This is a genomic window from Cupriavidus sp. AU9028 (assembly GCF_019795295.1).
GTDB lineage: Bacteria > Pseudomonadota > Gammaproteobacteria > Burkholderiales > Burkholderiaceae > Cupriavidus.
On record NZ_JAIMCG010000001.1, the window covers coordinates 224638 to 337951 of the forward strand.

Sequence of the window (113314 nt, forward strand, 5' to 3'; positions counted from 1 at the left end):
CGAGCCCACGCCGCACGATGCCCCAGTCGATGCCCAGCGCCCAGACCGCGGCGATGGCCGCCATCGCGTTCTCGACCTGGAAGCCGATGGTGCCGCGGCGGGTCAGCGGAATCTCCGCGAGCGCGATGCGCACCTCGGTGTCGCCTTCGGCCGCGACGATGCTGTCGCGGTCGACGAACACCACCCGCTTGCCCTGCGCGCGGTGCGTTGCCATCAGCGGATGATCCGGGTCGCGGGCAAAGAAGGTGACCGCTCCCGGGCAGGCATCGGCCATGCGCGCGACCATCGGATCGGCGGCGTTGAGCACCGCCATGCCGTGCGGCGCGACGTTCTGCACGATCACGCTCTTGAGCACCGCCAGATCCTCGACCGTGCTGATATACGACAGGCCAAGGTGATCGCCGGCGCCGACATTGGTGACCACCGCGACATCGCAACGGTCGAAGGCAAGGCCCTCGCGCAGCAGGCCGCCGCGCGCGGTCTCGAACACGGCGGCATCCACGTCGGGATGCAGCAGCACGTTGCGCGCGCTGCGCGGGCCGCTGCAGTCGCCAGTGTCGATCCGCTCGCCATTGACATAGACGCCGTCGGTGCCGGTCATGCCCATGCGCAGGCCGCTGCCGGCCATCAGATGGGCGATCAGCCGGACCGTGGTGGTCTTGCCGTTGGTGCCCGATACCGCCACCACTGGAATGCGGCCGTCGTCGCCATCGGCAAACATGGTGGAGATGATCGCCTCGCCGACCGCGCGGCCCTTGCCGTAGGACGGCTGCAGATGCATGCGCAGGCCCGGCGCGGCGTTGACTTCGACGATGCCGCCGGCCTGGTCCTCGAAGGGCTTGAGCACGGTTTCGCACACCGCATCGACGCCGCAGATGTCCAGGCCCACCATGCGCGCCGCCGCCACGGCCTGCGCCGCCAGCTCCGGGTGCACGTCGTCGGTGACGTCGGTGGCGCTGCCACCGGTGGACAGGTTGGCGTTGTTGCGCAGGATCACCCGCATGCCCTTGGCCGGCACGGAGTCCGCCTCCAGCCCCTGCTTGGCCAGCGTGGCCAGCGCGATTTCGTCGAAACGGATCTTGGTCAGCGAGGTGGCATGGCCCTCGCCGCGGCGGGGGTCGCGGTTGACCTCGTCGACCAGCTGGCGCACGGTATGCACGCCGTCGCCGGTCACCTGCGGCGGATCGCGGCGCGCGGCGGCGACCAGCTGGTTGCCCACCACCAGCAGACGGAAGTCGTGGCCGGGGATATAGCGCTCGACGATGACGTCGCTGCTGATGTCCGACGCCACTTCATAGGCCGCCAGCACTTCCTCGCGAGTGCGGATGCGGACCGCCACGCCCTTGCCCTGGTTGCCGTCGCGCGGCTTGATCACCACCGGGCCATCGATCTTCTGCGCGACCTCCCAGGCCTCTTCGGCGCTGTTCACCGTGCGGCCCAGCGGCACCGGCACGCCGGCCGCATGCAGCAGCGCCTTGGTCAATTCCTTGTCCTGCGCGATCGATTCCGCGACGGCACTGGTCATGTCCGTCTCCGCGGCCTGGATGCGGCGCTGCCGGCTGCCCCAGCCGAACTGGACCATGCTGCCCTGGGTCAGGCGGCGGTAGGGAATGCCGCGCGCGACGGCGGCATGGACGATCGAGCCGGTACTCGGGCCCAGGCGCACATCCTCGTCCAGCTCGCGCAGGCGCGCCAGCGCGTCGTCCAGATCGAACGGTGTATCGTTGCGCGCGGCCGCGCACAGCTGCTCGGCCAGCTCCAGCGCCAGCCGGCCGACTTCCTCCTCGCTGTACTGCACCACCACCTGGTAGATGCCCGGCTCGATGGTCTGCGCGGTGCGGCTGAACGTCACGGGGCACCCTGCGGCGGCCTGCAGGCGCAGGGCCGCGCATTCCAGTGCGTGCGCCAGCGACACCTCGGTGGGCTGGTCGTCGGGATGCAGCGGTCCGATATCGGGAAAGCGGGCGCGCAGCCGCTCCTCGAAGCCCGGGAGGTTGGCGATCGAACAGGCGTCGTCCGGACACGCCACGATCGCCTCGATGGCGGTATGACGGCACCACAGGTTGGGACCGCGCAGCGCGCGGATGCGAGAGACTTGCATCAGTCAGTTTCCTATTGCGCCGGCCGGCTTCCTGCGCGGAGGCCGGCCTGGCGCCATGTCGTGTTGCGGCGCGACCTCAAGCCTGCCGGGCAGGGCGGCCCATCCATTGATGAACCTGCTCCAGCGTGGCGGCGGGATCGGCCTCGTCGCACTGCAGGACCAGCAGGTCGCCGCTGCTCAGCTGCGACAGCGCGGTGGCGATCGCCTGCCGGCGTTCGCCTTCGTCGATGATCTTGGTGACGCGCCGGCCTTCGTAAAGGCCGGTCTTGATCTGTGCCCGCGCTTCGCTGTCGCCGACCTTGCGCGCCACCGAGCGGTCCTCGCACAGGAAGATGCGGTCGAACGCGGCGCCAAGCACCTTGCCCTGCGCGACGAGATCCTGCTCGCGCCGGTCCACGCCCGCGCCGTACACCGCCATGCGGCGCTCGGCCGGGAAGCGGTCCAGCGCGCGCACCAGCGCCTCCAGCGCCGGGGCGTTGTGCGCGTCGTCGACGATCACCGTGGTGCCGTTGCGCTCGAACAGCGTGAAGCGGCCCGGTGCGTCCAGGTGGCCCACATCGAAGGTCACCACGCCCGCGCGGATCAGCTCGTGCGAGATGCCCAGCGCCCACGCCGCCGCCACCGCGGCCAGTACGTTCTCGACCTGGAAGCCGACACGGCCCGCGTAGGTCAGCGGAATCGCCGCGACCTCGGCCAGCGGCACTTCGTTCGTCCCGGTGGCCAGCACGATGCGGCCATCGCGGACATACACGGCGCGCTTGCCGGCGGCGCGATGCTGCACGATCGCCGGCAGGTCCGGGCTGGTGCCAAAGAAGATCACGTCGCCGTCGCACAGCTCGGCCATCTCCACGACCAGCGGGTCGCGCGCATTGAGCACGGCGGCGCCATGCTTGAGCACCACGTCGACCTGCGTACGCAGCACGCTATACATCTTGTCGGCGTCTTCGACGTAGTACTGGCCCAGGTGGTCCGGCGTATCGATGTTCGTCACCACGCCGACCAGGCAGCGGTCGTAGGCCAGCCCCTCGGACAGCATGGTGCCGCTGTCGTTCTCGAACACCGCCGCCTCGACCGCGCGGTTCTTCAGCACGCGCGTCGCGGCGTCCCAGTTGGCCTGGTCGCCGCCTTCCACCAGCCGGCGGTCCAGATAGAGCCCGTCGCTGCAGGCCAGCCCGGTATGGCGGCCCGACAACTGCAGCAGGCGGGCCACCAGCCGGGCGACCACGGTCTTGCCGTTGGTGCCGGTGATGCCGACCACCGGAATGCGGCCGTCGGCGGCCAGCGGGTCGCCATCCGGGGCCGGCGGGAACAGATGATCGATGATGGCCCGGCCCACCGGGCGCGGCTCGCCGTCGGCCGGCTTCAGGTGCATCAGGAGGCCCGGGCCAGCGTTGACCTCGACGATCGCGCCGCCTTGCTCGGCCAGCGGCCGCGAGATGTCCTCGGCGACCAGATCGATGCCGGCGATGTCCAGGCCCACCACGCGGGCCGCCAGCGCGGCATGCGCGGCGACGCTCGGGTGAACCCGGTCGGTGACGTCAAAGGCCACATTGCCGTTGCGCTGGATCAGCACACGGCGGCCTTCGGGAGGCACGGATTCGGCGGTGAACCCCTGGCGCTTGAGCTCCAGGCGTGCGGCCGAATCCAGCCGTACGCGGTTCAGCGGGTGGTCCTCGGTATTGCCGCGGCGCGGGTCGCAATTGATCTGCAGGTCGATCAGCTCGTCGACGGTCGACTTGCCATCGCCCACCACGCTCGCGGTCTCGCCCATCGCCGCCGCCACCAGCCGGCCGCCGACCACCAGCAGCCGGTGCTCGTTGCCGGGCACGAAGCGCTCGACGATCACGCCGCTGCCTTCCTCCATCGCCACCCCATAGGCGGTTTCCACTTCCTCGCGGGTCAGCAGGTTGGTGAAGACGCCGCGGCCATGGTTGCCATCGTAGGGCTTGACCACCACCGGCACGCCGATCTCCTCGGCGGCCTCCCAGGCGTCCGCGGCGCTGTCCACCAGGCGCCCCTCGGGGACCGGCACGCCGCACGATTGCAGCAGCGACTTGGTCAGGTCCTTGTCGCGCGAGATGCTTTCCGCGATGGCGCTGGTGCGGTCGGTTTCCGCGGTCCAGATGCGGCGCTGGCGCGCGCCATGGCCGAGCTGGACCAGGTTGGCGTCCGAGAGCCGCAGCGCGGGAATGCGGCGGTCGTCGGCGGCGTAGACGATGCAGGCGGTGCTCGGTCCGAGCCAGTGACGGTCGATCAGCCGGCGCAGTTCGTCCACGGCCGCATCGACGTCGAAGGGGCGGTCCTCGATCGCGGCCATCACCAGGTCGCGCGCCAGGAACAGGGCGGCCTTGGCGACCCGCTCTTCCCATGCCGTCACGATGACCTTGTAGACGCCGCGCACCGGGGTTTCGCGGGCCTTGCCAAAGCCGCCGGGCAGGCCCGCCAGGCTTTGCAGCTCCAGCGTAACGTGCTCCATGATGTGGCCAGGCCAGGTGCCTTCCTTCAGCCGTTGCAGGAAGCCGCCCCGTTCGCCGATGCTGCAGCGGTGCTCGATCAGGGACGGGAGCCAGGTCGAGAGCCGCTCGTAGAAGCCCGGGATCAGGTTGGAGGGGTATTCCTCCAGCTCACCGATATCGACCCACGCCTCCAGCACCGGCCCATATGTCCACATATTGGGGCCGCGCAGCGACATGACATGGAAAATCTCAATGTCCTTTTTCTTCATCGAATTGGCTTGAAGCATGGGCGAAGCGCCCGTGGGGCGGAAGTCTAACCTTTCAATAACGTTACGGCGACAACCCGGTTGACTGCGATACGAAAAAGCGTTTGTGCGCCGCCACAGCGCCTGCCGGCAAGGGTCGGCTTATGTATACTTGCGCCGCGCTTGCATCCGGCCTTGCATATGACATGCCGGCCTCTGGGGGCGTTGCCCTTCCTTTGTATCAAGACATGTCGTTTCGTGCCCACCTGCAGGGCCGTGTTCACCGCATCCGCCGAAACGACGCCTGCCGTCCTGCCATGACCCTTGCCGCTGCATCCGCTTCGTCGTCCGCCACGTCGTCCGCCACGACGTCCGTCACGCTGCCCGAACCCTGGCGCGCCTCGCTGGAAGCCCGGCTGGCCGCAGGCGGGGGCATGCCGGGCGAGACCGTGCTGGCGTGGCTGGAGACGGACCTCGATCGGCGGCTGCATTTCAGCGAGGGCCTGGTGGTGGTCACGGACCGCCGCGTGCTGGCGCGCCAGCCGGGGCAGGAAGCGGGCGACGGCTGGCAGCAGTGGCCGCTGGGTCCTACCTTGACGCTGCATCATGGCGACCATGCCGGCGTCGGCATGCTGGAACTGACCGACGGCGAACGCCGACTCGCCACCTGGCGTTACACGCTGGGGCGCAATCCCGCCGCACTGCGCCTGCACGACCTGTTCAACGCGCAGCGCGCCCGGCTTGCCGCCGGCGGCGCCGTGCCGGAGGAGGCCGACGAGGAAGGCGTGTGCCCGACTTGCCAGGCCAAGCTTCCCGCAGGCGAGGACGAGTGCCCACAGTGCGACCGCGACGTGGACGCGCCGCCCTCCACGTGGTCTTTGCTGCGCCTGTGGCGTTTCGCCCGCCCGTACCGGATGCAGCTGCTGGCCGGCTTCGTGCTGACCCTGCTGTCCACCGGTGCGACGCTGATCCCGCCGTACCTGACCATGCCGCTGATGGACAAGGTGCTGATTCCCTACCAGAACGGCGTGCCGATCGACTATGGACTGGTACGGCTGTACCTGGGCGGCCTGCTTGCCGCCGCGCTGGTCGCGTGGAGCCTGGGCTGGGCGCGCACCTATCTGCTGGCGCGCGTCTCCGAGCGCATCGGCGCGGACCTGCGCAACACGACTTACCAGCACCTGCTGACGCTGTCGCTGGAGTACTTCGGCGGCAAGCGCACCGGCGACCTGATGGCGCGGATCGGCAACGAGAGCGACCGCATCTGCGTCTTCCTGTCGCTGCATCTGCTCGATTTCGCCACCGACGTGCTGATGATCCTGATGACCTCGGTCATCCTGTTCTCGATCAATCCATGGCTGGCGCTGGTCACCCTGGTGCCGTTGCCCTTCATCGCATGGATGATCCACCAGGTGCGCGACCGGCTGCGCCATGGCTTCGAGAAGATCGACCGCAACTGGTCCGAGATCACCAACGTGCTCGCCGACACCATCCCGGGCGTACGGGTGGTCAAGGCGTTCGCGCAGGAGCGCCGCGAGGTGGAGCGCTTCCGCGAGGCCAACCGCCACAACCTGGCCATCAACGATCGGGTCAATGCGGTGTGGTCGCTGTTTACGCCGACCGTTACGCTGCTGACCGAGGTGGGCCTGCTGGTGGTGTGGATGTTCGGCATCTGGCAGGTCTCCAACGATGCCATCACGGTCGGCGTGCTGGTGGCGTTCCTGACCTATATCAGCCGCTTCTATACCCGGCTCGATTCGATGAGCCGGATCGTCTCGGTGACGCAGAAGGCCGCGGCCGGCGCCAAGCGGATCTTCGACATTCTCGACCATGTGTCCAGCGTGCCGGAGCCGACGCGGCCTGCCCATCTGCCGCAGGTCAGCGGCGCGATCACGCTGCGCGACATCGGCTTTCGCTACGGCAGCCGCGCGGTGATCCGCGGCCTGGACCTGCAGATCCGTCCCGGCGAGATGATCGGGCTGGTAGGCCATAGCGGCTCGGGCAAAAGCACGCTGGTCAATCTGATCTGCCGCTTCTACGACGTCTCCGAGGGCGCGATCCTGGTCGACGGCGTCGACATTCGCTCGCTGCCCGTCGCCGAATATCGCCGCCATATCGGCCTGGTGCTGCAGGAGCCGTTCCTGTTCTTCGGCACCATCGCCGAGAACATCGCCTACGGCCGCCCCGACGCGACGCGCGAGCAGATCATTGCCGCCGCCCGCGCCGCGCATGCGCACGAGTTCATCCTGCGGCTGCCGCACGGCTACGATTCGCTGGTGGGCGAGCGCGGGCAGGCCCTGTCCGGCGGCGAGCGGCAGCGCATCTCGATTGCGCGCGCGCTGCTGATCGATCCGCGCATCCTGATCCTTGACGAGGCGACTTCGTCGGTGGATACCACCACCGAGAAGGAAATCCAGAAGGCGCTGGACAACCTGGTGCAGGGCCGCACCACCATCGCCATCGCCCACCGGCTCTCGACGCTGCGCAAGGCCGACCGCCTCGTGGTGATGGACCGCGGCCGCATCGTCGAAGTGGGCGGCCACGATGCGCTGATGGAGCGGCAGGGCGCCTATTACAAGCTGTACCAGGCGCAGGCGCGCAATGTCGATACCGACCCGGACGATCTGGTCGAGGACGCCGAAGAGACGCTGGCACAGGCGCACCCGCCGGTGCACCCGGCCAGCATGAAGCAATGAGCCGCGCAGCCGGAACGATCAAGATGGCCCAGACCGAAATCCAATTGACGCGCAACGCCGCCGGCCGGCTGGTGCTGCGCGATGCCGAAGGGCAGGTGCATGACGGCGTGGTGCCGGTACGCGCCTTTCCCATCTCCGCCGCCGACGAGGGCGTCGCCATCGTCAGCGCCGAGGGGCGCGAGGTGTGCTGGTTCCCGACGCTGGCCGACGTGCCGGACGCGGTGCGGCACCTGGTCGAGGAGGAACTGGGCGCGCGCGACTTCATGCCGCAGATCCTGCGCATCGTCGCCGTCTCCACCTTCGCCACGCCGAGCACCTGGGAGGTCGAGACCGACCGCGGGCCGACCCGCTTCGTGCTGCGCGGCGAGGAGGATATCCGGCGCCTGGCCGGCGGCACGCTGCTGATCTCCGACAGCCACGGCATCCACTATCTGATCCGCGGCACGCAGTCGCTGGACAAGGCCAGCCGCAAGCTGCTGGACCGCTTCCTCTAACCCTGCCTGTCGCCGGTGTAGAGCTGGATCACGCTGGAGAAGTCCAGCGCGCCGCGGCCGGCGCGGCGATTGAGCGAATACAGGTTGCGCGCCAGCTCCCCCAGCGGCACGGTCGCACCGACCGACATCGCCGCCTCGACCGCGAGGCCCAGGTCCTTCAGCATCAGGTCGTTGCCGAAGCCGCCGCTGTAGCCCCGCGACGCCGGAGCGTTCTCGAGCACGCCCGGCCACGGGTTGCATACCTCCGTCGCCCAGCTGCGGCCGGTACTGACGGCCATCATCCGCGACAGCGTCGCCGGATCGAGCCCGTGCGCGGCACCCAGCGCAAGCGCCTCGCCGGTCACCGCCATGATGGCGCCCAGTGCCATGTTGTTGCACAGCTTGGCGACCTGGCCGGCGCCCGAAGCGCCCATGTGGAAGATGTTCTTGCCCATTGCCTCCAGCGCCGGGCGCGCCCGGGCCAGCGCCTCCTCCTTGCCGCCGACGATGAAGGTCAGCGTGCCGGCCGCCGCGCCGGCGGTGCCGCCGGACACGGGCGCGTCGATCATGTCGATGCCTCGCCCCTGCGCCGCTTCCGCGACCTTCTTCGCGGAAGCCGGCGCGATCGTGCTGCAATCGACGATCAGCGTGCCTTGCGCCAGCGCCGGCAGCAGCCCGTCGTCGTCCAGGTAGAGCGATTCCACGTGGCGGCTGTTCGGCAGCATCGAGATCACGATCTGCGCGCCGTCCACCGCTTCGCGGCCGGAGGCGGCAACCGGCACGCCTTCCGCCTTCGCGTGGGCGAGGGCGGATTCGCTCAGGTCGAAGGCGGTGACGGCAAAGCCGGCGCGGTGCAGGTTCAGCGCCATCGGCGCGCCCATGTTGCCAAGTCCGATAAAGCCAATGCGAGTGTTGCTTGTCATCGATGTCTCCTCGATCAGGCCAGGTCCGCCAGCGGATGGGCGCCGTCGCGGGGCGGCGCCAGATGGTCTTCGAGATGGCGCGCGGTGACGGCGTCCAGCGTCGCCGGATTCCACCTCGGTTGCTTGTCCTTGTCGATCAGCAGCGCACGCACGCCCTCCGGGAAGTCGTGGTGCAGGCAGCAGCCCACCGACGCCAGCCATTCCAGACGGAACACGTCCGCGAGCGGCAGGTCGCGCGCACGCTGCTGCATGGCGAAGGCCAGCGCCAGCGAGGTCGGGCTGGCCGCGGCGACCGCCTTGCCCGCCTTCGCCAGCCAGGGGTCGGCGTCTTCCTGCAGCGCCCGCAGTCGCGACACGATGGCCGGCAGATCGTCGCCGCTGCCGATCGATGCGGCGATGCGATGCGCGTGCTCGCGCAGCGGCGAGTCGGGCAATGCCAGTCCCTGGCCCAGGTCGGCGAGCAGGGCATCGAGCCGCTGTCGGTCGGCGTCGGCATCGCCGCTCCAGGCGCTGCGGGCGATCGCCTCCAGCAGCGCGCCGCGCTGTCCAGCATCGACGGCGTGAGTCGCCAGGCCGACGAACAGCGCGTCGGCCGCGTTCAACGACGCGCCGGTCAGGCCAAGATACAGCCCGAGACGTTGCGGCATCCGCGCCAGGATCGCGCTGCCGCCCACGTCCGGATAGAGCCCGATGCCGGTCTCGGGCATCGCCAGCCGCGAGGTCGGCGTCACGACCCGATGCGATGCGCCCGCCAGCAGCCCGATGCCGCCGCCCATCACGATGCCGGTGCCCCAGCACAGCACGGGTTTGGGGTAGCGGTGGATGCGGTAATCCAGCCGGTACTCCCGCGCGAAGAAGTGCGCCGCCTCGCGCGGGACCTCCCCGCGCGGCGTCGAGCGGATCGACTGGTACAGGCCGACGATGTCGCCGCCGGCGCAGAACGCCTTCTCGCCGGTGGCATCGATCACCACGCCCGCAATGCCGGCGTCGCCAGTCCACGCTTCCAATTGCGCATCGATCGCCTCTACCATCGCCAGCGACAGTGCATTCAGGCTTGCCGGCGCGTTCAGCGTGATACGGCCAAAGCGATGCGCGCCGGCCGTCTGCAGCGTGCCGAGCAGCACGGCGCCGGCCGCGGCGCCTGTCTCCTTGTCAGCGCTCATCGGATCGCCTCCGGCGCGTCCTGCTGCAACATGCGACGGGCGACGATCACGCGCATGATCTCGTTGGTGCCCTCCAGGATCTGGTGCACCCGCGCGTCGCGCAGCAGGCGCTCCAGCGGATACTCGCGCAGATAACCATAGCCGCCGTGGATCTGCAGCGCCTCGTTGCAGACCTGGAAGCCGATGTCCGTGGCCAGGCGCTTGGCCATTGCGCAGTAGACCGGCGCTTCCTTATCGTTGGCGTCCAGCTTCGCCGCGGCCAGCCGCACCATCTGCCGCGCCGCCACCAGTTCGGTCGCCATGTCGGCCAGCTTGAACTGCAGCGCCTGGAAGTCGGCCAGCGGACGGCCGAACTGGTGGCGCTCCTGCATGTAGCGCTGCGCGGCGGTCAACGCCCCCTGCGCGGCGCCCACCGAGCAGCTGGCGATATTGATGCGCCCGCCGTCGAGCCCCTTCATCGCGATGCGAAAGCCGCTGCCCGCTTCGCCGAGCAGGTTGCCCGCCGGCACGCGTACATTGTCGAAGCTGATGATGCGAGTGGGCTGGCTGTTCCAGCCCATCTTGACCTCCTTCTTGCCGTAACCGATGCCGGCGCTGTCGGCCGGCACCAGCAGCGCCGAAATGCCACCGGCACCGGCGTCGCCGGTGCGGGCCATCACCACCAGGACGTCGGTCGAACCGGCCCCGGAGATGAACGCCTTGCTGCCGTTCAGCACGAAGGCATCGCCCTCCAGGCGTGCGGAAGTGCGCAGCGAGGCCGCATCCGAACCGGCGCCCGGCTCGGTCAGGCAGTACGAGGCCAGCGCCTTGCCGCTGGCCAGCAGCGGCCCCCACAGCGACGCCAGCTCCGGCGAGCCGAAGGCCGTCACCATCCACGTCGCCATGTTGTGGATCGTCAGGAAGGCGGTGGTGGACGGGCATGCGTTGGCCAGCTCCTCGAACACGAGGGTCGCGTCCAGCCGTGACAGACCCACGCCGCCGTATTCCGCCGTGGTGTAGAGCCCGCAGAACCCCAGCTCGCCGGCCCTCGCGATGGTCTCGCGCGGAAAATGCCGGGTCTCGTCCCATTGCGCCGCGTGCGGCGCCAGCTCGTGCAGCGCGAACTCGCGCGCCGTACGCTGGAACGCGCGCTGATCCTCGCTCAGGTCGAAATCCATCGCCGGTCCCCTTCAGTGCAGCCGGATGGTGGTATTCACTCCCGAGGAAACGTCGTCCTCGAACCAGCGCGAGGTGATCGTCTTGGTCTGCGTGTAGAACAGCACCACCTGCTTGCCATAGGGGCCGAGGTCGCCCAGCTTCGACGCGCGCGAGCCGGTGAAGGAGAACAAGGGCACCGGCACCGGGATCGGTACATTGATGCCGACCTGTCCCACGTCGATCTCCTCCTCGAACTTGCGCGCCGCGGCGCCCGATTGCGTGAACACCGCCGTGCCGTTGCCGTGCGGATTGGCATTGATCACCGCGATGGCCTCGTCCAGCGTGTCGGCGCTGACCACCGACAGCACCGGGCCGAACACCTCCTCGTCGTAGATCGCCATGCCGGGCCGCACGTTGGAGAACACCGTCGGTCCGATGTAATTCCCCTCGGCCATGTCGGGCGGCAGCTCGGGATTGCGGCCATCCAGCTCCAGCCGGGCGCCTTGCTGCACGCCCTGGGCGATCAGCGCTTCGATGCGCGCCTTGGCGTTGCGCGAGATCACCGGCCCCAGGTCCAGATTGTCCTGCCCCGGGCCGAGCTTCAGCGATCGCGCCTTCTCCACAAGGTCCGGCAGCCACTGGTTGGCCTCGCCGACCAGCACCACGACCGAGACCGCCATGCAGCGCTGGCCGGCCGCGCCGAACGACGCCCCCACCAGCGCGTTCAGCGTCTGCTCCTTGTGCGCGTCGGGCAGCACGATGGCGTGGTTCTTCGCGCCCATCATGCACTGCACGCGCTTGCCGGCCTGCGATGCGCGGTGGTACACGTGCGTGCCGACCTTGGTCGAGCCGACGAAGGAAATCGCCTTGATGTCCGGGTGATCGCACAGCGCATTGACGACATCGGCGGCGCCATGCACCACGTTCAGCACGCCCTTCGGGATGCCGGCCTGCAGCGCCAGCTCGACCAGCTGCATCGTCACCATCGGATCCTGCTCCGACGGTTTGAGCACGAAGGTATTGCCACAGGCAATCGCCATCGGGAACATCCACAGCGGAATCATCGCCGGGAAGTTGAACGGCGTGATGCCCGCGCAGACGCCCAGCGGCTGCAGCCGCGTATAGGTATCGACGCCGTTCGCTACGTTGTGCGCCAGCTCGCCCAGCTGGAGATTGCCGATGGCGGCGGCATGCTCCACCACCTCCAGTCCACGGAACACATCGCCCTCCGCGTCGGCGAGCGTCTTGCCCTGCTCGGCGGTCAGCGTGGCCGCCAGCGACTTCATGTTGGCGCGGATCAGCTCCTGGTACTTCAGGAAGATGCGCGCCCGCGTGCCGATCGGCGTCTTGCGCCAGGCAGGAAAGGCGGCCTGTGCTGCCGCCACCGCGGCCGACACTTCCTCGGGCGTGGCCATGGGAACGCGGGCCAGCACCTGCTGGTTCGCAGGATTCACAATATCGCGCCACTCGCTGGTGCGCGACTGCACGAACTCACCCCCGATCAGCAGAGGGATGGTCGGGATGCTGCTGATGTCATTGGACGGCATGGGTGTCTCCTCCCTTGTCTCGACACGACTGGTCAACTCGGTGAAAATCTACCGGGAAACTTCACAGATGCACACAAACCTTTGAAGAAAAAGGGGAAAGCTGTGAAGTCCTTCGCATTCCTTCGTATCCTTTAGTAAAGGTTGTGAAATGGCGAAGTCCAGGAAGATCTTTGTCGGGGCCCGCGTCCGGAGACTGCGCGAGCAACGCGAGCTGAGCCAGCTGGCCCTGGCGGGGCGCCTGTCGCTGTCGCTCAGCTACGTCAGCCAGATCGAGAACAACCAGCGGCCGGTGACGGCAGCGGTGCTGCTCAAGCTGGCGGAGGTGTTCGGTGGCGACGTCGGCCAGTTCTCGGAAGACCAGGATCAGCGCCATCTCGCGGAGCTGGATGCGGCGCTCAAGGACCGCACCGTCTGGGCGGGGAGCGTCCCGCCGGCGACGCTGCAGCGCATGATCGAGCAGGCCCCCGACCTGGTCGAGGCATTCCTCAGCCTCTATACCCGCTATGGCCGGCTGCAGGACGAATATGCGCAGGCCATCGATCGGCTGTATGCGGACGGCGCAGGCACTGGCGCAGGCGGCGCCCCGCGCGGCATCGGCTTCTCCCAGCCGCACGAGGAAGTGCGCGACCATTTCAACCGGCAGAACAACTATCTGGACACGCTCGACGTGCTCGCCGAACAGCTGGCGGGCAGCAAGGGACTGCTGCCCGGTGCACGCAGCGAGCCGCTGCGCCGGCTGCTGCTCGGCGGCTTCGGCATCAGCGTGACGGAGGCCAGCGGCGCCGATGGCTGGCTCCGGCGCTACGATCCCGGCCGCCGGCAGATCGAACTGCGCGTCGGCCTCACCGATGCGCAGCGCGCCTTTCAGCTGGCGACGCAGCTTGCGCTGCTGATGCATCGCGACGTCATCGACGCGGAAATCCGCGCCGCAGGGTTCACCGATCCGCCGACGCAGGAGCTCGCGCGCCAGGGCCTTGCCCACTATTTCGCCGGCGCGGTGCTGTTGCCGTACCGGAGCTTTCTCGACGCCGCCACCCGGCTGCGCTATGACATCGAACTGCTGCAGCAGCAGTTCCAGGTCAGCATCGAAACCGTCTGCCATCGGCTCTCCACCCTGCAGCGGCCCAATGCGCGCGGTGTGCCGTTCTATTTCGTCCGCCTCGATCAGGCCGGCAATATCTCGAAGCGCCAGAGCGCGACGTCGTTCCATTTCGCCCGGCATGGCGGCGCCTGTCCGCTGTGGCACGTGCACGAAGCCTTCGCCCAGCCTGGCCGCATCCTGGCGCAGGTCGCCGAGATGCCCGACGGTATCCGCTACTTCGGCATTGCGCGCACCATCGAGCGTGGGGGAGGGGGCTTTCGCGCCCGCCGCAAGCTGTTCGCCATCGGGCTCGGCTGCGAACTCGCCCATGCCCGCGATCTGGTCTACGCCGACCACATCGATGTCGACCATCCGTCCAACGTCGTGCCGATCGGACCGGGATGCCGGGTCTGCCCGCGGCAGGATTGCGTGCAGCGCGCTTTCCCGCCGGCCGGCAAGGAGATTCTGATCGACAGCAATGCGGAGTCGCTGGTGTCGTATCGGTTTGGGCGCGAATAGACGCGGCGCGGCGGAGCGCGTGACGCGTTACACTCGCCGTACCGCGGTGACTGAAGGAAACTGGGGCGCGCGCGGAAAGCCGATCAGCGTGGCGACCATTGCCGACGCCGTCGGGCTTCCGAAGGACGGCGAACGCTATGCCTGGGTGAGAGCGTATTTCGCCGCGAAGGCACGGCAGTACGCTGGTGCCGGCTATCCTGAAGATGCTGGGGGGTTGCTCCCGACGGAGTCATCGCGCAAGGCGACCTGTTGAACCTCTATCAGACGCTTGTTGGATGCCACCGAAGCGAAGCGCCACCAGAAGGACTGCTCGATGGGTTCCAAGGGGCGCTGACCAGCAGCAAGTGGGCCGCCATGGCCAAGTGTTCGCCCAATAGAGCGCTGCGCGATATCAATAATCTGATGTCGCGAGGTGCGTTGACGAAGATGGAAGGGGGCGGACAAGTACGGCTTATGAGCTGAAGGTCGGGTGCCTGGCCGGTATGTGCAAAGGTTGGGGTTGCACTGTCATTCCTCGTCCTGCGGTGTGGTGGGCGAAGACCCTGCAATTGCTTCGTACAACTGCTTTACCTGAGTGAACAGTGCCGGAAGGTCGCGCTTGATCGTCAGCCAGACGATTCTCAGATCCACCTTGTGATAGGCATGGCAGAGGCGGTTACGCATGGCATACATGACTTGCCACGGAATATCGGCATGCTCCGCAACGAATGCCGGCGCCATGCGCTGGACATTATTGGCTGCTTCCCCAATGATCTCGATGTTGCGAACTACGGCATCCTGAACCATTGGCGTGCGAAGAAAGGACGCCTCGTCCATCCCCGCGGTATAGCCGTCGATACGCTCCAGGGCGTCCAGAATGTGGCCGAGGTAGTCCGGAACCCGCAAGGACTTGTTCATACGGGCACAGTCTCGGCGAGTACGGTGTCGAGGATCTTGTCAGGCAGGGCACCGGGCGTCAGCACGTCGACGGCCACGCCGAGAAGTTGCTCAAGCTCCACCTGAATCCTTGCGATATCCATAAGTGAAGTTTCCGGAGTCGGGTCGATCAGCAGGTCGAGGTCGCTGCCGTCGACGTCAGCGCCATGGACCACCGAGCCGAATACCCGCACATTCGTTGCACGGTGCGCAGCCACGATGCGGCGAATCTCGTTGCGATGAACGTCCAGAGCTGTGGATGGTTTCATGCCGTGGTCCTCGTGGAGGGCAGGAAGCGGTCTGCGTGTCGAGCCATTCTACCCGGCATCATGAGCGTCCGATCACGGGATCTATCGATTGATTTTCCGAGAATCGGTCGTTTTCCAAGCAGGGACGAGAAAAATCCCCGGGGCACGGGGGTAACCCGGGGATTTTCGAGTTCAGCAAAGAATGGCGGACGTGAATGTGGTGAAGCCGGCGGGAAAAGGAGCGGCTCCACCATATTACTCTAACCCCTTGACTCTCTTGGTCGCACTGGTGAGGTGCTGCGTCCTGCTGTGTCCCATGTGGGATACCTGTTCGGGGTCAAGTTCAACAGCATGGCGGGACATGGGGCCGTGTGAGGTTGGTGTGGATTCGATTGATCGATAGGGAATCGAACCGAGTCCCTCTTCCCTCTAAGCGGCTACGTATAAGGAATCCCGTTTGAAAGCCGGCCCCACTACACAAGCATGGGGTAAAGGTTTTCGTTTTATCTCTAAGGGGTAGCCTCTTTTCTGTGGTGCGGTCGAGGAATTGAACCGACTTGGGGCGAAGACGCCCAAGGGCGGGGAGTGGTACCGTGGGCAGAGCGGATGATGGCGCGGCTGACTCCGCGTTTAGACTAGCCGCGTGGGTCAGCGATCAAGCGTGCCTGCTGCCCGTATAGCACCAGCACCCGCTGACCCACAGTCAGGGGTGGAGAAGCACCTTGCACGACTGTCATCAGATTGCCGTTCTCGGTCTGCACTACGTATTCTGCGCCCGTTTGCTGGGTTACCCCCTGCTCAATGGCTGCAGCGGCAAGGCCACCGATAAGCGCTCCACCGACGGCACCGATCACATTAGCCCGTGCACCGCCGCCGATTGCGGAACCAGCCGCGCCGCCAGCGATTACCCCGGCGGCGGTGCCTGGACCAGATGCGCCTTGGATATTCACTTGGCGGGCACTGATGATGATTCCTGCGATTGACCGATTAACTTGGCCGACTGCACCAACTGAGTAGCTGTCCGGGGAAACGTTATATGCGCAGCCGCCCACTAAGACAGAGAGCATGAATGTTAATACAATGATGCGTCTCATTTTGATGCCGTTTTAGTGGGGAACATCGGTCTGCTTGCGTCGACGGTATCGAGCGATTGAAGGAACTGTGAAATGTTGTTTTGCACAGCCCGATTAATCGATTCACGAGCACGAGTGACTCCCATGAACGCATAGTCCCAAGGCACTGTCCCACTGGAGTCAATGGTCTGGGTATAAAGAATGTCACCGTTCTTTCGGTTAATCAGTTCATACTTGGCGGCGGTTGTTGTGGTCATAGACGCGCCGGCGGCTGGAGGCTCCATCTTGAGAATCTTGACCGACAAGTTGACCTTGGTGCTGCTGTCATCCTGGAAGATGGACATTCTGTTCAAGGCATCTTGAAGGGCCGTCTGCCATAGCTGCGGCACCAAGCCCTCCATACCGGCGGGCATGTCGCCCGTCTTTTCATCCGGCCGCGCCAGCGTCACGGTCATCGAGCGCACTTCCGCGTCAATCTTTTTCTGGCTGTATCCAACGTTTGGAGGAACAAAGTTCAAGGGAGGGGCCGACGCACATCCCACAAGGATTGCTGCGCTTACACCTACGATGGTGAGCTTCAGGATACGAGCGTTCATGTTTGGTTAAGTGCTTGCTCAAAATCACTATCCTAAAGCTTCAATGGAGTCTCGGGATTCCCTCTTGTGTGGGGTTGCCCGGCCAATTGCTCCTGAGGACGCATCTTCGTGTTCACCGTTATGTCTTGAATTAGGGGATGAGAGCAAGTATGTCTTTCGGCAAAGAAATACGATCGGCCGTCTCGTGCAATACTGTGGCATTCGTGTCGTGAAAATAGACCTTGCTGACGATTCTAACAGTCTTGTGGCCCACGATCCTCGCCAGCGATGGTTTCTGTGGCTCCGGTATTCATTGCGTCGGTAATAAACCGGTGGCGAAATGAGTGGAGAACGGTTTCCGGATCAGTAACGCCACATCGGTCGCTGTAGCGGCCGAACCATTTTGAGGCGGCTGTTCCATATCCGTCCCTGCCGGGCTTAAGCTCCGGGAATAGTCGTGATTCTCCGGCGGAGCGCAAGCCCTCAACGTGCCGAAGCAAACCGGGGTCGATTAACGTTCAAATGCAACGGCACCACGCACGGAGCATTGGCATTCTTGGTCCGCTGGCCTTCCTCTTCGTCCAGCATGCTGGTGCATGGCACGCCGTCGATGGACGCTATGTCGTTCAGGGAGAGTTGGTAGAGCTAGCTGATGCGCGCCCCGGTCAGGAGCGCCATCGGCATCAGCCAGTAGGCGAAGGAGTGTTTGAAGCGCTTCTGCTGGTACTCCGGCGACGAAAAGGGGCGACTAACTCCTAGTGTCTTGTGTATGTGTCGCCGCTTGATCGTTTGCTCATCCTTGATGGTCAGGGCTTCAGAGGGATTGCGGTGATGCCGTATCTTTCCTGCTAGATGCGCCACTTGAACGTCGTGCTGACGCGCTCGACACTCGATTGATGGTCGCCGATGCTCTCGGCTCCTGTCCCAGTGCGGCGATCTCAGCCAGCCTCATCCCGGCGTATTGCTTGTGCTGGCGTGCGCGATGCCCTCCTGCGTGCGCTTGAAGAGCTCGTCATCGAGTCGGCTGTTGGCTTTTTCCTTCTGCTCCCGCCTGATGGCCTTGAGGTGCTCGATTTCGATCCGGTATGAGAGTGGGTGGTGCTGGCCATGTGTGGTCGGAGTGTGCCGAACACCTGCGCGAACATGGCCGCGAGCCGGCGAGGTGCGCGGCCGCTTCCCGGACGCTGGCGGTGTCCAGGCTGCGATAAGCCTCTTTGACCGGGAATAGTGACCGGAGGCCATCCGGTATGCGCTGGCGGAAGTAGAGGATACCGTATCGGTTTCCGTGCCGGCGCGCGGGTGGTTCGATGGACGTGCCAAGCCCGGTGTGAGGTAGTCATGTGGGACACCTCACCAAAAACTGGCACTCCAAATAGAAACCGCCTGACGAATCAGGCGGTTGAAGTGTGCTGGTGGAGCCGGCGGGAATCGAACCCGCGTCCGCAAGCCCTCCACAGAGAGTTCTACATACTTAGTTCAGTCATTTAATTTAACCGGCGCATCGCGGACGAACACGCTCTACGACGGCGAGTCACTTTGGTTTTCGTCCCCGATGTCGTGACACCTTCGGGGCTTATCTGACGTAAATGACCTCGCTGGTTCTTGCGAACCCTAGCCCGTCAGCGAGCCAGTGCGAGGACGGCGGCCCTTAGGCTGCCAGTGCGTAACGTTCGTCGTTAGCAGTTATTGCGTTCCCATTGATTTACGAGGTGACGGGTCCTCGGTATGCCCTCTACTGCTTTGTAACCCACGTCGAAACCAGGTCGGCCCCGGTACGAAGGAATCGTATTGTACTGGCTTTGATGCAAGGTGTGTGCCCGAGTTCCCGAATCTTTTCTCGTGCACGATACGGCACTATTTCGCCGTGACAGGAGCGAGCAGCAACGGAAGCAGCTCCGATGCGTGACGCACGAGATAGGTGCCCTCCCACGCCTCCGGCGGCGGCCCTTCGCCACAGTAGCCGTAGGCGGCGGTAATGGTGGTCATGCCCGCCGCCTTGCCCGCCTGGATATCTCGCAGATCGTCGCCGACATAGGCGCAGCGCGCCGGATCGACGCCGCAGAGTTCGGCTGCATGAAGCAGCGGGGCCGGGTGCGGCTTGGGATGAGACGCGGTGTCGCCGCTGACCACGGCAGCCGCGCGCGGCGCCAGGCCGATCGCCTCGACCAGCGGTACCGTGAAGCGGGCGATCTTGTTGGTGACGATGCCCCAGGGCAGGCCAGCTTGCTCCAGGCCACGCAGCACCTCTTCCATGCCATCGAACAACCGGGTATGGGCTGCGATATCCGCTTCGTAGTAGTTGAGGAAGGCGTCACGCAGGGCAGGGAAGTCCGGATCGTCCGGCGTCTTGCCGAAGGCAGCCCCGATCAACCCGCGGGCGCCGTGCGACGCGACCGGGCGCAGCAGTTCGTAGGCGACCGGCGCCCGGCCATGGTCGGCCACCACCCGGTTGGCTGCCGCGGCCAGATCGGGGGCGGTGTCCGCCAGCGTGCCATCGAGGTCGAAGAAGACGGCGTCGAAAGTCGGCATGTCAGGCATTGCGGCGGAAGGCCATCATGTAGTTGACGTCGGTGTCGTCGCTCAGCTCGTAGACCTGCGCGAGCGGGCGGTAGACCAGTCCCTTCATCTGCAGCAGGTCCAGGCCCGCCTGGCGGCCAAAGCGTGCCATCTCCGCCGGTTGCAGGAACTTCTCGTAGTCATGCGTGCCGCGCGGCAGCATGTTCATCACGTACTCCGCACCGATCACGGCCAGCAGGTAGGCCTTCAGGTTGCGGTTGATGGTGGAGAAGAACACGTGGCCACCGGGGCGGACCAGCGTGGCACAGGCACGCACGACCGAAGCCGGGTCCGGCACGTGCTCCAGCATTTCCATGCAGGTGACCACGTCGACGCTGGCCGGCATGCGCTCGGCCAGCGTTTCGACCGGGATCTCCTCGTAGGTGACCACCACGCCGGAATCCAGGCTGTGCAGGTCCGCGACCTTCAGCGCCTTGCGCGACAGGTCGATGCCGCGCACCGTGGCGCCCAGCCTGGCCATGCTTTCGGACAGGATGCCACCGCCGCACCCGACATCGACGACCTGCTTGCCGCTCAGATGCGCGATGCCGTCGATCCAGCCCAGACGCAGCGGATTGATGTCATGCAGCGGCTTGAATTCGCTGTTGGGGTCCCACCAGCGGTGCGCCATCTCGCTGAATTTGTCGATTTCCTTCAGATCGGCATTGCGGGGCAACTGGCGCGTCTCGACGGTAGGGTGAGCCATATGGAATCGGGAGAGGGAAGACGGAGAGGTTGGTATCCGGCGCCATGGCCGACGGCACGTTGGGCGGCGGAGTACGGGAATTGCCCAACTCTACCAAAAAAATGCAGGCGAAAAAAAAGCCCAGCTTGCGCTGGGCTTCTTCCGCATCGGAACAGGTCCGATTAGCGTGCGCTGCGGGTGCCGACGACTTCGACTTCCACGCGGCGGTTCGGCTGCTGGCAGGCGATCTGTGCCGAGCGGTTGCCCTTGCACGACTTCGGATCGACCTTCAGCTGACGCTCGCCCTTGCCTTCGGTGTAGACGCGGTTGGCTTCGACGCCCTTGCTCACCAGATAGGCCTTGACGGCTTCGGCGCGGCGGATCGACAGGCGATCGTTGTAGCGATCGGTGCCGAACGAGTCGGTGTGACCCACTGCGATGATGACTTCCAGAGTGATGCCCGACAGCTTCGACACCAGGTCGTCCAGCTTCGCGCGACCTTCCGGCTTCAGCACAGCCTTGTCGAAGTCGAACAGCGTGTCGGCGGCGAAGGTAACCTTCTCGCTCGAAACGACCGGAGCAGCCGGCTTGGCCGGTGCGGGTGCCGGAGCGGCGGCCGGTGCCAGGGCGCCGTCGCACTGGGCGTTGGCGGTGGCCGGAGTCCAGGAGCTATCGCGCCAGCAGAGCTCGTTCGTGCCATTCTTCCACACGTACTCGCTCGTACCGTTACCCCAGTTATCGTTCACGGCCTTCTTTTCATAAGGAACCGACGACGATTGGGCTTGAGCGGATGCGGCCATTACTGCGGTAGCTGCAACGAGCGCGAGCTTGGCAAATTTTTTCATATTTCTCCTCTCAGGATGAGATCACCGCAGGGTTACTGCGAGCAAATGGACGAAAACAAGTCATACATTCTTCGGAGTATAACCTTCCTCGAGTGGAGAATGCTCCACTTCGAACAATGTCTGGCTCTTCGCTGGGGAATTGTGCCACAAGGCTCGTTTCCTAAGAAGTAAATATATTCGATTCAATCCATGGGTTTGGGGGCTGTGGTGTTTGTGCAACACGGACCTTGCGGCGCCCGCAAACCCTTGTCGCAGCTTGGCTGGCGGGCTTCGCTCCGGGCCGGGCGGCTGCTTCCGGCGGCGGTCCGGACGCCGCGGGAAGGGGTTGCGGCGCGTGTTAGAATGCCATGTTGCCCGCTGCCCCGGCCGCCTCCCTGCGCCGGGTCAAACGCGGGCGTTTCAACCGCATACGCCACGCCGCAATGGATCAATTCGCAAAAGAAACCCTTCCGGTCTCCCTAGAAGAGGAAATGCGCCGCTCCTATCTCGATTACGCCATGAGCGTGATCGTCGGGCGCGCGCTTCCCGACGTGCGGGACGGCCTGAAGCCGGTTCACCGGCGTGTGCTGTTCGCAATGCACGAGCTGAACAACGACTGGAACCGGCCTTACAAGAAGTCGGCCCGTATTGTCGGCGACGTCATTGGTAAATATCACCCGCACGGCGACACCGCGGTGTACGACACCATTGTCCGCATGGCGCAGGACTTTTCGCTGCGCTACATGCTGGTGGACGGCCAGGGCAATTTCGGCTCGGTCGACGGCGACAACGCCGCGGCGATGCGTTATACGGAAATCCGGCTGTCCAAGATAGCGCATGAAATGCTGTTGGACATCGATAAGGAAACCGTCGATTTCATTCCGAACTACGACGGTTCCGAAAACGAGCCGCACATTCTGCCGGCGCGTATTCCGAATCTGCTGATCAACGGCTCCTCGGGCATTGCGGTCGGCATGGCGACCAATATCCCGCCGCATAACCTGAATGAAGTCGTCGACGGCTGCCTGCACCTGCTGCGCAACCCGCAGGCGACCGTGGACGAGCTGATCGAGCTGATCCCGGCGCCCGATTTCCCCACCGCCGGCATTATCTATGGCATCCAGGGCGTGCGCGAAGGCTACCGCACCGGGCGGGGGCGGGTGGTGATGCGAGCACGCACGCACTTCGAGGATATCGACCGCGGCCAGCGCCAGGCGATCATCATCGACGAGCTGCCGTACCAGGTGAACAAGCGCACCCTGCTGGAGCGGATCGCCGAGCTGGTGACGGAGAAGAAGGTCGAGGGCATTTCGGACATCCGCGACGAGTCCGACAAGTCGGGCATGCGCGTGGTGATCGAGCTCAAGCGCAACGAGGTGCCCGAGGTCGTCCTCAACAACCTATATAAGAACACCCAGCTGCAGGACACCTTCGGCATGAACATGGTGGCGCTGGTCGACGGCCAGCCGCGCCTGCTGAACCTGCGTCAGATGCTGGAGTGCTTCCTGTCGCACCGGCGCGAGGTGGTGACCCGTCGCACCGTGTACGAACTGCGCAAGGCACGGGAGCGCGGCCATGTGCTGGAAGGCCTGGCGGTGGCGCTGGCCAACATCGACGAGTTCATCGCCATCATCAAGGCGGCGCCGACGCCGCCGGTGGCCAAGCAGGAACTGATGGCCAAGGCGTGGGACTCCTCCGTGGTGCGCGAAATGCTGGCGCGGGCGGAAAGCGAAGCGCCGGGCGGCCGCGCCGCGTACCGGCCCGACGGCCTGCCGGCGGTGTTCGGCATGCAAGCGGACGGCCTGTACCGCCTGTCCGATTCGCAGGCGGGCGAAATCCTGCAGATGCGCCTGCAGCGCCTGACCGGCCTGGAGCAGGACAAGATCGTCCAGGAGTATCGCGAGATCATGGACACGATCAGCGACCTGCTCGACATCCTCGCCCGTCCGGAGCGGATCACCTCCATCATCACCGACGAACTGACGGCGATTCGCGCCGAGTTCGGCGATGACCGCCGCTCGCAGATCGAGCTGAACGCGACCGAACTCGATACCGAGGACCTGATTACCCCGCAGGACATGGTGGTGACGCTGTCGCACAGCGGCTATATGAAGAGCCAGCCGATCTCCGAATACCGGGCGCAGAAGCGCGGCGGCCGCGGCAAGCAGGCGATGGCGACCAAGGAAGACGACTGGATCGATACGCTGTTCGTCGCCAATACGCACGACTACATCCTGTGCTTCTCCAACCGCGGCCGGCTGTACTGGCTGAAGGTGTACGAGGTGCCGCAGGGCTCCCGTGCCTCGCGCGGACGCCCGATCGTCAATATGTTCCCGCTGCAGGACGGCGAGAAGATCACGGTGATCCTGCCGGTGCGCCAGTTCGACGCCGAGCACTATATCTTCATGGCGACCGCGCGCGGCACGGTCAAGAAGACCGCGCTGACCGAGTTCTCGAACCCGCGCAAGGCCGGCATCATCGCGGTCGACCTCGACGAGGGCGACTACCTGATCGGTGCCGCGGTGACCGACGGCAAGCACGACGTGATGCTGTTCTCCGACGCCGGCAAGGCGGTGCGCTTCGACGAGAACGATGTGCGGCCGATGGGCCGGCAGGCGCGCGGCGTGCGGGGCATGAACCTGGACGACGGCCAGACCGTGATCGCCATGCTGGTGGCGCCGCCGGAGAACGCCGAGGAGGCGACGCCGGTGGGCAGCGTGCTGACGGCGACCGAGAACGGCTATGGCAAGCGCACGCCGATCTCCGAATACACTCGACATGGCCGTGGCACGAAGGGCATGATCGCGATCCAGACGACCGAGCGTAACGGCCGCGTGGTCGCCGCGGCGCTGGTGGCGCCCGAGCACGAGATCATGCTGATCACCACCGGCGGCGTGCTGATCCGCACCCGCGTATCCGAAATCCGCGAGATGGGTCGCGCCACCCAGGGCGTCACGCTGATCAGCGTCGGCGAGGGCACCAGGCTGTCGGGCCTGCAGCGCATCGTCGAAAGCGATGCGGACAACGGTGCCGACGTGCCGGCGGACGAAGACGACGAGGCAGAGGACGGCGGTCCGGCCGACGGCAATGCAGCCGACGGTACGGCAGGCACGGAATCGTAATCAGTTGCAACATTGGCTGGCGAACCGGAACTAGGATTACGGCTGCCGGACTAAAAACGGACGAATTCATAGGGAGTCATAATGCGTCAAACCCAACGTATCGCTGTTCTCGCTGCCTTTGTTCCGGCCATGATGGTCGCACATCACGCACAGGCGCAGGACGCGGACAAGACCGCTGCCATCAAGGAGCTGCTGACCGTGATGCAGGCGGAACAGGCCGTCAAGGGCCAGGCCGAGAACTGGCAGGCGGGCGCGAAGCAGGAAGCGCCGCTGGTGCTGGAGCAGGTGCTGGTCGAGAACAAGACGCTGAGCGACAAGCAGAAGCAGGATGCGGTCGAGAAGCTGAAGAAGAATGGTGCCGTGCAGCGTGTGGTCGACAACGCCGGCAAGCAGTTCGCCACCGATGCCTTCCGCAAGGACGCGCTGCAGGCGCACTACGACGCCTTCGGCAAGTACTACAGCGCGCAGGAAATCCGCGACCTGACCACCTTCCTGAAGTCGCCGACCGGCCAGAAGTTCATGGCCAACCAGGGCAAGGCCACGCAGGAAATCTGGGGCTCGATGATGCAGAAGTACGGCCCGCAGGTTGGCAAGTCGATGCGCGACGCCGCTGAAAAGGAAGTGACCGCGGCAGCCAAGTAACGGCTCCGCTGCAGGCCGGACGCGCCGACGGCGAGCCCGGCCTTGCGCGCAATCTCGCGCCGCTTTGAGTAATAATGGCTGCCTGGTCCACCTGGCAGCCATTTTTCTTTGCCCTCCATGAACGATCCCCAGCCCAACGCCCTTGCCGCCATGCTGCAGCGCAGTGCAGCCGAACGTGTCTTCAATTTCTCCGCCGGACCCGCGGCCTTGCCGACCGAGGTACTGCAGCAGGCTGCCGAGGAGATGCTGTCCTGGCGGGGCACCGGGGTGTCGGTGATGGAGATGAGTCACCGCAGCAAGGAGTTCGAGAGCATCCACCAGCAGGCCCTGGCCGACTTGCGCGAATTGCTGGCGGTGCCGGACAACTACCGGATCCTGTTCCTGCAGGGTGGGGCGATCGGCGAGAACGCGATCGTGCCGCTGAACCTGATGGGCCGGCTGGATCCGCAGCAGCCGAAGGCCGATTTCGTCATTACCGGCTCATGGTCGGTGAAGACGGAGCAGGAAGGCCGCCGCTACGGGCAGACGCATATCGCTGCCGACGGCAAGGCCGGGCGTTACCTGTCCATTCCGGACGCGGCGTACTGGAACCTGTCGGACGATGCGGCCTACGTGCATCTGTGCACCAACGAGACCATCGGCGGCGTGGAGTTCCAGCAGGTGCCGGAGATCGGCCAGCGCGCGGGCCGCGTGGTGGTCGCCGATGCGTCGAGCCATATCCTGTCGCGCCCGGTCGACTGGAGCCGCATCCAGGTGCTGTATGCCGGCGCGCAGAAGAATATCGGTCCGGCCGGGGTCACCATCGTGATCGTGCGCGAGGACCTGCTGGGCCACGCCCACCCGCTGTGCCCGTCGGCATTCAACTGGCGCGTCGTCAACGAGCACAACTCGATGTTCAACACGCCGCCGACCTACACCATCTATATCGCGGGGCTGGTGTTCCAGTGGCTCAAGCGCCAGGGCGGTATCGACGGCATCGAGCAGCGCAATATCGCCAAGGCGAAGGCGCTATACGATTACCTGGACCAGAGCGCGTTCTATCGCAACGAGGTCGATCCGTCGTGCCGTTCGCGCATGAACGTGCCGTTCTTCCTGGCCGACGAATCGCGCAACGAGGCTTTCCTCGCCGGCGCACGCGCCAACGGCCTGCTCCAGCTCAAGGGCCACAAGTCGGTTGGCGGCATGCGGGCGAGCATCTATAACGCCATGCCGTTGGACGGCGTCAGTGCGCTGATCGAATACATGCGCGAATTCGAGCGCAACGCGGCCTGAGTCGGCAGATTCGCGCGTTGGCTATCGTTGGTTTTGCGCGCCGCTGCCGCAGGCGGAGCGCGCAAGCGGGTTTGACATCATGACACCAGAAGAGAAGAACGCGCCGGTCGCCATCCAGGGCGACCAGGCGCAGGAAGCCGCGCTGTCGGCGGAACTCGCGCCGCTGCGCGAGCAGATCGATGCGGTCGACCGCCAATTGCTGGCGATGCTGAACCGCCGTGCCCAGCTGGCGCTGGACGTCGGCGAGGTCAAGAAGCGCTTCGGCGCACCGGTGTTCCGGCCCGAGCGCGAATTGCAGGTCATTCGCAAGGTGCAGGCGGGCAATGCGGGTCCGCTGCTGGACGAGAGCGTGGCCGCGATCTGGCGCGAGGTGATGTCGGCCTGCCGGGGGCTGGAAAAGCCGCTGGAGGTCGCCTTCCTCGGGCCGGCCGGCACCTTCTCCGAGCAGGCGCTGTACGCGCATTTCGGTCATGAAGTCTCGGGCGTGCCGTGCCCGAGCATCGACGAGGTGTTCCGCGCGGTGGAGGCCGGGACCGTCGAGTACGGCGTGGTCCCGGTCGAGAACTCGACCGAAGGCGCGGTCTCGCGCACGCTGGACCTGTTCCTGCAGACTTCGCTGAAGATCAGCGGCGAGATTGCGCTGAAGGTGCACCACAACCTGATGGCATCGACGCCGGACCTGCAGGGCGTCACCGTGGTGCGCGCGCATCCTCAGGCGCTGGCGCAGTGCCAGCACTGGCTGACCGCCAACTACCCGCATCTGGAGCGCCAGCCGGTATCCAGCAATGCGGAGGCGGCGCGGATGGCCAGCGAAGACCCGACCGTGGCGGCCATTGCCGGGGAAACCGCCGCCAACCGCTACCACCTGCATATCGTTCGCTCGCATATCCAGGACGATCCGCACAACCGCACCCGCTTCGCGGTGATCGGGCGGTACGAGACCGAGCCCTCGGGCAGCGACCAGACCTCGCTGATCCTGTCGGTGCCGAACAAGGCCGGCGCGGTCTACCAGCTGCTGGCACCGCTGGCCGACAACGGCGTGTCGATGTGCCGTTTCGAATCCCGCCCGGCCCGCAGCGGCGCCTGGGAGTACTACTTCTATGTGGACGTGGAAGGCCACCAGCAGGACCCGGCCGTGGAGCGGGCCCTGCGCGAACTGCGCGTGAATGCGGCCTTCTTCAAGGTGCTCGGCTCCTACCCGTCCAGCCGCTGAGGCAACCGCGCACGTCGCCCGCGTCCGGGCGGCGTGCGCCGGCCCTTCAGACCTGCCAAAGGCATGGCGCCGCGAGCGAGCGGCTACAATGCCGGTTTTGCCACGCGCCGCCAGGCGCCCGCCCTTTTTGTTCGCTGCCGTGCCTGCCGACGTGTCCTCCTTCCATCTTCCCCGTGTCGTTATCGTCGGTGTTGGCCTGATCGGCGGCTCCCTTGCGCTCGCGCTCAAGCGCGCCGGCGTGGTCGGCGAAGTGATCGGCGTGGGACGCTCGGCGTCGTCGCTGGAGCGCGCCATCGAACTGGGCGTGATCGATCGCGCCGCGCCGCTGGCCGAGGCGGCGCAAGGGGCCAGCGTCATCGTGCTGTGCGCGCCGGTCGCGCAGACCTTCGGCCTGCTGCACGCGCTGGAGCCGCATCTGGAGGCCAGCACCATCGTCACCGATGCTGGCAGCACCAAGGGCGACGTGATTGTCGCGGCGAAGACGGCGCTGGGCGACAAGGCGGCGCAATTCGTGCCGGCGCACCCGATCGCAGGACGCGAGTTGAGCGGCGTCGATGCGGCGCTGGCCGATCTCTATCGTGGCCGGCAGGTGGTGCTGTGCCCGCTGCAGGAGAACAGCCGCGCGGACGTCGCTACCGTCCGGGCGATGTGGGAGGTCGCTGGCGGCAAGTGCGAGATCCTGTCCGCGGTCCAGCACGATGCGGTGTTCGCGGCGGTCAGCCATCTGCCCCACCTGCTGTCGTATGCGCTGGTGGCCCAGATCGCCAATGCCGAGGACGCGGCGCTAAAGCTGTCCTGCGCCGGCGGCGGCTTCCGCGATTTCACCCGGATCGCCGGCTCCTCGCCCGAGATGTGGCGCGACATCTGTGTCGCCAACCGGACCGCATTGCTGCGCGAACTCGATACCTACCAGTCGATCCTCGGGCACCTGCGCGCTCGCATCGAGGCGGGCGACGGCGATGCGTTGCAACGTGTCTTCACCCGCGCCAGCGAAGTGCGCCTGCAGTGGGGCGCAGACCGCGCCGCCGCCGACAACGTCGAGCCGTAGGCGCGGCGGATCTTCCGCTGTCCTGGCCCGCTCGCCGCTGCCCCAACTCATACACCCGATCTGCGCCGCACTATGGAACATCTGACCCTCGGTCCCCTGACCCGTGCCGCCGGCACGGTCCGCCTGCCCGGCTCCAAGAGCATCTCCAACCGCGTACTGCTGCTGGCGGCGCTGGCCGACGGCCAGACTCGGGTGCGCGATCTGCTGGACTCGGACGATACCCGCGTGATGCTCGAAGCGCTGCGCGTACTGGGGGTCGAATGGCGGCGCGACGGCCAGGACCACGTGGTCACCGGCAGCCGCGGTAATTTCCCGGTCAAGGCGGCGGAGCTCTTCATGGGCAATGCCGGTACGGCGATCCGTCCCCTGACGGCGGCGCTGGCGCTGCAGGGCGGCCAGTACCGGCTCTCCGGCGTGCCCCGGATGCACGAGCGGCCGATCGGCGATCTGGTCGATGGCTTGCGCCCGGTCGGTGCCCAGCTGGACTATCTGGGCAATGAGGGCTATCCGCCGCTGGCGATCGGCACAGGGCAGATCCGCATCGACGCGCCGATCCGCGTGCGCGGCGACGTGTCGAGCCAGTTCCTGACGGCGCTGCTGATGGCGCTGCCGCTGACGCGGACCGCCTCGGGGAAGATCGAGATCGAGGTGGTCGGGGAGTTGATCTCCCGGCCATATATCGAGATCACGCTGAATCTGCTCGAACGCTTCGGCGTCGAGGTGCAGCGGGACGGCTGGTCCCGCTTCGTGCTGCCGGCCGGCGCGCAGTATCGCTCGCCGGGTGAGATCTATGTCGAAGGTGACGCCTCGTCCGCTTCGTATTTCCTCGCGGCGGGCGCGATTGGCGGCGGGCCCGTGCGGGTAGAGGGAGTCGGCATGGCCAGCATCCAGGGCGATGTGCGCTTTGCCGATGCACTGAACCGGATGGGCGCCAACGTGATGGCGGGCTCGAACTGGATCGAAGTACGCGGGTGCGAGTCCGACGACGGCCGGCTGCGCGGGATCGAGCTGGACTGCAATGCCATTCCCGACGCGGCGATGACGCTCGCGGTGGCGGCGCTGTTCGCCCAGGGCGCCACCACGCTGACCAATATCGGCAGCTGGCGCGTCAAGGAAACCGACCGGATCGAGGCCATGGCGACCGAGCTGCGCAAGCTGGGCGCGCAAGTGGAGGCGGGTCCGGACTTTCTGCGCGTGACGCCGCCGGCCGAATGGAAGACCCCGGCAGGCGGAATTGACACCTATGATGATCACCGGGTGGCGATGTGTTTCTCGCTGGCCGCATTTGGGCCGCTGCCCGTGCGGATCAACGATCCCGGCTGCGTCGCCAAGACGTTTCCGGAGTATTTCGCGGCCTTTGGCAGCGTCGCCTCCTGAAGGAGTGCCCAGGCCCTTCTTCAGTGGGCGTGGGCGAAGGCGGGCGCCGCGGAGCCGGATTCGTCCCGGCCTTGGGCCTTGCTGCGCTGGCGGCGTTCCCAGTAGCGGTCGAAGAAGTAGTGGGCGACAGTATTGACCGCTGGCTCGATGAAGGTCACGGCACCGCTGATGGCAAGGTTTCCTGTCAGCGCATAGGTCACGCTGAACGCGATGCCAAGGTGCATGACGCCGAACGATAACGTTTTTGCCATGATGGATTGCCTCGATTTGGGGGGAAGCGGCAGGAACGGAAAGACGTGCCGCCGGTTGAACCATGGATCGAATGATAATGGTTCTCATTTTCCGGCGGAAATTGATCGTTTCTTTTGTTTTGATAAGTAATGACTATTGCGGAAGTCGTCACCATCGATGGACCCACCGCCTCGGGCAAGGGCACCGTCGCCCACAAGGTCGCTGACGCGCTGGGCTATCACCTGCTCGACAGCGGCTCGCTCTACCGCCTGGTGGCCCTGGCCAGCGAGAGGGCCGGCGTGGACATCGCCGATGTCGAGACGCTTACCGATGTGGCGGCGAAACTGGACGTAAAGTTCGGCCCGGACCGGGTCTGGCTGTGCGGGGAAGAGGTCAGCCTGGCGATCCGCGCCGAGGCGATCGGCAATCGGGCCTCGGCGCTGGCGGTCCACCAGCCGGTCCGGGACGCGCTCACGCAACTGCAACGCAACTTCCGCAAGCTGCCGGGACTCGTTGCCGACGGGCGGGATATGGGGACGGTGATCTTTCCCGATGCGCGGCTGAAGGTGTTCCTGACCGCAAGCGTCGAGGCGCGCGCCCGCAGGCGGTATAAACAATTGATTGATAAGGGAATTTCTGCTAGTATCGAAGACCTTTTGCGAGACCTTGAAGCGCGCGACCTGCGGGACCGATCCCGCGCCGCGGCGCCTCTTCGGCCCGCAGAGGATGCGCGGCTGCTCGATACCTCCGACATGACGGTGGAGCAGGCAGTGGCGCAAGTGCTGGCGTGGCACCGGGAACTGGGCGCCATGCCCGGCGGTCGCTGACCGCTGGTGTCCGCAGCAAGAGGGCCGGAAACGGCTGCCGGCATGGCCCGGCGACGTCTTCCGGCGATGTCCAACCCCTAACCCCGCTGTCCCTGGCAAACTGAGCGCGATGGTCGCGCCGGCCCGTACAGCGGCTTGTGAACCTACTTATGTCCGACCTGCAAAACAACGAATCCTTTGCCGCACTATTCGAGGAATCGATCGCCCGCTCCAATATGAAGGCTGGCGAAGTGATTTCCGCTGAAGTGGTGCGGATCGACCACAACTTCGTGGTCGTCAACGCTGGCCTGAAGTCCGAAGCCTTCGTGCCGGTGGAGGAGTTCCTGAACGACCAGGGCGAACTCGAAGTGCAGGCGGGCGACTATGTTTCCGTCGCCATCGACGCGCTCGAGAACGGCTATGGCGACACCATCCTGTCCCGCGACAAGGCCAAGCGCCTGGCATCGTGGCTGAATCTCGAGAAGGCGCTGGAAGAAGGCGAAATCATCTCGGGTACCGTGACCGGCAAGGTCAAGGGCGGCCTGACGGTGATGGTCAACGGCATCCGCGCGTTCCTGCCGGGCTCGCTGGTCGACGTGCGTCCGATCAAGGACACCACGCCGTACGAAGGCAAGACCCTGGAATTCAAGGTCATCAAGCTGGACCGCAAGCGCAACAACGTTGTGCTGTCGCGCCGCGCCGTGGTCGAAGCGACCCTGGGCGAAGAGCGCCAGAAGCTGATGGAAACCCTGAAGGAAGGCGCCATCGTCAACGGTATCGTCAAGAACATCACCGACTACGGCGCGTTCGTGGATCTGGGTGGCATCGACGGCCTGCTGCACATCACCGACCTGGCATGGCGTCGCGTGCGTCATCCGAGCGAAGTGCTGTCGGTTGGCCAGGAAATCACCGCCAAGATCCTCAAGTTCGACCAGGAAAAGAACCGCGTCTCGCTGGGCGTCAAGCAGCTGGGCGAAGATCCGTGGATCGGCATCTCGCGCCGCTACCCGCAAGGCACCCGCCTGTTCGGCAAGGTGACCAACCTGACCGACTACGGCGCGTTCGTCGAGATCGAGCCGGGCATCGAAGGTCTGGTGCACGTGTCGGAAATGGACTGGACCAACAAGAACGTTGCGCCGTCCAAGGTTGTCCAGCTGGGCGACGAAGTCGAAGTCATGGTGCTGGATATCGACGAAGACAAGCGTCGTATCAGCCTGGGCATGAAGCAGTGCAAGGCCAATCCGTGGGACGACTTCAGCCGCAACTACAAGAAGGGCGACACCCTGAGCGGCCAGATCAAGTCGATCACCGACTTCGGCGTGTTCATCGGTCTGCCGGGCGGCATCGACGGCCTGGTGCACCTGTCCGACCTGTCCTGGAACGTGGCTCCGGAAGAAGCCGTGCGCCAGTACAAGAAGGGCGACGAAGTCAAGGCCGTGGTCCTGGGCATCGATGTGGACAAGGAACGCATCTCGCTGGGCATCAAGCAGCTGTCGGGCGATCCGTTCAACAACTTCATCTCGGCCAATGACAAGGGCTCGGTCGTGACCGGCACCATCAAGTCGGTCGACGCCAAGGGCGCCGTGGTGCAACTGGCTGACGATGTCGAGGGCTACCTGCGTGCTTCCGAGATTTCGGCTGACCGTGTGGAAGATGCGCGCAACGTGCTGAAGGAAGGCGAGTCGATCACTGCTGCGATCGTCAACGTCGACCGCAAGTCGCGCAACATCAACCTGTCGATCAAGTCGAAGGACTCGGCCGAGCAGCAGGAAGCGATGCAGAAGTTCTCGGCCGATTCGGGTGCCGCCGGCACGACCAACCTGGGCGCACTGCTGAAGGCACGTCTGGGCCAGGGCGGTTAATCCGCCGTCGCGGTCGTCCCTCGAACTCACGCGCGGTTATTCATGACCAAGTCCGAGCTCGTCGAAAAACTGGCTGCCCGCTTTCCGCAGTTGCTGCTGCGGGATGCGGACATCTCGGTCAAAACGATCCTCGACGCGATGTCCGATGCGCTGGCCGATGGCCATCGCATCGAGATTCGCGGCTTTGGCAGCTTCGGCCTGAATCGCCGGCCGCCGCGTGTGGGGCGCAACCCCAAGTCGGGTGAACGGGTGATGGTCCCGGAAAAACGGGTACCGCACTTCAAGGCCGGCAAGGAGTTGCGCGAGCGGGTGGACCGCAGCCAGGGGACGCCCGTCACGTCTTGCGAGGACGAGACGGCTGTCGAAGCCGGCAACGGCGGCATTTCCGCGCATGCCATCGGCCATGCGCATGCCGTGGTTGCGGGCAAGGCGGCGGCAGTGCCGGTCACGGCGGCGGCGAACGCCGCTCCCGCCGCCAATGCCGATAGCCAGACGCTGAACCTGGCGCAGTCCTGACCGCGGGCGCCTTCGGAAGAAGGCGCGCCGACACAGCGTATCGAAGCGCCCCTGAAGCGTCCCTTCAGGGGCGCTTTTTTTGTTTCAAGGTTTTTCGCGAGTCCCTCGCGTTTCTCTCGCATTTCTCTCGCATTTCTCTCGCGTTTCTCTGGCGAGCGGCGCGCCCGATCACGGCAGCGCCCGCCATCGCGGCGGTTTGCAGCCTGCTCGTCACCGCGTGCGACGCTGGCCGGCGATGCGCCTGGCACCCGCACTACCGCCGTGTGACGGAATCGATTCCGCTACAATGCCGGGAACCGCGACGGGCCGTCACCGATGTGGCCAGCAAGGATGGCACCGTTGCCTCGCCTGGCTTCGCCCGTCCCCAGTTGCACCACCCAATGACCGCACCCATGACGTCACCAGCATGAAACTTGTCGCCTGGATCATCCGCATCATCCTGTTCGCGCTCCTGTTCGTGCTCGCGCTGCGTAATACGGCCGAGGTGTCGCTGCAATTGTTCTTCGATGCCGTCTGGCAGGCACCGCTGATCCTGATTCTGCTGGCGGCGTTCCTGCTCGGCGCGGTGGCGGCGATTGCCGCGGTGGCGCCGCGCCTGATGCGCCAGCGCATCGAGATTGCCCGGCTGCGCCGTGCGGCAGGCGCCGCCCGCGTGGAGCCCGTAGCGCCTGCCGGCACGACCGGCGCCGCCACTCCCTATAACGTGATCGGTCCGAAAGTCTGAGCATGACCTTTGAAACATGGTGGCTGCTGGCCTTGCCAATCGTCTTCGGGCTGGGCTGGATGGCGGCGCGGCTGGATCTGCGTCAGGCGATCAGCGAGCAGGGCGCCTTGCCTCGCTCGTATTTCAAGGGTCTGAACTTCCTGCTCAACGAGCAGCCGGACAAGGCGATCGACGCCTTTGTCGAAGTCGCCCGCCTCGATCCGGAGACCACCGAGCTGCATTTCGCCCTGGGCGCCCTGTTTCGCCGGCGCGGCGAGACCGAGCGCGCCATCCGGGTGCACCAGAACCTGGCCACTCGCCCGGACCTGCCGGAGGCCGAGCGCGAGCACGCGCTGTTCGAGCTGGGACAGGACTACCTGCGCGCCGGGCTGCTGGACCGGGCGGAAGAGTCGCTGCGCAACCTGATGGTGGGGCCGTATGCGGCCTCGGCCAAGACGGTGCTGCTCGAGCTGTACGAAGTCGAAAAGGAGTGGAACAAGGCCATCGATGCGGCGCGGGAGTTGCAGACCCTCAGCGGCCAGGACTACAGCGTGCAGATCGCGCAGTTCTGCTGCGAACTCGCGCAGGACGCATTGCAGCGCAAGCAGCCCGGCGAAGCGGTGTCGTGGCTGGAGCAGGCGCTGCGCGAGAACCCGCGCAATGTGCGCGCGCCGATCCTGCTGGGCGACGTGGCGATGGCCTCGGGCGACGCGCCGGCTGCGCTGCGCCACTGGCTCGGCATCGAACAGCAGGACGCCAGCTTCCTGCCACTGGTCGCCGATCGCGTGGTGAAGGCGTACCGGCAGCTGGACGAGCAGGGCAAGGCGCTGGACTGGCTGCGCGAACTGCTCAAGACCGGCCTTGCGCCGGAGCTGCTCGACACCGCCTACCGCGCGGAGCTCGAACTGAACGGTCCGGCGGCGGCCGCCGCGCTGATGCGCGAGCAACTGCGCCGCCAGCCGAGCCTGCAGGCGCTGACTCGCTATTTCGATGCGCGCGCCGCGTTGTCGGCGCCGGCGCCGGCGGTGCCGGGCGATGCCGCCGTTGCAGCCGCCTCCGCGGACAAGCCGGCGCCGCATCCCGCCGGGCCGGCCGCGCAGGAGCGGGCCCAGGAAGACGCCGCCATCCGCGACCTGCTGCAGCAACGCACACGCAACCTGGCGCGCTACACCTGCCGTGAATGCGGCTTCCGCGCGCGCCTGTTCTACTGGCAATGCCCCGGCTGCAACCGCTGGGAAACCTATGCGCCACGGCGCACCGAAGCGCTGGGGTGACGTTGCCGGGAACGCGAACCGTTTCTATCGTCCTGCGGAGTCGTGCACATGAAGGTCACCATTATTGGTAGTGGCTATGTCGGGCTTGTCACCGGCGCGTGTCTGGCGGAACTGGGCAACGATGTGTTCTGCTTCGATGTCGACGAACGCAAGATCGGGCTGCTCAACGACGGCGGCCTGCCAATCTACGAGCCCGGTCTGAAGGAGCTGATCCAGCGCAACCGCGATGCCGGCCGGCTGGTGTTCTCGACCGACGAGGCTGCCGCCATCGACCATGCCGACGTGCAGTTCATCGCGGTCGGCACGCCGGCGGGCGAAGACGGCTCGGCCGACCTGCAATATGTCCTGGCTGCGGCCCGCAGCATCGGCCGCCGGATGGACGGCTTCAAGATCGTGGTCGACAAGTCGACCGTGCCGGTTGGCACCGGCGACCGCGTCGCCGCGGTGATCCGCGAGGAGCTGGCGGTGCGGGGCCTGGAAGACCTGCAGTTCTCGGTCGTGTCCAATCCCGAGTTCCTGAAGGAGGGGGCGGCGGTCGAGGACTTCATGCGCCCCGACCGTATCGTGATCGGCTGCAACGACGACGCGGCCGGCCGCCACGCGCGCGCCGTGATGCGCTCGCTCTACGCGCCATTCAACCGCAACCACGAGCGCACCTTCTACATGGACGTGCGCTCGGCCGAGTTCACCAAGTACGCTGCCAACGCGATGCTCGCCACGCGCATTTCCTTCATGAACGAGCTGGCCAACCTGGCCGAGCACGTCGGCGCCGACATCGAACTGGTGCGGATGGGGATCGGTTCCGACCCGCGGATCGGCTACAGTTTCCTGTATGCCGGCGCCGGTTATGGCGGATCCTGCTTTCCCAAGGACGTGAAGGCGATGATCCGCACCGCCGCGGCGAGGGGCCAGTCGATGCGCGTGCTGGAGGCGGTCGAAACCGTCAACACGGCGCAGAAGGAGGTGCTGGGCGCCAAGGTGGTGCGGCGTTTTGGCGAGGACCTGAGCGGCCGTACCTTTGCCATCTGGGGCCTCGCGTTCAAGCCCAATACCGACGACATGCGAGAGGCCCCCTCGCGCGTGCTGGCTCGCGATCTGATCGCCCGTGGGGCTGCCCTGCGGTTGCACGACCCGGTCGCGCTGCCGGAGGCGCGCCGCGTCCTCGCAGAGGACCTGTCGCACATTCCGGGCGGGCTGGAACGTGTAACGTACTGCGAGAGCCAGATGGACGCGCTCGACGGCGCCGATGCGCTGGCCATCGTCACCGAATGGAAGGTGTTCCGCAGCCCCGATTTCGGCCAGATCCGCCGGCGCCTGAAGTCGCCGGTGGTGTTCGACGGGCGGAACCTGTACGAGCCGGCGGACATGCGCGACGCCGGCATTGAATACCACGCGATCGGCCGGCCGAAGCCGCACGACTGACGCGACGTTGCGCGGCATTGGCCGCGCCGACAGAGGACTTTCATGAACAGAAACCCGATCACACGAGAGCAGCTGCAGCAGTCCCGCATCCTCGTGGTGGGAGACATGATGCTGGACCGCTACTGGTTCGGCGACGTGGAGCGGATCTCTCCCGAGGCGCCGGTGCCGGTGGTGCAGGTCAAGCGCAGCGAGGAGCGGCTGGGCGGCGCGGCCAACGTGGCGCGCAATGCCGCGGCGCTCGGCGCCTCTGTCGGCATGCTCGGCGTGGTGGGCGACGACGAGCCAGGGCGCACGCTGGAGGCGCTGCTCGGCTCGGACAAGGTGTCGCCCTTCCTGTACCGGGACGCGAGCGTCAGCACCACCATCAAGCTGCGCGTGCTGGCACACCAGCAGCAGCTGCTGCGCGTGGATTTCGAGAACCCGCCCACCCACGAAGTCCTGCTGAGCGTGCTGGACCGCTACCAGGCCCTGGTTGCCGAGCACGCGGTGGTGGTGCTGTCGGACTACGGCAAGGGCGGGCTGACCCACGTCGCCAGGATGGTGGAGGGCGGCCGCGCCGCGGGCAAGATGGTGCTGGTCGATCCGAAGGGCGACGACTATTCGCGCTATCGCGGCGCGACGCTGATCACGCCCAACCGGGCGGAGATGCGGGCCGTCGTGGGCGCCTGGAAGACCGAGGCCGACCTGACCATCCGCGCGCAGAACCTGCGCCGTGCGCTGCGGCTCGAAGCGCTGCTGCTGACCCGCTCCGAAGAAGGCATGACGCTCTATACCGAGGCCGAGGTGCTGCACGTCTCCGCGCAGGCGCGCGAGGTCTATGACGTGTCGGGTGCCGGCGATACCGTCATCGCGACGCTGGCGACCATGCTGGGCGCCGGCATTCCGCTGAAGGAGGCGGTGCAGCACGCCAACCGCGCGGGCGGCATCGTGGTGGGCAAGCTCGGCACAGCCGTGGTCAGCTACCCCGAACTGTTCGGCGCCGCCTGAGCGCGCTCCCAATCACTGCTCGATTCATCATGACCATCATCGTTACCGGCGCGGCCGGATTCGTCGGCAGCAATCTCGTCAAGGGTCTGAACGACCGCGGCGAGGACGATGTCATCGCCGTGGACAACCTGACCCGGGCGGACAAGTTCCAGAACCTGGTCGACTGCGAGATTCGCGACTACCTGGACAAGAGCGAATTCGTCGAGCGCTTCGCCCGCGGCGACTTCGGCAAGGTACGCGCGGTGTTCCACGAGGGCGCCTGCTCCGACACCATGGAGACCGATGGTCGCTACATGATGGAGAACAACTACCGCTACTCGCTGGCGCTGATGCAGGCCTGCCAGGAGCAGGGCGTGCAGTTCCTCTACGCCTCTTCCGCGGCCACCTACGGCGCCTCGCAGACCTTCCGCGAGGAGCGGCAATTCGAGCAGCCGCTGAACGTCTACGGCTACTCCAAGTTCCTGTTCGACCAGGTGGTGCGGCGGGCGTTGCCGGGCGCGCACAGCCAGATCGTGGGCTTCCGCTACTTCAACGTCTATGGTCCGCGCGAGACGCACAAGGGCCGCATGGCGTCGGTCGCCTTCCACAACTTCAACCAGTTCCGGGCCGACGGCACCGTCAAGCTGTTCGGCGAGTACGGCGGCTATGGGCCGGGCGGGCATACCCGCGATTTCGTCTCGGTCGAGGACGTGGTCAAGGTCAACCTGTTCTTCCTCGATCATCCCGAGAAGTCCGGGATCTTCAACCTTGGCACCGGCCGCGCGCAGCCCTTCAACGACATCGCGGTCACCGTGGTCAATACCTTGCGCGACGCGGAGGGCAAGCCGGCGCTGACGCTGGAGGAGATGGTGCAGGAAGGGCTGCTCGAATACACCAAGTTCCCCGATGCCTTGCGCGGCAAGTACCAGTGCTTCACGCAATCGGATGTCTCGCGGCTGCGCGGCGCCGGCTATACGGCGCCGTTCTATACAGTCGAGGAGGGCGTGGCCCGCTACTGCCGCTGGCTGCTGCAACGGGGCGGCTGAGCGGCACCGCATCCGTGGCGGCCGCTGCCGCACAGGTCAACTTTTGTAGACGGGCGCGCCAGCGCCCGTTCCCGCTCTTATGCTCCCTGCTGCCTCGTCGCAAGACGGGTGGCCTGTCCGTCCGGTCAGGCCAGTGCAGCACCGGTCGTCGCATGGCCTCGTGCCCGGCGACCGCCGACAAGGAGCCTGAACCATGTTCAAGAAGACACTGCTGGCGCTGTGTTGCGGGATGGCGCTATGGACGCTGCCGGGCGGCGATGCGCTGGCGGCGGTCGATATCAATCGTGCCGACGAGGCAGCGCTCACGGGTCTGAAGGGCATCGGGCCGGCGCTCGCGCACCGCATCGTGCAGGCGCGCGACAAGGATGGCCCCTTCCGCGACGGCGGCGACCTGAGCGGGCGGGTCAAGGGGATCGGCTCCAGGCTTCTCGCCCGGCTGCAGCAGGAAGGGCTGGTGTTCGGCAGCGCCGCCGTCAGGTCCGGCAACTCCACCAGGCCGGCCAAGCCCGGACCCGGCAGTCCTGTCATCCGCCTGCAAGCGACGCCGGGGTCCGTCGTCGGCCCCAAGGGCGAGGTCAAGGCCGCTCCACGCTGAGGTGCCGCCAGCCATGCCGCAGCACTGGTATGGCTCCTGCTTTATCCCGGACGCAACGCCCATGGCGGTGCAGGCATGGTGGCGCTTCGCACCGGGATGGTCCGGGGAGTATGATTCGGGCGCTGCGCGCGCCGGCGATCCAGCGGCGCCGCACGCCTACACAAATCGACAACATCAAGGCCGTGCGCGGGTCGCAAGCGGCCACCGTCAACGGGAGCAGAACAAATGGCCAATGGCGACGACGCGGGGTTCATGCCGCGCTGGAAGCTGAAAACCTCTGGGGTGATCGCCCCCGACGAGCGCCTGCCCGCAGGGCATACGGTCCTTGCCGGCATCCAGCATGTGGTGGCCATGTTCGGCTCCACGGCGATCGCGCCGATCCTGATGGGGTTCAATCCGAATATCGCCATCCTCTTCTCGGGCATCGGCACGCTCATCTTCTTCCTCTGCGTGCGCGGCCGCGTGCCCAGCTATCTCGGCTCCAGCTTCGCCTTCATTGCAGTGGTGATCGCGGCCACGGGCTATGCCGGTAGCGGTCCCAACCCGAACATCCCGGTGGCGCTCGGGGGCATCATCGCCGCGGGCGTGCTCTACACCGTGATAGGCCTGATTGTGCAGGGCGCGGGCTATCGCTGGGTCGAACGGCTGATGCCGCCTGTGGTGACCGGCGCCATCGTGGCCGCCATTGGCCTGAATCTCGCGCCGGTCGCGGTCAAGGCCGTCAGCGGCGCCGCGCTCGATACCTGGATCGGCCTGCTGACGGTCCTTGCCGTCGGTCTTGTCGCAGTCCGGGCGCCCGGCATGATCGGGCGTCTGCCGGTGCTGATCGGCGGGCTGGTCGGATACCTCGCCTACTACCTGTGCGCCAACGTGATGGGGCTGGGCAAGGCGATCGACTTCTCGGGCGTGGCGACATCGAGCTGGATCGGCCTGCCGTCGTTCACCGCACCGGTGTTCGAGTGGAACGCCATGCTGCTGATCGCCCCGGTGGCGATCGTGCTGGTCGCCGAGAACCTGGGTCATATCAAGGCGATCGGCGTGATGACGGGACGCAATCTCGACCCGTACATCGGCCGCGCCTTCATTGGCGATGGCGTGGCGACCATGCTGTCGGCCGCGGGCGGCGGCACGGGCGTGACCACCTACGCCGAGAACATGGGCGTGATGGCGGTCACGCGGATCTACTCGACGCTGATCTTCGTGGTGGCCGCGCTGGTGGCCATCGTGCTGGGCTTCTCGCCGAAGTTCGGCGCCCTGATCCTGACCATTCCCGGTCCGGTGATCGGCGGGTTGACCATCGTGGTGTTCGGCCTGATCGCCGCCACGGCGGGCCGCATCTGGGTCGAGAACGGCGTGGACTTCTCCAGCTCGCGCAACCTGATTACCGTGGGCGCGACGCTGACCGTTGCCGCCGGTGACCTGACGCTGAAGCTGGGCGGCATGACGCTGGGTGGCATCGGCACGGCCACCTTCGGTGCGATATTGCTCTACCACCTGCTGGGCAAGGGCCGCGATCAGGCCTGACCGTGCCTGCCCGGCCCGCGGCTTGTCCACGGGCCGGGCAGGGCCATGACGACTGCATTACAATGGGGCCGACTCTGAATCTGCCCCGCATCATGGCCTACAAGACTATCGAAGACACCATCGGCAATACGCCGCTGGTGCAACTGCAACGTATCCCCGGCGCGGCAAACAGCGAGCGCGGCAACGTGATCCTTGGCAAGCTGGAGGGAAACAACCCGGCGGGTTCCGTCAAGGACCGTCCTGCGCTGTCGATGATTGCGCGGGCCGAGGAGCGCGGGCGCATCAGGCCGGGCGACACGCTGATCGAGGCAACGTCGGGCAATACCGGCATCGCACTGGCAATGGCAGCGGCAATCCGCGGCTACAAGATGGTGCTGATCATGCCGGAGGACCTGAGCCTGGAGCGCCGGCAGAGCATGGCCGCCTATGGGGCGGAGATCATCCTGACGCCGGTCAAGGGCGGCATGGAATACGCCCGCGATCTGGCCGATTCGATGGAGCGCGACGGCAAGGGCATCATCCTCGACCAGTTCGCCAACCCCGACAATCCGCAGGCGCACTACGAGACCACCGGTCCGGAAATCTGGCGCGACACCGAAGGGCGCGTCACCCATTTCGTCTCCGCGATGGGCACCACCGGCACCATCACCGGCGTGTCGCGCTACCTGAAGGAACAGAACCCGGCGGTGCAGATCGTCGGCGCGCAGCCGGCCGAAGGCTCGCGCATCCCGGGCATTCGCAAGTGGCCCGAGGCGTATCTGCCCAAGATCTACGATCCCAGCCATATCGACCGCACCGAACTGGTCAGCCAGTCCGACGCCGAGCATATGGCGCGCCGGATGGCACGCGAGGAAGGCATCTTCTGCGGCATCTCGGCCGCGGGCGCGCTATGCGTGGCGTTGCAGATTGCCGAGGAGGTGCGCGACGCGACCATCGTCTTCGTGGTGTGCGACCGCGGCGACCGCTATCTGTCCACGGGCGTCTTTCCTGCCTGATTTTCCCGCCTGATTTCTCCAATCTGCGTCTGGACAGCCGCCGTCGCCCGCCACGGGTAACGGCGGCCGCAGTCCCTACAGCATCGCTGCCTTGACCGCCTCGCCGAGCTGATGGACCGTGAGCGCGTAGAAGAAGCTGCGGTTGTAGCGCGTCAGCACATAGAAGTTGCGCAGTCCGATCACGTATTCGGTCGGCGCATCCGGCGTCGGCAGATCGACCACCAGCACACCGGTCTCCGCCTCGCTGGCGACATCGACCGGCTCGTCCAGCCGCAATCCCGCGCCGGTCAGCTGACCCAGGCTGCGGGTCGGCCACGGCTCCCCGTCCGCATTGGCAGCGGCGACCGCCAGCGTGCCCGCATCGCGCGACAGCGTCCAGGCGATTGGCCTGCCAGCTTCCCACCCATGCAACTGCAGGAAGCGCCCGACGCTGCCGATAGCATCGACCGCGCTGTTGCGCAGGTCGATATGGCGATCGCCATCGTAGTCGGTGGCGTACTCGCGCAGGCTGGTCGGCATGAACTGCGGAATGCCGATGGCGCCGGCATAGGAGCCAAGCACCGAGAAGACGTCGGTGCCGGTGTCGCGGCACCAGACCAGATAGTCCTCGAGCTGGTTGCGGAACAGGGTTGTGCGGGCGGCGCGATTGGGCGTATCGGGATAGTCGAAGGCCAGCGTCGAGAGCGAGTCGATCACGCGAAAATCGCCCATGTTGCGGCCGTAGATGGTCTCGACGCCGATGATGCCGACGATCACGGAGGCCGGTACGCCGAACTCGGCCTCGGCGCGGCGCAGCGTATCGCGATGCTCCTCCCAGAAGCGCACCCCGGCCCGAATGCGGATCGGCTCGATGAAGCGCGAGCGGTAAGCGCGCCAGCTCTTGCGCCCGGGTGTCGTCGGCGGCATGATCAGCCGCGCCACGGTCGCCGAGTACACCGCCTGTCCGAACCAGTCATTGAGCGTGGCACGGTCGAAGCCATGCTTGCCAACCATCTGCTCGATAAAGGCCTGCGCCTGCCCGTTGCTGGCGTAGCGACCGGGCTCGATCTCTTCTTCGCGGTAACTGACACGGCGCTTACCCGCCGCCAGCACATTGGGGGATACGCCGCACAGCGACAACGCCGCGGCGGAAAGGGCGGCGCCCAGCAAAGGGCGACGCAATGTTCGTTGTTTCTCGGTCATGGGTTCCCTTGCAAGTCGGACCGAGTATAACGGAGCCCCACTGCGCTTCCTTGCTTGCGAGGGGAGCCGCCGGCGGCATCAGTTGCGCCGCGCCTCGAATTCCTTCTTGGCCGCCTTCCAGGGAGTGAGGTGCCGCGGGTCGTCAGGAGGCTGGGCGAACCAGGCGGCGACTTCCTCGCCGAAGACAGGCAACAAGTCGGCGGTGGGAAGCCGACTAATGATGTTCCACAACTGCTCCTTCAACGGATCGAATCCGCGCTGCGCCATGAGTGAGGCGCCATCGAGCTGCAGCATTGTCAGCATCTTGACGAGCCTGCCATCTGCGCTGTCGAACACGGCGTGAGCCGAAGACACGATGTAACGGACTGTTGCACTTGACCAGGCGGTCCGCTCGTCCAATGGGCGGCGCAGGCCGACGATTTTTCGCCGCATCAACTTTTCAAGCCATTGTTTGCAAGTCACCGGTGACAACTTGTCGACGCTGTGCCACACGTCCTTCAGTAAATCGCGTACGGATTGGGGCGCTTCCTCTCCCGGGAACCAGACGGCGTTCAGATAGGCAATGCTGTCCGCCAACTGTGCCGCCTCCCAGAGAACTTCGGCGTCGACGCGTTCAGTACGGATATAGGCCGTGAACAAGCCACCGGCGATTTCGGTCGCCTGTCCCAGAATCGAACGTTCGCTTGCCTCGCCGGGCGGGCCCCGCTTGCTGGCCGCTGCCCGCCACAACGCGTCCTCGCATTGGTGAGCGATGGAACAGATGAGGGCAGGGCCGGGATGGACATGTGCGCTCCATGTATGCTGTGCGCGGGAATGCCAACCGAGGCGGGCCAGCAGCGTGTGGAGGTGGTTCAGGGACCAGTTTCCGGTGCGATTCTGCCCCTCGCCGATCCGCAGCAGGGCGGCCAGGGCCGCGGCGAGCTGGCTGCGGTCGGCCTTGCCGATCAGGAGTTCGATGACGGCAAGACCTGACGAATCCTTCGAGCTGTCGTTGTTCTCTCGCCGTGCCAGGCAATCCAGCAAGGGCTCGATGGGGCCGCCCTTCCTGGCCAGCAAGAACGCCTGGGCCTCCACCTCCGCCATCAAGTGCGGGTCAACAGCTCGTCCCGGATCGCCATGCGGTAGGACGCAGGCCACCTTGCTGCGCACTTTTGCATCGATCACCGCCAACAGCATCTGGGCCCACTCGTTCAGCATCCGCGAGCCGGCTGTCCGGTCCGCGGATTCTCGACAGGCGTTCAGCACAAGAGCCCATCCCTCCATTGCGGGCACGGCTTCAAGCAAGCGAGCAACGGCAAGGCGTTCCTCGTGCGATTGCGCTGCATCGGTCCAGCAATCGGCCCATGCCCTTGCGCGATCGCCTTGCGGGCGGTGCGGCAGAAGGGCCTTGCTCAGCGGCAGGCGCCGTCTGGCTTCCGGCTCGCGTCGCACCGCCTGATCCAGCCCTGCGAGAGCAGCACAGACGCGGTCCCTGGGAAACCACTGCAAGGCCCGCGCCAATTGCCAGGCGAGAGGATAGGCATCGGATGCGGGGAGCACGTCGAGCCATCCCGCAAGGTTCTTCCAGCGCTCGACATCGCCAGCGTCGAAGCCGCGGACGAACTCGAAGCCGCCCAGGCCAGGGGACCGGTCTGCCGCGAGCGGCAACGCCTGCGCCAGTGCCGAAAGGAGGCGGACGCAATGCGGTCGTTCGGGTCCCATCCCCTCGACGGCTTCCTGATACAGCGACCTCCAGTGTTCCTCGCGGACGCTCCGGTTGTCGTCCTGGAGGATATAGCCGCGAACGAGGTGCCAGAGGTCGGTCCCGAAGTGGTTGCCGAACCGCACGGATTGGCGGTGGCTTGCCGGCAGGGCGGCGACAGCTTCCCGGAAGGATTCGAGGTCGGGCAGCAGCAGCCGGTGCATCGGCCTGGCGGCGCTGGTCTCGTTCTGCAGCATGCCGCACAATGCGTCGATGTGCGGCCGGACGCCGTTCTCCGTGGCCCTTGCCCGGCCGGCTACCCAGCGGACGCATTCCCAGTTCGGCAGCCGGTCGCTCGAATTCCACACGAGAACGGCGATCCCCAGCGAGGACCCGGTCTGCTCGGCCAACGTGAGGGCCAGGCGCGACAGAAGCTCCGGGCCCATCGGCCGGCTGCTGAAGGAGAAGGGGGCGGTCTTGTCTTGTTCCGCCAGGACCGCAATCAGTTCCGCCCGCTCCGCGGCCGTGCCGGTCACTGCGGTGGACGCCGCGCTCGACCGGGCCTCCCACTGTGCCAGCACATGCGGCATCACATACGAGGCGGGTAGCTTCAGAGCCGAGACGAATGTCCTGTCGAATGCTTCTGTGGAGGCCAGAGCGCTCAACGCGGCCTTGGCGCTGTAGCGCAGCGCCTGCCGCTCAGGCGGCGCAAGGTAGTCCGACAACAGCGAGGCAATCTGAAAAAGGAAGCCTTGCTGGGGGCCGGCCGGGCGCTTCACGCATACCGGCGCCCGTTCCATGGTCACGGGTTCGACCGTGCTATCGCGACACGGTATCCGGGGGAGCAGGCTCGACTGTGAAGGAGGGAGGACCGCTGGTTCGCGGCTGGGCGGGGCCGCAACATCCGGTTCCCGCACCGTGCCCGGCAGCAGGCTCCTGGCGCAGGGGCCTGCTGCCTCGGCCACCTGTGCCGCGATGTCCGCCATGTCCCTTCGCTTCACCCACCACGACTCGCTACCTTCCAGCCGCAGCAGTGACGCAAGCCGGTAGCAGATGTAGTGGAGCAACGTCTTGAAATCGGCGCGCCTGTGCAGCTGTTCGGCGCGCATGCCGCAACCCTCCACGCGCGTGATTCGGACCAGCCGATCCTTGAACCAGAACACGCCGAGTGTGCTAGTCCTCTGCGGCGACGAGGTACTCGTCGACGGGACCGGGGGACAAGAAGTGGTGTGCAGCTGGTAGCGTCGCATGCCGACAGAGTGGAGCGCCGGGAAGCGCGAATTGTCCGGCAGGGAATCTCGTTCCTCTATCAGGAACTGCGGGACCTTCCACTTCAGCGTCAACGTCCGCTGCCAGGCCGCCTCTTGCCGCACTGCACCCTGTGCTAACGTAGCGGCTGGAGACAATAAAACGCAAAACCATCATGCCGACCGGCTTCTATACGCATCCGGAATTCCTGCTGCATGAAATGGGGCATTTCCACCCTGAATGCCCGGAGCGTCTGACTGCCATCGAGGATCACCTGATCTCGCACGGCATGGACGGCTTGCTGGACCGCCGGGAAGCGCCGGCCGCCACCCGGGAGCAGATCGAACGCGTGCATCTGCCCGGCTATATCGACTCCCTGCAGCAGGTCAGCCCCGCCACTGGTTACCACGCCATCGATCCGGATACCTCGATGAACCCGCATACGCTGCTGGCCGCTTCCCATGCCGCCGGCGCCGCAGTGGCGGCGACCGATGCGGTGATGGCAGGGGAGCTGGAAAACGCCTTCTGCTGCGTCCGGCCGCCGGGGCACCATGCCGAGCCGGACCGGGCGATGGGGTTCTGCTTCTACAACAACGTGGCGATCGCCGCGCGTCATGCGCTGGAAACGCACGGGCTGGAACGCGTGGCCATCGTCGATTTCGACGTCCATCACGGCAACGGGACCGAGGCGGCCTTCCGCGGCGACGAGCGCGTGCTGATGTGCAGCTTCTTCCAGCACCCGTTCTATCCGTACAGCGGCACCGAACATATCGCCAACAATATGGCCAACATACCGATGCCGGCCTATACCAACGGGATGGCGGTGCGCGAAGTGGTCGAAACCATCTGGCTGCCGCGCCTGCATGCCTTCAAGCCGCAGATGCTGTTCATCTCGGCCGGCTTCGATGCGCACCGCGAGGACGACCTGGGGCAGATGGGGCTGGTCGAGCAGGACTATGCCTGGATCACCGCCGAACTGATGCGGGTCGCGCAGCAGCACGCTGCACGCCGGATCGTCAGCTGCCTGGAGGGCGGCTACAACCTGAGCGCACTGGGACGCAGCGTGCTGGCCCACCTGAAGGTGCTGCTCGAACAATAGCAGGAGGTCCGATGGCCGAATCCGACAAGCTTTCGCCGGCGCTGCTCTCGCGCTCCGAAGACGCGCCTGGCGTCGTCAGGCTGACGCTGATGCGCCCGGACGCCTTCAACGCGTTGTCGGAGGGCTTGCTGGACGCGCTGACCGATGCATTGCGGGCGATCGCGTCGGAGCCGGCGGTGCGGGTGGTGGTGCTCGCCGGCGCGGGCCGCGCCTTCTGCGCCGGTCATGACCTGCGTGAAATGCGGGCCAGCCCGGACCACGGCTACTACCGCGCCCTGTTCGAGCGCTGCACCCGGATGATGATGGCGATCCAGCGCATGCCGCAGCCGGTGATCGCGCGCGTGCATGGCATCGCTACCGCCGCGGGTTGCCAGCTGGTGGCGATGTGCGACCTGGCCGTCGCCGCCGAAGACGCCCGCTTCGCGGTATCCGGAGTCAATCTCGGGCTGTTCTGTTCCACGCCGGGGGTGGCGCTGTCGCGCAATCTTGGCCGCAAGCAGGCGATGGAGATGCTGCTGACCGGCGAGATGATCTCGGCCGCGCAGGCGCAAGAGCGTGGCCTCGTCAATCGCGTGGTGCCGCACGACCGGCTCGACGCCGAGGTCGCCGCGCTTGCGGCTAGCATCTGTGCCAAGCCCGCCGCGGCCGTCGCGGCCGGCAAGGGCCTGTTCTACCGCCAGCTGGAGATGGGGATCGAGGCGGCCTACCAGCTTGCCGGCAACACCATGGCGTGCAATATGATGGACGAGTCTGCCCTGGAGGGCGTTCAGGCCTTCCTGGAGAAGCGGCCGCCCACCTGGCGCAACCGGTAAGCCCGATAAAAAGTGTTGAAAAAGGCGCGGGCGCGCGTTCTATATGCCTATTTCTTCTAAGTCCATCGATAAAAAGTCGTTTCTGGTAAGAAGCGGATGACTTAAAATGCGCTCTCTATAAAAACACCAGTGCGGCAACAGCGCGGGAGACATCCTTGGCTGTTGCCGTTTTCGTTTCACTGTCGACTCATGATCGAACTGCAAGGTCTGACGCAGCGGTTTCCGGGCGATGCCGGCGACGTGCATGCGCTGCGAGATGTCAGTCTCTCCATTGCCCAGGGCGAAGTCTTCGGCATCATCGGCCGCAGCGGCGCCGGCAAGAGCACGCTGGTGCGTGCCATCAACCTGCTGAACCGGCCGACCAGCGGCCGCGTGGTCGTCGATGGCCGCGATCTGACCGCTTTGCCGTCCGCCGCGCTGCGCGAGGCACGGCGCGACATCGGCATGATCTTCCAGCATTTCAACCTGCTGTCTTCGCGCACGGTCTATCAGAACGTGGCGCTGCCGCTGGAGCTGGCCGGCAAGAGCCGGCAGGAAATTTCGGACACCGTCCTGCCGCTGCTCGATCTGGTCGGACTGTCGTTGCTGAAGGACCGCTATCCCGCGCAGATCAGCGGCGGGCAGAAGCAGCGCGTGGGCATCGCCAGGGCGCTGGCCAGCAAGCCGAAGGTGCTGCTGTCGGACGAGGCCACCTCGGCACTGGACCCGGAAACCACCCGGTCGATCCTGGAGCTGCTGCGCAAGATCAACCGCGAACTGGGCCTGACCATCGTGATGATCACGCACCAGATGGAGGTCATCAAGCAGGTTTGCGACCGCGTCGCGGTGCTCGACGCCGGCTGCGTGGTGGAGCAGGGCCGCGTGATCGACGTGTTCCTGCGGCCACAGCATGAGGTGACGCGCGCGATGATCGGCGACGTCATCTCCCAGGAGCTGCCGCCCAGCGTCCTGCGCCGGGTCGAGAGCCGGCTTGGCAACGGGCGCGATCACGTCTATCGCCTTGCCTTCACCGGCGAGGGCGTGGACCAGCCGGTGCTGGCCCAGGCGATCCGCCGCTATGGGCTGGACTTCAACATCCTGCACGGCCAGATCGACGAGATCCAGGGGCAGGCGTTCGGCTCGCTGGCCATCATGGCGACCGGCGACGAAGCGGATGTGAAGGCGGCGATGGCGTACCTGCAGGAGCAGGGGGTGGTGGTGGAGGAGTTTGACCATGTGGTCTGAGTTGTTCGATCTGTTCCTGACCTCGCTGGGTGAGACGCTGGTGATGGTGGGCATCTCCGGTGCGATCGGCTCCCTGCTGGGCGTGCCGCTTGGCGTGGTGCTGCACCTGACCAACCGGGGCGGCGTGAAGTCGCAGCCGCTGTTCAACCGCGTGCTTGGCCTGGTGGTCAACGCGGTCCGCTCGATTCCGTTCATCATCCTGCTGGTGGTGGTGATTCCGTTCACCCGGTTCCTGGCCGGCTCCTCGATCGGCACGGCCGCCGCGGTGGTGCCGCTGACCATCGCCGCGATTCCGTTCGTCGCACGGCTGGTCGAGAGCGCGCTGCGGGAGGTGGACAAGGGCCTGGTCGAGGCGGCCCAGTCGATGGGCGCCACCACCCGCCAGATCGTCTGGAAGGTGCTGCTGCCCGAGGCGATGCCCGGCATCGTCGCCGGCCTGACCATTACCTTCGTCAGCCTGGTCGGCTATTCGGCAATGGCCGGGGCGATCGGCGGCGGTGGCCTCGGCGATCTTGGCATCCGCTACGGCTATCAGCGCTACATCACCGAGGTGATGGTCGCGGTGGTGCTGATCCTGATCGTGCTGGTGCAGGCGGTGCAGAGTTTCGGCGACTGGCTGGTCCGGCGGATCAGCCATCGTTGAAGGGGTGCCGGCCCGGCGAGTACGTGGCCGGCGAGAACAACACGCGATTCCCGTTTTTTTCAGTCAACTCGCAGTTCAATCTTCGAGTCACGCAAAGGAAGTCAGAGATGCAACGTCGTAGCCTGCTGCAATGGATTCTTGGCGCCGCGCTGGGCGCTTCGCTCGCCACCGGTGCGGTGGCCCAGGACAAGCCGATCAAGATCGGCGTTACCGGCGGCCCGCACGCCCAGATCATGGAACAGGTGAAGAAGGTCGCCGCCAAGGACGGCCTGAACATCCAGGTGATCGAGTTCAGCGATTACATCCAGCCCAACGCCGCGCTGGCCGCTGGCGATCTGGACGCGAACAGCTACCAGCACCTGCCGTACCTGGAGGCCCAGATCAAGGACCGCGGCTACAAGTTCAGCCACGTCGCGTACACGGTGACGTTCCCGATGGGCGTCTACTCGAAGAAGATCAAGTCGCTGGACCAGCTGCGCCAGGGCGCACGCGTCGGCGTGCCGAACGACCCGACCAACGGCGGCCGCGGCCTGCTGCTGCTGCAGAGCAAGGGCGTGATCAAGCTGCGCGCCGACGCGGGCCTGAAGGCTACGCCGCTCGATATCGTCGAGAACCCGAAGAAGATCCGCATCGTCGAACTGGACGCGGCCCAGCTGCCGCGCTCGCTGGACGACCTGGACGCCGCCGCCATCAACGGCAACTACGCGGAATCGGCCGGCCTGTCGCCGACCAGGGACGCCATCGCACAGGAAGGTCCGAAGGGTCCCTATGCCAACCTGATCGCCGTGCGCACCGCCGACAAGGACAAGCCGTGGGTCGCCAAGCTGGTCAAGGCGTACCACTCGAAGGAAATCAAGGACTACGTCCAGAGCACCTACAAGGAATCGGTGATCACCGCCTGGTAATCGGCACCTGAACGCCCGCGCCGCGCAGAACCGGGGAGAACATCGAATCGACTTCGCGCGGCGCGCTTTTCGGGGCACAATGCCCTGAAAATTCCCCTTGCCGGGCTTTGCCCGGCAATTCTTTGCCGATAAAATAGTACGGTCGTTCGAAAAACCGGGGCGCCACCGGCCCGGTGGTTATAATGGCGAGCGAACCAAAATTTCCGACAATCAGTGGAGTGAGCGCATGAAAGTACTCGTCGCAGTCAAGCGCGTGGTTGACTACAACGTCAAGGTCCGTGTGAAGTCCGATGGCTCGGGCGTCGATCTGGCCAACGTGAAAATGAGCATGAACCCCTTCGACGAGATCGCCGTGGAAGAAGCGGTGCGTCTGAAGGAAGCGGGCGTGGCAACCGAAGTGGTCGCGGTCTCCTGCGGCGTCGCGCAATCCCAGGAAACGCTGCGCACCGCCATGGCCATTGGCGCCGACCGCGGCATCCTGGTCGAGAGCAGCGAAGAGCTGCAGCCGCTGGCCGTGGCCAAGCTGCTCAAGGCCCTGATCGACAAGGAACAGCCGCAACTGGTGATCCTGGGCAAGCAGGCCATCGACGACGACTCGAACCAGACCGGCCAGATGGTTGCCGCGCTGGCCAACCTGCCGCAAGCCACCTTCGCCTCCAAGGTGCAGATCGCCGACGGCCGCGCCTCGGTGACCCGCGAAGTGGACGGCGGTCTGGAAACCGTGTCGGTGCAACTGCCGGCCGTGGTGACCACCGACCTGCGCCTGAACGAGCCGCGCTACGTGACGCTGCCCAACATCATGAAGGCGAAGAAGAAGCCGCTGGAAACCGTGAAGCCGGAAGACCTGGGCGTGGAAGTGGCCCCGCGTCTGCAGACGCTGAAGGTCGTCGAGCCGCCCAAGCGCAGCGCGGGTGTGATGGTGCCGGACGTCGCGACGCTGGTGCAGAAGCTCAAGAACGAAGCCAAGGTCATCTAAGCGCGCCAGGAGATACGAACATGACTGCACTCGTCATTGCTGAACACGACAATCAAACCCTGAAGGCCGCGACGCTGAACACCGTGAGCGCGGCTGCCCAGTGCGGCGGCGACGTCCACGTGCTGGTAGCCGGCGCCAATGCCCAGGCGGCCGCCGAAGCCGCCGCGAAGATCGCTGGCGTCTCGAAGGTGCTGCTGGCCGATGCGCCGCACTTCGCCGACGGGCTGGCCGAGAACGTGGCCGAGCAGGTGCTGGCGGTCGCTGGCGACTACAGCCACATCCTTGCCCCCGCCACCGCCTACGGCAAGAACATCCTGCCGCGTGTGGCCGCCAAGCTCGATGTGGCCCAGCTGTCGGACATCACCAAGGTGGACGGCCCCGATACCTTCGAGCGCCCGATCTACGCCGGTAACGCCATCGCCACCGTCAAGTCCTCCGACAAGGTCAAGGTCATCACGGTGCGCGGCACCGCGTTCGACCCGGCCGCTGCCGAAGGCGGCAGCGCCTCGGTCGAGACCGTGACGGCGGCCGCCGACGCCGGCGTGTCGCAATTCGTGTCGCGCGAGCTGACCAAGAGCGACCGGCCCGAACTGACCGCCGCCAAGATCATCGTCTCGGGCGGCCGTGGCGTCGGCTCGGGCGAGAACTACACCAAGGTGCTGACCCCGCTGGCCGACAAGCTGGGCGCGGCGCTGGGTGCCTCGCGCGCGGCAGTCGATGCCGGCTTCGTGCCGAACGACTACCAGGTGGGCCAGACCGGCAAGATCGTCGCGCCGCAGCTGTATATCGCCGTCGGTATCTCCGGCGCGATCCAGCATCTGGCCGGCATGAAGGACTCCAAGGTGATCGTCGCGATCAACAAGGATCCGGAAGCGCCGATCTTCTCGGTGGCCGACTACGGCCTCGTCGGCGATCTGAACACCGTCGTGCCGGAGCTGGTCGCGGCGCTGGGCTGATGTTGCATCGGCCACCCGACGCGGCGGCCGATCCCAGATGCAAAGCCGTTCCGGGCATGCCCGCGAACGGCTTTTTTCATATCCGGCTTTTCCATACCAATACACGGAGACTTCGATGACTTACCGCGCACCGCTGAAGGACATGCTGTTCGTGATGAACGAGCTGGCCGGTCTTGACGCCATCCACCGCCTGCCAGGCTTCGAGGAGGCGACGCCCGATACCGCCCAGGCGGTGCTGGAAGAGGCGGCGCGCTTCACCGAGGAAGTCATCGCTCCGCTGAATCGCGCCGGAGACCTGGAGCCGAGCAGCTGGCGCGACGGTTCTGTGACCACCACCCCAGGCTTCCGGCAGGCCTTCCGCCAGTTCGCCGAAGGCGGCTGGCAGGGCGTGCTGCATCCGCAGGCGTTCGGTGGCCAGGGCCTGCCCAAGCTGATCGGCACCGCCTGCAACGAGATGCTGAACGCGGCCAACCTGTCCTTCGCGCTGTGCCCCTTGCTGACCGACGGCGCGATCGAGGCTCTGCTCACCGCCGGCAGCGAGGAGCAGCGGGCGCTGTTCCTGCCGAAGCTGATCTCGGGCCAGTGGACCGGCACCATGAACCTGACCGAGCCGCAGGCCGGCTCCGACCTGGCCGCCGTGCGCACCCGTGCCGAGCCGCAGGGCGACGGCACCTACAGGCTGTTCGGCACCAAGATTTTCATTACCTATGGCGAGCACGACATGGCCGAGAACATCGTCCATCTGGTGCTTGCCCGCACACCCACCGCGCCGGAAGGGGTCAAGGGCATCTCGCTGTTCATCGTGCCCAAGTTCCTGGTCAATGCCGATGGCACGCCGGGCGAGCGCAATGACGTGCATTGCGTGTCGATCGAACACAAGCTTGGCATCAAGGCCAGTCCCACCGCCGTGCTGCAGTTCGGCGACCATGGCGGCGCGATCGGCACGCTGGTCGGCGAGGAGAACCGGGGCCTCGAGTACATGTTCATCATGATGAACGCGGCGCGCTTCTCGGTCGGCATGCAAGGTGTGGCCGTCTCCGACCGCGCCTACCAGCAGGCCGTCGCCTATGCCCGGGAGCGGGTGCAGAGCCGCCCCGTCGACGGTTCCGCCAGACAGGCGGTCACCATCATCCATCATCCCGATGTGCGGCGGATGCTGATGACGATGCGCGCGCTGACCGAAGGCGCGCGCGCCCTGGCCTATGTCGGCGCCGCCGCCAGCGATATCGCCCACCAGCATCCGGACGAGGCGGTACGCCGGGAAAACCAGGCCTTCTACGAATTTCTGGTGCCGATCATCAAGGGCTGGAGCACCGAGATGTCGATCGACGTGACCAGCCTGGGCGTGCAGGTGCATGGCGGCATGGGCTTCATCGAGGAAACGGGCGCCGCGCAGCACTACCGTGACGCGCGCATCCTGCCGATCTACGAGGGCACCACGGCGATCCAGGCCAACGATCTGATCGGCCGCAAGACCATGCGCGATGGCGGGGCGGTGGCCAGGGCAATCTGCGCACGCATCGCGGCGACGGAGGCCGAACTGGCGCACCATGACGGCAAGGCAGGGGAGGCGATGCGTGCCATGCAGTCGCAGTTGGCCAGGGGCCGTCAGGCGCTGGAACAGGCCATTGCCTTCATCGTCGAGCATGGCAAGGCCGACCCCAACGCCGCGTTCGCCGGCAGTGTTCCCTACCTGAAGCTGTGTGGCATCGTGCTGTGCGGCTGGCAGATGGCGCGCGCGATGCTCGCCACCGAGCGGGTGCGCGACACCGATGCAGCGTTTTGCGAGGCGAAGATCGCCACCGCGCATTTCTATGCGGAGCACCTGCTGTCGCAGGCGGGCGGCATCCGCGATGCCATCGTAGCGGGTGCCGCACCGGTCAACGCGATGCCCGAAGCGCTGTTCTAAGCGCCGCGACCCTGCCACCCTGCCTATAGCGTCTCGGCGACCTTGCGCTGGAAATTCCGGCGCTGCCGTCCAACCGCGATCGTTTGCCGCAGCAAGGTGGACGCCGGCAACATGCCTTGCTCCTCGGAAAACGGCCAGGGCTGGCCCCGCTGCTGCGCGTCGAGCCGGTCGCTCAGTTCGCTGTAAGCCTGATAGGTCGCTTCCTCGATCTGGTCGAACGTCGGGTGGAAGATCGGTCGGGGGAACTCGCTTCGCTCCCACATGACGACCGCGGCGCGTCCGGCAAGCTCGTCGCGCGCTTGCCGCCGCGCCGTCGCGATGCCAGGGGCCGCCAGCCTGAGCGCGGACCAGCCCTGGCACGGGTCGGCGGTTCTGTCGCCGGCCAGCGCCAGCAAGGTCGATACGCTCCCTTCCGACTGGAACAGGCCGCGCAGCGTTGCCTGCCATCCGCCCGCGAGCAGGCCGTTGGTCCCGACGGCGGCCAGCAGCGCTTGCATCTGGGCCTTGCTGAAGGTGGAGACCGCGCTTGCCAGCGCGGCAATTGCGGCATCACGGGCGCCGGCGGGCAAGGAATTGGCCTTGTCGATCAGGGTCCGCACTACCTCCACTCGCGTCGCGGGCGGTGCACGACGAGACTGGAGTGCGAGCTCGGCGATCTCGCCTGCGTTCGCCGTCCCGCGCGCTCTGACAGGCGCATGGGTGGTGGCAGCCAGCCCGCGAAATTGCTTCGCCGTGCGAGCCAGCGCATTGGTGTCGCGCAGCGACAGGAATCGGCACAGCTCCTCTTGCAGCGGCGCGGGCAGCCACGCAATGGAGGCATGCGCACCGGCGTCGTTGCCGGACGAGGGCAGGGTTGCCGCTCCAGTGCCGACGGCCGCGGAGCCGGCGGGGGGCAGGGGCGGCTGAGGATTGCCTGTCGTCGCGCCGGCCGTGGCGGGTGCGAGGTTCTGGATGCCCATGGTCAATCAGCAGGAGTGGCGATCTGGGAAGACGGCGAACCGGCTCGTCCGTCTCGTCGGCGTTCGCCATGATTCAGGAGGACCTCATGGCAGGAAGGCCGCCGATTGTGCACGGCCTGGGGCAGAAGCGTTGTTGCTCCGCTGCCGCGTCTTGCTGATTTCGCTCTTGCGCGCAGAAGGGGGCGCGACGGACGGCCTTGCGAGCCGTCCTTGCGGTGTGCTCGGACTCAGGCCGTGGCCGGCCGTGGCATGGGATGCCGGCGTGTTTCGCGAAGATAGCGGGCGACCGACAGGTCGTCGGCGCGGATGGCGGGGGACGCGCCGGAGACCAGGTCGGACAGCAGCTTGCCGGAGCCGCAGGCCATGGTCCAGCCCAGCGTGCCGTGGCCGGTATTGAGCCACAGGCCCTTGACCGGAGTCGGGCCGACGATGGGTGTGCCGTCGGGGGTCATCGGCCGCAGGCCGGTCCAGAACGAGGCGCGGGCAACGTCCCCGGCGCCAGGGAACAGATCGGACACCACATGTTCCAGCGTGCGGCGCTTGGCCGGGTCGAGCGAGCGGTCGAAGCCGACGATCTGTGCCATGCCGCCGACGCGGATGCGGTCGTCGAAGCGCGTGATGGCGACCTTGTAGGTTTCGTCCAGCACGGTCGACACCGGGCTGCGCGAAGCGTCGGTCATCGGCACCGTGATGGAAAATCCCTTCAGCGGATAGACCGGGATGTCGACGAAGGCCTTGACGAACTGCGTCGACCAGCTGCCCAGTGCAACCACGACCAGATCGGCCGTCAGCGGCTCGCCGCCGACCATCGCGCCGACCACGGCATTGCCGCGGGTGATCAGGCTGTCGATCGAGCGTCCGTACTGGAATCGCACGCCAAGCGCCTGCGCCATGTCGGCAAGCTTGTTGGTGAACAACTGGCAGTCGCCGGTTTCGTCATTGGGCAGACGCAGCCCGCCGGCCAGCTTGTCGTGCACGGCAGCCAGCGCGGGCTCGGCGCGAGCCAGTTCGTCGCGGGACAACAACTCGTAGGGCACGCCCGCCTCTTGCAGTACGGCGATGTCGCGCGAGGCCGCGTCCAGCTGCTGCGCGGTGCGGAAGACCTGCAGCGTGCCCTGCTGGCGGCCTTCGTAGGCGATGCCGGTCTCGGTGCGCAAGGCGCGGATGCAGTCGCGGCTGTACTCGGCCAGGCGCACCATCCGTTCCTTGTTGACCGCGTAGCTGGCCGCATTGCAGTTGCGCAGCATTTGCCATATCCATTGCAATTGGAACAGCGTGCCATCCGGACGGATCGACAGCGGCGCGTGCTGCTGGAACATCCATTTGATCGCCTTCAGGGGCACGCCCGGCGCGGCCCACGGGGAGGCGTAGCCGGGGGAGATCTGCCCGGCGTTGGCAAAGCTGGTGCCCAGCGCCGGGCCCGCTTCGCGGTCGACCACGGTGACCTCGTGCCCGGCTTTTGCCAGATACCAGGCGCTGGTCACGCCAATCACGCCACTGCCAAGAACGAGTACACGCATTGCTGGACCCCGCAAACCAGAACAGGCTAGGAAATAAGGAACATCCTCTATGGTATTGAAAGTGATCCAGAGATAATTAACGATATTCTGACGAAAACAGGAAAAAATCATGCGAACGACCCGTCAACCCGTGCGCGGGCTGGACCGGCTGGACCGTCGCATCCTCGCGCTGTTGCAAAGCGACGGCCGGATGTCGATGAAGGACCTGGCGGAGGCGGTCGGCCTGACCATCACGCCCTGCATCGAGCGGGTCAAGCGGATGGAGCGCGACGGCGTCATCATGGGGTACTACGCGCGGCTCAATCCTGCCTTGCTGGGCAGCGCCCTGCTGGTGTTCGTCGAGATCACGCTCAACAGCAAGGCCGGCAATATGTTCGAGCAGTTTCGGCGCGAGGTCCTGCGCATTCCGGAAGTGATGGAGTGTCATCTCGTGTCAGGCGACTTCGACTACCTGATCAAGGCAAGGATTCGCGAAATCGGCGAATATCGCCGTCTGCTCGGCGACATCCTGCTGCAACTCCCGGGGGCGGCGCAGTCCAAGAGCTATGTCGTGATGGAAGAAATCAAGGAAACGCTGGCGATCCCCGTCGAGGAGAAGGGCCAGCCCGTTTGACGATGAGACGTACCGACCCGGCCAGGCCGGATCCACGCAGCGAGGGACGGCGCAGCGAGGACGAGCGCGGCGGGTACTCTCGCGAACGCGATCCGCAGGCCTTGCCGCAGTCCGCTCCCAGGCCGTTGCAGGCACGCAAGGGGCGCGGCGCGGTCAGCAACCTGCAGGGCCGTTTCGCCCGCGATGAGCGGGAAGCGTTCGACGACGGCTGGAGCGGGGAGGACGGCGGTGCCGACGACGCGCCGGGCAGGGCGCGAGCGGGCGGCGCCGTGGCTGCCGTGCAGGCCGGCGCGGAGGATGCGTCGGCAGCGGCGCCGCGGTTGGTGACCCATGTCACCGAAGAGCTGGCGCGGTCGGTGCTCACCCGCAATGCGTCCCCCGATATTCCCTTCGACGTCTCGCTCAATCCCTACCGCGGCTGCGAGCACGGTTGCATCTATTGCTTCGCCCGCCCCACGCATGCGTACCTCGACCTGTCCCCCGGGCTGGATTTCGAAACCCGCCTCTACGCGAAGGTGAATGCCGCCGAGCAGCTGCGCAAGACGCTGTCGCGGCCCGGCTACCGCTGCGAGACGATCGCCCTGGGCGTCAATACCGATGCCTATCAGCCGATCGAACGCACCGCACGGGTGACACGCGAGGTGCTGGAGGTATTGCATGACTGCCATCATCCGGTGGCGCTCATCACCAAGTCCTCGCTGATCGAACGCGATATCGATCTGCTGGCGCCAATGGCTGCCAGGCGGCTGGCGGTGGCGGCGGTGACACTCACCACGCTGGACCACGACATCGCGAGGACGCTGGAGCCGCGCGCGGCGGCGCCGGCGCGGCGCCTGCGCACCATCCGCACGTTGACCGACGCGGGCATCCCTGTCGGCGTCAGTGTCGCGCCGGTGATCCCGTTCATCACCGAGCCGGACCTGGAGCGGGTGCTGGAGGCAGCGCGCGAGGCGGGCGCGGTCTATGCCAACTACATCGTGCTGCGGTTGCCATGGGAAGTCGGACCGTTGTTCGAGGAGTGGCTGCAGACACATTTTCCCGACCGCGCCGAGCGGGTGATGAACCGGGTGCGCGAGATGCGTGGCGGCAAGGACTATGACGCGAACTTCGCCACGCGGATGCGCGGCAGCGGCATCTGGGCCGACCTGATGCGCCAGCGTTTCTACAAGGCCGCCCAGCGGCTGGGTTTCCGCTATCACCGCTTCGAGCTGGACAACAGCCAGTTCCAGCCGCCGGCTCCGCCCCCGTCCGCGGCGCCCGATGCGCGGCAGGGCTCGCTGTTCTGAGGCAAGCCCGCATTGTCGTAGCGGTTGGTCAAATCCGTGTCGCTGTCCATAATGTCCCATTCCAGTTGCTCGGAAGCGGGAGGCAGGCGATGGATGGGCGAGCGCACGCGGAAGCGGTCGAAGCGTTGCAGCGGGAAGGCGGCATGGATGGTCGGGCGGCGCTTGAGAGGCTGACCGATCCGTTCGGCTGGATGGCGGCAGCCCGCCGCCAGCAGTTTGCCGACAGCTATCGCTGGTTCCAGCGCGGGCTTGCATTGCTGGGGACACCGGCCTTCGATATCCGGCAGGTCGTCATCGGCGGACAGGCCACGCCGGTGCAGATGCGCGTGGCCGCACAAAGTCCGTTCTGCCGGCTGACCGAGTTTCGCCTCGCCACGGAGTCCACCCACGCGTCTGCCTCACGCCAGCGGATTCTGCTGTGCGCGCCGCTGGCCGGGCATCGCGCGGTGCAGCTGAGCGAGGCGATCCGCAGCCTGCTGCCCGACGCCGACGTCTATGTCACCGACTGGATCGACGCGCGCGATATTCCGCTCGACGCCGGCGCCTTCAGCCTGGAAAGCTACGTGCGCCATATCGAAGGCTATCTCCGGCTGCTCGAGCCGGCGGGTCTGCATGTGGTGGCGGTGTGTCAGGCGACCGTGCCGGTGCTTGCGGCGCTTGTCAGGGTGGCAGAGCAAGGCGGCGGGGAGCCCTCTACCTTGACGCTGATTGGCGGACCGGTGGACGCCCGCGAGGGGCAAACGCCGCTGGGGCGCACGGCCGCCACCTTGCCGCCGGCCTGGTTCGAGGCCAACGCCATGGTCGAGGTGCCGGCCGGGTTTGTCGGAGAGGGGCGCCGTGTCTACCCGGGCTTCCTGCAATTCCAGGCCCTGGTGATGGCGCAGCCGCAGCGGCACTGGTCGCTGCTCAGCGCGTGGTCGTGCCGGTGGTTGGGTGACAAGGCCCGCTTGCGGGCGCTGGAGACAGAGTTCGCCAGCCACGCCGCGGTACTCGATATCGACGCGCGGTTCTTCCTCGATACGGTAGACGTGGTGTACCGGCAGGCGCTGCTGCCCAGGGGGCAATGGCGCATCGACGCCGAGCCGGTCCGTCTCGATCGGATCCAGCGCACCCGCCTGCTGACCGTCGAGGCTGCCCGAGACGACATCTCGGGGCCTGGACAGACCCATGCCGCGCATCGCCTGTGCAGCGGGCTGGCGGCCGATGCGCGCGAGCGCATTACCGTCGCGGATGCCGACCACTATGGCCTGTTCGGTGGGCAGACCTGGCGTGAGCAGGTGCATCCGCGCCTGCGGCAATGGATGGCGGCGGCGGACGCCGCCGACCTTACTGCGACAGCTCGCGCGCGGCCTCGACCTGCGACTCGAAGAACGCCTGAAAGCTGATCGCCAGTCCTGCCATCAGCAGGCCGGTGCCGATCATCAGCGACAGGATGACCAGAATGACCACGGGCCACCCCGAGCGGGTCGGCCTGCCGTCCGGGTTGAAGCGGGCGTCCCAGCGGTCGTCCGGCCGCAGGCCGTAGACGATGGCGGCAAGAAAGGCGCTGATGACGGACGCGCCGCCGGCGACGGCGAAGCTCCAGTTCAGTGCCGCATTGCCTGCGCCAAGCCAGAGCGATGCCACGCCGATGACGCCAGCGAGCGTCGCCAGCAGATGCAGCCAGCCGTAGGGGTCGCGGGCCCCGCCGAGGTAGAAGCGGTAAGCGCCGACGCTGCCGAACAGGAAGGCCAGCGCCACGGTCAGCAGCTTGGACTTGCGCATCGGGGCGCGGGTGATGGGGTGTTCAACGGCAACGGCAGGCTGGATGGCTGTCATGGCTTCGTCGTGGTGCCGAGCGGGCCGCCGGGATGGGCGGGCCGGAGGGGTTGGCCAATTCGGGACGCTCGTCGATGGCGACCGAGCGTTGGTGACGACGCATTGTACGATGCCGGACAGTGCGGTCCACCCGGTCGACAAAAAGGCCGGCGCAACCGTGGCCACAGTGGGCGGCCTTCCCGTCAACCGGATCCAGGTCAGGGCGCTGGTGCAAGACCTTGGGTCTGCCTTGCAGCAACGTCCGGTCGCCGTTATCGCGGCGCGTTCGAGACGACGCCGAGCAGGGCGCCGACGCTTGTCTCGCCGTAGAGCACGGCGGCCAGCAGGGCCATGAACAGCAGGGTGAGAGTCAACTGGCCGGCATGGCGGGCCAGATCGGTGAGCATGGATAACATAGGGTCCTCGCTGGTTGGAACGAGGCCGCGCACGTCGGTTTGCGTCGCCTGCCGCCCGGGGCAAAAGCGCCGGGCAGGGGGCATGGCCGAGGGCTGACGGTGTCGGCACCGGGCCGCGCAGAAGCGGGCCGGATGCCGGAGGCAACCGCGCTGCAGGGGTCTTGCGCTTGCCGTCTGCGGAACGACGGCTTGCGGCTGGATGCCGGACAGCGCCGGGCGCAGCCTGAGTGTCTGTCACGCCGCTTCATTGCGGCGGTGACAGAATGTTTGACAGGTAAAGGTTTGCCCGGTTCCGGGCTCAGGGCGCGGCCTGCTCGCCCTGGTTTTGCCAGCCGGGACCGACCGGCGCTGCCGCGGCGGGATTGGGCGGGGCCTGCATCTGGCCGGCCGAAGACGGCGCGGCGCGGGTGCTCGTTGCGCGAGGGTCCCCGGCGCGGCCGCTAAGGCGGTCATCGGCCCGCGCGCGCGCTTCCATCCGTTCGATCTGTGCGCGTACGTGATCCGGGCTGCCGGTTCGCATCATGATGCGTTCCATGCCGGGCGGCAGGAGCCGATCCGGGGAACCGCCATTACCCGGTCGTTCCGCGCCCGATTGCCCATAGCCGCTGGTGGCGAGCCACAGCAGCGACATGGCGGTCACGGTGCTTGCTGCGAAGCCACGCAGCAGATTGCGGAAAACCATGGGTAATTCCCGGGCGGCGCTGGACGACGGTTATCAGGTTGGTCCGGACCATGGTACGCAGCCACGCTGGGAATCGCCTAGGCAAAACGCGTTACCGGTGTAACGGATTGTTTCGCTCAATAACGCTTTTCATTTCGCCTTCGCCAGCACCGTTGCGCACGCCCGTTTCCGTCATTGCGGCGCATAGCGGATGCGATAAATGGCGCCGGCAAGGTCGTCGCTGACAAGCAGCGAGCCATCCGGCGCGACCGCGACGTCCGCGGGACGGCCCCACGGTTGACCGTCCTTGAGCCAGCCTTCGGCGAAGGTTTCCTGCTTGATCACCTTGCCGCCATCGTCCAGCGCGATGCGGGTGATGCGGTAGCCGATCCGCTCGCTGCGGTTCCAGCTGCCGTGCTCGGCGATGAAGATGTTGTTGCGGTACTCCGCGGGGAATTGCTTGCCGGTATAGAAGCGCATGCCCAGCGCGGCGACGTGCGGGCCGAGCCGCGCGACTGGCGGCTCGAAGCCGGTACAGGGGCGCTGCTTGCCGAATTCAGGGTCGGGGATGGTGCCGGCATGGCAATAGGGGAAACCATAATGCAGACCCGCGCGGGGCGCGCGGTTCAGTTCGTCCGGCGGCGAATCGTCACCGAGCCAATCGCGGCCGTTCTCGGTGAACCACAGTTCGCCGGTCGAAGGATGCCAGTCAAAGCCAACCGTATTGCGCACGCCCTTGGCGAAGACCTGCAGATCGGTGCCGTCGGGCTTGATGCGCAGGATGTTCGAGTAACGGGCTTCGTCGCGCGCGCAGACGTTGCAGGGCGCACCGATCGGCACATAGAGATAGCCATCGGGGCCGAAGCCGATGAAGCGTCCGCCATGATGCGTCTCGCTCGGGAATTTGTCGTAGACGACGACCGGGCGGGGCGGATTGTCCAGCCGCGTATCGATGCCGTCGAGCCGGACGATGCGCGAGACCGAGGACGCGTATAGTGCGCCATCGCGCCAGGCCACGCCGATCGGCAGCGTCAGGCCGCTGGCCACCGTATGCACGCGCGGCTTGCCGTCGAGCGGCGCCGCGACCGCATACACCTTGCCGGCGCCGCGGCTGCCGACATAGAGCGTGCCGCTGGGAGAGAAGGTCATGGCGCGCGCGTCCGGCACCTGGTCGGTCACCTGCTCGATGCGAAAGCCCGGCGGCAGCTTGATCTGATCGAGCGACTGGGCCTGCGCGGCCGGCCCGAGAAGTGCGCAGAGCGACGCCAGGGTGGCAATGACAGCGGAAAAATGACGGGCGTAGTGCACGGTTCCTCCCTCGATTGCGGTTTTCGCCACGATGCCCACGCCAAAAGGGCGCGTCAAGCCCGGTAAGTGTTTGTTTGGGCTCAGAATTTGGGCTATACTCTCGCGTTTCGTGTTCGAACACTCCGTTTTTCGAGGAATACACTCATGGTCGTAATCCGTCTGGCCCGTGGTGGCAGCAAGAAGCGCCCGTTCTTCAATATCGTTGCAACCGACTCGCGCAGCCGTCGCGATGGCCGTTTCATCGAGCGTATCGGCTTCTACAACCCGCTGGCTTCGCAGAGCGAAGAAGGCCTGCGCGTTGCCCAGGACCGCCTGACCTACTGGCAAGGCGTGGGCGCGCAGCTGTCGCCGACCGTCGCCCGTCTGGTCAAGCAGAACGCTGCCAAGGCCGCAGCCTGATCGCCGCATTCACGTACCGCCGCTCGCATCTCGCCGTGTCTCGGGATAGCGATGGGCGTCTGCGTGCTTTGCGGGGTTTGAAGTGAACGACAGCAAGTCCGCCTCCGCGCGCCGAGCCGATGGCCGGGTGCCCCTGAACGGGCCTGCGCCGCAACAAGCGGCACGGGTACGCATCCCGGGCACGCTGATCGACGCCGGCGCATTGCCCGAGGATCTGGTCGAGGTCGGCTATGTTGCCGCGGCCTATGGCATCCGCGGCTGGATCAAGGTCCAGCCCCATGCCGACGATGCGGCTGCGCTGTTGCATGCGCGGCGCTGGTGGCTGCTGCCCGCCGAAGTGGGCCGTGGTGCGGCGCCCGCCGGTGGCGCGGACCGCGCGCCGGTCTGCCTGAAGATTGCCCAATCCCGCGAACATAGCGGGACGGTGGTGGCGCAGGGCAGCGGCGTGGCCGACCGCAACGTCGCGGAAGCGCTCAAGGGCCGCCGCGTCTGGATCCGGCGGCAGGATTTTCCGCCGCCCGAAGAGAACGAGTTCTACTGGGTCGATCTGATCGGCTGCGCCGTGTTCAACGAGCAGGGCGAGCCGCTGGGCGAAGTGTCCGGGCTGATCGACAACGGTGTGCATCAGATCCTGCAGGTCGCGCATGTCTTGCCCGACGGCAAGACCGGTGAGCGGTTGATTCCGTTCGTCGATGCTTACCTGCGGGACGTGCGGATCGACGAGCGGCGCATCGTGGTGGATTGGGGGCTCGATTACTGAGTCCCCGGAATCAGGAACAGGAGTGAGCGGATGCAGTTCGACGTGATCACGCTGTTCCCCGAGATGTTCCGGGCGCTGACCGACTGGGGGATCACCAGCCGGGCGGCGAAGCAGCAGCGCTATGCGCTGCGCTGCTGGAATCCGCGGGACTTCACCGTGGACAACTACCGGACCATCGACGATCGCCCCTACGGAGGTGGGCCGGGCATGGTGATGCTGGCGCGCCCGCTGGAGGATGCGATCGACGCGGCCATTGCCGCCCAGACGCAAGCCGGTGCGGTCGCTGCCGACCAGCCTGCGCATGTCGTGCTGATGTCGCCGCAAGGCGCGCCGCTGACGCACCGCAAGGTGGTGGAGCTGGCGGCGCGGCCGGGCGTGGTGTTGCTGTGCGGGCGCTACGAGGCGATCGACCAGCGGCTGATCGATCGCCGTGTCGACGAAGAGATCAGCCTCGGCGACTTCGTGTTGTCGGGCGGCGAGCTGCCGGCGATGGCGCTGATCGACGCGGTGGTGCGGCTGTTGCCTGGCGTGCTGGGCGATTCGCAGTCGGCGGTGCAGGACAGCTTCGTCAACGGGCTGCTGGACTGCCCGCATTACACGCGGCCGGAAGAATACGAAGGCGTGCGGGTGCCCGAGATACTGCTGGGCGGCCATCACGCCGAGATAGAAAAGTGGCGGCGCCAGCAGGCGCTGGCCAACACCGCGCGCAAGCGCCCCGATCTGATCGAGGCCGCGCGCAGCAACGGTTTGCTGTCCCGCGCCGACGAGAAGTTCCTGTCGGCGTGGATGGCGAAGGAAGGGCGGGGGGCGACTCCCGCCGGTTGAAACCCCATCCTCTGCCGGGGCCCGCCACAGCGCGGGTACACAACGCCGGTACGATGGCACAGGAGAAGAACGATGAACATCATCGAGCAGATCGAGAAGGAAGAAATCGCGCGTCTGACCGCGAACAAGACCATCCCCGCATTCGCGCCGGGCGACACCGTTGTCGTCAACGTGAACGTGGTCGAAGGCAACCGCAAGCGCGTGCAGGCTTACGAAGGCGTGGTGATCGCCAAGCGTAACCGTGGCCTGAACTCGTCCTTCATCGTGCGCAAGATCTCGTCGGGTGAAGGCGTGGAGCGTACGTTCCAGCTGTACTCGCCGCTGCTCGCCAGCATCGAAGTGAAGCGTCGCGGCGACGTGCGTCGCGCGAAGCTGTACTATCTGCGCCAGCGTTCGGGCAAGTCGGCTCGAATCAAGGAAAAGCTGGTCAGCAAGGCCAAGGCCGCTGCTGCCGTCGCTGCCGCCGAGTAATCGCGGCAAGGCGAACTGGCGGGGCCGCGGTCCCGTCTTGGAGGGCACCTTCGGGTGCCCTTTTTGCGTTGTGGCGGTGGATGGGTCGGTGGTGCCCTCTCCCCCGGCCCCTCTCCCGCCAGGCGGGAGAGGGGAGAACACCGCTGGGAACTCGATTGGCGGCGGTTTGCTCCCCTCGCCCGCTTGCGGGAGAGGGGCGGGGGAGAGGGCCAGCGAGCGCCTGCCCGCCCTGCCAGCTTCTGTCATACTTCTCCCCCTATGCGCCCCGCATTCGATCCCGAATCCCTGCCCGTCCTTTCCACCGACAGCCACCGTCCGCCGCTTTCCGCGCCGCGGCTGCGTCCGGAGTTCATACGGCATCGGTTTCATGCGCCGCCCAGCTGGCAGCCGGAGTTGACGGACGAGTCGCGCGTCTATGACGCGAGCCAGGGCCTGCGTGACGCGGCCGTGCTGATTCCGCTGGTGGAGCGCGCGGACGGGCTGTCGGTGCTGCTGACCCAGCGCAATGCCAACCTGAGCGCCCACGCGGGACAAATCAGTTTCCCGGGCGGGCGGTCCGAGGCAGGGGACGTCGACCGTGTGGACACGGCGCTACGCGAGACCGAGGAAGAGATCGGGCTCGCGCGCACGCATATCGAGGTCCTTGGCATGCTGCCGGACTACATCACGGGTACGGGCTTTCATGTCTGCCCGGTGGTCGGGCTGGTGCGCGGCGAGTTCGTGCTGCGGCCGGATGCCGGCGAAGTGGCGGAGGTGTTCGAGGTGCCGCTCGCCTTCCTGATGGACCCGTCACACCACCAGCGGCGCCTGTTCCGCTGGGTCGACGGCGAGCGCAGCTTCTACGCGATGCCCTATCCGCGCGAGGGCGGCGGGCATCGCTTCATCTGGGGCGCGACGGCCGGCATGCTGCGCAATCTCTATCACCTGCTGGCGGCCTAGCCGGCCAGACCTTCCGTCGCGGCGCCAGCGGCGCTGGCCTGCTCGCGGCGGCCATGGCAATGCGGGCAGCTCTGGCCCACCACATACAGCGGGCTTTGCTGTTCTTCCGGCGTGACCACCGCACGGCAGGCGAAGCACTGCTTCGGCCCGGCCGGCTCCAGGCTGGGATTGAGCGCGGTGCGATAGTCGAAGACAAAGCAATCGCCGCGGTAGTGATCGCCGCCGACTTCCTCGAAATACTTCAGGATGCCGCCTTCGAGCTGGTAGACGTTCTCGATGCCGGCCTGCTGCATGTGGATCGCGCCCTTCTCGCAGCGGATGCCGCCCGTGCAGAACGACACCACGGTCTTGCCTTCGAACTCGGCCTTGTGCTCGGCGATCGCCGCCGGGAAGTCGCTGAACTTCTGCAGATCGTAATCGACCGCCTGTTCGAAGGTGCCGACCGCAACCTCGAAGGCATTGCGGGTATCCAGCATCACCACCGGCCGGCCTTCGTCGTCATGGCCGGCGTCGAGCCAGCGCTTCAGGTCGGCCGGACGCACCGACGGCGCGCGACCGTCCTCGGGGCGGATCAGCGGCATCTTCATGGTGATGATCTCGCGCTTCAGGCGCACCAGCATCCGCTTGAAGGGCTGGGTGTCCGACAGACTCTCCTTCGGTGCGATGTCGGCGAAGCGCGGGTCGGCGTGCAGCCAGCCGACGAAGCCGTCGATCGCCTCGCGGGTGCCGGCCAGGAACAGGTTGATGCCTTCGGGCGCCAGCAGGATCGTGCCCTTGAGCCCGGCCGCGGCGCAACGCTCGCGCATGGTTTCGCGCAAGGACTCGAGGTCTTCCAGGGTGACGAACTTGTAGGCGGAAATATTGACGATCTGCATGTGCCGCGACAACCGGGTGGGCGTGACAGACGCGGCCGGGCTGGCCCGTCCGTCATCGGTAACTGCCCGATGGGAAACCGGAAATTATAGCCGGTCGGGCGCGAGGGCGGATCGCCGGCGCTGTCCCGAGCCGGTACAATGGCGCCCATGTCTTCGCCCCGCTTCGTACACCTCCGGCTTCATTCCGAATACTCCGTCGTCGACGGCATCGTCCGTCTGGAGGATGCCGTCAAGGCCGCCGCCAACGACGGCATGGGCGCGCTCGCGCTCACCGATCTGGCCAACGCCTTTGGCCTGATCCGCTTCTACAAGGAAGCCCGCTCCGGCGGCGTCAAGCCGATCCTCGGCGCGGATGTGTGGCTCACCAACGCGGACGACCGCGACAAGCCGAGCCGGCTGCAGCTGCTGGTGCAGGACCAGCAGGGCTACCTGAACCTGTGTGTGCTGCTGTCGCGCGCCTGGCTGAACAATCAGCATCGCGGCCGCGCCGAGATCGAGCCGGGCTGGTTCGAGGAACCTGGTGACGGCGGCGCGCCGCTGGCCAGCGGCCTGATCGCGCTGTCCGGCGCGATGGCCGGCGAGATCGGCCAGGCGCTGGCCAACGGCAACGCCGCCGCGGCGCAGCGCGCCGCCCGCCATTGGGCCGCGGTGTTCCCCAATCGCTTCTATATCGAGCTGCAGCGCGCCGGGCATGCCGGCACCGAAGCCTACGTGCAGCAGGCGGTGCAGCTGGCCGCGACCCTGCAGCTGCCAGTGGTGGCCACGCACCCGGTGCAGTTCATGACGGCGGACGACTTCACCGCGCACGAGGCCCGTGTCTGCATCGCGGAGGGCGAGCTGCTGGCCGATCCGCGCCGGGTGCGGCGCTTCACCACGGATCAGTACTTCAAGACGCAGGACGAGATGTGCGAGCTGTTCGCCGACATTCCGTCCGCGCTGCAGAACTCGGTGCAGATCGCGCGCCGCTGCAACCTGACGCTGGAGCTGGGCAAGGCGCGCCTGCCGCTGTTCCCGACCCCGGACGGCATGTCGCTGGACGACTATCTGGTCCACATGGCAAAGGAAGGGCTGGAGCGGCGGCTGGAGGTGCTCTTCCCGGACGAGGCCGAGCGCGAGGCGCGGCGGCCGGAGTACTACGCGCGGCTGGAGTTCGAGACCGGCACCATCATCAAGATGGGCTTTCCGGGCTACTTCCTGATCGTGGCGGACTTCATCAACTGGGCCAAGAACAATGGCGTGCCGGTGGGCCCGGGCCGCGGCTCGGGCGCCGGTTCGCTGGTGGCCTACGCGCTGGGCATTACCGATCTGGACCCGCTCAAGTACGCGCTGCTGTTCGAGCGTTTCCTGAACCCGGAGCGGGTCTCGATGCCCGACTTCGATATCGACTTCTGCCAGCACGGGCGCGACCGCGTGATCCAGTACGTCAAGGAGAAGTACGGCAAGGACGCGGTGTCGCAGATCGCCACCTTCGGCACCATGGCGGCGAAGGCCGCGGTGCGCGACGTGGGCCGGGTGCTGGACCTGGGCTACAACTTCGTCGACGGCGTGGCCAAGCTGATCCCGTTCAAGCCGGGCAAGCTGGTGACGATCGAGGAGGCGAAGAAGGAAGAGCCGCTGCTGACCGAGCGCGAGAACAACGAGGAGGAAGTGCGCCAGCTGCTGGAGCTGGCGCAGCGGGTCGAAGGCATGACCCGCAACGTCGGCATGCACGCCGGCGGCGTGCTGATCGCGCCGGGCAAGCTGACCGATTTCTGTCCGCTGTACACGCAGGGCGGCCAGAACGACGGCATGAGCGGCGTGGTCAGCCAGTACGACAAGGACGACGTGGAGGCCGCGGGCCTGGTCAAGTTCGACTTTCTGGGCCTGACCACGCTGACCATCCTGGACTGGGCCGAGCGCTATATCCGCCGGCTCGATCCGGGCAAGGCCGAGTGGAACTGCAGCCAGATTCCGCTGGACGATGCGAAGGCCTTCGATGTCCTGAAGAGCGCCAATACGGTGGCGGTGTTCCAGCTGGAAAGCCGCGGCATGCAGGGCATGCTCAAGGACGCCAAGCCCGACCGCTTCGAGGACATCATCGCGCTGGTGGCGCTGTACCGCCCGGGGCCGATGGACCTGATCCCCAGCTTCTGCGCGCGCAAGCATGGGCGCGAGAAGGTCGAGTATCCGGATCCGCGCGTCGAACCCGTCCTGAAAGAGACCTACGGCATCATGGTCTATCAGGAGCAGGTGATGCAGATGGCGCAGATCATCGGCGGCTACTCGCTGGGCGGCGCCGACCTGCTGCGCCGCGCGATGGGCAAGAAGAAGCCCGAGGAGATGGCCAAGCACCGCGAGCTGTTTCGCGAGGGCGCCGCGAAGAATGGCCTGAGCTCGGAGAAGGCCGACGAGATCTTCGACCTGATGGAGAAGTTCGCGGGCTACGGCTTCAACAAGTCGCACGCGGCCGCCTATGCGCTGCTGGCCTACTACACGGCCTGGCTGAAGGCACACCATCCGGCCGAATTCATGGCAGCCAACATGTCGCTGGCCATGGACGACACCGACAAGGTCAAGATCCTCTACGAGGACTGCAAGGCCAACGGCCTGAAGGTGCTGCCGCCCGATGTCAACGCCAGCGAATACCGCTTCGCGCCGACCGATGCGCGCACCATCCGCTATGGCCTGGGTGGCATCAAGGGCTCGGGGCAGGGGGCGATCGAGGACATCCTGCGCGCGCGGGAAGAGCGGCCGTTCACCGATCTGTTCGACTTCTGCGAACGGGTGGACCGCCGCCAGGTCAACCGCCGCACCATCGAGGCGCTGATCCGCGCCGGCGCGTTCGACAGCCTGAACCCCAATCGTGCGCAGCTGCTGGCCTCGGTGCCGCGCGCGATGGAGGCGGCCGAGCAGAAGGCGGAGTCGGCCAACCAGGTGTCGTTGTTCGACCTGATGGCCGATGACGGCGACGCGCATCGGCCGGAACTGCTGGACGAGCCGGCCTGGACCGTCAAGCGGGCCTTGCAGGAAGAGAAGCAGGCCCTCGGCTACTACTTCTCCGGCCATCTGTTCGATGCGTATCGCGACGAGGTGCGCCGCTTCCTGAAGGGCACGCTGGCTGCCCTGGAAAAGGAAGTGCAGGGCAACGGCGGCGGCTTCGGCCGCGACGTGCGCGGCAAGGTCATCGCCGGCGTGATCACCGGCATCCGCACGCAGATGACGCAGCGGGGCAAGATGCTGATCGTGCTGCTGGACGACGGGACCGCCCAGGTCGAAGTGACGGTGTTCAACGAGCTGTTCGACGCCAACCGCCCGCTGTTCCGCGAGGACGAGCTGCTGATCGTCCAGGGCAATGCCCGGCATGACAGCTTCACCGGCGGGGTGCGCTTCACCGCCGAATCGGTGATGGATGTGGTGGCCGCCCGTGTGCAGTACGCCGAGGCGGTCCGGCTGTCGTTCAACGGCAATGCCTCGACCGCCTTGCTGCGCGAGCTGCTGACGCCATGGGTGGCGCGGCAGTCCGACCGCGGCGGGGTGGCGGTGCGGGTGGCCTACTGGAACGAGCGCGCCCAGTGCGAAGCGGTGCTGGGACGCGAGTGGCGCATCACGCCGTCGGAAGAGGCGCTGGCGCAGATCCGCTCGGCGCTGCCCGACGACAGCGTCGCCATCTGCTACCCCTGATACGCCGATTTCGCCGATTTCGCCGATCCCCGTCCAGCCCCATCATGCCGGTCCCGCGCCTGTCGCGGGCCGGCCAGACTAGCGAGCGCCGATGCCTTCCCCCGGACTGCTGATCCACCAGACCCATTTCCTGCACGGCGGCATCGAGACGTCGCTGATCTCCCTGTTGCAGTCGCTTTCCGGCGGCCCGTTCCGGCTCGGCCTGTCGCTGACCTATCCGACCGAGGAACTGGAGCGGCATTTCAGGGCGAGGCTGCCGGCCGATGTCACGCTGCACGTGCTGGCGCCCGAACCGTGGCTTGCGCGTTGCCGGCAGCTGAAGACGCAGCGGCGCCTGGGTCCGCTGGGCAAGCTCTACGAAGAGGTGTTGTTGCCGCCGGTGCGCAAGCCGCTGGTGGCCAGGCGCTTTCGCCAGATCGCCAGCGGCTACGATGTGGTGGTGGACTACGACATGTCGCTGTCGCGGCTGACCGGCCGCCTGGCGCAGCCCACCATGGGGTATTCGCACTTCAGCCTCGGCCACTTCGCCGCGCACAATCCGCGCCGGCTGCGCAAGATCCAGCGGCAGTGCGAGCAGCACTACGACCGGCTCGCGCTGCTCAACGATGCGATGCTGCAGGAGGCGCGGCAGTTGCTGCCGCAGGTCGCCCACAAGTTTGTGCGGCTGTACAACGCCATCGACCTGGCGGCGATTCGCGAACGCGCCGCGCAGCCGGCCGACGTTCCGGCACAGCCGTACATCGTCTCGGTGGGCCGGCTGCAGGAAACCCAGAAGGACTTTTCCACGCTGCTGCGCGCCTATGCGCGGCTGGTCGAGCAGACCGCCTGTCCGGAGCGGCTGGTGATTGTCGGCGACGGACCGTCGCGCGGCGCGCTGGAGGCGCTGGCGCGCTCGCTGGGCCTGGCCGACCGGGTCGATTTCGTCGGTTTCCAGTCCAATCCCCATGCGTGGGTGCGGCGCGCCCGGCTGATGGCCTACAGCTCGAAGATGGAGGGGCTGCCCAACGTGCTGCTGGAGGCGTTGGCGGCGGGCCAGTTCGTCATCAGCACCGATTGTCCGGTGGGACCGCACGAGATTCTCGATGGCGGCAGGGCCGGGCTGCTGGTTCCGGTCGGCGATGCGGCGGCGCTGGCCGAGGCCATGCATCGCGGCCTGACCGACGCGGCGCTGCGCGAGCGGACCCTGGCCCGAGCCGCCGAGCATGTGGAGCAGATGGGCTTCGGCCCCACCGCCGCGGCGTTCACCGCCTGCGTGCGGGATCTGCTGCCGGCGCATCGCCTGCAGTCCGCTGCAGGTGCCACAGCTTGATGTACTTGTAGTAGCTGGCGTGGGCGTTCATCATCGCGACGCCCAGTCCCTGTGCCCCATCAAGGAACCCGCGGCGCAGCAGATAGGTCCGAACAAACGCCCAGGTGCCATGCAGCACGGCGCTGGCCGGCGTGGCCGTCTTGCCGCGCGCGAAGCTCTGGCGTGCGCCGAGGGTCGAATACTGTTCGACCTTGCGCAGCACCTGCGAGAAGTCGTCGTAGGTGTAATGCAGCAGGGGCGTGGAGAGGCTGCCGGTGGTGCCGTCGACGATCAGGTTCTCGTGCACCAGATCGTCGGTGAAGCGGGCCTTGCCGCGGCGGAACAGGCGGACCACGTAGTCGGGATACCAGCCGGCATGGCGGATGAACCGTCCGCAGAAGCGCGACAGGCGGGGCATGCGATACGCATCGGCGCTGCCCGACTGCATGGCGGCGACGATCTGCTCGCGCAGCTCGGGCGTGACCCGCTCGTCGGCGTCGATCGACAGCACCCAGTCGGTGTCGGCATGCGCCAGCGCGCGGTTCTTCTGTGGTCCGAACCCGGGCCAGTCGGCGGTTTCGACCACCTGTGCGCCCAGGGCGCGAGCGAGGTCCTGCGTGCCGTCCGTGCTACCTGAATCCACTATAATCGCCCGGTCACACCAGGACACGCTTTCCAGGCAGGCCGCGATGTTGTGCGCCTCATTTTTTGTGATTAGTACGACTGAGATACTCATAGAACCGGCGTTATGGTGTTGAACGAGACGACTGGGCCCACCCGGCGCCTGGCCGGGAACGCGATGCTGTTCTCGTTTCCGATCCTGATGCTCTGCGTTCCGCGGGGCGCCAGCATGGTGCTGGTTGCCATCCTGCTGGCCTGGTTGTTGACCGCCCGTGGCGCGCCTCGCCTGGTGGGGCGCCAGCGCCAGATGCTTTATCTGCTGGGCGCCGTCATTCTAGCGGTAGCAGCGGTCTGTTTCGGCTCCAAGCTGCATTACGACCTGGACTGGGGCGCGCTGGACAATCCGTCGCGGCTGTTGCTGATCCCGCTCGGCTTTCTCGCCGTGCTGCATTGCCGCCCGCAACGCCAATGGTTGTGGCGCGGCATTCCGGTCGCGATCGGGCTGGCGCTGGCGGTGATGCTGGTGCAGAAGATCGGCATGGCGCAGGCGCGGCCTTCGGCGTTCCTGCAGCCGATCGCCTTCGGCAATATGGTGGCCGCGCTCGGCCTGATCGGGTTCGCCCGGCCTGGCCGTCGCCGCCGCGATCATCTGCTGGCATGGGGCACGCTGGTGGGCGCGCTTCTGGTGCTTGGCATCAACGGTTCCCGCGGCGCCTGGGTAGCGACGCTGATGGTGTTTCCGCTGCTGCTGCCGGTGCGCCATCAGGGCATGCGGGTGCGCGGGTTCGTCCTGAGCGTCGGCGCGATGCTGCTGCTGCTGGTCGCCGCCTATCTGGTGCCGGGCAGTCCCGTCGCCAGCCGGGTCGACCGCATCGGCACCGACCTGCAGATGTACCGCGCTGGCGACCCCAATTCGTCGATCGGCGCGCGCCTGCTGGTCTGGCGGCTGGCTGCCCGGGCGGCGATCGAGCGCCCGCTGATGGGCGTGGGACTGGGGCGTTTCGGCACTGTGACAGGCAACCTCGACGGCTGCGCGGAGCGCGAGCGCAAGCGTTACGAATTTTGCCTCGCGCATGCGCACAATGACGCGATGGAGGCGTTGGCCACGACGGGGGTCCCCGGCCTGTTGGCGATGCTGTCCATCTTCGCCGTGCCCGGCTGGCTGTTCGCCGGGGCACTGCGCCGCCGGCGGCAGGAGGGCGTCGACTGGACGGTGCCCGCCGCCGGGCTGGCATTCACCGCGGCCAGCGTCATCTCGGGCCTGACCCAGGTCACGATGGCGCACCAGGCCAACATCGTGTTCTATGCCGGAGCGACCGGGCTGCTGCTCGGACTGACCGCTCTGGGGGAGACGACATGCAAAGCAACGGAATCGAACAACAGTGACAGAAGCAGCGAAAACCCAGCGGTCTGAAACGGCAACGCTCAAGCGTGTCTGGTCCTATCTGAAGCCCGAAGTCCGCGTGCTGGCACTGGCGATCCTCGCCATGGCGCTGGTCGCTGGCTGCGAGGGCATCATCCCGAAGGTCGTCAACGATCTGCTGGACAACGGCTTCGGCGGCGCCTACGCCGGCAAGCTCTGGCATGTGCCGGCGCTGCTGGTCGGCGTCGCGCTGATCCGCGGTCTGGCGCAGTTCGCCTCCGGCTACCTGCTGAACCTGATTTCCAACCGCGTGCTGTACCGCATGCGGCTGCAGATGTTCGGGCGGCTGCTGTATGCGCCGGCAGGGTTCTTCCATCGCAATACCGCCGCGTCGCTGATCAATGCGGTGATCTTCGAGGTCAACCAGGTGCTGCAGGTGCTCACCAGCGTGCTGATCACGCTGGTGCGCGACTCGCTGACGGTACTGGCGCTGCTCGCTTACCTGTTCTACACCAACTGGCAACTGACCCTGGTGGTGGCGGTGATCCTGCCGGTGATCGGCTTCATCATGTCGCGCGTGAACCGGCGCCTGCGCAAGCTGAACCGCGACCACCAGTCGCTAACCAACGAAGCGGCCTACGTCGTCGAGGAAGCGGTGGGCGGCTACAAGGTGATCAAGCTGCATGGCGGCGAGACCTATGAACTGGGCCGCTTTCAGACCATGGCCGGCCGCCTGCGCGGCTATTCGATGCGGATGGCGGTGGCAGGCGGCCTGAACCAGCCGGTGACGGCGTTCCTGGCGTCGGTGGCGCTGTCCGTGATCCTGACCATTGCGATGGTGCAGTCGCAGGCGAACCAGACCACCGTGGGCGAGTTCACCGGCTTCGTGATGGCGATGCTGCTGCTGATCTCGCCGCTGAAGCACCTGACCGACATCAATCAGCCGCTCACGCGCGGCCTGACCGCGGCGGAAATGATCTTCCGGCTGATCGACGAACCCGTCGAGCGCCAGGAGGGCGGGCTGCCGCTGGAGCGCGCACGCGGCGAGCTGGTGTTCGAGCGCGTCGGCTTCCGTTACGGCGGGGCCGGCAAGGCGGCCCTGCAGGACGTGTCGCTGACCGTGCGCGCCGGCGAGGTGGTCGCGCTGGTGGGCCCGTCGGGCAGCGGCAAGACCACGCTGGTCAACCTGGTGCCGCGCTTCTTCGATCCGACCGAGGGGCAGATCCGGCTCGACGGCCAGCCGCTGGACCAGCTGGCGCTGCAGGACCTGCGCCGGCAGATCGCCTTCGTCAGCCAGGATGTGGTGCTGTTCAACGACAGCGTGGCGGCCAACGTCGCCTACGGCGTGCATTCGACCGACCAGATCGACATGGCGCGCGTGGAACGGGCGCTGGAGGCGGCCTACCTGACGGACGTGGTGGCGGGTTTGCCCAACGGCGTCCATACCAATATCGGCGACAACGGCATGAAGCTGTCGGGCGGCCAGCGCCAGCGGCTGGCGATCGCGCGGGCGCTGTACAAGGATGCGCCGATCCTGATCCTGGACGAAGCGACCTCGGCGCTGGACTCCGAGTCCGAGCGGCAGGTGCAGGCCGCGCTGGAATCGCTGATGAAGGGCCGTAGCACGCTGGTGATCGCGCACCGGCTCTCCACCATCGAGAATGCCGACCGCATTGCCGTGCTGGACCAGGGCCGGCTCGCCGAGCTGGGCACGCACGGCGAGCTGCTGGCCGCCAATGGCCTGTACGCGGGCCTGCATCGGATCCAGTTCGCCACGCACTGACGGTCTGGCCGTGCGCCGGTCGCCGGTCGCCGTTTTGGCCGGCGCGGCAATGCCGTGTACGCTGTGCCCGTGGCCGGCCACGGCCGGTCGGCTGTTCCACGCAAACGACCGAGGAGACGACGATGGGCCAGATGCAGCAGGGGCAAGGCAGTGCGACGCAACAGCCGCCGGGCGGGGAGCCGGACCGGCCGATCAGCCGGTATCCAGTGCCGGCATTGCAGGATCTGCCGGACGATATGCGCCAGCGTATCCTGGCGGTGCAGGAGAAGGCCGGCTTCGTGCCCAACGTGTTTCTGGCACTGGCGCACCGGCCGGCGGAATTTCGCGCCTTCTTCGCGTATCACGACGCGCTGATGGACAAGGAGGGCGGTCTGACCAGGGGCGAGCGCGAGATGATCGTGGTGGCCACCTCCGCGGTCAACCAGTGCCTGTATTGCGTGGTCGCGCATGGCGCCATCCTGCGGATCTACGAGAAGCAGCCCCTGCTGGCCGATCAGGTTGCCGTCAACTACCGCAAGGCGGACCTGCCGCCGCGCCAGCGCGCCATTCTCGATTTTGCGATGACGGTCTGCACGGCCTCCCATGCCATCGGCGAGAGCGATTTCGACGCGCTGCGTCCGCACGGGCTATCCGACGAGGATGCCTGGGACATCGCCGCCATCGTCGCTTTCTTCGGCTTGTCCAACCGGATGGCCAATACCATCGGCATGCGACCCAACGACGAGTTGTTCCTGATGGGTCGGGTGCCGAAAGCCAGATGATGACCGCGGGCAGGGCCGGTACCGCCCCGCCGCGCGGCCGATGTTCCGTTTCTTTGCTGCAGGAGAACGCATGAATCGACGCACGGCGCCGTGGCGCCCGGACTTTCCCCTTGCAACAGTGCGCGCGGGCGCGCGCCTGGTGCCGCTGCTGGCCGCCGCGGCGCTCGCCGGCGGCTGTGCCAGCGAGCCGTTTCCCGAGGCGCCCCCGCCGCCGCCACCTTCGGAGCAGATGCTGATGCCACCCAATGTGGCCGGCACGCCGGACCCGCGCGCCTGCGCGGCGGACGGCATGGAGGACAACGCCCTGGTCGGCAAGACCGAAGCCGAGGCAGTGGCGCTGCTCAAGGGCTGCGTCTACCGCATCGGGCAGCGCGACGCGCAGCAGTTCCCCGGCACCATGGACTTCCGCGAGGAACGGCGTACGCTGGGCATCGCCGGCGGTATCGTGGTGTGGGTCAAGCGCGGCTAAGCCACGGCGGCCCGGACAGGCGCTAACGCGTCTGCGCGCACATGCCGTTGTCCGGGTCGAACATCACGGGCCACGCTTCCTCGTAGATGCCCGGGGTGCAGCGCTGCTGGCAGCCGGCATGCGCCAGCGTGATGCGGCGCGGGTCCTGCCAGACCATCAGCTTGCAGCCGCTGGCGTCCCTGGCCAGCAGTTCGATATGCGGCAGCTTCATGACCTGGCGAAACTCGTCCAGGTCGAAGGCGCAACTGCCACGGCGCGACACCCACAGTTTCCAGTTCAACGCCTGCACGACGTTGTCAGCGACGCGGACACGGGCTTCCTCGCGGAAACCGTCGTCCTCCGTGCGGCTGCAGTAGCCGGCCAGCTCGATCTGGCGATACGGGATGGGCAGGGGTGGGGTCGGAGTCATCTGGCGCTCCGGCGGGACCGGCGGCAGGGCGAGTTCTGTGCGCTGCGCGAGTTGCGGTGCCGTACAGCCGGCGATCAGCGCCAGCAGCGCCAGCAGCGCTGGCCACGTCACCGCCGTCTGCCGCAACCACCTTGCCATGCCGTTGCCTTCCTTGTCGACGACCATGCTGGCCTCCCTGCCCTGGTAGCGGTGGACGGCTTCCTGATGGCGTTATAGCGGATGGGCGGTCTCGTGCCATCCGGACGCACCCTGATGCTCCTCCCGTTACTCCCGTTACGGCGTTTTACTCAACGTCAGTGCAAATCCGGAAGCGCTCCGCGCATCCTTTGCCTATGGTGGCGGATTGTTCCGGCGCGTCCTTTGGGCTCGTCCGGCCAGGGTATGCAACCGCAGGGAGGCAGGTGTGACGTTTGTCCGTGGAGTGATCGTGGACCGCCCGCGCAGTGGGGGCACCGGGGGGGCCGGCCCCGAGGGGAATGAGGAACCGCGGGCCAGCGGGTCCTCCGGCCCGGCCGCGGGCGCGTGCAGCCCAGGGTGCGGCGCTATCGAAGGGTCCCTCGCCAGCCCGTCGCTGCGGGCGCCGAACAGGGCGGCCACGCGGCTGCTGCACAAGGTGAATGGTCTGCTGGGCGAGTGGATGGATTCCTACACCGCCTTTGTCGCCTCGCACGTCGATCGTCACGAGGGCACGGGAGACGCGCGGCAGACGGTAGAACATGCCAGCCACCATGCGAGGCTCGGCGCCCAGCTGGAGCGGATTACCGCGGCGCTGCGACGAGAGCTGGCCAGGGTTGGCAGGCTGTTGGGGGCGGTGGCCGCGCGATTCGGCATGCCGGTACAGCCGGACTGGGCGCAGCTGTTCCTGCTGACCGCCCTACTGGCCGCCGTCACGGTATCGATGGCCTGTCCGCCTGCCATCATCGTCATGGGGCCGCTGGTGGCCATTGCCTCCGTCGTCGTGCTTGCACGTGCCATCGCCTCCTGCCGACGTCGTGCCCATCGGCAACGCGAGGAGGCGGACACAGACCTGCACCGGGTCGCGCGCTTTGCGTTTGCCGCGTTGCGGCAGGCGCTGGAACCGCACGAGGATCGCAATGCCGACGCACGCAAGCCGTTTCACGTATCCGCGGCGGCGCGGCCGCTGGTGCAGGGTTGTCTTGCCCCTCTCGAGCGCGCCTGGCAGATCATCGAGCCGCTCACCTTCAGCCAGCCTCCGTTCGAAGTGCTGCTCGGCCATCGGCAGCCGACACGGAAGGAGTGCACGCCGGCCGTCCGCAGGCGTCTGCTGCCGGAGATCCATGCCGCGCTGGAGGCAGCAGCGGCGTTGCTCAGCGCAGCGCCCGGTGCGTCGCCGCCTGAGGGTCCGGCACTTGCGCGGCCTTCCCCTGCGACGGCGCGGCTGGACCTGCAGGGGGCGGTAGCCACGGCCAGTGCCGTGGCGATGTGGGTGCAGGTCATGCCGGCTGCCGTATGGCCGCAGTCGGCCTTCGCCCGCCTCGGTCCGAGCGGCGCGCTGGATCATGTCGGCGATTTCGACCGCATGCTCGGCTCGGCGATAACGGCGGAGCCAGACGACATCCTGGCCGGCTTGTTCGGCAGCGTCGTGAGCGCCCTTCGTGCCGAGATGGCGCTGTGCGAGGAGGAGATGGCGAAACTGAACTTGCCGATGCGCCGGCAGGCGCCGCAGCCGACGACTACATCAGGATGATGTCGTACTGTTCCTGGTGGAAGGTCGATTCCACCTGCAGCGAAATCGGCTTGCCGATGAAGTCGCCCAGCATCGCCATGTGCTGGCTCTCCTCTTCGAGGAACAGGTCGATCACCTCCTGCGAGGCGAGGATGCGGAACTCGCGTGGGTTGAACTGGCGCGATTCGCGCATGATCTCGCGCAGGATCTCGTAGCAGACCGTGCGCGGCGTCTTGACCTGGCCCTTGCCCTGGCATACCGGGCACTGCTCGCACAGCACGTGGGCGAGCGACTCGCGAGTGCGCTTGCGCGTCATCTCGACCAGGCCCAGCTGGGAGAAGCTGTTGACGGTAATCCGGGTGCGGTCCCGGGACAGCGCGCGCTTCAGCTCCGATAGCACGGCATCGCGGTGCTCGGCGTTCTCCATATCGATGAAGTCGATGATGATGATGCCGCCGAGGTTGCGCAGGCGCAGTTGCCGGGCGATGGTGTGCGCCGCCTCGAGATTGGTCTTGAAGATGGTGTCGTCGAAATTGCGCGCGCCGACATACCCCCCGGTGTTGACGTCGATGGTGGTCATCGCCTCGGTCTGGTCGATCATCAGGTAACCGCCCGACTTCAGATCGACCCGGCGCGACAGGGCGCGCTCGATTTCCGCATCGACGTTGAACAGGTCGAAGATGGGGCGCTCGCCAGCGTAGTGCGACAGCCTCGAGATTACCGTCGGGGTGTATTCCTGCGCAAACTCGACCAGCTTCTGGAAGTTCTCGCGCGAGTCGACCTGGATGGCGCCGGTGACGTCGCTGACGAAGTCCCGCAGCACGCGCTGGGCCAGGTTCAGGTCCTGGTACAGCAGGCTGGGTGCGGGCAGGGCAGTGGCGTTCTGCCGGATCGATGCCCAGATCTTGCGCAGATAGGCGATGTCGTTGGCCAGTTCCTCGTCGGTGGCGTCCTCGGCCATGGTGCGCACGATGAAGCCGCCGCGCTCGTCTGCCGGTACCAGTCCCTGTACCCGGGCGCGCAGCGCTTCGCGATCGACTTCCCCCTCGATCCGCTGGGAGATGCCGATATGCGGGTCCTGCGGCAGGTAGACCAGCGTGCGGCCGGCGATGCTGACCTGCGTGGACAGCCGCGCCCCCTTGGTGCCGATCGGGTCCTTTATTACCTGCACCATCAGCGACTGCCCTTCGAACAGCGTCTTCTCGATGGCCAGCGGCGCGTTGGCGGAGCGGTCGTTCTCGCGCCGGTGCCAGATGTCGGCGACATGCAGGAAGGCGGCGCGTTCCAGCCCGATATCGATGAACGCCGACTGCATGCCGGGCAGCACGCGTACCACCTTGCCCAGATAGAGGTTGCCCACCAGCCCGCGCGTCAGGGTGCGCTCGACGTGCAGTTCCTGCACCGCGCCTTGCTGGACGATGGCAACCCGCGTTTCCTGCGGAGTGATATTGACGAGGATGTCTTCGGTCATAGGGAAGCGCCGATCTGGAGCGCGTGGCGGGCGGCGGGAGGGGCGATCAGAAGCGCAATCCGGCCTGCCGCAGCAGCGTCGCCGTCTCGAACAGGGGCAGGCCCATGATACCCGAATAGCTCCCGGCGATTCTCTGGACGAACTCGGCGGCGCGGCCCTGGATGCCGTAGGCGCCGGCCTTGCCCATCGGTTCGCCGCTGGCGATATAGCGGGCGATTTCATCCTCGCTCATCGCCCGAAAGGTGACCTCGGAAATCGACAGCGCGTGCTGCATGCCCACTGTCGAAACCACCGTCACCGCGGTCAGCACGCGGTGGGTGGTGCCGGACAGCTCGGCCAGCATGGCGGCGGCGCCGGCAGCATCGGCTGGCTTGCCGAGGATGCGCCCGCCCAGGCAGACGGTGGTGTCGGCGGTCAGCACCGGGCTGGCCGGCAGCGCGCGCGCCTCCCGGCGGCGCAGCGCCGCCTCCGCCTTCAGCGCGCAGACACGCTGCACGTAGTCATCCGGCGATTCGCCGGGCAGCACCGCTTCCAGCGCTTCGGCGTCCTCGTCGTCGCCAGGCAGCAGCATTTCGAAGCCGATGCCCAGCTGGGTCAGCAGTTCCTGGCGGCGGGGGCTCTGGGAGGCGAGATAGAGGACGTCGTGGATCACGTCGGCTCCGTGCATGAAGGGTTGTCGGAAGGGAAGGGGCGACCGGCACGGTCGATGGGCGCGCGTGGCGCCGGGGCACAGCGTCAGGCCCGATGATACGGGTGATTCTGCGTGACCGACCACGCACGGTACAGCTGCTCGGCGAGCAGCACGCGCACCATGCCGTGGGGCAACGTCAGGCTGGAGAGCCGCAGCAGCATGCCGGCGCGCGCTTTCAGCGACGGGTCCAGTCCGTCCGCGCCGCCGATCAGGAAGGCGACGTCGCCGCCCTCGCGCTGCCAGCCGGTCAGCTGGTCGGCCAGCTGCATGGTAGTCAGGTCGCGTCCGCGCTCGTCCAGCGCGACGATGCGGCACTGTTTGGGCAGTGCCGCCTCGATCCGCGCCGCCTCGCGCTGCATCACGGTGGCGGCGTTGTTGCTGGACGACCGGGTTTCGGGCTTGATCTCGCGCAGCTCGATGCGCAGCTCCGGCGGCATGCGGCGGGCATACTCGGCGAAGCCGGCTTCGATCCAGGCCGGCATCTTGTGGCCGACGGCGACGATCAGCAGTTGCAAGGGCGCCTCCGTCTGTCCGCGACCGATCAGGACGAGCGCGTGCTGCGCTTGCGGGGGGCGGTGGTCTTGGCCGCGGTCTTGGCTGCGGTCTTGGTTGCCGTCTTGCTGGCGGTCCTGGTTGCCGTCTTCGTCGCCGGGGACCGGGAGGGGGTCTTGGTCGCCGTCTTGGCGGCGGTCTTGGTGGCCGTCTTGGTGGCGGTCCTGGTTCCAGCGGTCCGCGTGGTGGTGCGGCCGGCCGTCTTCGTTGCCGGGCTGCGCGTGGTGGCGCGCTGGCGCGGCGCGGCGCCGTCCTCGTCGCTAGCGCGCGCGCGGACCGGCTTGCGCATGGTGGCGATCGCGTCGGGGTCGGTGTCCTCGTGACCCATCGGCGGCGACGGTTCCTTCATGCCTTCGGGCAGGCGGGCCAGCGCCGGGCGCTCGGTGGCGGAGCGGCGTGTCCGCGCGCGCGGTGCGGCCTCTTCCTCTTCCTCGTCCATCGGCTCGCTGGCCTTGGCGAAGCCCTTGTTCGCGGCGCCCAGCTTGACCCGGACCGGCTTGTCGCCCCAGATCTCTTCCAGGTTGTAGTACTGGCGCAACTGCGGCTGCAGGATGTGCACGACCGCGTCGCCGCAGTCGACCAGCACCCATTCGCCGGTTTCCATGCCTTCCACCGCGACGATATGGCCCCCCGCTTCCTTGACGGTGTCGCGTACCGAGGAGGCAAGCGCCTTGGTCTGCCGGTTCGAGGTGCCGCTGGCGATCACCACGCGGTCGAACAGTTCGGTCAGGTGCGTGGTGTCGAAGACCTTGATGTCTTGCGCCTTGACGTCCTCAAGGCCATCGACGATGGCGCGTTGCAGTTTGCGAATATCCATGGTGCTTTTCTTGTCAGCGTGGAATCGATGGCCGGGAGCGGGCTCCGGATTCAGCCATGGCGATAGAGTCCGTGAGTGGCAATGTAGTTTGCCACGCCCGCGGGGAGTTGGTCATCCGCCCGCTCGCCGGCGGCAAGGCGCTGGCGCAGGGCGGTGGAGGACAGGTCGATGGCGAGGGTTGGCTCGATCCAGATCCGGCCGAAGGGCGTGGATTGTATCAGGGCGGTGTCGGCGCGGCGGGCCGCCGCCGCCTCGCGTACCGGTCCGTCCAGCTGCGCCAGGTCGAAGCCCGGGCGCGTGGCGACGCACAGGTGCACGTAGTCGAGCAATTGCTCCCAGCCATGCCAGGTATGCAACCGCAACAGCTGGTCCGCCCCCATCAGCCAGCATAGCGACGCCGCCGCACCATATTGCTCCCGGCAGGCGCGCACGGTGTCGATGGTATAGCTGGGGCCGGCGCGGTCGACCTCGATCCGGCTGGTGCGCACCTGCGCTGCGCTGTCCTGCAGGGCGGCGGCGGCCAGTTCCGTCATCGCCAGCCGCTGGGCGGCGGGCGTCACATCGGTGCCCTTTTGCCAGGACTGCCCGGTGGGAATCCACAGCAGTTCGTCCAGCCCGAGCCGGTCGATGCAGAGCCGGGCCAGCGCGACGTGAGCGGCATGTGGCGGGTCGAAGGTGCCGCCCAGCAGGCCGACGCGTCGTGGGCGCGCCTTCGAGGAAGGAATGGCTGGGGCCGGGGTCGATGGAGCGGCTTCCGTCATGCGGATCAGACCCAGTCCCGCGCCGGCAGGAAGTCGGTCGCGAGCGCCGCCTCGGCGCTGCCCGGTTCCGGTTGCCAGTCGTAGCGCCATGCGGCGCGCGGGGGCATCGACATCAGGATCGACTCGGTGCGCCCGCCCGATTGCAGGCCGAACAGCGTGCCGCGGTCGAATACCAGGTTGAATTCGACATAGCGGCCGCGCCGGATCGCCTGGAACTCGCGCTCGCGCTCGCCGAAGGGCGTATCCATCCGCGCGCGCAGGATCGGCAGATAGGCTTCGAGGAAGCCGTCGCCGACCGCCTGCATCATGGCGAAGCTGCGCTCGAAACCGAGTTCGGCGAAGTCGTCGAAGAAGATGCCGCCGATGCCGCGCGCCTCGTTGCGGTGCTTCAGGAAGAAATACTCGTCGCACCAGCGCTTGAAGCGCGGGTAGAGGGTGTCGCCGAAGGGCGCCAGCGCGGCCTTGCAGGTGGCATGGAAATGCCGGCAGTCGTCGGCATTGCCGTAGTAGGGCGTCAAGTCCATGCCGCCGCCGAACCACCAGACCGGATCGGCGCCGGCGCGGACCGCCATGAAGCAGCGCACGTTCATGTGCACGGTCGGCACATAGGGGTTGCGCGGATGGAAGACCAGCGACACGCCCATCGCCTCGAAGCCGCGGCCGCTCAGCTCGGGCCGGTTGGCGGTGGCCGAAGGCGGCAGCATGTCGCCGCGCACGTGCGAGAAGCCGACGCCGGCGCGCTCCATCACGCCGCCTTCCTCGAGGATGCAGGTGCGGCCATTGCCGCGCAGCCGTTCCGTGGGCGGCTTTTCCCAGGCGTCGATGGCGAAGGGCCGGCCGTCGATGTCGGCGACGGCTGCGGTGATGCGGTCCTGCAGACCGAGCAGGTAGGCGCGCACTGCCTGGGAATCGATCATGTGTTCACGGGTCGGATGGTCGATGACGAAGCGCTGGCGCCGGGCATCAGTGCCGGATCGCGCGATAGCCGATATCGGTACGATACTGCATGCCGTCGAAGCGGATCTGCGACACGGCGGCATACGCGGTGCGCTGCGCGGCCTTGACGGTGTCGGCCAGTCCCACCACGCACAGCACGCGCCCGCCGGTCGTCAGCAGCGTGCCGTCGGCCAGCGTGGTGCCGGCGTGGAAGGTCACGCTGTCTTCGGTGTCGGCCGGAATGCCGGTGATGGTATCGCCCTTGCGCGGCGCGTCCGGGTAGCCGTGCGCGGCGATCACCACGCCCAGCGCGGTGCGCCGGTCCCAGTCCAGCACCACCTGGTCCAGCTTGCCGGTGACCGCGCTTTCCATCACGTCGAACAGGTCGGTCTTCAGGCGTGCCATGATGGGCTGCGTCTCCGGATCGCCCATGCGGCAGTTGAATTCCAGCGTCCTCGGGTTGCCGTCCTTGTCGATCATCAGGCCGGCGTAGAGGAAACCGGTGAACGGAATGCCATCCTTCTCCATGCCGCGCACGGTCGGCACGATGATCTCGCGCAGTACCCGTGCGTGCAGTGCGGGCGTGACCACCGGGGCGGGCGAGTAGGCGCCCATGCCGCCGGTGTTGGGGCCGGCGTCGCCGTCCTGCAGCCGCTTGTGGTCCTGGCTGGTGGCCAGCGCCAGCACATGGCCGCCTTCCACCATCACGATGAAGCTGGCTTCCTCGCCCTCGAGGAATTCCTCGATGACCACGCGCGCGCCGGCATCGCCCAGCTTGTTGTCGCCCAGCATCATGTCCACGGCGGCGTGCGCTTCCTCCAGCGTGGTGGCGACCACCACGCCCTTGCCCGCGGCCAGGCCGTCGGCCTTGATGACGATCGGCGCGCCCTGCGCGTCCAGATACGCGTGCGCCTCGCCGGCGTCGCTGAAGGTCTGGTAGGCGGCAGTCGGAATGCCGTGCCGATGCATGAACGCCTTGGCGAAGTCCTTGGACGACTCCAGTTGCGCGGCGGCGCGGGTCGGGCCGAAGATGCGCAGGCCGCGGGCGCGGAAGAGGTCGACGATGCCGGCGGCAAGCGGCGCCTCGGGGCCCACCACCGTGTAGTAGACGCCTTCGCGCTGCGCGAAGTCGGCCAGCTCCTGCGGGTCGGTCACCGGCACGTTCTGCAGGCGCTTGTCCAGCGCCGTGCCGCCATTGCCCGGGGCCACGTAGACGACCTGCACCTTGGGCGACTGGGCCAGTTTCCAGGCCAGCGCGTGTTCACGTCCGCCCGAGCCGACAACCATTACTTTCATGATTCACTGCCAGAAGAAATACGCTTGAAACCCGGCGTTCGTGCCGCTGCGCGCAGCGCGGCAGCACCGGGGGAAAAGGGGAGGGCCGCTGCCGGGCAGCCGCCCCCGCCATGGTCAGTCGGCGATCACCGCGTTGGTGAAGACTTCCTGCACGTCGTCGAGGTTCTCGATGGCGTCCAGCAGCTTTTGCATCTTGACGGCGTCGTCGCCGGTGAAGGTCACCTCGTTCTGCGGCTTCATCACGACGTCCGCGACTTCGGCCTTGAAGCCGGCCGCTTCGAGCGCTGCCTTGACCGTACCGAAATCGTTGGGCGGGCAGACCACTTCGATGGAGCCGTCCTCGTTGGTGACGACGTCGTCCGCGCCGGCTTCCAGCGCCGCCTCCATCAGCTTGTCCTCGGGCGTGCCCGGGGCGAACAGGAACTGGCCGCAGTGGGTGAACATGAAGGCCACCGACCCTTCGGTGCCCATGTTGCCGCCGTGCTTCGAGAAGGCATGACGGACCTCGGCCACGGTGCGGGTGCGGTTGTCGGTCAGGCAGTCGACGATGATGGCGGCGCCGCTCAGGCCGTAGCCCTCGTAGCGGATTTCCTCGTAGTTGGCGCCCTCGAGCCCGCCCACCCCGCGCTGGATCGCGCGCTGGATGTTGTCCTTGGGCATGTTGGCGTCGGTCGCCTTGTCGATGGCCAGCCGCAGGCGCGGATTGGAGTCGGCGTCCGCGCCCCCCAGCTTCGCGGCAACGGTGATTTCCTTGATCAGACGGGTCCAGATCTTGCCGCGCCTGGCGTCAGCGGCGGCTTTCTTGTGCTTGATGTTGGCCCATTTGGAATGACCGGCCATGGTGTTCTCCGATGCGGATGGTATCGAGTAAGGGGGCGGCGATGCGTGACGCTGCCGGGGCGGACCGGCCGCCGTCTCGCGGCGGTGCAACCGCTACGGCGGCGGCCGCTGGCGGCGCGAGTGCAGAGGCAAGAGCAACGCTGCTGTCGGCCCGCTGCTGCCGTGCGCTGCTGGCTATAATCAGCCCGGGATTTTATCACGCGGCCGCTGCGCCACAGGCGCCGCGCGGGCCGGCGCATTGCCGCCGCCGCCCGTTTGCCGCTTCGCTCGGACGCAACCGGAAACCAATATGGCCGACCCCATAGTCATCGCAAAGAACGCCCGGCATGAACTGGCATTGTTGCCGCAGATGGGGAATCGCCACGGGCTGATCACCGGCGCGACCGGCACCGGCAAGACCGTGACGCTGCAGGTGCTCGCCGAAGGCTTTTCCCGGCAGGGGGTGCCGGTCTTCCTCGCCGACGTGAAGGGCGACCTGACCGGCATTTCGCAGCCCGGCCGCGGCAGCGACAAGCTGGCCCGGCGCCTGACCGAGCTGGGCCTGCCCGAGCCCGAATGGCGCGGCTGCCCGACCACGCTGTGGGACGTGTTCGGCGAGAAGGGGCATCCGGTGCGGGCCACCGTCTCCGACATGGGACCGCTGCTGCTGTCGCGCATGCTGGAACTGAACGACACCCAGCAGGGCGTGCTGAACCTGGTGTTCCGCATCGCCGACGACAACGGCCTGCTGCTGCTCGATGCCAAGGACCTGCGCGCGATGCTGCAGCATGTCGCCGAGCAGGCCGGCGAATACCGCAGCGAGTACGGCAACATCTCGGCCGCTTCGGTCGGCGCGATCCAGCGCGGCCTGCTGGCGCTCGAGGCGCAGGGCGCCGACGCCTTCTTCGGCGAGCCGATGCTGAACCTGGACGACTTCATGCAGACCGAGCGCGGGCAGGGGGTCGTCAACATCCTCGCGGCCGACCGGCTGCTGCATGCGCCGCGCCTGTACGCGACGTTCCTGCTGTGGCTGCTGTCCGAGCTGTTCGAGAAGCTGCCGGAGGCGGGCGACCTCGACAAGCCGAAGCTGGTGTTCGTCTTCGACGAGGCGCACCTGCTGTTCGACGACGCGCCGCGCGCGCTGCTGGACAAGATCGAGCAGGTGGTCCGGTTGATCCGCTCCAAGGGCGTGGGCGTGTACTTCGTCACGCAGAACCCGGCCGACATTCCGGATACCGTGCTGGGGCAACTCGGCAACCGCGTGCAGCACGCGCTGCGGGCCTTCACCCCGCGCGACCAGAAGGCCGTCAAGGTGGCGGCGACGACCATGCGCGCCAATCCGGAGCTGGATGTGGAGGCGGCCATTGGGGAGCTGGGTGTGGGCGAGGCGCTGGTGTCGCTGCTCGATGACAGGGGCACGCCGGGGATCACCGAGCGTGCGTGGGTGCTCGCACCCGGCAGCCGCATCGGTCCGATCGACGCGACCGAGCGCGCGCAGCTGCTGGCCTCGTCGCTGGTGGCGGGCGTCTACGACAAGACGGTGGACCGGGAGTCGGCCTACGAGCGGCTGAAGATGCGGGCGGCGCCGAACGCCGCGCAGCAGGAGCCTGCCGCGCCGCGCTCCCGCGAAAGCGGCAACGGCCCCGGGCAGGAGCAGGGCGCGCAGGGCGGCGGCCTGTGGGGCGAACTGACGCGTGGCTCGGGCAAGACCGGCCGCGGCGATTCGATCCTGGAGGCGATGGCCAAGTCCGCCGCGCGCACGGTCGGCTCGCAGGTCGGCCGCGAATTGATCCGGGGCGTGCTGGGCAGCCTGCTGGGCAGCAAGCGCCGGCGCTAGGCCGGCGCGGGCATCAGTTCTTGGTGCCGAACAGGCGGTCGCCGGCGTCGCCCAGGCCCGGCACGATGTAGGCGTGCTCGTCCAGGTGGCTGTCCAGGGAGGCGACGAACAGCTTCACGCCCGGGTGGGCTTTCTGGAACACCTCGACGCCTTCGGGGGCGGCGACCAGCGCGACGAAGGTGATCGCCTCGTCCTTGACGCCACGGCGCTTGAGCACATCCACCGCATATGCCGCCGAATAGCCGGTGGCGACCATCGGATCGCACAGGATGAAGCTGCGGTCTTCCAGCGCGGGCAGCCGCACCAGATATTCGACAGGGCGGTGCTGGTCGTCGCGGTAGACACCGATATGGCCGATCCGCGCGGAGGGAATCAGCTCGACCAGCCCGTCGCTCATGCCCACGCCGGCGCGCAGCACCGGCACGATGGTCAGCTTCTTGCCGGCGATCACCGGGGCGTCCATCTGGACCAGCGGGGTGTCGATGCGGCGCGTGGTCAGCGGCAGCTCGCGGGTGATTTCATACCCCATCAGCAGCGTGATCTCGCGCAGCAGCTCGCGGAAGGTCCGCGTCGAGGTGTCGCGGTCGCGCATGTGCGACAGCTTGTGCTGGATCAGCGGGTGGTCGAGGATGTAGAGATTCGGGAAACGCGGATCTTGCTTCATGGCTTGCGGCAGGGGTGAGGGGCGGGCGCGCGTGTGGAGGGGCCGCGGCGGCTTCCCGCGGCGGCTACGGCCCGAATTGTAATGGATGCGCCGGACGGCTGCGCCGTCGCGGCGCGGGCGGCCTGCCTGCCGCCCCTGCTGCCTGCCGGTTGCCTGCGTCGTGTCCGCCCTTAGCGGTACAGCACGCCGCGAATGGTCTCGGCCAGGTCCTTGGCCAGGAATTTCGACACGTAGGCGTCGGCGCCGACCTTGCGCACATGGTCCTCGCTCGCGCTGCCCGACAGCGACGAGTGGATGATCACCGGGATGCCCTGGAAGCGCTTGTCGGCCTTGATCTTGCGGGTCAGCGTGAAGCCGTCCATCTCCGGCATTTCCAGGTCGGTCAGCACGCAGGCGATCTCGTCGCGCACGGCGCGGCCGGCCTTGGCGGCGCTGTCGGCCACCTCGTTGAGCTGGTCCCATGCTTCCTGGCCGGTCTTGGTCATCAGCACCGGCACGCCCATCGCGTCCAGGCCCTGGGTGATCAGCGTGCGGGCCAGTGCGGAATCGTCGGCGGCCAGGATCTTCGAGCCAGGCTTGAGCGCCAGCTTGGGGCCGACCGTGGCGGGGTCGACATCGGGCTGGCTGGTGGGCAGCACGTCGCGCAGGATCTGCTCGACGTCGAGCACCTGCACCAGGCGCGCGTCCGGGGTGTCCGCATCCAGCTTGGCGATGCTGGTGACCAGCCCGCCCTTGGTGCTGGCCTCGGCCGACACCACTTCGTTCCACTCCAGCCGGACGATTTCCTCGACGCCCTCGACGGCGAAGCCCTGCGTCGAACGGGCATATTCGGTCACCAGCAGGATGCCGGCGCTGCCGCCTTGCGGCGTGCAGCCGACGATCCTGGCCAGGTCGATCACCGGGATCACCTGGCCGCGGATGTCGGCCATGCCCAGCATGGTCGGCGAGCTGCCGACCACCGTGGTGATCTTGGGCATCACCAGGATTTCACGGACCTTGAAGACGTTGATGCCGTAGATCTCGTTCTGCCCCGAGCGGTCCGTCTTGCCCAGCCGGAACAGCAACAACTCGAACTGGTTGTTGTTGGTCAGGTTGGTCCGCTCGTCAATTTCCTTCATCAATCCGCTCATGCCTTCCTCTCGCTCGTTGCGCCGCGGATCGGTTCCGCGCTGGCGCCCGCCGGTTGCGGCGGTGACGCGAGGGAGCGCAATGGCGCGGGAATCCGCTCGCGGTCAGCTGCGTTAACGGACGCGGCGAGCGGAAGCTTGAGGCGGGTTGGCGCTTCGGGTTTGCTGCCCTCTCCCCCGGCCCCTCTTCCGCAAGCGGGCGAGGGGAGCAAGCCGGCAGCCTGGAATAGCCTTGGTTTTCTCCCCTCTCCCGCTGGCGGGAGAGGGGCGGGGGAGAGGGCAATGCACCAAAAGCGCCCGCCAATGCCCTTGCGCCTTTTGGCATACAATCCATCGCGTCCGCCCGACCGCCGCCAGCCTGCCCTTTGCGGCCCGCTGGCCCTCAACGACAAACCGTGTCCGCTTCCCAGAAATCCCTTGCGCTGCCAGCCGGCAGCCTCGCCCGCCAGCGCTCCGGACTGGCGATTGCCGCCGTGGGCGCCGTGCTGTTTTCCGGCAAGGCGATCGTCGCCAAGCTGATGTACCGCTACCAGGTTGACGCGGTGATGGTCATCACGCTACGCATGCTGTTCGCGGTGCCGCTGTTCATGGCGATCGGCTGGTGGCAGTCCATGAAGATGGCCCCGCTGTCGTGGGCCGATCGGGGGCGGGTGCTGCTGCTCGGGTTTATCGGCTATTACCTGTCGAGCTTCCTGGATTTCCTTGGCCTGCAGTACATCACCGCCGGCCTGGAGCGGCTGATCCTGTTCCTGACGCCGTCCTTCGTGCTGCTTGCCACCGCGCTGGGCTTCAAGCGCAGGATCAGCGGCCGCCAATGGGCGTCGCTGGCGCTGGCCTATGCCGGCATCGTGCTGGTGCTGGCGCATGACCTGGACGTCAGCGGCAATCAGGTCTGGCTCGGCGCCGCGCTGGTACTGGGCAGCGCCGTCAGCTATGCCATCTATCTGATCGCCAGCGGCGAGCTGGTCGCCCGCATCGGCTCGCTGCGCCTGGTGGCGTATGCGATGTGCGTGTCCACCGCCTGCTGCGTGATCCAGTACGCGGTACTGGGCCGGCCCTGGCAGGCGCTGGCGCAGCCGGCCCCAGTGATGTGGCTGTCCGCCATCAATGCTGTGTTCTGCACGGTGCTGCCGGTGTCGATGACGATGATGGCGGTGGCCCGCATTGGCGCGCCGATGGCCTCGCAGGCCGGCATGGTGGGTCCGGTGTCGACGCTGTTCCTCGGCTTCTGGCTGTTGGGCGAACCGATCACCGCGGTGCAGCTGCTGGGCAGCGCGCTGGTGATGGGCGGCATCTATCTGCTGTCGGCTCGCAAGGCCTGACCGGCCCGCATTGAATCGAGAACCGCATGGGCGTCGCACGCCCGGCATTGAAACTAGGAGAACCAGGATGGATTTCGGATTGCGCGGCAAGCGCGCGCTGGTGTGCGGCGCGAGCAAGGGCCTGGGCTTCGCCTGTGCGGACGCACTGGCGGGCGAGGGCGTCGATGTGGTGATCGTGGCGCGCGGCGCCGAAGCGCTGGAGAAGGCGGCGGCGGATCTGCGCGCGCGCCATGGCGTGCAGGTGGTGGCGGTGGCAACCGACATCACCACCGCCGAGGGCCGCAAGCTGGCGCTGGAGGCGGTCGCGCGCCTGGGCGACCTGGATATCCTGGTCAACAATGCCGGCGGCCCGCCGCCGGGCAACTTCCGCGACTGGGAACGCGAGGACTGGATCGCGGCGATCGATGCCAACATGCTGACCCCGATCGAGCTGATCAAGGCCACCGTCGACGGCATGATCGCGCGCAAGTGGGGCCGCATCGTCAATATCACCAGCGGCGCAGTCAAGGCGCCGATCGACGTGCTGGGGCTGTCCAATGGCGCCCGCTCCGGGCTGACCGGCTTCGTGGCCGGCGTGGCACGCGAAGTGGCCCAGCATGGCGTGACCATCAACAACCTGCTGCCCGGCCCGTTCAATACCGACCGTCTCTACAAGACGATGGAAGGCGCCGCCCGCAAGGCCAACCTGAGCGTCGATGAAGTGGCGCAGAAGCGCGCGGCCACCAATCCCACCCGCCGCTTCGGCGATCCGGCCGAGTTCGGCGCGGCCTGCGCCTTCCTGTGCAGCCAGCAGGCGGCGTACATGACCGGACAGAACCTGCTGCTGGACGGCGGCGCCTACCCGGGTACGTTCTAGGCCCCCGTTGCCAGCGCGAGCCGCTTCACAGGAGAACCAGACACCATGAGCAAAGCGATCCGCATCTTCGAGAATGGCGGTCCCGAGGTCCTGCAGTGGGTGGACGTGGAGGTCGGCGAACCGGGCCCGGGCGAGATCCGCCTGCGCCAGGAAGCCGTCGGCCTGAACTACATCGATGTCTATTTCCGTACCGGCCTCTACAAGCAGCCGCTGCCAGGCGGCATCGGCATGGAAGGCGCCGGGGTGGTCGAGGCGGTGGGCGAGGGCGTGACGCACCTGCGGGTGGGCGACCGTGTCGCCTATGCCGGCCGGCCGACAGGGGCCTATGCGCAGGTCCGCGTGATGCCGGCCGACATCGTGGTGAAGCTGCCCGATGCGGTCTCCTTCGAGCAGGCCGCGGCGATGATGCTGCAGGGCCTGACCGTGCAATACCTGGTGCGCGACACCTACCGCGTCCAGCCGGGCGATACCGTGCTGCTGCACGCGGCCGCCGGCGGGGTGGGGCTGATTGCCTGCCAGTGGCTCAAGGCGCTGGGCGCTACCGTGATCGGCACGGTCGGCAGCGACGAGAAGGCGGAGCTGGCCCGCCAGCATGGCTGCGACCATCCGGTGGTCTATACACGCGAGTCGTTCCTCGAGCGCGTCAAGGACATCACCGGTGGCAAGGGCGTACCGGTGGTCTACGATTCGATCGGCCAGCAGACCTTCCACGACTCCCTGGACTGCCTGTCGCCGCGCGGCATGATGGTCAGCTTCGGCAATGCGTCGGGACCGGTGCCGCCGGTGGACCTGTCGCTGCTGGCCAGCAAGGGGTCGTTGAAGCTGACCCGGCCGACCATCGCGACCTACGTCACCAACCGTGCGCTGCTGGAGCCGATGGCCGCCGAGCTGTTCGAGGTGGTGCAGAGCGGCAAGGTGAAGATCGAGGTGAACCAGCGCTATGCGCTGGCGGACGCCGCCCAGGCGCACCGCGACCTGGAGGCGCGCAGGACGACCGGTTCGACGGTGCTGCTGCCGAACGGCTGAGGTTGGCAGACGTCGGCAGCAGGCCGGCAAGCAAGAAGGGCGCATGCGGGGTAACCGCATGCGCCCTTTTTCCATGCCTGGTCGGGCCGGTTTCAGCGGGGCCGGACGGTGGTCGCGCCGCGACGCATCTGTGCCTGCCGCACGATATGCGGCGGCAGCTTGCGCAGGATCAGGTGCACTGCCAGCGGCACCAGAACGAGGTCATCGACGATACCGAGGCCGGCGATCAGATCGGGCACCAGGTCGATCGGTGACAGCGCGTACAGCACGACGCCGGCGACCGCCGGGCGCAGCCAGCGCGGCGCGTCGGGGTGCCGCAAGGCGTGCCACAGCACGCGTCCATCCTGTCGCGCCAATGTCCACAGCGCGGAGAACCGTTTCCACATCTCGTTTGCCTCCCTGCGGGAATGCGGCGCGTGCAGGAATGACTGCCGCGCCGTACCGGGTTTTGGGCTGTCGGGCAAGGCGGGAGTTCCCATGGTTCGCGGCATTGGGCAGGTAGTGCCGGCAATTGGGACGTCGAAGGCATTCGGGTGAAGTCGATGTGCTCGCGAGGCCCTTCCTGCGGCTACGGTGGGGACTGGACGCCGATGCCCTATGAGCTGGTCGGGACAATTTCTCGGGTGGGCACGCTTCTAGCGTGCTGCCCTCTCCCCCGACCCCTCTCCCGCAAGCGGGAGAGGGGAGCGAACCAGTGGCGTGACTGGCGCTGGCGGTTGGCTCGACTCGTCCAGGCGCTGAGAGCGGAGCAGACCAGTGGCGTTGCCTGGCGCTGGCGGTTTGCTCCCCTCGACCGCCGCGCGGGAGAGGGGCCGGGGGAGAGGGCAACCGACCGCCGCCGCCCGCCGCCCGCCGCCCCAACCGAACCCAGGAGACCCCATGTTCGGCTTCACCGCACTTGAGCTCGCCCGGATCCAGTTCGGCTTCACCATCTCCTTTCACATCATCTTCCCGGCCATCACCATCGGCCTCGCCAGCTATCTGGCGGTGCTGGAAGGCTGCTGGCTGCGCACGCGCCGGCCGCACTACCGCGATCTGTATCACTTCTGGCTGAAGATCTTTGCCGTCAGTTTCGGCATGGGCGTGGTGTCGGGGATCGTGATGGCGTACCAGTTCGGCACCAACTGGAGCGGCTTTTCCGAGTTCGCCGGCGGCATCACCGGGCCTCTGCTGGCCTACGAGGTGCTGACGGCGTTCTTTCTCGAAGCGGGCTTTCTCGGCGTGATGCTGTTCGGCTGGAACCGGGTCGGCCCGGGCCTGCACTTCCTGTCGACCGTGATGGTGGCGCTGGGCACGCTGATCTCCACCACGTGGATCCTTGCCTCCAACAGCTGGATGCAGACGCCGCAGGGCTTCGAGATCCTCGATGGCCGGGTGGTGCCCGTGGACTGGGTCAAGGTGATTTTCAACCCGTCGTTCCCCTATCGGCTGGCGCATATGACCGTCGCCGCGTTCCTGGCGACGGGACTCTTCGTTGGCGGCGCGGCGGCATGGCATCTGCTGCGGGGCCGCGACAATGCCGCGGTGCGCAAGATGCTGTCGATGGCGATGTGGCTGGTGCTGGTGCTGGCGCCGGTGCAGGCGGTGATCGGCGACTTCCACGGGCTGAATACCTTGAAGCACCAGCCCGCCAAGATCGCGGCTCTGGAGGGCCATTGGGAGAACCACGGCAACCAGGCGCTGCCCCTGCTGCTGTTCGGCTGGCCGGACATGCAGCGCGAGCAGACGCGCTTCGCGGTCGGCATCCCGCGCCTGGGCAGCCTGATCCTGACGCATAGCTGGGACGGGCAGATTCCCGGGCTGAAGTCGTTCCCCCCCGAGGACCGGCCGAACGCGACCATCCTGTTCTGGACCTTCCGGGTCATGGTGGGCCTTGGCCTGCTGATGATCGCGCTGGGGGTCTGGAGCCTGGTGCTCAGGCGGGGCGGGCGGCTCTACCGCTCGCGCGCGTTCCTGCGCATGGCGATGTGCATGGGGCCGGCCGGCGTGATCGCGATCCTGGCCGGATGGTTCACCACCGAAATCGGCCGGCAGCCGTGGGTGGTGTACGGCGTGATGCGCACCGCCGACGCGGTGTCCCCGCATGGGGCGCCGGAACTGGCGCTGACGCTGGGCATCTTCATCGTCGCCTACCTGTTCGTGTTCGGCGTCGGCTTCGCCTACATCCTGCGGCTGGTGCGCAAGGGGCCGGCGCCGGGCGAAGGCGACATCGCCCGCGAAGGCGGCCCGGGGCAGGACCGCACGCCGATGCGGCCGCTGTCCGCCTCGGACGATCGGGGCGATGTGCCGGGCGAGCGCAATACCGCCGAAGAGGCGCCGTCGCTGGATCCACGTGGCTAGACCTCCGGAGCGCAAACCATGGGCATCGACCTTTCGCTGATCTGGGCCGTCATCATCTTCTTCGGCGTGATGATGTATGTGGTGATGGACGGCTTCGACCTGGGCATCGGCATGCTGTATCCGTTCATGCCCGAGCGCCACGACCGCGACGTCATGATGAACACGGTGGCGCCGATCTGGGACGGCAACGAGACCTGGCTGGTGCTCGGCGGCGCGGGACTGCTGGCGGCTTTCCCGCTGGCCTACTCGCTGGTGCTCAGCGCGCTGTACCTGCCGCTGGTGTTCATGCTGCTGGGGCTGATCTTCCGCGGCGTGGCGTTCGAATTCCGCTTCAAGGCCAACGACCGCGAGCGTCCGATCTGGGACCGCGCCTTCATCGCCGGCTCGTTCACCGCCGCCTTCTTCCAGGGCGTGACGCTGGGCGCGTATATCGACGGCATCCGCGTCACCGAGGGCGTCTTTGCCGGCGGGCCGCTGCACTGGGTGCGGCCGTTTCCGCTGTTCTGCGGCCTGGGCGTGGTGGTGGCCTATACGGTGCTCGGCAGCACCTGGCTCATCATGAAGACGGAGGGGCCGCTGCACCAGCGCATGATGGCGCTGACCCGTCCACTGGCGTGGGCGCTGCTGGCGGTGATCGGCGTGATCAGCATCTGGACGCCGCTGGCGCACCCGCAGATCGCCGAGCGCTGGTTCAGCCTGCCGAATCTGCTATGGTTCGCGCCGGTGCCGGTGCTGGTGGTGCTGGCGATGCTGGGGCTGCAACGCAGCCTGCGGCAGCATGCGCATGCCGCGCCGTTCCTCTGCACGCTGGCACTGGTCTTTCTCGGCTACAGCGGGCTGGCCATCAGCATGTGGCCGCATATCGTGCCGCCGTCGATCACGATCTGGGATGCCGCCGCGCCGCCGCAGAGCCAGGGCTTTGCGCTGGTGGGCGCCCTGTTTATCATCCCGATCATTCTGATGTACACGTTCTGGTCCTATTACGTTTTTCGCGGCAAGGTCCGCGTGGGGGAGGGGTATCACTGATGCAGGATCCGCGCAACGAGCGGCAGGAAGGAGAGGCCGCGGACAATCCGACGCGGAGCTGGCGCAGCCGGTTGATCTGGTTGCTGGTGCTGTGGATCTGCGGCGTGGGCGCGGTCGGCGTGGTTGCGATCGTGGTGCGCCTGGGCATGGGCCTGGCCGGCATGCGCAGCAGCTGAGCGCCGGCCGATAAAAAAGGGGAAAGCGCCGTGGCGCGCTTTCCCCTTTCTGCTTGCCGGGCAGGGCGGTCTCCCCCGGGACACCGCCCGACACGGGATCAGCCCGGAATGTTGCCTTCCACGCCTTCGACGTAGAACTTGACGCCGTGCAGGAACTTGTCGTCGGCGACCTGTCCCTCGGGGATCTGCACCTTGCCGGTGTTGTCCTTGATCGGACCCTTCCAGATCGGCGCGGTACCGTCGACGATGCCCTTGCGCCGTTCCGCCACCAGCGCCTTGACGTCCTCCGGCACGTCGCCGTTGAAGCTCTTCAGGTCGATCATGTTCTCCTTCAGGCCCCACCAGGTGGTGTTGGTCTTCCACTGGCCGTTCAGCACGTCTTCGACGACCTTGTTGTAGTAGACGCTCCAGTCGATCACCGACGCGGCCAGATGGGCCTTCGCGCCGAAGCGGGTCATGTCGCTATCCCAGCCAAAGGCGTGCACACCCTTCTCCTGCGCGGTCTGCACCACGGCGGCGGAATCGGTGTTCTGCATCAGCATGTCGGCGCCCTGGCCGATCAGCGTGGTGGCCGCCTCGCGCTCCTTGCCCGGATCGAACCACTTGTTGACCCAGACCACCTTGACGGTGGCGTTCGGGTTGACGCTGCGCGCGCCCAGCGCGAACGAGTCGATATTGCGGATCACTTCGGGAATCGGTACCGACGCCACCACGCCCATCTTGCCGGTCTTGCTCATCTTGCCGGCGACCACGCCAGCGAGGTAGGCGCCTTCATAGGTGCGCACATCGTATTGCGCGACATTCTCGGCGGTCTTGAAGCCGGTGGCGTGCTCGAACTTGACGTCGGGAAACTCGCGCGCGACCTTCAGCATCGACTCCATGTAGCCGAAGGTGGTGCCGAAGATCAGCTTGTTGCCCTGGCTGGCCAGGTCGCGGATCACGCGCTCGGCGTCCGCGGCCGACTCGGGCACGTTCTCGACGTAAGTCGTCTTGACCTTGTCGCCAAACTTCGCTTCGACCGCCTTGCGGCCGTTGTCGTGCGCGTAGGTCCAGCCGGCGTCACCGACCGGGCCGATATAGACGAAGGCGACCTTCAGCGGCTCGGCAGCCTGTTCTGCCGCGGGGGCGGCGGGCGCGCTGCCCTGGGCCGGCGCCTCCTCCTTCTTGCCGCAGCCGGCGAGCGCCAGCAACGTGGTGGCGGCGAGCGCGGCCAGGGTCTTCCTGCGCGTGACGATCATTCGATTTCTCCTTGTGTCGTTCAGTGTGGTTGGCTTGGGATTTGGTTTGCGCGGTTATCAGGCGCTGCCGGGGCGGAACGGGCGGCCGAGCGACGCCGGCATGTTCAGGCGGATCCAGGCTGGATTGCGCGAGATCAGCGCCAGCACGACGATGGTGGCGGCATAGGGCAGCATCGACAGGATCTGCGACGCCACCGCGACGCCAATGCCCTGCAGGTAGAACTGCAGGATGGTGACCCCGCCGAACAGCCAGGCGCCGACCAGCACCCGTCCCGGGCGCCAGGTGGCAAAGGTGGTCAGCGCCAGCGCGATCCAGCCGCGGCCGGCGACCAGGTTCTCGACCCACATCGGCGTGTAGACCAGCGACAGGTAGGCGCCGGCCACGCCGCAGCAGGCACCGCCGAACAGCAGCGCGCCGAAGCGGATCAGCCGCACCGGGTAGCCCAGCGCATGGGCCGATTCCGGCGATTCGCCCACGGCGCGCAGCACCAGCCCGGCACGGCTGCGAAACAGGAACCACATGATGGCGACGCACAGCAGCACGCTGAAATAGACCATCCAGTGGTGCTGGAACAGCGCGGGGCCGAGCACCGGGATCTGCGACAGGCCGGGGATGCCGCTGGCCTGCGCCGGCATGGCGAAGCCGACAAAGCGCTGGCCCATGAAGGCCGACAGCCCGGTGCCGAAGATCGACAGCGCCAGGCCGGTGGCGACCTGGTTGGTCGCCAGCACCAGCGCGAGCCAGGAGAACAGCGTGGCCATCGCCATGCCGGCGAGGGCGCCGGCGAAAAAGCCCAGCAGCGGCGACTGGGTCTGGTAGCCGACCATGAAGCCGAACACGGCGGCGACCAGCATCATGCCTTCGGCGCCCAGGTTCAGCACGCCGGCGCGTTCGTTGATGAGCAGGCCGAGCGCGGCCAGCAGCAGCGGCGTGCCGGCATTGATGGCCGAGGCCAGGAGCGGAGCGAATTGTTCCATCGATGACGAGCGCCGGTTCAGGCGGCGGAGTGGGGTTGGCGCGCGCCGGACGCCGAACGCCAGCGCAGGCGGTTCTCGATCAGGGTGTCGCAGGCCAGCAGGAAGAACAGCAGCATGCCCTGGAAGACCCAGCCGATCGCCGACGGCAGGCCCAGGCGCGATTGCGCCATCTCGCCGCCGATATAGAAGATCGACATCACGATGCCGCCGAACACGGCGCCGACCGGGTGCAGCCGGCCGACGAAGGCGACGATGATCGCCGTGAAGCCGTAGCCAGGCGAGATCGACGGCAGCAGCTGGCCGATCGGGCCGGTGACTTCGAACGCGCCGGCAAGCCCCGCAAAGCCGCCCGAGATCAGCAGCGCCTGCCACAGCGCGGCGCGCGCCGGAAAGCCGGCGTAGCGCGCCGCGGCCGGAGCGGTCCCGCCGACCTGCAGCCGGTAGCCGGCGAAGCTGCGGAAGATGTAGACCGTCATCACGACGACCAGCGCCAGCATTACCAGGAAGCCCGCGTGCAGCCGCGATCCCGACAGCAGGTTCGGCAGCAGGAATTCCGCCGAGAACACCTTCGATTGCGGGAAGTTCATGCCCTGCGGGTCCTTCAGCGGGCCGTTCACCACGTACAGGATCAGCTGCTGGGCGATATAGGTCAGCATCAGCGAGACCAGGATCTCGTTGGCATGGAAGCGGTCCTTCAGCAGCGCGGTGATCGCCGCCCACAGCATGCCGCCCACCACGCCCGCGAGCGCGGCAAGCGTCAGCACCAGCGCGCCATTGGCCGTGTGACCCGGCACATCGAACCACAGCACGGCGGCGGCGGCGAAGATGCCGCCGACGATCAGCTGGCCCTCGGCGCCGATGTTCCAGACGTTGGCCCGGTAGCAGACCGACAGGCCGAGCGCGCACAGCACCAGTGGTACGGTCTTGAGCAGCACCTCGCCGAGGGCGCGCTTGTCGCGCACGGTGTCGAAGAGAAAGACGCGCAATCCGGCGACCGGGTCCTTGCCCAGCAGCACGAACAGCAGCGCACCGAAGGCGAGCGTCAGCGCCAGTGCCAGCAGCGGCGAGGCATACGCCATCGGACGCGAGGGCAGCCCGCGCGGCGCCAGCGTCAGCGGGAAGGACTTAGCCATGGCTCACCTCCTGCTGCTGTTGCATCTGTTGCTGCGACGAGGCGTCGGCGGGACCGCCTGCCCACAGCCCGCTCATCCACAGGCCGACCTGTTCGCGGGTGGCCGCCTCGATCGGGATCGACGGAGACAGCCGGCCCTTGGCGATGACATGCAGCCGGTCGCACAGCGAGAACAGCTCGTCGAGCTCTTCCGAGACGACCAGGATCGCGCAGCCCGTGGCCTTCAGCGCCAGCAGTTCGTTGTGGATCTGCGCGGCCGCGCCGATATCCACGCCCCAGGTGGGTTGCGCGACGATCAGCACGCCGGGGCCGCTTTCCACTTCGCGCCCGACGATGAATTTCTGCAGATTGCCGCCGGAGAGGCTGCGCGCCAGCGCGTCGGGGCCGCTGGCCTTGACGCCGAAGCGCCGGATGATCGCCGCGGCAAGTCCCGCGGCGGCCTTGGGCGAGATCAGGCCGCGCCCGACATACGGGGGGGCCTGGTGGGTCAGCAGCGTATTGGACGCCAGGCTCATGCCCGGCACCGCGCCGCGGCCCAGGCGCTCCTCGGGAACGAAGGCCAGGCCGGCGCGCCGGCGGGCACGGGCATCCAGCCGGCCCGCGGGTCTGTCGTCCAGCCGTACCGCGTCGGCGGCCGCGGCCGGATTCTCGCCCGACAGCGCCGCCAGCAGTTCCTGCTGGCCGTTGCCGGACACGCCCGCAATGCCGACGATTTCGCCGGCGCGCACGTCCAACGAGACGGCGTCCAGCGCCGTGCCGAAGGCATGGGCGCGCGGCAGCGTCAGGTTGCGCACCGCCAGCCGGACCGCGCCCGGATCGGCGGCGACCCGCGCCTCGCGGGGCGGCTCGCCGCCGATCATCAGCCGCGACAGCGACGCCGCGCTTTCCTCGCGCGGGTCGCAAACGCCCGTGACACTGCCCATCCGCATCACCGTGGCGCGATGGCACAGCGCGCGGATCTCGTCCAGCTTGTGGCTGATATAGAGGATGCTGGTGCCTTCGTCGGCCAGCTGGCGCAGCGTGACGAACAGCGTCTGCACCGCCTGCGGCGTCAGCACCGAAGTCGGCTCGTCCAGGATCAGCAATTGCGGGCGCGCCAGCAGCGCGCGCACGATCTCGACCCGCTGACGCTCGCCCACCGACAGCGTATGCACGTGGCGCTCCGGCTCCAGCGGCAGCCCGTAGCGGTCGGCGGTCTCGCGGATCTGCGCCGCCAGTTGCTTCATGCTGGTGCCGGCGCGCTGGCCGGCCGGCAGCCCGAGGGCGATGTTCTCGGCCACCGTCAGGGTGTCGAACAGCGAGAAATGCTGGAACACCATGGCAATGCCCAGATTGCGGGCATCGTGCGGACTGGCGATCGAAACCGGTGCGCCATTGAAGTGCATGACGCCGGCATCGGGCTGGACCGCGCCGTAGATGATCTTCATCAGCGTCGACTTGCCGGCGCCGTTTTCGCCGAGCACGGCGTGGATTTCGCCCGGGGCGACGGTCAGCGACACGTCGTCGTTGGCAACCACGCCCGGGTAGCGCTTGACGATATGCGACAACGCCAGCCGGGGCGGCGGGGAGTGAAGGCTCACAGGTGACGATTCGAAAGGGTTAGGCCAGAGCGGACCCGGGCGGCGGTGCGCCCTGGCCAGGTGGCAGGCGACGCAGCCGGAGCGCGCGACGGAGCGCCGCGCAGCAGGAGGCTGCGTCATCACACCGCGGCGATGTCCGTTATCAGGCCGCGATTATATAAGTCCCTGTCGCCGCCACCCGCACCTGTCGCGCGGGCCAGACAGCACAAGGCTTTCCGGCAGGGTGCAAGTCGCATGCCGGGTCCTTTCGTGCTAGTCGAGGGGGTTTGCCGCCGCGCCTGCGGCGACCGTCAGGCCGCGGCGCCGGCCGCCAGTTGCGGGGTCGGCCCGGGCTTCTGCTGCTGCAAGACCGCGTCGCGCTTTTCCAGCAGATGCTGGCGCAGGATGGTGGCGAGCCGCTTGCCGTCCCGCGCTTCCAGCGCCTGGATCATGGCCTCGTGGTCCTGGATGGCTCGGTCCCACTTCTCGGTCTGCTGGTTGGAGCGAAAGCGCAGCGCCTTCAGGCGCCGGTTGATCGACACATAGGTCTTGCGCAGCACGGAATTGCGCGCGGCCTCGCTGATGCGGTCGTGGATCTCCTGGTTGCGGCTGTAGTAGCCCGACAGATCGTTCTGCGCCCGGCAGGCAAGCATTGCGTAGTGCAGCGCCTTGATCTGGGCCAGCTCCGCGGGCGTGATCCGTTCGCAGGCCAGTTCGCCCGCGAAGGCTTCCAGGCCGCTCATCACTTCGAACGCTTCCCAGATCTCGGCCTCGGTCATGCGCGAGACGCTGGCACCCCGGTTTGGCGACAGCTCGATCAGGTTTTCCGCCGCCAGTACCTTGAAGGCCTCGCGCAGCGGGGTGCGCGAGATGCCCAGCGTCTCGCACAGCTCGCGCTCGTTCAGCTTCATGCCCGGTGCCAGCACGCCCTCGGTGATGAACCGGCGCAGGTGATCGACCACCGTGTCATGCAGGCGCTGTCGTTCCAGGCGCGGCAGAAGCGGCCCGGCCACCGGCTCGGCCGGGTCGTCCGTCGTTTTTTGCATGCAAAAATCCTCAAGCTGGTCTGGCGTGGACAAGGAGTGGACGCTCGCTGCCGCTCTCCGTTGCCGCGCCGCATGCTGGCAATTCTAGCGCAGCGGCCAGCGTTCGGCCCGCGCCGGGCGACTGCGGGTATACGACAGGCCGTTGCCCTGAATTTCTCCTTGGGATGCTGCGTCGCCGCTGCTACAGTATTTTGAATTCAAAATTCAAACGAGGAGACACAGCGCATGCTTTCGCTCGACTTTCATCCCGCCGGTCGCCACTTCCTGCAGATTCCGGGACCGAGCCCGGTGCCCGACCGCATCCTGCGTGCGATGAGCTACCCGACCATCGACCACCGCGGCCCCGAATTCGGTGCGCTGGGGCGCAAGGTGCTGGCCGGCATCAAGCAGATCTTCAAGACCGAGCATCCGGTGATCATCTATCCGGCCTCGGGCACCGGGGCCTGGGAGGCGGCGCTGTCCAACACCATGAACCCGGGCGATACGGTGCTGATGTACGAGACCGGGCACTTCGCCACGCTGTGGAAGACCATGGCCGAGTCGCTCGGCCTGAAGCCCGAGTTTCTCGGCTTGCCCGGCATCGAGGGCTGGCGGCGGGGCGTGCAGCCGGACATGATCGAGGCGCGCCTGCGCAAGGACACCGGCCACGCCATCCGCGCGGTCTGCGTGGTCCACAACGAGACCTCGACCGGCGTGACCTCCGATATCGCCGCGGTGCGCCGCGCCATCGATGCGGCCGGACACCCGGCACTGCTGATGGTGGACACCATCTCCGGGCTGGGCTCGGCCGACTACCGGCACGACGAGTGGGGCGTGGACGTGTCGGTGTCCGGCTCGCAGAAGGGGCTGATGCTGCCGCCCGGCATCAGCTTCAACGCGCTGTCGCCCAAGGCGATCGCAGCCAGCAAGGCGGGCGGGCTGCCGCGCAGCTTCTGGCGCTGGGAGGAGATCCTCGAATCGAACAAGAACGGCTACTGGCCTTACACGCCCAGCACCAACCTGCTCTACGGGCTGTCCGAGGCGCTGGATATGATCATGGGCGAAGGGCTGGACAACGTCTTCGCCCGCCACCAGCGGCTGGCCGAAGCCACCCGCCGCGCCGTGCGCGCCTGGGGCCTGGAGATCCAGTGCGCCGATCCGGCTGTCTACAGTCCCGTATTGACCGGCGTGATGATGCCTGAGGGCGTCGATGCCGATGCGGTGCGCAAACGGATCTACGAGCGCTTCGACATGTCGCTGGGCCAGGCGCTGGGCAAGATGAAGGGCAGGATGTTCCGCATCGGCCATCTTGGCGACTGCAACGACCTGACGCTGATGGCCACGCTGGCCGGCTGCGAAATGGGCCTGAAGATGTCCGGCGTGCCGGTGCGCGAAAGCGGCGTGGTGGCGGCGATGGACTATCTCGGTTCGCACGCCGATACCCCGGCGCTGAAGGCAGCGGCCTGAAGGGGGGGCGCATGAAGTCCATGTCCGCGCCGCTGGCCGTCAAGCCGGTGCAATTCGTCAGGTCGCAAGGCGGCGGCGCTTCGCCGCTGGCCGCGCGGCTGCGGCAGGAGCTGCGCGGCGACGTGCTGTTCGACCGGGCCAGCCGGGGCCGCTACGCCACCGACGCTTCCATCTACCAGATCACCCCGCTTGGCGTGGTGGTGCCGCGCGACCAGCAGGACCTGCTGCTCGCGCTCGATATCGCCCGCGACCTCGGTGCGCCGGTGCTCGCCCGCGGGGCCGGTACCAGCCAGTGCGGCCAGACCGTTGGCGAAGCGCTGGTGATCGACAACAGCAAGTGGCTGAACAAGGTGATCGAGTTCGACGCGCAGGCGCGCACCGTGACGGTCGAGCCAGGCATCGTGCTGGACCATCTGAACGCCTGGCTCAAGCCGCACGGACTGTGGTTTCCGGTCGATGTCTCCACCGGCGCGCAATGCACCATCGGCGGCATGACCGGCAACAACTCCTGCGGCTCGCGCTCGCTCGAGTACGGCAACATGGTGCACAACGTGCTCGGCATCGACGCGGTGCTGGCCGATGGCAGCCAGTGCCATTTCGGTTCACTGCGCGAGCCGGTGAGCGATAAGCGGGTGGCGGCGATGCTCGACGAATTGCGCCGCATCGCCACCCGCGAGCGCGACGAGATCGCCGAACGGATGCCCAAGGTGCTGCGGCGCGTGGGCGGCTACAACATCGATCTGTTCGACTGCCAGAACCCGCGCGCCTATACCGACGATGGCGTGGCCAATCTCGCCCACCTGCTGGTCGGCTCGGAAGGCACGCTGGCGTACAGCCGGCAGATCACGCTCAAGCTGTCGCCGCTGCCGCGCCACAAGGTGCTGGGCGTGGTCAATTTCCCGACGTTCTACCAGGCGATGGACATGACGCGGCATATCGTTGCGCTCGGTCCCGTCGCGGTGGAACTGGTCGACCGCACCATGATCGATCTGGCGATTGCCAACCCGGCGTTCCGGCCGGTGATCGAAAGCGCGCTGCGCGGCAGTCCCGATGCCATCCTGCTGGTCGAGTTCGCCGGGGACGATGCGGCCGCGCTGCCATCGCGCCTGGATGCACTGGACGAGCTGATGGGCGATCTCGGCCTGGCGGGCTCGGTGGTCAAGATGCCGGATGCCGGCGCGCAGAAAGCGCTGTGGGATGTGCGCAAGGCCGGGCTGAACATCATGATGAGCATGAAGGGCGACGGCAAGCCGGTGTCCTTCATCGAGGACTGCGCGGTGCCGCTGGAGCATCTGGCCGAGTACACGCGGCGCCTGACCGAAGTGTTCCATCGCCACGGTACCGAGGGCACCTGGTATGCGCACGCCAGCGTCGGCACGCTGCATGTCAGGCCGATCCTGGACATGCGGCGCGACGGCGCCGGCAAGATGCGCGCGATCGCCGAGGAAGCCGCCGCGCTGGTGCGCGAGTACAAGGGCGCCTACTCGGGCGAGCATGGCGACGGGCTGTGCCGTGGCGAATGGGTGGCCTGGCAGTACGGCCCGCGCATTCATGCGGCCTTCGGCGAGATCAAGACGCTGTTCGATCCGGACAACCGCTTCAACCCCGACAAGATCGTACGTCCGCCGCGCATGGACGACACGTCGCTGTTCCGCTTCCCGCCGTCGTACCAGCGCCAGCCGCTGCAGCCGGCACTGGACTGGTCCGCGTGGAATGTCGAGCGCGACCCGATGACCGGCGAGCAGACCGCGCCGGGCACCGGCAGCGACCTGACCGGCGGCCTCGCGGCGGCGGTGGAGATGTGCAACAACAACGGCCACTGCCGCAAGTTCGACGCCGGCACGATGTGCCCGAGCTACCGCGCCACGCGCGACGAGCAGCACCTGACGCGCGGGCGCGCCAACACGCTGCGGCTGGCGCTGTCGGGGCAGCTGGGCGAAGCGGGGCTGGCCAGCGAGGATGTCAAGGCGGCGCTGGACCTGTGCGTCTCGTGCAAGGGCTGCAAGCGCGATTGCCCCACCGGTGTCGATATGGCGCGCATGAAGATCGAGGCCCGCCACGCCTGGGTCCAGCGCAACGGTGCGGGACTGCGCGAGCGGCTGGTGGCGGCGATGCCGCGCTATGCCGGGCTCGCCTCGCGCGTGGGCGGGCTGCTCGCGCTGGCGGAGACCGTGCCGGGCATCGGACCATGGGCCAAGCGCACCCTCGGCTTCGCGCCGCAGCGGCCGCTGCCGCGCTGGCGCAAGCCGTTCCTGTCGGCCGCCGCCACCAGTGCCGCGCCGTCGTCCGACAGCGCTCGCGAAGTGGTGCTGTTCGTCGATACCTTCAACAACCACCATGAACCGGAGAACGCGCGGGCGGCGATGGCGGTGCTCCAGGCCGCCGGCTATCGGGTGCATCCGAGCGGCGTGCCGGGCGAGCGCCCGCTGTGCTGTGGTCGCACCTACCTGGCAGCCGGCTTCGTCGAGCGGGCGCGTGAGGAGGCCCGCCGCACGCTGGACGCGCTGCGCCCCTTCGTCGAGCGCGGCGTGGCGATCGTCGGTCTGGAACCGTCCTGCCTGCTGACCTTGCGCGACGAGTTCCTCGGCTATGGGTTTGGCGAGGAAGCCAGCCGGCTGGCGCGCCAGGCGATGCTGTTCGAGGAGTTCCTGGTGCGCGAGCAGCAGGAAGGCCGCCTGTCGCTGCCACTGCAGGCGCTACCGCACGGCGAGGCACTGGTGCACGGCCATTGCCACCAGAAGGCGATGGACGCCTTCACGCCGGTGCGCACCGTGCTGGGCTGGATTCCGGGCCTGAAGGTGTCGGTGATCGAGTCCTCCTGCTGCGGCATGGCGGGCAGCTTCGGTTACGAGGCGGAGCATTACGAGGCGTCGCTCGCCATGGGCGAGCTGTCGCTGCTGCCGGCAGTGCGCGCACGCAAGGCCGATGCGATCGTGGTGGCGGATGGCACCAGTTGCCGGCACCAGATCGAGCACGGCGCCTCGGCCAGTGCGTGGCATGTGGCCAGGGTGCTGCAGCAGGCGTTGCAGCCCGCGCAGGGCGCGGCGGCCGGCACGAAGGGATAGGGGGAGGAGCGGGAGGTGGTGAGATTGCGCACGGCATCGCAGTCATGCCGGCGCGGCATCCGGCACCGGGCGAGCGGTCGATTGCCCGGTGCCGGCAGGGTGGACATACCGAGAGGAGACAAAGGAATGCAGAACAGACAGGACAGGCAGCACAGCACCGGGCGCGGCAAGCGCTTCGCCGTTGCAATCGGGGCGGGCGTGCTGGCCGCCGCGGGCTTTCACGGCACCGCCTTTGCATGGGAGCCGGCCAAGCCGGTCGAGATCGTCGTGCCGTTCAGCGCGGGCGGTGCGTCCGACCAGATGGCGCGCTCGATCCAGAGCATCATCGCCAAGCATCAGCTGATGAAGCAGCCGGTGATCGTGGTCAACAAGGCCGGCGCCAGCGGAGCCGAAGGGCTGATGGACACCAAGGCCTCGCGCGGCAATCCGCACAAGCTGCTGGTCACCTCGTCGGCGCTGTACACCGTGCCGATGGCCAGCAACCTGCCGTTCAGCTGGCGCGACCTCACGCCGGTGGCGATGGTGGCGCAGGACGAGTTCGTGCTGTGGACCAATGCCAGCGCGCCCTACAAGACCGTCACCGAGTTCGTCGACAGCGCGAAGAAGAGCGACGGCAAGACCAGGATGGGCGGCACCAGCTCCAAGCGCGAGGACCAGATCATCACCACGCTGATCCAGAAGAAGACCGGCACCAAGTTCATCTACATCCCGTACAAGGGCGGTGGCGAAGCGGCGACGCAGCTGTCGGGCCAGCATATCGATGCCAACGTCAACAACCCGTCCGAGTCGATCGCGCAATGGCGTGCCGGCGAGCACCGCGCGCTGTGCGTGTTCGCGCCGGAACGGATGAACTACACGACCAAGGTCACGCAGACGCAGAGCTGGAAGGACATCCCCACCTGCAAGGAGCAGGGGCTGGACGTGCAATACCAGATGCTGCGTGTCTTCATGCTGCCGGGCGGCGTGACGCCCGATCAGCAGAAGTACTACGTCGACCTGATGCAGAAGATCGTGGCGACCCCCGAGTGGAAGGAGTACCTGGAGCGCAACGCGCTCAAGGGCGAATTCATCGCCGGCAAGCCGCTGGAGGACTTTCTCGTCAAGGACGAGAACTCGCACCGGGAGATCCTGAAGGAAGCCGGCTTCATGGCCGCGCGCTGACGCCCGCAGGGACGTGGCGCCGCTGCACGCCGGCCGGGCGTGGCAGCGGACGCTGCGCAACGAGGAGACAACGCAATGCAAGCAAACGAAGAGCATGCGGCCGGCGGTGCATCCGTGGATGCCGCGGCCGCGCACGCGACCGGGGCGGACGAGGGCGGCATCTCGCTGCGCACGATGGAGCTGATCGTCGCGCTGCTGCTGCTGGCCGCCGCCATCGTGGTGATCTGGAGCAATCAGGCGATCGGCGCGGGTTGGGGGCCGGACGGCCCGGAATCCGGCTACTTTCCGCTGCGCGTCGGCGCCATCGTGCTGGTGTGCAGCGTCGCGGTCGCGTGGCAGGCCTGGCGCACGCCGCGGGGACCGATCTTCGCCACCTGGCAGCAGCTGCGCCAGGTATCGGTGATCCTGTTGCCGCTCACCATCTATGTCGGCCTGATCGGTTTCCTTGGGATCTATGTCGCATCGGCGCTGTTCCTGTGCGGCTTCATGATTGCCGTGGGCAAGACGCAGTGGTGGCGGGCGGCGCTGCTCGCCGTCGGCATCAGCGTCGTGCTGTTCTGGATCTTCGAAGTGCAGTTCCGCGTGCCACTGCCCAAGGGCCCGCTGGAAGCGGCCTTTGGCTACTAGGGGAGTGCGATGGAAGAATTCAACGCCCTGATGGGGGGCTTCGCCGTCGCGCTATCCTGGCATAACGTCGGTCTGATGTTCGTCGGCATCCTGCTCGGGATCGTCGTTGGCGTGCTGCCCGGGCTGGGCGGGCCCAACGGCGTGGCGATCCTGCTGCCGCTGACGTTCTCGATGGACCCGATCTCCGCCATCATCATGCTCTCCTGCATCTACTGGGGAGCGCTGTTCGGCGGTGCCATTACCTCGGTCCTGTTCAACATCCCCGGGGAAGCCTGGTCGGTGGCAACGACCTTCGACGGCTATCCGCTGGCGCAGCAGGGGCAGGCCGGCCGGGCGCTGACCTCCGCCTTCACCGGCTCATGCCTGGGCGCGCTGGCCGGCGTGCTGCTGATCACGTGCCTGGCGCCGCTGGTGGCGAAATTCGCGCTGCGTTTCGGGCCGCCCGAGTTCTTCGCGGTGTACCTGCTGACCTTCTGCAGCTTCATCGGCATGGGCAAGGAACCCAAGCCGAAGATCCTGATCGCGATGTGCGCCGGCTTTCTGCTGGCCGCGGTCGGCATGGACACGGTGTCGGGCACGCTGCGGATGACCTTCGGTTCGACCGAGATGCTGCGCGGCTTCGACTTCCTGGTCGCGGTGATCGGCCTGTTCGGCATCAGCGAAATCCTGCTGACGATGGAGGAGGGCGTCGCCTTCCGCGGCAAGCAGGCGAAGATCGACCTGAAGGTGGTGCTGCGTACCTGGGCCGAGTTGCCGCGCTACTGGATGACGGTGCTGCGCTCGTCGGTGATCGGCTGCTGGCTCGGCGTGACGCCGGGCGGGGCGACCGCCGCGTCGTTCATGGGTTACGGCGTGGCCAAGCGCATGGCGCGCGATCCCGACTCGTTCGGCAAGGGCAATATCGAAGGCGTGGTCGCGCCCGAGACCGCCGCGCACGCGGCCGGCACCAGTGCGCTGCTGCCGATGCTGGCGCTGGGCATTCCCGGCTCCGCGACCGCGGCGGTGCTGCTTGGGGGCCTGATGATCTGGGGCTTGCAGCCCGGGCCGCTGCTGTTCCAGGAGCAGGGGCCCTTCGTCTGGGGGCTGATCGCCAGCATGTACCTGGGCAATATCGTCGGGCTGATCGTGGTGCTGTCGACGGTGCCGCTGTTCGCCGCGATCCTGCGCATTCCGTTCTCGATCATCGCGCCGCTGATCCTGGTGGTCTGCGCGATCGGCGCCTACACGGTCAATACCGCGCTGTTCGATGTCTGGCTGATGCTGATCTTCGGCGTGATCGGCTACGTGCTCAAGAAGCTGAACTATCCGCTGGCGCCGCTGGTGCTGGCACTGGTGCTGGGCGACCGCGCCGAGGACGCATTCCGGCAGACCATGCTGGTGTCCGGCGGCAGCCTGGACATCTTCTGGTCCAACGGGCTTGTCGGCACCATCATGACGCTGGCCATCCTGGTGCTGGTCTGGCCGATGATCGGCGATCTGCGTGCGCGCCTGACCGGGCGCGCCGAGCCGCGCGAGGTGGGGGACAACGGCTGATGTAGCGGGGTGGGGGCGCTCGCTGGCCCTCTCCCCCGGCCCCTCGCCCGCAAGCGGGCGAGGGGAGCAAACCCCCGGCGGTGGATAGCCTGCCGGTGTGCTCCCCTCTCCCGCTCAGCGGGAGAGGGGCCGGGGGAGAGGGCAATCGTGCGCCCCCACCCCAACCAACCCTCACTTCGCCGCAGCCCCCTCGCTGCCGCCAAACCGCCCATCCCTGAAGTCATTCAGCGCTTCAAAGATCTGCTGCTGACTGTTCATCACGAACGGCCCGTACTGCACGATCGGCTCGTTCAGCGGCTTGCCGGCGATCACCAGGAAACGGGCGTCGGCGTTGGCGCGCACGATCACGCCATCAGCCTGCGCATCGTTGCTCAGCACGCCCATCCGCTGCGGCTCCAGCACGCTTGCTGCCTCCCCATCGCCGACGGTCACCTCCCCCCGATACACATAGACGAAGGCGTTGTGCCCGAGCGGCAGCGCTTGCGAGAACGTGCTGCCCGCCGGCAGCGCGACGTCCAGGTACACCGGCTCGGTGACCGGGCGCGCCACCGCCCCGTCGACGCCGTGCGAGCGGCCCGCCAGCACCCGCAACGTGCCGCCCGATTCCAGCTTGACGGTGGGAATCGCCGCCGCCGGCAGGTCCCGGTACCAGGGCGCCGCCATCTTGTCGCTGGCAGGCAGGTTCAGCCAGAGCTGGAAGCCTTCCATGCGGCCGTCTTCCTGTTCCGGCATCTCCGAATGAATGACGCCCGAGCCGGCCACCATCCATTGCGCACCGCCGTTCTCCAGCAGTCCCTCGTTGCCCGCGCTGTCGCGATGGCGCATGCGCCCGGCGAGCATGTAGGTGATGGTCTCGAAGCCGCGATGCGGGTGAGCCGGAAAGCCGCCGATATAGTCGTCGCGGCTGTCGGTGCCGAACGCATCGAGCATCAGGAAGGGGTCGAGCCGGCGCTGCAGGTTCTGCGTCAGCACGCGGGTCAGCTTCACGCCCGCGCCGTCCGAGGTGGCGATGCCGCGCACCTCGCGCTCGATGGTGCGGCTGCGGCGGACCGCTTCGGTGGCGCTGGCGGCGATGGTCGGCGTCGGCTGGGTCAGGTCGAGCGTGGTCATGGCGATGCTCCTTGCAAATGGTTGGCGGCGCGGCCCGAAAACACGGCCGGGCAGGGCGCCGCGGGATGACCACCAATTTACCCGTCGCTGCGGAAAGCGGTAGTCGGCCGCCCGGCAAATCATCGTTCCATCAATAGAACGGTAGGGCGGAGCCGGTGCTTTTGGTGCAACGCCGACAGTGTGCAACCGAGCGATGCGCCATCGGTGACGCAAGCGCCACCAGCGCCCGCGTGGCCGTCCAGATCCGTGCCGTTTCTTGCCATCTGCGCAGGAATTGCAGGATAGAGGTGACAAAATCGCAGAAGTTCGTTATAGTAGCGGCCTACTTGCCATCCGTTGCAGAAAGATCGCATCAGGCGCATCACATTTGCCCGTTCCGGCGGGTCTCGACAGGGACCATGGAACGACGCGTTGAGCGCCGGCGCAGCAGTCGATCTGGCAACGGCCGATTGATCCGGCGGCGCGTCGGAAAGAGTCTCAACTTTGCGCTGCCACTGGCCTGCCGGCCACGCTTCGTCACCTGGCGAAGCGTGTTTCCCGCAGCGCCGCTCCAGGGCGGAAGCGACCTTTCGCTGCCGTCCGTCCCGGGATTGCCCCGACACCCGCATCGACTCCGCGCCAGTTGCGCCCGGCTGCGATACGGACAACGGTCGATCCATCGCTCGTCCGCCGGCTCGACGCCGGTCATGGCGGGCCCCTAGCCAATCTAGTCCGGACCGGCAGGAACGCCGCGTCGCTGTCCACGCCCTTCGCTGGCGCGGGCTCGCCCGTTCTCGCCCCTTGTCCGCTTTCGTGAACCGCAAGCCGCGGAAGGCCTCGTGCCGTCTGCGCCCAAGGAGTAACGATGCCCAAGCACGCCCTGCGCATGCTCGGCTGGACGGCTGTTGCCGCCACCGTACTCGCCGCCCTGGTCAACGGGGTCGGCCTCGACGTCATCCGTCAGCACCAGGACCGCCTGCTGTACGACCTCGCCGACCATCTGCGCCTGGTCTGCCTGTCGATGGCGCTCGCCCTGGTCACCGGCGTGCCCGCCGGCATCCTGCTGTCGCGTCCCGCCATGCGGCGCTGGGCCGACCGCCTGATGCAGGTCTTCAATATCGGCAACACCGTGCCCTCGCTCGCGGTGCTGGCGCTGTCGCTGGCCGTGCTGGGCATCGGCACCCGGCCCGCGGTGCTGGCACTGTGGCTCGCCTCGCTGCTGCCGATCGTGCGCAATACCTGCGAAGGGCTGCGCGGCCTGCCGCCGACGCTGCTCGAAGCCGCGCGCGGCATCGGCATGACGCCGCGCCAGCAACTGCTGCGCGTCGAGCTGCCCAACGCATTGCCGGTGATCCTGGCGGGCGTGCGCACCGCGCTGGTGATCAAT

General features: G+C 67.0%; 100 protein-coding genes and 1 other RNA gene (2 of these 101 running past the window's edge). 57 read left to right on the forward strand and 44 right to left on the reverse strand.

All coding sequences use genetic code 11. The features are described 5' to 3' along the window. Positions 1-2101, reverse strand: partial view of a cyanophycin synthetase gene (cphA, locus tag K6V06_RS01010; protein ID WP_222239707.1) — the 5' portion only. It extends 473 nt beyond the left edge of the window; only the first 2101 of its 2574 coding nucleotides appear in the window; the start codon lies at positions 2099-2101; its stop codon lies off the left edge, out of view. A gap of 76 nt (positions 2102-2177) precedes the next feature. Then, complete coding sequence (gene cphA / locus K6V06_RS01015) at positions 2178-4826, reverse strand: cyanophycin synthetase (protein WP_222239968.1); 2649 nt, start codon at positions 4824-4826, stop codon at positions 2178-2180. A gap of 293 nt (positions 4827-5119) precedes the next feature. On the opposite strand from cphA (K6V06_RS01015), the gene K6V06_RS01020 reads away from it, so the two are divergent. Beyond that, positions 5120-7498: an ABC transporter ATP-binding protein gene (locus K6V06_RS01020; RefSeq protein ID WP_370637345.1), complete on the forward strand. Its 2379-nt coding sequence runs from the start codon at positions 5120-5122 to the stop codon at positions 7496-7498. A gap of 23 nt (positions 7499-7521) precedes the next feature. Continuing rightward, positions 7522-7992 carry a DUF1854 domain-containing protein gene (locus K6V06_RS01025; protein WP_222239708.1) on the forward strand — a complete coding sequence of 157 codons (471 nt, stop codon included), beginning with the start codon at positions 7522-7524 and terminating at the stop codon, positions 7990-7992. Here K6V06_RS01025 and mmsB read toward each other — a convergent pair. Genes mmsB through K6V06_RS01045 form a run of 4 tightly spaced genes read right to left on the reverse strand, consistent with a single transcriptional unit; the run spans position 7989 to position 12741 of the window. Continuing rightward, entirely contained in the window at positions 7989-8894 is a 906-nt protein-coding gene (gene mmsB, locus K6V06_RS01030) for a 3-hydroxyisobutyrate dehydrogenase (RefSeq protein WP_222239709.1), read from the reverse strand. The two genes, K6V06_RS01025 and mmsB, sit on opposite strands and share 4 nt — an antisense overlap. 14 nt (positions 8895-8908) lie before the next feature. Continuing rightward, on the reverse strand, positions 8909-10057 hold the full coding sequence (locus tag K6V06_RS01035) for an enoyl-CoA hydratase/isomerase family protein (RefSeq protein ID WP_222239710.1): 1149 nt from the start codon (positions 10055-10057) through the stop codon (positions 8909-8911). Next, a complete protein-coding gene (locus tag K6V06_RS01040) occupies positions 10054-11214 on the reverse strand; it encodes an acyl-CoA dehydrogenase family protein (RefSeq protein ID WP_222239711.1) in 1161 nt (386 codons plus the stop codon). The genes K6V06_RS01035 and K6V06_RS01040 overlap by 4 nt, the downstream gene beginning before the upstream one ends. 12 nt (positions 11215-11226) lie before the next feature. Further along, positions 11227-12741, reverse strand: coding sequence for a CoA-acylating methylmalonate-semialdehyde dehydrogenase (locus K6V06_RS01045; RefSeq protein WP_222239712.1), 1515 nt, complete (start codon positions 12739-12741; stop codon positions 11227-11229). Between the two features lie 148 nt (positions 12742-12889). Here K6V06_RS01045 and K6V06_RS01050 point away from each other — a divergent pair, with 148 nt between their 5' ends. Together K6V06_RS01050 and K6V06_RS01055 are read left to right on the forward strand one after the other, a co-directional pair. Further along, a complete protein-coding gene (locus K6V06_RS01050) occupies positions 12890-14341 on the forward strand; it encodes a short-chain fatty acyl-CoA regulator family protein (protein ID WP_222239713.1) in 1452 nt (483 codons plus the stop codon). A 249-nt stretch (positions 14342-14590) separates the two neighbouring features. Beyond that, positions 14591-14803, forward strand: coding sequence for a hypothetical protein (locus tag K6V06_RS01055; protein WP_222239714.1), 213 nt, complete (start codon positions 14591-14593; stop codon positions 14801-14803). A gap of 45 nt (positions 14804-14848) precedes the next feature. On the opposite strand, the gene K6V06_RS01060 is transcribed toward K6V06_RS01055, so the two are convergent. The 9 genes from K6V06_RS01060 to ompA all read right to left on the reverse strand — a co-directional run bounded on the left by K6V06_RS01060 (position 14849) and on the right by ompA (position 21238). Next, on the reverse strand, positions 14849-15238 hold the full coding sequence (locus tag K6V06_RS01060) for a DUF86 domain-containing protein (protein WP_222239715.1): 390 nt from the start codon (positions 15236-15238) through the stop codon (positions 14849-14851). Next, complete coding sequence (locus K6V06_RS01065; protein WP_222239716.1) at positions 15235-15525, reverse strand: nucleotidyltransferase family protein; 291 nt, start codon at positions 15523-15525, stop codon at positions 15235-15237. The genes K6V06_RS01060 and K6V06_RS01065 overlap by 4 nt, the downstream gene beginning before the upstream one ends. Before the next feature lie 614 nt (positions 15526-16139). Continuing rightward, positions 16140-16598 carry a hypothetical protein gene (locus K6V06_RS01070; protein ID WP_222239717.1) on the reverse strand — a complete coding sequence of 153 codons (459 nt, stop codon included), beginning with the start codon at positions 16596-16598 and terminating at the stop codon, positions 16140-16142. Further along, on the reverse strand, positions 16595-17173 hold the full coding sequence (locus tag K6V06_RS01075; protein ID WP_222239718.1) for a UDP-N-acetylglucosamine acyltransferase: 579 nt from the start codon (positions 17171-17173) through the stop codon (positions 16595-16597). The genes K6V06_RS01070 and K6V06_RS01075 overlap by 4 nt, the downstream gene beginning before the upstream one ends. Positions 17174-18164: 991 nt before the next feature. Then, positions 18165-18461, reverse strand: a complete 297-nt coding sequence (locus K6V06_RS20845) for a DUF6538 domain-containing protein (RefSeq protein WP_370637363.1) — start codon at positions 18459-18461, stop codon at positions 18165-18167. A gap of 101 nt (positions 18462-18562) precedes the next feature. After that, positions 18563-18923, reverse strand: a transfer-messenger RNA (tmRNA) gene (ssrA, locus tag K6V06_RS01080). An 83-nt stretch (positions 18924-19006) separates the two neighbouring features. Further along, positions 19007-19681 (reverse strand): phosphoglycolate phosphatase, encoded by a 675-nt coding sequence (gph, locus tag K6V06_RS01085; protein ID WP_222239719.1) that lies wholly within the window; start codon positions 19679-19681, stop codon positions 19007-19009. A gap of 1 nt (position 19682) precedes the next feature. Then, entirely contained in the window at positions 19683-20414 is a 732-nt protein-coding gene (gene ubiG / locus K6V06_RS01090; RefSeq protein WP_222239720.1) for a bifunctional 2-polyprenyl-6-hydroxyphenol methylase/3-demethylubiquinol 3-O-methyltransferase UbiG, read from the reverse strand. Between the two features lie 161 nt (positions 20415-20575). After that, positions 20576-21238, reverse strand: a complete 663-nt coding sequence (gene ompA, locus K6V06_RS01095) for an outer membrane protein OmpA (protein ID WP_222239721.1) — start codon at positions 21236-21238, stop codon at positions 20576-20578. A 422-nt stretch (positions 21239-21660) separates the two neighbouring features. Here ompA and gyrA point away from each other — a divergent pair, with 422 nt between their 5' ends. From gyrA to aroA, 6 genes are all read left to right on the forward strand, one after another. Further along, the gene (gene gyrA, locus K6V06_RS01100) at positions 21661-24339 is read left to right on the forward strand and encodes a DNA gyrase subunit A (RefSeq protein WP_222239722.1); all 2679 of its coding nucleotides are present in this window, start codon (positions 21661-21663) and stop codon (positions 24337-24339) included. Positions 24340-24471: 132 nt separating this feature from the next. After that, positions 24472-24981, forward strand: coding sequence for a DUF2059 domain-containing protein (locus K6V06_RS01105; RefSeq protein ID WP_255581525.1), 510 nt, complete (start codon positions 24472-24474; stop codon positions 24979-24981). A gap of 117 nt (positions 24982-25098) precedes the next feature. After that, positions 25099-26253, forward strand: a complete 1155-nt coding sequence (gene serC, locus K6V06_RS01110; protein WP_222239723.1) for a 3-phosphoserine/phosphohydroxythreonine transaminase — start codon at positions 25099-25101, stop codon at positions 26251-26253. 79 nt (positions 26254-26332) lie between these two features. Then, positions 26333-27466, forward strand: coding sequence for a prephenate dehydratase (gene pheA / locus K6V06_RS01115; RefSeq protein ID WP_222239724.1), 1134 nt, complete (start codon positions 26333-26335; stop codon positions 27464-27466). Between the two features lie 88 nt (positions 27467-27554). Further along, positions 27555-28514, forward strand: coding sequence for a prephenate dehydrogenase/arogenate dehydrogenase family protein (locus K6V06_RS01120; protein ID WP_222239725.1), 960 nt, complete (start codon positions 27555-27557; stop codon positions 28512-28514). Positions 28515-28586: 72 nt separating this feature from the next. Then, positions 28587-29891, forward strand: a complete 1305-nt coding sequence (gene aroA / locus K6V06_RS01125) for a 3-phosphoshikimate 1-carboxyvinyltransferase (RefSeq protein ID WP_222239726.1) — start codon at positions 28587-28589, stop codon at positions 29889-29891. Positions 29892-29911: 20 nt separating this feature from the next. Here aroA and K6V06_RS01130 read toward each other — a convergent pair whose 3' ends face one another. Beyond that, entirely contained in the window at positions 29912-30142 is a 231-nt protein-coding gene (locus tag K6V06_RS01130) for a DUF2061 domain-containing protein (protein ID WP_222239727.1), read from the reverse strand. A 129-nt stretch (positions 30143-30271) separates the two neighbouring features. Here K6V06_RS01130 and cmk point away from each other — a divergent pair, with 129 nt between their 5' ends. The 11 genes from cmk to cysM all read left to right on the forward strand — a co-directional run bounded on the left by cmk (position 30272) and on the right by cysM (position 41831). Further along, positions 30272-30949, forward strand: coding sequence for a (d)CMP kinase (gene cmk, locus K6V06_RS01135; protein ID WP_222239728.1), 678 nt, complete (start codon positions 30272-30274; stop codon positions 30947-30949). 149 nt (positions 30950-31098) lie between these two features. Further along, on the forward strand, positions 31099-32790 hold the full coding sequence (gene rpsA, locus K6V06_RS01140) for a 30S ribosomal protein S1 (protein ID WP_222239729.1): 1692 nt from the start codon (positions 31099-31101) through the stop codon (positions 32788-32790). A gap of 42 nt (positions 32791-32832) precedes the next feature. Continuing rightward, positions 32833-33306 carry an integration host factor subunit beta gene (locus tag K6V06_RS01145; RefSeq protein WP_222239730.1) on the forward strand — a complete coding sequence of 158 codons (474 nt, stop codon included), beginning with the start codon at positions 32833-32835 and terminating at the stop codon, positions 33304-33306. Positions 33307-33712: 406 nt separating this feature from the next. Further along, positions 33713-34030 (forward strand): lipopolysaccharide assembly protein LapA domain-containing protein, encoded by a 318-nt coding sequence (locus tag K6V06_RS01150; protein WP_222239731.1) that lies wholly within the window; start codon positions 33713-33715, stop codon positions 34028-34030. Positions 34031-34032: 2 nt separating this feature from the next. After that, positions 34033-35283, forward strand: coding sequence for a lipopolysaccharide assembly protein LapB (gene lapB / locus K6V06_RS01155; protein WP_222239732.1), 1251 nt, complete (start codon positions 34033-34035; stop codon positions 35281-35283). Positions 35284-35331: 48 nt separating this feature from the next. Further along, positions 35332-36705 carry a UDP-glucose/GDP-mannose dehydrogenase family protein gene (locus tag K6V06_RS01160; protein ID WP_222239733.1) on the forward strand — a complete coding sequence of 458 codons (1374 nt, stop codon included), beginning with the start codon at positions 35332-35334 and terminating at the stop codon, positions 36703-36705. A 42-nt stretch (positions 36706-36747) separates the two neighbouring features. Continuing rightward, complete coding sequence (gene rfaE1, locus K6V06_RS01165; RefSeq protein ID WP_222239734.1) at positions 36748-37692, forward strand: D-glycero-beta-D-manno-heptose-7-phosphate kinase; 945 nt, start codon at positions 36748-36750, stop codon at positions 37690-37692. A gap of 29 nt (positions 37693-37721) precedes the next feature. After that, a complete protein-coding gene (rfaD, locus tag K6V06_RS01170; protein ID WP_222239735.1) occupies positions 37722-38717 on the forward strand; it encodes an ADP-glyceromanno-heptose 6-epimerase in 996 nt (331 codons plus the stop codon). Positions 38718-38910: 193 nt separating this feature from the next. Then, positions 38911-39312, forward strand: coding sequence for a helix-hairpin-helix domain-containing protein (locus tag K6V06_RS01175; protein WP_222239736.1), 402 nt, complete (start codon positions 38911-38913; stop codon positions 39310-39312). 225 nt (positions 39313-39537) lie between these two features. Continuing rightward, positions 39538-40836, forward strand: coding sequence for a solute carrier family 23 protein (locus tag K6V06_RS01180; protein WP_222239737.1), 1299 nt, complete (start codon positions 39538-39540; stop codon positions 40834-40836). A 92-nt stretch (positions 40837-40928) separates the two neighbouring features. Next, the gene (gene cysM, locus K6V06_RS01185) at positions 40929-41831 is read left to right on the forward strand and encodes a cysteine synthase CysM (RefSeq protein WP_222239738.1); all 903 of its coding nucleotides are present in this window, start codon (positions 40929-40931) and stop codon (positions 41829-41831) included. A 75-nt stretch (positions 41832-41906) separates the two neighbouring features. On the opposite strand, the gene mltB is transcribed toward cysM, so the two are convergent. Together mltB and K6V06_RS01195 are read right to left on the reverse strand one after the other, a co-directional pair. Continuing rightward, positions 41907-43013, reverse strand: a complete 1107-nt coding sequence (gene mltB / locus K6V06_RS01190; RefSeq protein ID WP_222239739.1) for a lytic murein transglycosylase B — start codon at positions 43011-43013, stop codon at positions 41907-41909. Between the two features lie 78 nt (positions 43014-43091). Next, complete coding sequence (locus K6V06_RS01195) at positions 43092-45857, reverse strand: hypothetical protein (RefSeq protein WP_222239740.1); 2766 nt, start codon at positions 45855-45857, stop codon at positions 43092-43094. Positions 45858-46117: 260 nt separating this feature from the next. Here K6V06_RS01195 and K6V06_RS01200 point away from each other — a divergent pair, with 260 nt between their 5' ends. The 8 genes from K6V06_RS01200 to K6V06_RS01235 all read left to right on the forward strand — a co-directional run bounded on the left by K6V06_RS01200 (position 46118) and on the right by K6V06_RS01235 (position 54466). Further along, positions 46118-47041: a histone deacetylase family protein gene (locus tag K6V06_RS01200; protein ID WP_222239741.1), complete on the forward strand. Its 924-nt coding sequence runs from the start codon at positions 46118-46120 to the stop codon at positions 47039-47041. Between the two features lie 11 nt (positions 47042-47052). Continuing rightward, the gene (locus K6V06_RS01205; RefSeq protein WP_222239742.1) at positions 47053-47853 is read left to right on the forward strand and encodes an enoyl-CoA hydratase; all 801 of its coding nucleotides are present in this window, start codon (positions 47053-47055) and stop codon (positions 47851-47853) included. Positions 47854-48042: 189 nt separating this feature from the next. Further along, positions 48043-49077: a methionine ABC transporter ATP-binding protein gene (locus tag K6V06_RS01210; RefSeq protein WP_222239743.1), complete on the forward strand. Its 1035-nt coding sequence runs from the start codon at positions 48043-48045 to the stop codon at positions 49075-49077. Then, the gene (locus tag K6V06_RS01215; RefSeq protein ID WP_222239744.1) at positions 49067-49720 is read left to right on the forward strand and encodes a methionine ABC transporter permease; all 654 of its coding nucleotides are present in this window, start codon (positions 49067-49069) and stop codon (positions 49718-49720) included. Before K6V06_RS01210 ends, K6V06_RS01215 begins: the two co-directional genes overlap by 11 nt. 107 nt (positions 49721-49827) lie before the next feature. Further along, positions 49828-50625: a MetQ/NlpA family ABC transporter substrate-binding protein gene (locus K6V06_RS01220; RefSeq protein ID WP_222239745.1), complete on the forward strand. Its 798-nt coding sequence runs from the start codon at positions 49828-49830 to the stop codon at positions 50623-50625. A gap of 226 nt (positions 50626-50851) precedes the next feature. After that, positions 50852-51601, forward strand: coding sequence for an electron transfer flavoprotein subunit beta/FixA family protein (locus K6V06_RS01225; RefSeq protein WP_222239746.1), 750 nt, complete (start codon positions 50852-50854; stop codon positions 51599-51601). A 20-nt stretch (positions 51602-51621) separates the two neighbouring features. Next, positions 51622-52557 (forward strand): electron transfer flavoprotein subunit alpha/FixB family protein, encoded by a 936-nt coding sequence (locus K6V06_RS01230; protein ID WP_222239747.1) that lies wholly within the window; start codon positions 51622-51624, stop codon positions 52555-52557. Positions 52558-52672: 115 nt separating this feature from the next. Continuing rightward, positions 52673-54466 carry an acyl-CoA dehydrogenase gene (locus K6V06_RS01235; RefSeq protein ID WP_222239748.1) on the forward strand — a complete coding sequence of 598 codons (1794 nt, stop codon included), beginning with the start codon at positions 52673-52675 and terminating at the stop codon, positions 54464-54466. Between the two features lie 23 nt (positions 54467-54489). Here K6V06_RS01235 and K6V06_RS01240 read toward each other — a convergent pair whose 3' ends face one another. Both K6V06_RS01240 and K6V06_RS01245 read right to left on the reverse strand, forming a co-directional pair. Next, positions 54490-55425, reverse strand: coding sequence for a hypothetical protein (locus tag K6V06_RS01240; protein ID WP_222239749.1), 936 nt, complete (start codon positions 55423-55425; stop codon positions 54490-54492). A gap of 227 nt (positions 55426-55652) precedes the next feature. Then, positions 55653-56945, reverse strand: a complete 1293-nt coding sequence (locus K6V06_RS01245; RefSeq protein ID WP_222239750.1) for a D-amino acid dehydrogenase — start codon at positions 56943-56945, stop codon at positions 55653-55655. 109 nt (positions 56946-57054) lie between these two features. On the opposite strand from K6V06_RS01245, the gene K6V06_RS01250 reads away from it, so the two are divergent. The 3 genes from K6V06_RS01250 to phaZ all read left to right on the forward strand — a co-directional run bounded on the left by K6V06_RS01250 (position 57055) and on the right by phaZ (position 60229). Continuing rightward, entirely contained in the window at positions 57055-57558 is a 504-nt protein-coding gene (locus tag K6V06_RS01250; protein WP_222239751.1) for an Lrp/AsnC ligand binding domain-containing protein, read from the forward strand. A 2-nt stretch (positions 57559-57560) separates the two neighbouring features. Further along, the gene (locus tag K6V06_RS01255; protein WP_222239752.1) at positions 57561-58844 is read left to right on the forward strand and encodes a PA0069 family radical SAM protein; all 1284 of its coding nucleotides are present in this window, start codon (positions 57561-57563) and stop codon (positions 58842-58844) included. An 89-nt stretch (positions 58845-58933) separates the two neighbouring features. After that, entirely contained in the window at positions 58934-60229 is a 1296-nt protein-coding gene (gene phaZ / locus K6V06_RS01260) for a polyhydroxyalkanoate depolymerase (RefSeq protein WP_222239753.1), read from the forward strand. Here the strand turns inward: phaZ and K6V06_RS01265 are convergent. From K6V06_RS01265 to K6V06_RS01275, 4 genes are all read right to left on the reverse strand, one after another. After that, complete coding sequence (locus tag K6V06_RS01265; RefSeq protein WP_222239754.1) at positions 60171-60662, reverse strand: TM2 domain-containing protein; 492 nt, start codon at positions 60660-60662, stop codon at positions 60171-60173. The two genes, phaZ and K6V06_RS01265, sit on opposite strands and share 59 nt — an antisense overlap. 251 nt (positions 60663-60913) lie before the next feature. Beyond that, a complete protein-coding gene (locus K6V06_RS20600) occupies positions 60914-61048 on the reverse strand; it encodes a hypothetical protein (protein WP_255581537.1) in 135 nt (44 codons plus the stop codon). A gap of 307 nt (positions 61049-61355) precedes the next feature. Then, complete coding sequence (locus tag K6V06_RS01270; RefSeq protein WP_222239988.1) at positions 61356-61739, reverse strand: hypothetical protein; 384 nt, start codon at positions 61737-61739, stop codon at positions 61356-61358. A gap of 171 nt (positions 61740-61910) precedes the next feature. After that, complete coding sequence (locus tag K6V06_RS01275) at positions 61911-63026, reverse strand: sorbosone dehydrogenase family protein (RefSeq protein WP_222239971.1); 1116 nt, start codon at positions 63024-63026, stop codon at positions 61911-61913. A 144-nt stretch (positions 63027-63170) separates the two neighbouring features. On the opposite strand from K6V06_RS01275, the gene rpsP reads away from it, so the two are divergent. The 5 genes from rpsP to K6V06_RS01300 all read left to right on the forward strand — a co-directional run bounded on the left by rpsP (position 63171) and on the right by K6V06_RS01300 (position 66420). Beyond that, a complete protein-coding gene (rpsP, locus tag K6V06_RS01280) occupies positions 63171-63425 on the forward strand; it encodes a 30S ribosomal protein S16 (RefSeq protein WP_222239755.1) in 255 nt (84 codons plus the stop codon). A gap of 82 nt (positions 63426-63507) precedes the next feature. Further along, positions 63508-64185, forward strand: coding sequence for a ribosome maturation factor RimM (rimM, locus tag K6V06_RS01285; protein WP_370637347.1), 678 nt, complete (start codon positions 63508-63510; stop codon positions 64183-64185). A gap of 30 nt (positions 64186-64215) precedes the next feature. Next, on the forward strand, positions 64216-65010 hold the full coding sequence (gene trmD, locus K6V06_RS01290; RefSeq protein WP_222239756.1) for a tRNA (guanosine(37)-N1)-methyltransferase TrmD: 795 nt from the start codon (positions 64216-64218) through the stop codon (positions 65008-65010). A gap of 72 nt (positions 65011-65082) precedes the next feature. Beyond that, positions 65083-65481, forward strand: a complete 399-nt coding sequence (gene rplS, locus K6V06_RS01295) for a 50S ribosomal protein L19 (protein WP_222239757.1) — start codon at positions 65083-65085, stop codon at positions 65479-65481. A gap of 258 nt (positions 65482-65739) precedes the next feature. Beyond that, entirely contained in the window at positions 65740-66420 is a 681-nt protein-coding gene (locus tag K6V06_RS01300) for a CoA pyrophosphatase (protein ID WP_222239758.1), read from the forward strand. On the opposite strand, the gene K6V06_RS01305 is transcribed toward K6V06_RS01300, so the two are convergent. Further along, positions 66417-67295, reverse strand: coding sequence for a sulfurtransferase (locus tag K6V06_RS01305; RefSeq protein ID WP_222239759.1), 879 nt, complete (start codon positions 67293-67295; stop codon positions 66417-66419). The genes K6V06_RS01300 and K6V06_RS01305 overlap by 4 nt on opposite strands. 147 nt (positions 67296-67442) lie before the next feature. Here K6V06_RS01305 and dnaE point away from each other — a divergent pair, with 147 nt between their 5' ends. Beyond that, complete coding sequence (dnaE, locus tag K6V06_RS01310) at positions 67443-70955, forward strand: DNA polymerase III subunit alpha (protein WP_222239760.1); 3513 nt, start codon at positions 67443-67445, stop codon at positions 70953-70955. A 91-nt stretch (positions 70956-71046) separates the two neighbouring features. Then, a complete protein-coding gene (locus K6V06_RS01315) occupies positions 71047-72264 on the forward strand; it encodes a glycosyltransferase (RefSeq protein WP_222239761.1) in 1218 nt (405 codons plus the stop codon). Here the strand turns inward: K6V06_RS01315 and K6V06_RS01320 are convergent. Next, on the reverse strand, positions 72197-72979 hold the full coding sequence (locus K6V06_RS01320) for a glycosyltransferase family 2 protein (RefSeq protein ID WP_222239762.1): 783 nt from the start codon (positions 72977-72979) through the stop codon (positions 72197-72199). The two genes, K6V06_RS01315 and K6V06_RS01320, sit on opposite strands and share 68 nt — an antisense overlap. Before the next feature lie 18 nt (positions 72980-72997). On the opposite strand from K6V06_RS01320, the gene K6V06_RS01325 reads away from it, so the two are divergent. From K6V06_RS01325 to K6V06_RS01340, 4 genes are all read left to right on the forward strand, one after another. After that, positions 72998-74278: an O-antigen ligase gene (locus tag K6V06_RS01325; protein WP_255581505.1), complete on the forward strand. Its 1281-nt coding sequence runs from the start codon at positions 72998-73000 to the stop codon at positions 74276-74278. Further along, a complete protein-coding gene (gene msbA, locus K6V06_RS01330; RefSeq protein ID WP_222239764.1) occupies positions 74247-76010 on the forward strand; it encodes a lipid A export permease/ATP-binding protein MsbA in 1764 nt (587 codons plus the stop codon). Before K6V06_RS01325 ends, msbA begins: the two co-directional genes overlap by 32 nt. A 131-nt stretch (positions 76011-76141) precedes the next feature. Further along, a complete protein-coding gene (locus K6V06_RS01335) occupies positions 76142-76771 on the forward strand; it encodes a peroxidase-related enzyme (RefSeq protein WP_255581529.1) in 630 nt (209 codons plus the stop codon). A 70-nt stretch (positions 76772-76841) separates the two neighbouring features. Beyond that, the gene (locus K6V06_RS01340) at positions 76842-77240 is read left to right on the forward strand and encodes a hypothetical protein (RefSeq protein ID WP_255581506.1); all 399 of its coding nucleotides are present in this window, start codon (positions 76842-76844) and stop codon (positions 77238-77240) included. Between the two features lie 22 nt (positions 77241-77262). On the opposite strand, the gene K6V06_RS01345 is transcribed toward K6V06_RS01340, so the two are convergent. Next, positions 77263-77814: a hypothetical protein gene (locus tag K6V06_RS01345; RefSeq protein ID WP_255581507.1), complete on the reverse strand. Its 552-nt coding sequence runs from the start codon at positions 77812-77814 to the stop codon at positions 77263-77265. Positions 77815-78286: 472 nt separating this feature from the next. On the opposite strand from K6V06_RS01345, the gene K6V06_RS01350 reads away from it, so the two are divergent. Further along, entirely contained in the window at positions 78287-79357 is a 1071-nt protein-coding gene (locus K6V06_RS01350) for a hypothetical protein (RefSeq protein ID WP_222239766.1), read from the forward strand. Here K6V06_RS01350 and rng read toward each other — a convergent pair. The 8 genes from rng to K6V06_RS01390 form a co-directional block, all read right to left on the reverse strand. After that, positions 79344-80807: a ribonuclease G gene (rng, locus tag K6V06_RS01355; protein ID WP_222239767.1), complete on the reverse strand. Its 1464-nt coding sequence runs from the start codon at positions 80805-80807 to the stop codon at positions 79344-79346. The genes K6V06_RS01350 and rng overlap by 14 nt on opposite strands. Positions 80808-80853: 46 nt before the next feature. Then, entirely contained in the window at positions 80854-81474 is a 621-nt protein-coding gene (locus K6V06_RS01360) for a nucleoside triphosphate pyrophosphatase (protein WP_222239768.1), read from the reverse strand. 68 nt (positions 81475-81542) lie between these two features. Then, complete coding sequence (gene rlmH, locus K6V06_RS01365) at positions 81543-82013, reverse strand: 23S rRNA (pseudouridine(1915)-N(3))-methyltransferase RlmH (protein WP_222239769.1); 471 nt, start codon at positions 82011-82013, stop codon at positions 81543-81545. 26 nt (positions 82014-82039) lie between these two features. Then, entirely contained in the window at positions 82040-82867 is an 828-nt protein-coding gene (gene rsfS / locus K6V06_RS01370) for a ribosome silencing factor (RefSeq protein WP_222239770.1), read from the reverse strand. Positions 82868-82917: 50 nt separating this feature from the next. Next, positions 82918-83628, reverse strand: a complete 711-nt coding sequence (locus K6V06_RS01375; RefSeq protein ID WP_222239771.1) for a nicotinate-nucleotide adenylyltransferase — start codon at positions 83626-83628, stop codon at positions 82918-82920. 5 nt (positions 83629-83633) lie between these two features. Then, entirely contained in the window at positions 83634-84545 is a 912-nt protein-coding gene (gene hemF, locus K6V06_RS01380; RefSeq protein ID WP_222239772.1) for an oxygen-dependent coproporphyrinogen oxidase, read from the reverse strand. A 46-nt stretch (positions 84546-84591) separates the two neighbouring features. After that, positions 84592-85860 (reverse strand): phosphoribosylamine--glycine ligase, encoded by a 1269-nt coding sequence (gene purD, locus K6V06_RS01385; RefSeq protein ID WP_222239773.1) that lies wholly within the window; start codon positions 85858-85860, stop codon positions 84592-84594. Positions 85861-85974: 114 nt separating this feature from the next. Beyond that, on the reverse strand, positions 85975-86700 hold the full coding sequence (locus K6V06_RS01390; protein WP_222239774.1) for a YebC/PmpR family DNA-binding transcriptional regulator: 726 nt from the start codon (positions 86698-86700) through the stop codon (positions 85975-85977). Positions 86701-86989: 289 nt separating this feature from the next. On the opposite strand from K6V06_RS01390, the gene K6V06_RS01395 reads away from it, so the two are divergent. Next, positions 86990-88516 (forward strand): helicase HerA-like C-terminal domain-containing protein, encoded by a 1527-nt coding sequence (locus K6V06_RS01395; RefSeq protein WP_222239775.1) that lies wholly within the window; start codon positions 86990-86992, stop codon positions 88514-88516. Positions 88517-88529: 13 nt separating this feature from the next. On the opposite strand, the gene upp is transcribed toward K6V06_RS01395, so the two are convergent. Beyond that, positions 88530-89180 (reverse strand): uracil phosphoribosyltransferase, encoded by a 651-nt coding sequence (upp, locus tag K6V06_RS01400; protein ID WP_222239776.1) that lies wholly within the window; start codon positions 89178-89180, stop codon positions 88530-88532. Between the two features lie 170 nt (positions 89181-89350). Continuing rightward, positions 89351-90310 (reverse strand): chemotaxis protein, encoded by a 960-nt coding sequence (locus K6V06_RS01405; protein WP_222239777.1) that lies wholly within the window; start codon positions 90308-90310, stop codon positions 89351-89353. A 392-nt stretch (positions 90311-90702) separates the two neighbouring features. Here K6V06_RS01405 and K6V06_RS01410 point away from each other — a divergent pair, with 392 nt between their 5' ends. From K6V06_RS01410 to K6V06_RS01420, 3 genes are all read left to right on the forward strand, one after another. Next, positions 90703-91629: a DMT family transporter gene (locus K6V06_RS01410; RefSeq protein WP_222239778.1), complete on the forward strand. Its 927-nt coding sequence runs from the start codon at positions 90703-90705 to the stop codon at positions 91627-91629. Between the two features lie 67 nt (positions 91630-91696). Then, on the forward strand, positions 91697-92485 hold the full coding sequence (locus K6V06_RS01415) for an SDR family oxidoreductase (RefSeq protein ID WP_222239779.1): 789 nt from the start codon (positions 91697-91699) through the stop codon (positions 92483-92485). A gap of 45 nt (positions 92486-92530) precedes the next feature. After that, positions 92531-93511, forward strand: coding sequence for a quinone oxidoreductase (locus K6V06_RS01420; protein ID WP_222239780.1), 981 nt, complete (start codon positions 92531-92533; stop codon positions 93509-93511). A 92-nt stretch (positions 93512-93603) separates the two neighbouring features. Here the strand turns inward: K6V06_RS01420 and K6V06_RS01425 are convergent, their stop codons facing one another. Beyond that, positions 93604-93897, reverse strand: a complete 294-nt coding sequence (locus tag K6V06_RS01425; protein ID WP_222239781.1) for a YkvA family protein — start codon at positions 93895-93897, stop codon at positions 93604-93606. 493 nt (positions 93898-94390) lie between these two features. Here K6V06_RS01425 and K6V06_RS01430 point away from each other — a divergent pair, with 493 nt between their 5' ends. From K6V06_RS01430 to K6V06_RS01440, 3 genes are read left to right on the forward strand one after another with little or no spacing between them, the layout of a single operon-like run. Next, positions 94391-95851, forward strand: a complete 1461-nt coding sequence (locus tag K6V06_RS01430; RefSeq protein WP_222239782.1) for a cytochrome ubiquinol oxidase subunit I — start codon at positions 94391-94393, stop codon at positions 95849-95851. 18 nt (positions 95852-95869) lie between these two features. Then, on the forward strand, positions 95870-96877 hold the full coding sequence (gene cydB / locus K6V06_RS01435) for a cytochrome d ubiquinol oxidase subunit II (RefSeq protein WP_222239783.1): 1008 nt from the start codon (positions 95870-95872) through the stop codon (positions 96875-96877). Then, positions 96877-97053, forward strand: a complete 177-nt coding sequence (locus K6V06_RS01440) for a DUF2474 family protein (protein ID WP_222239784.1) — start codon at positions 96877-96879, stop codon at positions 97051-97053. Before cydB ends, K6V06_RS01440 begins: the two co-directional genes overlap by 1 nt. 98 nt (positions 97054-97151) lie before the next feature. Here the strand turns inward: K6V06_RS01440 and K6V06_RS01445 are convergent, their stop codons facing one another. The 5 genes from K6V06_RS01445 to K6V06_RS01465 all read right to left on the reverse strand — a co-directional run bounded on the left by K6V06_RS01445 (position 97152) and on the right by K6V06_RS01465 (position 103006). Then, entirely contained in the window at positions 97152-98291 is a 1140-nt protein-coding gene (locus tag K6V06_RS01445; protein ID WP_222239785.1) for a BMP family ABC transporter substrate-binding protein, read from the reverse strand. 57 nt (positions 98292-98348) lie between these two features. Continuing rightward, entirely contained in the window at positions 98349-99269 is a 921-nt protein-coding gene (locus tag K6V06_RS01450; RefSeq protein WP_222239786.1) for an ABC transporter permease, read from the reverse strand. Between the two features lie 17 nt (positions 99270-99286). Beyond that, positions 99287-100402 (reverse strand): ABC transporter permease, encoded by a 1116-nt coding sequence (locus tag K6V06_RS01455; protein WP_222239787.1) that lies wholly within the window; start codon positions 100400-100402, stop codon positions 99287-99289. Then, positions 100395-101981: an ABC transporter ATP-binding protein gene (locus K6V06_RS01460; RefSeq protein ID WP_370637350.1), complete on the reverse strand. Its 1587-nt coding sequence runs from the start codon at positions 101979-101981 to the stop codon at positions 100395-100397. The genes K6V06_RS01455 and K6V06_RS01460 overlap by 8 nt, the downstream gene beginning before the upstream one ends. 290 nt (positions 101982-102271) lie before the next feature. Next, positions 102272-103006: a GntR family transcriptional regulator gene (locus tag K6V06_RS01465; RefSeq protein ID WP_222239789.1), complete on the reverse strand. Its 735-nt coding sequence runs from the start codon at positions 103004-103006 to the stop codon at positions 102272-102274. Positions 103007-103231: 225 nt separating this feature from the next. Between K6V06_RS01465 and K6V06_RS01470 the strand changes: the two genes are divergently transcribed. The 5 genes from K6V06_RS01470 (at position 103232) to K6V06_RS01490 (ending at position 110838) form a co-directional block, all read left to right on the forward strand. Further along, on the forward strand, positions 103232-104452 hold the full coding sequence (locus K6V06_RS01470; protein ID WP_222239790.1) for an alanine--glyoxylate aminotransferase family protein: 1221 nt from the start codon (positions 103232-103234) through the stop codon (positions 104450-104452). Positions 104453-104463: 11 nt separating this feature from the next. Beyond that, positions 104464-107517, forward strand: a complete 3054-nt coding sequence (locus K6V06_RS01475) for an FAD-binding and (Fe-S)-binding domain-containing protein (RefSeq protein ID WP_222239791.1) — start codon at positions 104464-104466, stop codon at positions 107515-107517. Positions 107518-107643: 126 nt separating this feature from the next. Continuing rightward, positions 107644-108678 carry a tripartite tricarboxylate transporter substrate binding protein gene (locus K6V06_RS01480; protein WP_222239792.1) on the forward strand — a complete coding sequence of 345 codons (1035 nt, stop codon included), beginning with the start codon at positions 107644-107646 and terminating at the stop codon, positions 108676-108678. Between the two features lie 75 nt (positions 108679-108753). Next, positions 108754-109305 carry a tripartite tricarboxylate transporter TctB family protein gene (locus K6V06_RS01485; RefSeq protein ID WP_222239793.1) on the forward strand — a complete coding sequence of 184 codons (552 nt, stop codon included), beginning with the start codon at positions 108754-108756 and terminating at the stop codon, positions 109303-109305. A 9-nt stretch (positions 109306-109314) separates the two neighbouring features. Next, positions 109315-110838, forward strand: coding sequence for a tripartite tricarboxylate transporter permease (locus K6V06_RS01490; RefSeq protein WP_222239794.1), 1524 nt, complete (start codon positions 109315-109317; stop codon positions 110836-110838). Positions 110839-111009: 171 nt separating this feature from the next. Here the strand turns inward: K6V06_RS01490 and K6V06_RS01495 are convergent, their stop codons facing one another. Continuing rightward, on the reverse strand, positions 111010-111948 hold the full coding sequence (locus tag K6V06_RS01495) for a pirin family protein (protein ID WP_222239795.1): 939 nt from the start codon (positions 111946-111948) through the stop codon (positions 111010-111012). 844 nt (positions 111949-112792) lie between these two features. Here K6V06_RS01495 and K6V06_RS01500 point away from each other — a divergent pair. Continuing rightward, positions 112793-113314: the 5' portion of an ABC transporter permease gene (locus tag K6V06_RS01500; RefSeq protein ID WP_222239796.1), read on the forward strand. 192 nt of this gene lie beyond the right edge of the window; the window shows 522 of its 714 coding nt (coding positions 1-522); its start codon is at positions 112793-112795; its stop codon lies beyond the right edge, outside the window.

Bases quoted from the DNA above. Each gene is read 5' to 3' on its own strand.
- cphA (WP_222239968.1), bottom strand. From the start codon at position 4,826: ATGAAGAAAAAGGACATTGAGATTTTCCATGTCATGTCGCTGCGCGGC.
- K6V06_RS01020 (WP_370637345.1), top strand. From the start codon at position 5,120: ATGACCCTTGCCGCTGCATCCGCTTCGTCGTCCGCCACGTCGTCCGCC.
- K6V06_RS01025 (WP_222239708.1), top strand. From the start codon at position 7,522: ATGGCCCAGACCGAAATCCAATTGACGCGCAACGCCGCCGGCCGGCTG.
- mmsB (WP_222239709.1), bottom strand. From the start codon at position 8,894: ATGACAAGCAACACTCGCATTGGCTTTATCGGACTTGGCAACATGGGC.
- K6V06_RS01035 (WP_222239710.1), bottom strand. From the start codon at position 10,057: ATGAGCGCTGACAAGGAGACAGGCGCCGCGGCCGGCGCCGTGCTGCTC.
- K6V06_RS01040 (WP_222239711.1), bottom strand. From the start codon at position 11,214: ATGGATTTCGACCTGAGCGAGGATCAGCGCGCGTTCCAGCGTACGGCG.
- K6V06_RS01045 (WP_222239712.1), bottom strand. From the start codon at position 12,741: ATGCCGTCCAATGACATCAGCAGCATCCCGACCATCCCTCTGCTGATC.
- K6V06_RS01050 (WP_222239713.1), top strand. From the start codon at position 12,890: ATGGCGAAGTCCAGGAAGATCTTTGTCGGGGCCCGCGTCCGGAGACTG.
- K6V06_RS01060 (WP_222239715.1), bottom strand. From the start codon at position 15,238: ATGAACAAGTCCTTGCGGGTTCCGGACTACCTCGGCCACATTCTGGAC.
- K6V06_RS01065 (WP_222239716.1), bottom strand. From the start codon at position 15,525: ATGAAACCATCCACAGCTCTGGACGTTCATCGCAACGAGATTCGCCGC.
- K6V06_RS01070 (WP_222239717.1), bottom strand. From the start codon at position 16,598: ATGAGACGCATCATTGTATTAACATTCATGCTCTCTGTCTTAGTGGGC.
- K6V06_RS01075 (WP_222239718.1), bottom strand. From the start codon at position 17,173: ATGAACGCTCGTATCCTGAAGCTCACCATCGTAGGTGTAAGCGCAGCA.
- gph (WP_222239719.1), bottom strand. From the start codon at position 19,681: ATGCCGACTTTCGACGCCGTCTTCTTCGACCTCGATGGCACGCTGGCG.
- ubiG (WP_222239720.1), bottom strand. From the start codon at position 20,414: ATGGCTCACCCTACCGTCGAGACGCGCCAGTTGCCCCGCAATGCCGAT.
- ompA (WP_222239721.1), bottom strand. From the start codon at position 21,238: ATGAAAAAATTTGCCAAGCTCGCGCTCGTTGCAGCTACCGCAGTAATG.
- gyrA (WP_222239722.1), top strand. From the start codon at position 21,661: ATGGATCAATTCGCAAAAGAAACCCTTCCGGTCTCCCTAGAAGAGGAA.
- K6V06_RS01105 (WP_255581525.1), top strand. From the start codon at position 24,472: ATGGTCGCACATCACGCACAGGCGCAGGACGCGGACAAGACCGCTGCC.
- serC (WP_222239723.1), top strand. From the start codon at position 25,099: ATGAACGATCCCCAGCCCAACGCCCTTGCCGCCATGCTGCAGCGCAGT.
- pheA (WP_222239724.1), top strand. From the start codon at position 26,333: ATGACACCAGAAGAGAAGAACGCGCCGGTCGCCATCCAGGGCGACCAG.
- K6V06_RS01120 (WP_222239725.1), top strand. From the start codon at position 27,555: ATGCCGGTTTTGCCACGCGCCGCCAGGCGCCCGCCCTTTTTGTTCGCT.
- aroA (WP_222239726.1), top strand. From the start codon at position 28,587: ATGGAACATCTGACCCTCGGTCCCCTGACCCGTGCCGCCGGCACGGTC.
- K6V06_RS01130 (WP_222239727.1), bottom strand. From the start codon at position 30,142: ATGGCAAAAACGTTATCGTTCGGCGTCATGCACCTTGGCATCGCGTTC.
- cmk (WP_222239728.1), top strand. From the start codon at position 30,272: ATGACTATTGCGGAAGTCGTCACCATCGATGGACCCACCGCCTCGGGC.
- rpsA (WP_222239729.1), top strand. From the start codon at position 31,099: ATGTCCGACCTGCAAAACAACGAATCCTTTGCCGCACTATTCGAGGAA.
- K6V06_RS01145 (WP_222239730.1), top strand. From the start codon at position 32,833: ATGACCAAGTCCGAGCTCGTCGAAAAACTGGCTGCCCGCTTTCCGCAG.
- K6V06_RS01150 (WP_222239731.1), top strand. From the start codon at position 33,713: ATGAAACTTGTCGCCTGGATCATCCGCATCATCCTGTTCGCGCTCCTG.
- lapB (WP_222239732.1), top strand. From the start codon at position 34,033: ATGACCTTTGAAACATGGTGGCTGCTGGCCTTGCCAATCGTCTTCGGG.
- K6V06_RS01160 (WP_222239733.1), top strand. From the start codon at position 35,332: ATGAAGGTCACCATTATTGGTAGTGGCTATGTCGGGCTTGTCACCGGC.
- rfaE1 (WP_222239734.1), top strand. From the start codon at position 36,748: ATGAACAGAAACCCGATCACACGAGAGCAGCTGCAGCAGTCCCGCATC.
- rfaD (WP_222239735.1), top strand. From the start codon at position 37,722: ATGACCATCATCGTTACCGGCGCGGCCGGATTCGTCGGCAGCAATCTC.
- K6V06_RS01175 (WP_222239736.1), top strand. From the start codon at position 38,911: ATGTTCAAGAAGACACTGCTGGCGCTGTGTTGCGGGATGGCGCTATGG.
- K6V06_RS01180 (WP_222239737.1), top strand. From the start codon at position 39,538: ATGGCCAATGGCGACGACGCGGGGTTCATGCCGCGCTGGAAGCTGAAA.
- cysM (WP_222239738.1), top strand. From the start codon at position 40,929: ATGGCCTACAAGACTATCGAAGACACCATCGGCAATACGCCGCTGGTG.
- mltB (WP_222239739.1), bottom strand. From the start codon at position 43,013: ATGACCGAGAAACAACGAACATTGCGTCGCCCTTTGCTGGGCGCCGCC.
- K6V06_RS01200 (WP_222239741.1), top strand. From the start codon at position 46,118: ATGCCGACCGGCTTCTATACGCATCCGGAATTCCTGCTGCATGAAATG.
- K6V06_RS01205 (WP_222239742.1), top strand. From the start codon at position 47,053: ATGGCCGAATCCGACAAGCTTTCGCCGGCGCTGCTCTCGCGCTCCGAA.
- K6V06_RS01210 (WP_222239743.1), top strand. From the start codon at position 48,043: ATGATCGAACTGCAAGGTCTGACGCAGCGGTTTCCGGGCGATGCCGGC.
- K6V06_RS01215 (WP_222239744.1), top strand. From the start codon at position 49,067: ATGTGGTCTGAGTTGTTCGATCTGTTCCTGACCTCGCTGGGTGAGACG.
- K6V06_RS01220 (WP_222239745.1), top strand. From the start codon at position 49,828: ATGCAACGTCGTAGCCTGCTGCAATGGATTCTTGGCGCCGCGCTGGGC.
- K6V06_RS01225 (WP_222239746.1), top strand. From the start codon at position 50,852: ATGAAAGTACTCGTCGCAGTCAAGCGCGTGGTTGACTACAACGTCAAG.
- K6V06_RS01230 (WP_222239747.1), top strand. From the start codon at position 51,622: ATGACTGCACTCGTCATTGCTGAACACGACAATCAAACCCTGAAGGCC.
- K6V06_RS01235 (WP_222239748.1), top strand. From the start codon at position 52,673: ATGACTTACCGCGCACCGCTGAAGGACATGCTGTTCGTGATGAACGAG.
- K6V06_RS01240 (WP_222239749.1), bottom strand. From the start codon at position 55,425: ATGGGCATCCAGAACCTCGCACCCGCCACGGCCGGCGCGACGACAGGC.
- K6V06_RS01245 (WP_222239750.1), bottom strand. From the start codon at position 56,945: ATGCGTGTACTCGTTCTTGGCAGTGGCGTGATTGGCGTGACCAGCGCC.
- K6V06_RS01250 (WP_222239751.1), top strand. From the start codon at position 57,055: ATGCGAACGACCCGTCAACCCGTGCGCGGGCTGGACCGGCTGGACCGT.
- K6V06_RS01255 (WP_222239752.1), top strand. From the start codon at position 57,561: ATGAGACGTACCGACCCGGCCAGGCCGGATCCACGCAGCGAGGGACGG.
- phaZ (WP_222239753.1), top strand. From the start codon at position 58,934: ATGGATGGGCGAGCGCACGCGGAAGCGGTCGAAGCGTTGCAGCGGGAA.
- K6V06_RS01265 (WP_222239754.1), bottom strand. From the start codon at position 60,662: ATGACAGCCATCCAGCCTGCCGTTGCCGTTGAACACCCCATCACCCGC.
- K6V06_RS20600 (WP_255581537.1), bottom strand. From the start codon at position 61,048: ATGCTCACCGATCTGGCCCGCCATGCCGGCCAGTTGACTCTCACCCTG.
- K6V06_RS01270 (WP_222239988.1), bottom strand. From the start codon at position 61,739: ATGGTTTTCCGCAATCTGCTGCGTGGCTTCGCAGCAAGCACCGTGACC.
- rpsP (WP_222239755.1), top strand. From the start codon at position 63,171: ATGGTCGTAATCCGTCTGGCCCGTGGTGGCAGCAAGAAGCGCCCGTTC.
- trmD (WP_222239756.1), top strand. From the start codon at position 64,216: ATGCAGTTCGACGTGATCACGCTGTTCCCCGAGATGTTCCGGGCGCTG.
- rplS (WP_222239757.1), top strand. From the start codon at position 65,083: ATGAACATCATCGAGCAGATCGAGAAGGAAGAAATCGCGCGTCTGACC.
- K6V06_RS01300 (WP_222239758.1), top strand. From the start codon at position 65,740: ATGCGCCCCGCATTCGATCCCGAATCCCTGCCCGTCCTTTCCACCGAC.
- K6V06_RS01305 (WP_222239759.1), bottom strand. From the start codon at position 67,295: ATGCAGATCGTCAATATTTCCGCCTACAAGTTCGTCACCCTGGAAGAC.
- dnaE (WP_222239760.1), top strand. From the start codon at position 67,443: ATGTCTTCGCCCCGCTTCGTACACCTCCGGCTTCATTCCGAATACTCC.
- K6V06_RS01315 (WP_222239761.1), top strand. From the start codon at position 71,047: ATGCCTTCCCCCGGACTGCTGATCCACCAGACCCATTTCCTGCACGGC.
- K6V06_RS01320 (WP_222239762.1), bottom strand. From the start codon at position 72,979: ATGAGTATCTCAGTCGTACTAATCACAAAAAATGAGGCGCACAACATC.
- K6V06_RS01335 (WP_255581529.1), top strand. From the start codon at position 76,142: ATGCAGCAGGGGCAAGGCAGTGCGACGCAACAGCCGCCGGGCGGGGAG.
- K6V06_RS01340 (WP_255581506.1), top strand. From the start codon at position 76,842: ATGAATCGACGCACGGCGCCGTGGCGCCCGGACTTTCCCCTTGCAACA.
- K6V06_RS01345 (WP_255581507.1), bottom strand. From the start codon at position 77,814: ATGGTCGTCGACAAGGAAGGCAACGGCATGGCAAGGTGGTTGCGGCAG.
- K6V06_RS01350 (WP_222239766.1), top strand. From the start codon at position 78,287: ATGGATTCCTACACCGCCTTTGTCGCCTCGCACGTCGATCGTCACGAG.
- rng (WP_222239767.1), bottom strand. From the start codon at position 80,807: ATGACCGAAGACATCCTCGTCAATATCACTCCGCAGGAAACGCGGGTT.
- K6V06_RS01360 (WP_222239768.1), bottom strand. From the start codon at position 81,474: ATGCACGGAGCCGACGTGATCCACGACGTCCTCTATCTCGCCTCCCAG.
- rsfS (WP_222239770.1), bottom strand. From the start codon at position 82,867: ATGGATATTCGCAAACTGCAACGCGCCATCGTCGATGGCCTTGAGGAC.
- K6V06_RS01375 (WP_222239771.1), bottom strand. From the start codon at position 83,628: ATGACGGAAGCCGCTCCATCGACCCCGGCCCCAGCCATTCCTTCCTCG.
- hemF (WP_222239772.1), bottom strand. From the start codon at position 84,545: ATGATCGATTCCCAGGCAGTGCGCGCCTACCTGCTCGGTCTGCAGGAC.
- purD (WP_222239773.1), bottom strand. From the start codon at position 85,860: ATGAAAGTAATGGTTGTCGGCTCGGGCGGACGTGAACACGCGCTGGCC.
- K6V06_RS01390 (WP_222239774.1), bottom strand. From the start codon at position 86,700: ATGGCCGGTCATTCCAAATGGGCCAACATCAAGCACAAGAAAGCCGCC.
- K6V06_RS01395 (WP_222239775.1), top strand. From the start codon at position 86,990: ATGGCCGACCCCATAGTCATCGCAAAGAACGCCCGGCATGAACTGGCA.
- upp (WP_222239776.1), bottom strand. From the start codon at position 89,180: ATGAAGCAAGATCCGCGTTTCCCGAATCTCTACATCCTCGACCACCCG.
- K6V06_RS01405 (WP_222239777.1), bottom strand. From the start codon at position 90,310: ATGAGCGGATTGATGAAGGAAATTGACGAGCGGACCAACCTGACCAAC.
- K6V06_RS01415 (WP_222239779.1), top strand. From the start codon at position 91,697: ATGGATTTCGGATTGCGCGGCAAGCGCGCGCTGGTGTGCGGCGCGAGC.
- K6V06_RS01420 (WP_222239780.1), top strand. From the start codon at position 92,531: ATGAGCAAAGCGATCCGCATCTTCGAGAATGGCGGTCCCGAGGTCCTG.
- K6V06_RS01425 (WP_222239781.1), bottom strand. From the start codon at position 93,897: ATGTGGAAACGGTTCTCCGCGCTGTGGACATTGGCGCGACAGGATGGA.
- K6V06_RS01430 (WP_222239782.1), top strand. From the start codon at position 94,391: ATGTTCGGCTTCACCGCACTTGAGCTCGCCCGGATCCAGTTCGGCTTC.
- cydB (WP_222239783.1), top strand. From the start codon at position 95,870: ATGGGCATCGACCTTTCGCTGATCTGGGCCGTCATCATCTTCTTCGGC.
- K6V06_RS01440 (WP_222239784.1), top strand. From the start codon at position 96,877: ATGCAGGATCCGCGCAACGAGCGGCAGGAAGGAGAGGCCGCGGACAAT.
- K6V06_RS01445 (WP_222239785.1), bottom strand. From the start codon at position 98,291: ATGATCGTCACGCGCAGGAAGACCCTGGCCGCGCTCGCCGCCACCACG.
- K6V06_RS01450 (WP_222239786.1), bottom strand. From the start codon at position 99,269: ATGGAACAATTCGCTCCGCTCCTGGCCTCGGCCATCAATGCCGGCACG.
- K6V06_RS01455 (WP_222239787.1), bottom strand. From the start codon at position 100,402: ATGGCTAAGTCCTTCCCGCTGACGCTGGCGCCGCGCGGGCTGCCCTCG.
- K6V06_RS01465 (WP_222239789.1), bottom strand. From the start codon at position 103,006: ATGCAAAAAACGACGGACGACCCGGCCGAGCCGGTGGCCGGGCCGCTT.
- K6V06_RS01470 (WP_222239790.1), top strand. From the start codon at position 103,232: ATGCTTTCGCTCGACTTTCATCCCGCCGGTCGCCACTTCCTGCAGATT.
- K6V06_RS01475 (WP_222239791.1), top strand. From the start codon at position 104,464: ATGAAGTCCATGTCCGCGCCGCTGGCCGTCAAGCCGGTGCAATTCGTC.
- K6V06_RS01480 (WP_222239792.1), top strand. From the start codon at position 107,644: ATGCAGAACAGACAGGACAGGCAGCACAGCACCGGGCGCGGCAAGCGC.
- K6V06_RS01485 (WP_222239793.1), top strand. From the start codon at position 108,754: ATGCAAGCAAACGAAGAGCATGCGGCCGGCGGTGCATCCGTGGATGCC.
- K6V06_RS01490 (WP_222239794.1), top strand. From the start codon at position 109,315: ATGGAAGAATTCAACGCCCTGATGGGGGGCTTCGCCGTCGCGCTATCC.
- K6V06_RS01495 (WP_222239795.1), bottom strand. From the start codon at position 111,948: ATGACCACGCTCGACCTGACCCAGCCGACGCCGACCATCGCCGCCAGC.